Origin of the sequence: Bradyrhizobium sp. CCGB12 (assembly GCF_024199845.1) — a bacterium.
In the GTDB taxonomy this organism is placed as follows: domain Bacteria; phylum Pseudomonadota; class Alphaproteobacteria; order Rhizobiales; family Xanthobacteraceae; genus Bradyrhizobium.
The window spans coordinates 2,662,628-2,776,928 of sequence record NZ_JANADO010000001.1 but is presented as its reverse complement, the minus strand read 5'-3'; the positions used below and the strand labels follow the sequence as shown (position 1 = coordinate 2,776,928).

The 114,301-nt window shown below is 63.6% G+C and carries 104 protein-coding genes and 4 tRNA genes (1 of these 108 only partly in view); 35 read left to right on the top strand and 73 right to left on the bottom strand.

What is annotated here, in order from left to right:
* Positions 1-11 precede the first annotated feature (11 nt).
* The 4 genes from NLM27_RS13330 to NLM27_RS13315 form a co-directional block, all read right to left on the bottom strand.
* Positions 12-380 (bottom strand): hypothetical protein, encoded by a 369-nt coding sequence (locus NLM27_RS13330; protein WP_254143728.1) that lies wholly within the window; start codon positions 378-380, stop codon positions 12-14.
* 211 nt (positions 381-591) lie between these two features.
* Positions 592-2,292, bottom strand: a complete 1,701-nt coding sequence (locus tag NLM27_RS13325; protein ID WP_254143727.1) for a flotillin family protein — start codon at positions 2,290-2,292, stop codon at positions 592-594.
* A 19-nt stretch (positions 2,293-2,311) separates the two neighbouring features.
* A complete protein-coding gene (locus tag NLM27_RS13320; protein WP_254143726.1) occupies positions 2,312-2,974 on the bottom strand; it encodes an OB-fold-containig protein in 663 nt (220 codons plus the stop codon).
* A gap of 10 nt (positions 2,975-2,984) precedes the next feature.
* Complete coding sequence (locus NLM27_RS13315; RefSeq protein WP_254143725.1) at positions 2,985-4,148, bottom strand: PspA/IM30 family protein; 1,164 nt, start codon at positions 4,146-4,148, stop codon at positions 2,985-2,987.
* Positions 4,149-5,198: 1,050 nt separating this feature from the next.
* On the opposite strand from NLM27_RS13315, the gene NLM27_RS13310 reads away from it, so the two are divergent.
* Positions 5,199-6,809 carry an IS1182 family transposase gene (locus tag NLM27_RS13310; RefSeq protein ID WP_254142551.1) on the top strand — a complete coding sequence of 537 codons (1,611 nt, stop codon included), beginning with the start codon at positions 5,199-5,201 and terminating at the stop codon, positions 6,807-6,809.
* Positions 6,810-6,995: 186 nt separating this feature from the next.
* On the opposite strand, the gene NLM27_RS13305 is transcribed toward NLM27_RS13310, so the two are convergent.
* Positions 6,996-7,256: a hypothetical protein gene (locus NLM27_RS13305; protein WP_254143724.1), complete on the bottom strand. Its 261-nt coding sequence runs from the start codon at positions 7,254-7,256 to the stop codon at positions 6,996-6,998.
* A gap of 259 nt (positions 7,257-7,515) precedes the next feature.
* On the opposite strand from NLM27_RS13305, the gene NLM27_RS13300 reads away from it, so the two are divergent.
* Positions 7,516-7,710 carry a hypothetical protein gene (locus tag NLM27_RS13300; RefSeq protein ID WP_254143723.1) on the top strand — a complete coding sequence of 65 codons (195 nt, stop codon included), beginning with the start codon at positions 7,516-7,518 and terminating at the stop codon, positions 7,708-7,710.
* Positions 7,711-7,792: 82 nt separating this feature from the next.
* Here the strand turns inward: NLM27_RS13300 and NLM27_RS13295 are convergent, their stop codons facing one another.
* The 7 genes from NLM27_RS13295 to NLM27_RS13265 form a co-directional block, all read right to left on the bottom strand.
* Entirely contained in the window at positions 7,793-7,939 is a 147-nt protein-coding gene (locus NLM27_RS13295; RefSeq protein WP_254143722.1) for a hypothetical protein, read from the bottom strand.
* Positions 7,940-8,119: 180 nt separating this feature from the next.
* A tRNA-Cys gene (locus NLM27_RS13290) sits at positions 8,120-8,193 on the bottom strand.
* Between the two features lie 77 nt (positions 8,194-8,270).
* Complete coding sequence (locus tag NLM27_RS13285; RefSeq protein ID WP_254143721.1) at positions 8,271-9,005, bottom strand: tRNA-uridine aminocarboxypropyltransferase; 735 nt, start codon at positions 9,003-9,005, stop codon at positions 8,271-8,273.
* A 36-nt stretch (positions 9,006-9,041) separates the two neighbouring features.
* Positions 9,042-12,146, bottom strand: coding sequence for an efflux RND transporter permease subunit (locus NLM27_RS13280; RefSeq protein ID WP_254143720.1), 3,105 nt, complete (start codon positions 12,144-12,146; stop codon positions 9,042-9,044).
* On the bottom strand, positions 12,146-15,295 hold the full coding sequence (locus tag NLM27_RS13275; RefSeq protein ID WP_254143719.1) for an efflux RND transporter permease subunit: 3,150 nt from the start codon (positions 15,293-15,295) through the stop codon (positions 12,146-12,148). The genes NLM27_RS13280 and NLM27_RS13275 overlap by 1 nt, the downstream gene beginning before the upstream one ends.
* 37 nt (positions 15,296-15,332) lie before the next feature.
* Complete coding sequence (locus NLM27_RS13270) at positions 15,333-16,736, bottom strand: efflux RND transporter periplasmic adaptor subunit (protein WP_254143718.1); 1,404 nt, start codon at positions 16,734-16,736, stop codon at positions 15,333-15,335.
* On the bottom strand, positions 16,726-18,177 hold the full coding sequence (locus NLM27_RS13265) for an efflux transporter outer membrane subunit (RefSeq protein WP_254143717.1): 1,452 nt from the start codon (positions 18,175-18,177) through the stop codon (positions 16,726-16,728). Before NLM27_RS13265 ends, NLM27_RS13270 begins: the two co-directional genes overlap by 11 nt.
* Positions 18,178-18,950: 773 nt before the next feature.
* Between NLM27_RS13265 and NLM27_RS13260 the strand changes: the two genes are divergently transcribed.
* Positions 18,951-19,985 carry a cysteine synthase A gene (locus NLM27_RS13260; RefSeq protein ID WP_254143716.1) on the top strand — a complete coding sequence of 345 codons (1,035 nt, stop codon included), beginning with the start codon at positions 18,951-18,953 and terminating at the stop codon, positions 19,983-19,985.
* Positions 19,986-20,046: 61 nt separating this feature from the next.
* Here NLM27_RS13260 and NLM27_RS13255 read toward each other — a convergent pair whose 3' ends face one another.
* The 6 genes from NLM27_RS13255 to NLM27_RS13230 all read right to left on the bottom strand — a co-directional run bounded on the left by NLM27_RS13255 (position 20,047) and on the right by NLM27_RS13230 (position 29,246).
* Positions 20,047-22,290 (bottom strand): tetratricopeptide repeat protein, encoded by a 2,244-nt coding sequence (locus tag NLM27_RS13255; RefSeq protein WP_254143715.1) that lies wholly within the window; start codon positions 22,288-22,290, stop codon positions 20,047-20,049.
* Positions 22,291-22,392: 102 nt separating this feature from the next.
* Complete coding sequence (locus tag NLM27_RS13250; protein ID WP_254143714.1) at positions 22,393-24,633, bottom strand: tetratricopeptide repeat protein; 2,241 nt, start codon at positions 24,631-24,633, stop codon at positions 22,393-22,395.
* 99 nt (positions 24,634-24,732) lie between these two features.
* Positions 24,733-25,470 carry an amino acid ABC transporter ATP-binding protein gene (locus tag NLM27_RS13245; protein ID WP_254143713.1) on the bottom strand — a complete coding sequence of 246 codons (738 nt, stop codon included), beginning with the start codon at positions 25,468-25,470 and terminating at the stop codon, positions 24,733-24,735.
* 11 nt (positions 25,471-25,481) lie between these two features.
* On the bottom strand, positions 25,482-27,002 hold the full coding sequence (locus NLM27_RS13240; protein ID WP_254143712.1) for an amino acid ABC transporter permease: 1,521 nt from the start codon (positions 27,000-27,002) through the stop codon (positions 25,482-25,484).
* A complete protein-coding gene (locus NLM27_RS13235) occupies positions 26,999-28,204 on the bottom strand; it encodes an amino acid ABC transporter permease (protein WP_254143711.1) in 1,206 nt (401 codons plus the stop codon). Before NLM27_RS13235 ends, NLM27_RS13240 begins: the two co-directional genes overlap by 4 nt.
* 25 nt (positions 28,205-28,229) lie before the next feature.
* On the bottom strand, positions 28,230-29,246 hold the full coding sequence (locus tag NLM27_RS13230) for an amino acid ABC transporter substrate-binding protein (protein WP_254143710.1): 1,017 nt from the start codon (positions 29,244-29,246) through the stop codon (positions 28,230-28,232).
* A 396-nt stretch (positions 29,247-29,642) separates the two neighbouring features.
* Between NLM27_RS13230 and metC the strand changes: the two genes are divergently transcribed.
* Positions 29,643-30,827 carry a cystathionine beta-lyase gene (gene metC / locus NLM27_RS13225; protein WP_254143709.1) on the top strand — a complete coding sequence of 395 codons (1,185 nt, stop codon included), beginning with the start codon at positions 29,643-29,645 and terminating at the stop codon, positions 30,825-30,827.
* Positions 30,828-31,026: 199 nt separating this feature from the next.
* Positions 31,027-32,721 (top strand): Na/Pi cotransporter family protein, encoded by a 1,695-nt coding sequence (locus NLM27_RS13220; protein ID WP_254143708.1) that lies wholly within the window; start codon positions 31,027-31,029, stop codon positions 32,719-32,721.
* An 8-nt stretch (positions 32,722-32,729) separates the two neighbouring features.
* Here the strand turns inward: NLM27_RS13220 and NLM27_RS13215 are convergent, their stop codons facing one another.
* The 6 genes from NLM27_RS13215 to NLM27_RS13190 all read right to left on the bottom strand — a co-directional run bounded on the left by NLM27_RS13215 (position 32,730) and on the right by NLM27_RS13190 (position 43,917).
* Positions 32,730-33,068 (bottom strand): lipid-A-disaccharide synthase N-terminal domain-containing protein, encoded by a 339-nt coding sequence (locus NLM27_RS13215; RefSeq protein WP_254143707.1) that lies wholly within the window; start codon positions 33,066-33,068, stop codon positions 32,730-32,732.
* Positions 33,065-33,802: a glycosyltransferase family 2 protein gene (locus NLM27_RS13210; protein ID WP_254143706.1), complete on the bottom strand. Its 738-nt coding sequence runs from the start codon at positions 33,800-33,802 to the stop codon at positions 33,065-33,067. Before NLM27_RS13210 ends, NLM27_RS13215 begins: the two co-directional genes overlap by 4 nt.
* Before the next feature lie 63 nt (positions 33,803-33,865).
* On the bottom strand, positions 33,866-34,711 hold the full coding sequence (locus NLM27_RS13205) for a phosphatase PAP2 family protein (protein ID WP_254143705.1): 846 nt from the start codon (positions 34,709-34,711) through the stop codon (positions 33,866-33,868).
* Positions 34,712-36,454, bottom strand: a complete 1,743-nt coding sequence (locus tag NLM27_RS13200; protein WP_254143704.1) for a glycosyltransferase family 39 protein — start codon at positions 36,452-36,454, stop codon at positions 34,712-34,714.
* 50 nt (positions 36,455-36,504) lie between these two features.
* On the bottom strand, positions 36,505-38,613 hold the full coding sequence (pbpC, locus tag NLM27_RS13195; protein ID WP_254143703.1) for a penicillin-binding protein 1C: 2,109 nt from the start codon (positions 38,611-38,613) through the stop codon (positions 36,505-36,507).
* 99 nt (positions 38,614-38,712) lie between these two features.
* Positions 38,713-43,917 carry an alpha-2-macroglobulin gene (locus NLM27_RS13190; RefSeq protein WP_254143702.1) on the bottom strand — a complete coding sequence of 1,735 codons (5,205 nt, stop codon included), beginning with the start codon at positions 43,915-43,917 and terminating at the stop codon, positions 38,713-38,715.
* 403 nt (positions 43,918-44,320) lie between these two features.
* Here NLM27_RS13190 and NLM27_RS13185 point away from each other — a divergent pair.
* Positions 44,321-44,397: transfer RNA gene (locus tag NLM27_RS13185), tRNA-Arg, on the top strand.
* An 82-nt stretch (positions 44,398-44,479) separates the two neighbouring features.
* On the opposite strand, the gene NLM27_RS13180 is transcribed toward NLM27_RS13185, so the two are convergent.
* Positions 44,480-45,766: a hypothetical protein gene (locus NLM27_RS13180; protein ID WP_254143701.1), complete on the bottom strand. Its 1,287-nt coding sequence runs from the start codon at positions 45,764-45,766 to the stop codon at positions 44,480-44,482.
* Positions 45,767-45,879: 113 nt separating this feature from the next.
* Here NLM27_RS13180 and NLM27_RS13175 point away from each other — a divergent pair, with 113 nt between their 5' ends.
* Positions 45,880-46,107 (top strand): DUF2171 domain-containing protein, encoded by a 228-nt coding sequence (locus NLM27_RS13175; RefSeq protein ID WP_254143700.1) that lies wholly within the window; start codon positions 45,880-45,882, stop codon positions 46,105-46,107.
* A gap of 473 nt (positions 46,108-46,580) precedes the next feature.
* Here NLM27_RS13175 and NLM27_RS13170 read toward each other — a convergent pair whose 3' ends face one another.
* Both NLM27_RS13170 and NLM27_RS13165 read right to left on the bottom strand, forming a co-directional pair.
* A complete protein-coding gene (locus NLM27_RS13170) occupies positions 46,581-46,799 on the bottom strand; it encodes a hypothetical protein (protein WP_254143699.1) in 219 nt (72 codons plus the stop codon).
* Positions 46,800-47,043: 244 nt separating this feature from the next.
* The gene (locus tag NLM27_RS13165; RefSeq protein WP_254143698.1) at positions 47,044-47,193 is read right to left on the bottom strand and encodes a hypothetical protein; all 150 of its coding nucleotides are present in this window, start codon (positions 47,191-47,193) and stop codon (positions 47,044-47,046) included.
* Between the two features lie 256 nt (positions 47,194-47,449).
* On the opposite strand from NLM27_RS13165, the gene NLM27_RS13160 reads away from it, so the two are divergent.
* Positions 47,450-47,611: a hypothetical protein gene (locus NLM27_RS13160; protein WP_254143697.1), complete on the top strand. Its 162-nt coding sequence runs from the start codon at positions 47,450-47,452 to the stop codon at positions 47,609-47,611.
* A gap of 296 nt (positions 47,612-47,907) precedes the next feature.
* On the opposite strand, the gene NLM27_RS13155 is transcribed toward NLM27_RS13160, so the two are convergent.
* The 3 genes from NLM27_RS13155 to NLM27_RS13145 form a co-directional block, all read right to left on the bottom strand.
* Positions 47,908-48,663, bottom strand: a complete 756-nt coding sequence (locus tag NLM27_RS13155; protein WP_254143696.1) for a hypothetical protein — start codon at positions 48,661-48,663, stop codon at positions 47,908-47,910.
* 185 nt (positions 48,664-48,848) lie between these two features.
* Positions 48,849-49,061: a hypothetical protein gene (locus NLM27_RS13150; RefSeq protein WP_254143695.1), complete on the bottom strand. Its 213-nt coding sequence runs from the start codon at positions 49,059-49,061 to the stop codon at positions 48,849-48,851.
* A 76-nt stretch (positions 49,062-49,137) separates the two neighbouring features.
* Complete coding sequence (locus NLM27_RS13145) at positions 49,138-49,365, bottom strand: hypothetical protein (protein WP_254143694.1); 228 nt, start codon at positions 49,363-49,365, stop codon at positions 49,138-49,140.
* A gap of 265 nt (positions 49,366-49,630) precedes the next feature.
* Here NLM27_RS13145 and NLM27_RS13140 point away from each other — a divergent pair, with 265 nt between their 5' ends.
* Positions 49,631-49,978 (top strand): DUF6481 family protein, encoded by a 348-nt coding sequence (locus tag NLM27_RS13140; RefSeq protein WP_254143693.1) that lies wholly within the window; start codon positions 49,631-49,633, stop codon positions 49,976-49,978.
* 125 nt (positions 49,979-50,103) lie between these two features.
* Here the strand turns inward: NLM27_RS13140 and NLM27_RS13135 are convergent, their stop codons facing one another.
* On the bottom strand, positions 50,104-50,346 hold the full coding sequence (locus tag NLM27_RS13135) for a pentapeptide MXKDX repeat protein (RefSeq protein WP_254143692.1): 243 nt from the start codon (positions 50,344-50,346) through the stop codon (positions 50,104-50,106).
* Positions 50,347-50,653: 307 nt separating this feature from the next.
* Between NLM27_RS13135 and dctP the strand changes: the two genes are divergently transcribed.
* Genes dctP through NLM27_RS13120 form a run of 3 tightly spaced genes read left to right on the top strand, consistent with a single transcriptional unit; the run spans position 50,654 to position 53,582 of the window.
* On the top strand, positions 50,654-51,676 hold the full coding sequence (gene dctP / locus NLM27_RS13130; protein WP_254143691.1) for a TRAP transporter substrate-binding protein DctP: 1,023 nt from the start codon (positions 50,654-50,656) through the stop codon (positions 51,674-51,676).
* Positions 51,673-52,227, top strand: coding sequence for a TRAP transporter small permease (locus NLM27_RS13125; protein ID WP_254143690.1), 555 nt, complete (start codon positions 51,673-51,675; stop codon positions 52,225-52,227). Before dctP ends, NLM27_RS13125 begins: the two co-directional genes overlap by 4 nt.
* Positions 52,224-53,582, top strand: coding sequence for a TRAP transporter large permease (locus NLM27_RS13120; protein WP_254143689.1), 1,359 nt, complete (start codon positions 52,224-52,226; stop codon positions 53,580-53,582). Before NLM27_RS13125 ends, NLM27_RS13120 begins: the two co-directional genes overlap by 4 nt.
* A gap of 126 nt (positions 53,583-53,708) precedes the next feature.
* Here the strand turns inward: NLM27_RS13120 and NLM27_RS13115 are convergent, their stop codons facing one another.
* Genes NLM27_RS13115 through NLM27_RS13100 form a run of 4 tightly spaced genes read right to left on the bottom strand, consistent with a single transcriptional unit; the run spans position 53,709 to position 59,395 of the window.
* Positions 53,709-54,617 carry a hydroxymethylglutaryl-CoA lyase gene (locus NLM27_RS13115; RefSeq protein ID WP_254143688.1) on the bottom strand — a complete coding sequence of 303 codons (909 nt, stop codon included), beginning with the start codon at positions 54,615-54,617 and terminating at the stop codon, positions 53,709-53,711.
* 1 nt (position 54,618) lies between these two features.
* The gene (locus NLM27_RS13110; protein WP_254143687.1) at positions 54,619-56,634 is read right to left on the bottom strand and encodes an acetyl/propionyl/methylcrotonyl-CoA carboxylase subunit alpha; all 2,016 of its coding nucleotides are present in this window, start codon (positions 56,632-56,634) and stop codon (positions 54,619-54,621) included.
* Between the two features lie 4 nt (positions 56,635-56,638).
* Entirely contained in the window at positions 56,639-58,243 is a 1,605-nt protein-coding gene (locus NLM27_RS13105; RefSeq protein ID WP_254143686.1) for a carboxyl transferase domain-containing protein, read from the bottom strand.
* A gap of 24 nt (positions 58,244-58,267) precedes the next feature.
* Positions 58,268-59,395, bottom strand: coding sequence for an isovaleryl-CoA dehydrogenase (locus NLM27_RS13100; protein WP_305887604.1), 1,128 nt, complete (start codon positions 59,393-59,395; stop codon positions 58,268-58,270).
* 156 nt (positions 59,396-59,551) lie between these two features.
* On the opposite strand from NLM27_RS13100, the gene NLM27_RS13095 reads away from it, so the two are divergent.
* Complete coding sequence (locus tag NLM27_RS13095) at positions 59,552-60,580, top strand: AraC family transcriptional regulator (protein ID WP_254143684.1); 1,029 nt, start codon at positions 59,552-59,554, stop codon at positions 60,578-60,580.
* A gap of 46 nt (positions 60,581-60,626) precedes the next feature.
* Here NLM27_RS13095 and NLM27_RS13090 read toward each other — a convergent pair whose 3' ends face one another.
* Together NLM27_RS13090 and NLM27_RS13085 are read right to left on the bottom strand one after the other, a co-directional pair.
* A complete protein-coding gene (locus tag NLM27_RS13090) occupies positions 60,627-61,121 on the bottom strand; it encodes an Lrp/AsnC family transcriptional regulator (RefSeq protein ID WP_254143683.1) in 495 nt (164 codons plus the stop codon).
* Positions 61,122-61,442: 321 nt separating this feature from the next.
* Positions 61,443-61,748, bottom strand: coding sequence for an ETC complex I subunit (locus tag NLM27_RS13085; RefSeq protein ID WP_254143682.1), 306 nt, complete (start codon positions 61,746-61,748; stop codon positions 61,443-61,445).
* A gap of 259 nt (positions 61,749-62,007) precedes the next feature.
* Here NLM27_RS13085 and NLM27_RS13080 point away from each other — a divergent pair, with 259 nt between their 5' ends.
* On the top strand, positions 62,008-63,183 hold the full coding sequence (locus NLM27_RS13080) for an OpgC domain-containing protein (protein WP_254143681.1): 1,176 nt from the start codon (positions 62,008-62,010) through the stop codon (positions 63,181-63,183).
* Positions 63,184-63,225: 42 nt separating this feature from the next.
* Here the strand turns inward: NLM27_RS13080 and NLM27_RS13075 are convergent, their stop codons facing one another.
* Entirely contained in the window at positions 63,226-63,420 is a 195-nt protein-coding gene (locus tag NLM27_RS13075) for a hypothetical protein (RefSeq protein WP_254143680.1), read from the bottom strand.
* A 183-nt stretch (positions 63,421-63,603) separates the two neighbouring features.
* Here NLM27_RS13075 and NLM27_RS13070 point away from each other — a divergent pair, with 183 nt between their 5' ends.
* On the top strand, positions 63,604-63,897 hold the full coding sequence (locus NLM27_RS13070) for a hypothetical protein (protein WP_254143679.1): 294 nt from the start codon (positions 63,604-63,606) through the stop codon (positions 63,895-63,897).
* A gap of 171 nt (positions 63,898-64,068) precedes the next feature.
* Here NLM27_RS13070 and NLM27_RS13065 read toward each other — a convergent pair whose 3' ends face one another.
* Entirely contained in the window at positions 64,069-64,440 is a 372-nt protein-coding gene (locus tag NLM27_RS13065) for a hypothetical protein (RefSeq protein ID WP_254143678.1), read from the bottom strand.
* Positions 64,441-64,760: 320 nt separating this feature from the next.
* Here NLM27_RS13065 and NLM27_RS13060 point away from each other — a divergent pair, with 320 nt between their 5' ends.
* Positions 64,761-64,922, top strand: coding sequence for an RNA-binding protein (locus NLM27_RS13060; protein WP_254143677.1), 162 nt, complete (start codon positions 64,761-64,763; stop codon positions 64,920-64,922).
* Between the two features lie 122 nt (positions 64,923-65,044).
* Here NLM27_RS13060 and NLM27_RS13055 read toward each other — a convergent pair.
* The 4 genes from NLM27_RS13055 to NLM27_RS13040 form a co-directional block, all read right to left on the bottom strand.
* Positions 65,045-65,121, bottom strand: a tRNA-Pro gene (locus NLM27_RS13055).
* 133 nt (positions 65,122-65,254) lie between these two features.
* A complete protein-coding gene (locus tag NLM27_RS13050; protein WP_254143676.1) occupies positions 65,255-65,740 on the bottom strand; it encodes a DUF192 domain-containing protein in 486 nt (161 codons plus the stop codon).
* A gap of 114 nt (positions 65,741-65,854) precedes the next feature.
* Positions 65,855-66,517 carry a cold-shock protein gene (locus NLM27_RS13045; RefSeq protein ID WP_254143675.1) on the bottom strand — a complete coding sequence of 221 codons (663 nt, stop codon included), beginning with the start codon at positions 66,515-66,517 and terminating at the stop codon, positions 65,855-65,857.
* A gap of 198 nt (positions 66,518-66,715) precedes the next feature.
* Positions 66,716-67,477, bottom strand: a complete 762-nt coding sequence (locus NLM27_RS13040; RefSeq protein WP_254143674.1) for an NAD-dependent protein deacetylase — start codon at positions 67,475-67,477, stop codon at positions 66,716-66,718.
* A 270-nt stretch (positions 67,478-67,747) separates the two neighbouring features.
* Here NLM27_RS13040 and NLM27_RS13035 point away from each other — a divergent pair, with 270 nt between their 5' ends.
* Positions 67,748-67,912: a hypothetical protein gene (locus NLM27_RS13035; RefSeq protein ID WP_254143673.1), complete on the top strand. Its 165-nt coding sequence runs from the start codon at positions 67,748-67,750 to the stop codon at positions 67,910-67,912.
* Positions 67,913-67,976: 64 nt separating this feature from the next.
* On the opposite strand, the gene NLM27_RS13030 is transcribed toward NLM27_RS13035, so the two are convergent.
* Positions 67,977-68,267, bottom strand: a complete 291-nt coding sequence (locus NLM27_RS13030; protein ID WP_254143672.1) for a hypothetical protein — start codon at positions 68,265-68,267, stop codon at positions 67,977-67,979.
* Positions 68,268-68,551: 284 nt separating this feature from the next.
* On the opposite strand from NLM27_RS13030, the gene NLM27_RS13025 reads away from it, so the two are divergent.
* Both NLM27_RS13025 and NLM27_RS43565 read left to right on the top strand, forming a co-directional pair.
* On the top strand, positions 68,552-68,782 hold the full coding sequence (locus NLM27_RS13025) for a hypothetical protein (RefSeq protein WP_254143671.1): 231 nt from the start codon (positions 68,552-68,554) through the stop codon (positions 68,780-68,782).
* A gap of 79 nt (positions 68,783-68,861) precedes the next feature.
* Entirely contained in the window at positions 68,862-68,984 is a 123-nt protein-coding gene (locus tag NLM27_RS43565) for a hypothetical protein (protein ID WP_256569962.1), read from the top strand.
* Here the strand turns inward: NLM27_RS43565 and NLM27_RS13020 are convergent.
* From NLM27_RS13020 to NLM27_RS13005, 4 genes are all read right to left on the bottom strand, one after another.
* Positions 68,981-69,178 carry a hypothetical protein gene (locus NLM27_RS13020; protein ID WP_309144797.1) on the bottom strand — a complete coding sequence of 66 codons (198 nt, stop codon included), beginning with the start codon at positions 69,176-69,178 and terminating at the stop codon, positions 68,981-68,983. The genes NLM27_RS43565 and NLM27_RS13020 overlap by 4 nt on opposite strands.
* Positions 69,179-69,680: 502 nt before the next feature.
* Positions 69,681-69,914, bottom strand: a complete 234-nt coding sequence (locus NLM27_RS13015) for a hypothetical protein (RefSeq protein WP_254143669.1) — start codon at positions 69,912-69,914, stop codon at positions 69,681-69,683.
* Positions 69,915-70,002: 88 nt separating this feature from the next.
* Entirely contained in the window at positions 70,003-70,140 is a 138-nt protein-coding gene (locus NLM27_RS13010; protein ID WP_008558897.1) for a hypothetical protein, read from the bottom strand.
* Positions 70,141-70,478: 338 nt separating this feature from the next.
* Positions 70,479-70,775, bottom strand: a complete 297-nt coding sequence (locus NLM27_RS13005; RefSeq protein ID WP_254143668.1) for an HU family DNA-binding protein — start codon at positions 70,773-70,775, stop codon at positions 70,479-70,481.
* A 351-nt stretch (positions 70,776-71,126) separates the two neighbouring features.
* On the opposite strand from NLM27_RS13005, the gene NLM27_RS13000 reads away from it, so the two are divergent.
* The 5 genes from NLM27_RS13000 (at position 71,127) to NLM27_RS12980 (ending at position 75,288) form a co-directional block, all read left to right on the top strand.
* Positions 71,127-71,621, top strand: coding sequence for a hypothetical protein (locus NLM27_RS13000; protein ID WP_254143667.1), 495 nt, complete (start codon positions 71,127-71,129; stop codon positions 71,619-71,621).
* 267 nt (positions 71,622-71,888) lie between these two features.
* The gene (locus tag NLM27_RS12995) at positions 71,889-72,191 is read left to right on the top strand and encodes a hypothetical protein (protein WP_254143666.1); all 303 of its coding nucleotides are present in this window, start codon (positions 71,889-71,891) and stop codon (positions 72,189-72,191) included.
* Between the two features lie 85 nt (positions 72,192-72,276).
* Positions 72,277-72,915 carry a hypothetical protein gene (locus NLM27_RS12990; protein ID WP_254143665.1) on the top strand — a complete coding sequence of 213 codons (639 nt, stop codon included), beginning with the start codon at positions 72,277-72,279 and terminating at the stop codon, positions 72,913-72,915.
* Positions 72,912-73,331: a hypothetical protein gene (locus NLM27_RS12985; protein WP_254143664.1), complete on the top strand. Its 420-nt coding sequence runs from the start codon at positions 72,912-72,914 to the stop codon at positions 73,329-73,331. The genes NLM27_RS12990 and NLM27_RS12985 overlap by 4 nt, the downstream gene beginning before the upstream one ends.
* A gap of 292 nt (positions 73,332-73,623) precedes the next feature.
* Complete coding sequence (locus NLM27_RS12980) at positions 73,624-75,288, top strand: tetratricopeptide repeat protein (RefSeq protein ID WP_254143663.1); 1,665 nt, start codon at positions 73,624-73,626, stop codon at positions 75,286-75,288.
* Between the two features lie 373 nt (positions 75,289-75,661).
* Here the strand turns inward: NLM27_RS12980 and NLM27_RS12975 are convergent, their stop codons facing one another.
* The 13 genes from NLM27_RS12975 to NLM27_RS12915 all read right to left on the bottom strand — a co-directional run bounded on the left by NLM27_RS12975 (position 75,662) and on the right by NLM27_RS12915 (position 88,788).
* Entirely contained in the window at positions 75,662-77,437 is a 1,776-nt protein-coding gene (locus tag NLM27_RS12975) for an ATP-dependent endonuclease (protein ID WP_254143662.1), read from the bottom strand.
* 241 nt (positions 77,438-77,678) lie between these two features.
* A tRNA-Ser gene (locus NLM27_RS12970) sits at positions 77,679-77,768 on the bottom strand.
* A 91-nt stretch (positions 77,769-77,859) separates the two neighbouring features.
* The gene (locus tag NLM27_RS43560) at positions 77,860-77,994 is read right to left on the bottom strand and encodes a hypothetical protein (RefSeq protein WP_256569961.1); all 135 of its coding nucleotides are present in this window, start codon (positions 77,992-77,994) and stop codon (positions 77,860-77,862) included.
* 206 nt (positions 77,995-78,200) lie between these two features.
* Positions 78,201-79,607 carry a DUF1254 domain-containing protein gene (locus tag NLM27_RS12965; protein ID WP_254143661.1) on the bottom strand — a complete coding sequence of 469 codons (1,407 nt, stop codon included), beginning with the start codon at positions 79,605-79,607 and terminating at the stop codon, positions 78,201-78,203.
* Positions 79,608-79,618: 11 nt separating this feature from the next.
* Positions 79,619-80,644 carry a DUF1254 domain-containing protein gene (locus NLM27_RS12960; protein WP_254143660.1) on the bottom strand — a complete coding sequence of 342 codons (1,026 nt, stop codon included), beginning with the start codon at positions 80,642-80,644 and terminating at the stop codon, positions 79,619-79,621.
* Positions 80,645-80,698: 54 nt separating this feature from the next.
* Positions 80,699-81,640: an HlyD family secretion protein gene (locus tag NLM27_RS12955; protein ID WP_254143659.1), complete on the bottom strand. Its 942-nt coding sequence runs from the start codon at positions 81,638-81,640 to the stop codon at positions 80,699-80,701.
* Positions 81,637-81,882 (bottom strand): DUF3302 domain-containing protein, encoded by a 246-nt coding sequence (locus tag NLM27_RS12950; protein WP_254143658.1) that lies wholly within the window; start codon positions 81,880-81,882, stop codon positions 81,637-81,639. The genes NLM27_RS12955 and NLM27_RS12950 overlap by 4 nt, the downstream gene beginning before the upstream one ends.
* Before the next feature lie 194 nt (positions 81,883-82,076).
* Entirely contained in the window at positions 82,077-83,111 is a 1,035-nt protein-coding gene (locus NLM27_RS12945) for an HAD family phosphatase (protein ID WP_254143657.1), read from the bottom strand.
* A gap of 1,032 nt (positions 83,112-84,143) precedes the next feature.
* Positions 84,144-84,500, bottom strand: coding sequence for a hypothetical protein (locus NLM27_RS12935; protein WP_254143656.1), 357 nt, complete (start codon positions 84,498-84,500; stop codon positions 84,144-84,146).
* Between the two features lie 113 nt (positions 84,501-84,613).
* Positions 84,614-84,937, bottom strand: a complete 324-nt coding sequence (locus NLM27_RS12930) for a hypothetical protein (protein WP_254143655.1) — start codon at positions 84,935-84,937, stop codon at positions 84,614-84,616.
* A 223-nt stretch (positions 84,938-85,160) separates the two neighbouring features.
* Complete coding sequence (locus tag NLM27_RS12925) at positions 85,161-85,478, bottom strand: hypothetical protein (protein WP_254143654.1); 318 nt, start codon at positions 85,476-85,478, stop codon at positions 85,161-85,163.
* 392 nt (positions 85,479-85,870) lie between these two features.
* Positions 85,871-87,721 carry a dihydroxy-acid dehydratase gene (gene ilvD, locus NLM27_RS12920; RefSeq protein ID WP_254143653.1) on the bottom strand — a complete coding sequence of 617 codons (1,851 nt, stop codon included), beginning with the start codon at positions 87,719-87,721 and terminating at the stop codon, positions 85,871-85,873.
* A gap of 197 nt (positions 87,722-87,918) precedes the next feature.
* Positions 87,919-88,788, bottom strand: coding sequence for a VOC family protein (locus tag NLM27_RS12915; RefSeq protein WP_254143652.1), 870 nt, complete (start codon positions 88,786-88,788; stop codon positions 87,919-87,921).
* A 904-nt stretch (positions 88,789-89,692) separates the two neighbouring features.
* On the opposite strand from NLM27_RS12915, the gene NLM27_RS12910 reads away from it, so the two are divergent.
* A complete protein-coding gene (locus tag NLM27_RS12910) occupies positions 89,693-91,939 on the top strand; it encodes a TOMM precursor leader peptide-binding protein (RefSeq protein WP_254143651.1) in 2,247 nt (748 codons plus the stop codon).
* Positions 91,940-92,034: 95 nt separating this feature from the next.
* Entirely contained in the window at positions 92,035-93,411 is a 1,377-nt protein-coding gene (locus tag NLM27_RS12905) for a SagB family peptide dehydrogenase (RefSeq protein WP_254148817.1), read from the top strand.
* 47 nt (positions 93,412-93,458) lie between these two features.
* Here the strand turns inward: NLM27_RS12905 and NLM27_RS12900 are convergent, their stop codons facing one another.
* From NLM27_RS12900 to pncA, 10 genes are all read right to left on the bottom strand, one after another.
* Positions 93,459-94,382 (bottom strand): ABC transporter permease, encoded by a 924-nt coding sequence (locus tag NLM27_RS12900; protein ID WP_254143650.1) that lies wholly within the window; start codon positions 94,380-94,382, stop codon positions 93,459-93,461.
* The gene (locus NLM27_RS12895; RefSeq protein ID WP_254143649.1) at positions 94,379-95,308 is read right to left on the bottom strand and encodes an ABC transporter permease; all 930 of its coding nucleotides are present in this window, start codon (positions 95,306-95,308) and stop codon (positions 94,379-94,381) included. Before NLM27_RS12895 ends, NLM27_RS12900 begins: the two co-directional genes overlap by 4 nt.
* Positions 95,308-96,294: an ABC transporter ATP-binding protein gene (locus tag NLM27_RS12890; protein WP_254143648.1), complete on the bottom strand. Its 987-nt coding sequence runs from the start codon at positions 96,292-96,294 to the stop codon at positions 95,308-95,310. Before NLM27_RS12890 ends, NLM27_RS12895 begins: the two co-directional genes overlap by 1 nt.
* Entirely contained in the window at positions 96,291-97,271 is a 981-nt protein-coding gene (locus NLM27_RS12885; RefSeq protein WP_254143647.1) for an ABC transporter ATP-binding protein, read from the bottom strand. Before NLM27_RS12885 ends, NLM27_RS12890 begins: the two co-directional genes overlap by 4 nt.
* Before the next feature lies 1 nt (position 97,272).
* On the bottom strand, positions 97,273-98,910 hold the full coding sequence (locus NLM27_RS12880) for an ABC transporter substrate-binding protein (protein ID WP_254143646.1): 1,638 nt from the start codon (positions 98,908-98,910) through the stop codon (positions 97,273-97,275).
* Between the two features lie 30 nt (positions 98,911-98,940).
* Positions 98,941-99,756, bottom strand: a complete 816-nt coding sequence (locus NLM27_RS12875) for a sugar phosphate isomerase/epimerase (protein WP_254143645.1) — start codon at positions 99,754-99,756, stop codon at positions 98,941-98,943.
* A gap of 394 nt (positions 99,757-100,150) precedes the next feature.
* Positions 100,151-100,531: a GrlR family regulatory protein gene (locus NLM27_RS12870; RefSeq protein ID WP_254143644.1), complete on the bottom strand. Its 381-nt coding sequence runs from the start codon at positions 100,529-100,531 to the stop codon at positions 100,151-100,153.
* 34 nt (positions 100,532-100,565) lie between these two features.
* Positions 100,566-102,599 carry an NAD(+) synthase gene (locus tag NLM27_RS12865; RefSeq protein WP_254143643.1) on the bottom strand — a complete coding sequence of 678 codons (2,034 nt, stop codon included), beginning with the start codon at positions 102,597-102,599 and terminating at the stop codon, positions 100,566-100,568.
* Positions 102,600-102,740: 141 nt separating this feature from the next.
* Positions 102,741-103,880, bottom strand: a complete 1,140-nt coding sequence (locus NLM27_RS12860) for an alpha/beta fold hydrolase (RefSeq protein ID WP_254143642.1) — start codon at positions 103,878-103,880, stop codon at positions 102,741-102,743.
* A gap of 13 nt (positions 103,881-103,893) precedes the next feature.
* Positions 103,894-104,532: a bifunctional nicotinamidase/pyrazinamidase gene (pncA, locus tag NLM27_RS12855; RefSeq protein ID WP_254143641.1), complete on the bottom strand. Its 639-nt coding sequence runs from the start codon at positions 104,530-104,532 to the stop codon at positions 103,894-103,896.
* A 271-nt stretch (positions 104,533-104,803) separates the two neighbouring features.
* On the opposite strand from pncA, the gene glk reads away from it, so the two are divergent.
* From glk to NLM27_RS12840, 3 genes are all read left to right on the top strand, one after another.
* A complete protein-coding gene (gene glk / locus NLM27_RS12850) occupies positions 104,804-105,775 on the top strand; it encodes a glucokinase (RefSeq protein ID WP_254148816.1) in 972 nt (323 codons plus the stop codon).
* Positions 105,776-105,920: 145 nt separating this feature from the next.
* Positions 105,921-106,124, top strand: coding sequence for a hypothetical protein (locus NLM27_RS12845; RefSeq protein WP_254143640.1), 204 nt, complete (start codon positions 105,921-105,923; stop codon positions 106,122-106,124).
* A gap of 145 nt (positions 106,125-106,269) precedes the next feature.
* Positions 106,270-106,425 (top strand): hypothetical protein, encoded by a 156-nt coding sequence (locus tag NLM27_RS12840; protein WP_254143639.1) that lies wholly within the window; start codon positions 106,270-106,272, stop codon positions 106,423-106,425.
* A gap of 161 nt (positions 106,426-106,586) precedes the next feature.
* On the opposite strand, the gene NLM27_RS12835 is transcribed toward NLM27_RS12840, so the two are convergent.
* The gene (locus NLM27_RS12835; RefSeq protein ID WP_254143638.1) at positions 106,587-106,955 is read right to left on the bottom strand and encodes a response regulator; all 369 of its coding nucleotides are present in this window, start codon (positions 106,953-106,955) and stop codon (positions 106,587-106,589) included.
* A gap of 112 nt (positions 106,956-107,067) precedes the next feature.
* Positions 107,068-107,877 (bottom strand): Spy/CpxP family protein refolding chaperone, encoded by an 810-nt coding sequence (locus tag NLM27_RS12830; protein ID WP_254143637.1) that lies wholly within the window; start codon positions 107,875-107,877, stop codon positions 107,068-107,070.
* A gap of 503 nt (positions 107,878-108,380) precedes the next feature.
* On the opposite strand from NLM27_RS12830, the gene NLM27_RS12825 reads away from it, so the two are divergent.
* From NLM27_RS12825 to NLM27_RS12800, 6 genes are all read left to right on the top strand, one after another.
* Positions 108,381-109,721, top strand: coding sequence for an ABC transporter substrate-binding protein (locus NLM27_RS12825; protein WP_254143636.1), 1,341 nt, complete (start codon positions 108,381-108,383; stop codon positions 109,719-109,721).
* Between the two features lie 152 nt (positions 109,722-109,873).
* Positions 109,874-110,812 carry a carbohydrate ABC transporter permease gene (locus tag NLM27_RS12820; RefSeq protein WP_254143635.1) on the top strand — a complete coding sequence of 313 codons (939 nt, stop codon included), beginning with the start codon at positions 109,874-109,876 and terminating at the stop codon, positions 110,810-110,812.
* On the top strand, positions 110,812-111,723 hold the full coding sequence (locus NLM27_RS12815; protein WP_254143634.1) for a carbohydrate ABC transporter permease: 912 nt from the start codon (positions 110,812-110,814) through the stop codon (positions 111,721-111,723). Before NLM27_RS12820 ends, NLM27_RS12815 begins: the two co-directional genes overlap by 1 nt.
* A 6-nt stretch (positions 111,724-111,729) precedes the next feature.
* Positions 111,730-112,830 carry an ABC transporter ATP-binding protein gene (locus NLM27_RS12810; protein WP_254143633.1) on the top strand — a complete coding sequence of 367 codons (1,101 nt, stop codon included), beginning with the start codon at positions 111,730-111,732 and terminating at the stop codon, positions 112,828-112,830.
* Between the two features lie 34 nt (positions 112,831-112,864).
* Positions 112,865-113,854, top strand: coding sequence for a hydroxyacid dehydrogenase (locus NLM27_RS12805; protein WP_254143632.1), 990 nt, complete (start codon positions 112,865-112,867; stop codon positions 113,852-113,854).
* 259 nt (positions 113,855-114,113) lie between these two features.
* A protein-coding gene (locus NLM27_RS12800; protein ID WP_254143631.1) for a hypothetical protein crosses the window boundary here: on the top strand, positions 114,114-114,301 show its beginning. The gene runs 286 nt beyond the window's last position; only the first 188 of its 474 coding nucleotides appear in the window; its start codon is at positions 114,114-114,116; its stop codon lies off the right edge, out of view.

The following is a 114,301-nucleotide window of genomic DNA, read 5'->3' as shown; positions in this document are numbered from 1 at the left end:
GGAGAGCCGAGCTACTCGGCCAGGAACGAAGTGGTCTTGGTGCCGGGGTCGTAGCGCAGCCGCAGCGCGGTCATCTTGCAGAGGTTGACGTTCTTCCAGAGCACGGCCTCGTCGTAATTCTGCCAGTCGACGCGAATGTTCCAGACGCAGCCCTCGTCGTCCTCGTCGAACTCGACATAGGTGCTCGCCTGGTTCTGCAAGACCTTCTCGAGCTCGTTCTCCCATTCGTCGAGGCCATCGTCCGGCGCGTTGAAGCCGAGGAATTTGATGGCATAGCCGGTCTCGTTGACGACGGTGACGTTGCGGGCGTCAGCCGCGAACGAAGGCGCGGCCGCGATCGCAAATCCGATCGCGATCAGTCCAGACAGAAAATACTTCATCGAAAATCTCCCGATCGAAACAGGCTTCGGCGCCTGGCGTCGATCGGCGCAGGCGCCGCGGCAACAAATGGCGTTGCCTCGAAAGATTCGTCCGGAGCGCGATCGACGGCTTCGAGACACCCTCAATCAGCACTCCGGAAGATGTGCGCGACGCGAGACGCGCACGGCCTGTTCTTATCGTTTCGAATTCTCCGCAGCAATGAATGGGCATTCATAGATCGGCGGCGTTTGTTTTCTCCGGTGCGGGCGCAGCCACAGGCACCGCGGCGCCATTGCCCTTCCCCGTCACGGCGCCGACCAGTGCCTTCACGGGATCCTCGCCCGGCGCAAAGCCGCTCTGGCGCAGGATCTCGTCGATCATCGGACGCAGCGCGTGCACCTTCAGAAGCTCGCCGGCGAGGCCTTCGCCGAAGCCGACATTGCCGCCGCCAGCACCGTTGCCGCCGAACGCACCGCCGGTGTGCAGGATGCGGACATCCTTGAGGTTGGCGATTGGCTTCACCATCTCGGCAAGCGCCGAGGGCATGGTCTCGATCCGCTTCTTGGCGATCTCGAAATCGATGACGTTGGTGCCGAGCTTGTTCTGCGCCTCGTTTTTCATGGTAATGACGGCGGCCTCGGCTTCACCGATGTTGCGGACGCCGACGGCCTTGATCTTGTTGGACTCGGCTTCCGCGGTTGCCAGCGTCTTCACGGCCTCGGCGCGATCGAGCGAGGCCTTCTTCTCGGCCTCGGCCGCGACGATCAGCTCGGTCGATTTGCGCTCGGCCTCGGTGCGCGCAGCCAGCACCTGGGTGAGACGGGCACGGTCGGCGACCTCGACGGCGCGCGCGGTCACGACCTTTTCCTCCGCGGAGACCGCGAGCGCTTCGGCGGTCTTGGCTTCGGTAACGGCTTCCGATGTCTGCTTGCTCTTGGCGGCGATCTGGATCTCGTTCTCCTGGGTCGCGATCTGGATCTCGCGCTGGGCGTCGGTCTTGCGCTTGTTGATCGCCAGATCCGACTCGATCACCGCGGTTTCCTTAACCTGCTTGGCGCCCGCCTCCTTCTCGGCAACGGCGCGGTCGGTGTCGATACGGGCGTTCTCTTCGGTCAGGCGTGCGGTCTGCGTCGCGGTCGCGACCTCGGCGCGGGTGCTCGCGGTCTTGTTCGCGATGTCGCGCTCCTGCGAGAGTTCGGCCTCTTTCTTGGTCCGCTCGATCCCGAGGGTCTGCTGCCGCGCCTCGAGGTCCTTTTGCGCGATCGCCACCTCGTTGTCGCGCACGATGGCATTGCGGTCGCGGCGACGGGTCTCGGTGACGGTCTTCAATTGGGTGAGACCTTCGGCGTCGAAGAAATTCTCCGGGTTGAAGAACTTGACGTCGGTCTGGTCCAGCTTGGTCAGCGACACCGATTCAAGCTCGAGCCCGTTCGACTTCACATCGGACTCGACCGTAGACTGCACGTGCTTGACGAAGTCCGAGCGCTTCTCCTGGAGTTCCAGGATGCTCATGGTCGCAGCTACCGAGCGCAGGCCGTCGACGAACTTTGCTTCGACCTGGTTGCGAAGCGCCTCGGCATCGTTGGTCAGCGCGCCCAGCGTCTGGCTTGCGAGCGCAATGCTCTCCTCGTCGGGACGGACGCGCACGTAGAACTCGGCGACGATGTCGACGCGCAGGCGGTCCTTGGTGATCAGCGATTCCCGCTCCTTGCGCTCGACGGTGAGCCGCAGCGTCTTCAGGTTGACGCTGGCATAGGAGTGGAAGATCGGCAGGATCATGGCGCCGCCGTCGAGCACGACCTTCTTGCCGCCGAGCCCGGTGCGGACGAATGCCTCGTCGCGCGTGGCGCGCTTGTAGAGAATGGTGAAGACGATCCCCAGGACGACGATCAGCGCGACGCCGATCATGGCCGGGACTGCGATGTCGAACATGACTTTCTCCGATAATGACTTAGCTGCTGCTTAGACTGGGCTTGGAGGGTTTGAGTTCATCGTCGGCCTTCACCGCAACGAAGCGGCTGCCGTCGCGATCGACCAGGAGAACCATGGTTCCCTGCGGCAGCGGCGACGATGAAGGTGCTGCAACCGCCCAGACGAAATGACGGTTGCCGTGGACGTCGGCGACGCTGACGCGGCCGGGCGGCCCCTGGTCGAGCGGGCCGATGACGACCTCGCCGATGCGGCCGACGAGATCGCCGAGGCCGACGGCATAGCTCTCATCCTTGGGAATGACCCGCGCGATCGCCCTGCTGGCGGTGCGGACCAGCGGAACCGATGCAGCGACCGCCCCGATCGAGGCGACCGACGCTGGCAAGGGACCGGCCACCATCCGCGCCACGTCCTGGATCAGGAAGCCCGTGATGGAGAAGGCGCCCAGCAGCAACAGCAGGAAAATCAGCAGCGGCACGCCGCCGACATTGATCCACGAGATCGCGTTGATCACGCCATTGTCGCTGGGGTGACCGAAATCGATGTTGGTGCCGAGCATTTCGCTCAAGGACGCCCCCACCAGCATCGAGACCACCTCGATCGAGCCGACGATGACGATCATGGCCGCCGCGATCGCGAACGGCCTGACCTCCGGCGACATGACGTGTTCGAGCAGAGCGCTCATGACACGGCACTCAGGAGCGCGACTTCAGCCGGGCCAGCCTCGCTGCAATTTCCTTGTCGCGATGCAACGTGCTGAGCTCGTCGATGTCGCTCGAATAAGGGATGCCCGGCGGCACGCCGGTGACCCTTGCCACCGCCCTGCCCGCGCGCAGCGCCTTCGCGGCCGCAGAACCGCCGCCCTGCTTCCGGGGCGATGCCGACGCCTCCTGGCTTGCGACGGCCTCGCTCTTTGCGAGATCGGCACGGCGCTGCTCGGCATCCTGGAGCGCCGACAGCACGGCGCGCAGCGACGTCACGCATTGCTCGATCTTCTCGTTGTTCTCGTCGATGGCCCGCGAGAGCACCTCGAACTGGGCTTCCAGATCCATCTGCCGCGCGATGCCGGCGCGGGCGAGATCGTCGCGCCCGTCGGCGATCGCGCCCTCGATCTTGGCGGCAAGATCGGTCATCCCGCGCTCGATCTCGGTGCGGCGCGCGTTGAGGCGGTATTCCTCGGCCCGCGCGGCCGCGAGTGCATCGCGCGCCTCGCTCTCGGCGCGCTCGATCTCGCGGATGGCCTGTCCAACCACCTTGAGCTTGTTCTTGCCTTCCGCCTGCTCGATCGCGTCATAGGCGATCCCGGCGATCAGACGCCCGACCCGGGACAGGAAATTGTCGGGGGCGGCAGCGATGGTATCCATAGCGTTCTCCTCCTCTGGCAGAATGTTCGGCGTGACGCCGTAGTGAACTTCGAAACCGTCGTCGGTACGGATCAGGTGCGCGGGCACGCTCTGCCCCCAGCCTTCGGTGTAGCCCGCGTAGTCGAAAGGCACGCTGAAGCGGCCCTCGACGGTCGCAATCGAGATGGTGGCGGGGCCCTTGATCTTGGCGAGTTTGTCGTCGAGCGGGAGGCGGCGGCCCTGCGCCGCGCGATAGTCGGCGCGGTCGCGCAGGCCCAGCGTCACCAGGCGCGAGGGCAGCGCGGTCTGCTTGCGGATCGGGTCATAGGCATGGGCGTGGAGCAGGACCACGTTGGAACCCACATTGTGGCTCCGCGCGACCTCGTCGAGAATCTCCATCATGCGGTCATAAGCCCTAAACGTCGCCTCCAGCGCGGCCTTGGCGGCCGGGTCCGGGGCAAGCCTGTAACGCAGCGCGGACGGAGCGTTTCGGGGCGACGGGCTCATGGAAAGCACCAAAGCACCATTTTGGTGCTTTAGGAAGAGGAGTCGCGATCACGTTCCACTGATCCCTTAGGCACTCTGTTGGTTAGTCGCGATCGCTCAGGCGCGCGTTCAAGGCAGGCAGATCACCTTAGATCACCCGCCGATCAAGACTTCTTGCACGCGCGAGTTGCAATTTGAGATGAAATGCAACGAGCTCTCTCAGTTCGTCATTGCGAGGAGCTCTTGCGACGAAGCAATCCAGAATCCCTCCGCGGTGATACTCTGGATTGCTTCGCTTCGCTCGCAATGACGGAGCAAGAGGCATCACCGGGCGCCGCCAACTCGCATCTCAACTCGCAGACACACCTGCGCGTCCTCGCGGCTTTTCTCGCCCGAGCTTTGCTTCATCACGATACCCTCTTTGTCAGAGGGCGCAGGGAAGACCGGGTGCCGGCCGGGCACCCACGGGTCCACTGTGCGGAAGGTTGCGCTACAAGGGTTGCACAGCGGCATACAGGTGAAGCCTAAAACAACCGGCCTTCCCTGCGCGATGGTTTGACGGCTTATGCCGAGTTCTCCCCGGGGAGCGATGCACTATTGCCCCCGTCGCCTTGCGGATGACTGATGAACGCACCCGGTCGGGCAGCACACATCGCCGCAAGGCTTGACGCACAGACCCCGGGCGTCAGGACGACACGGTTTTGCCGTACGCTGATAGCGCCGTTCGTGTGCGCGCCGCGATCGCTCACGGTCTCCCGCCCTGCGATTGCCCGTCGCGCCGGTGCTGCCAGCGTCCACCACGGCCCATCCCGCGTTTCGTGACGATCGCGATACGCCCCTCTGACTGGGATGAGGTGGCACGACAATGCGCTAAATCAGAAATTCTGTAAAGGCGAATATTTCAGCGTAGGCGATTGACCGAGCCGTGGCGTGTTTTGCCCGACGGGCAACGCTAGGGCTCGTAGCTTGTAGTCCGGATCGAGCGAAACGTAATCCGGGATTCCGCGGCGGACACAGCGGCCCCGGATTTCGCTTCGAGACTGGGCAAGATTCTAACATCGAGTGAAGGTAGGATTCGGCATGACGAATCGTACCTTCAAAACCGGCGTCAGGCGGGATCAGCCGAGCCTTCTGCCGGCGCGGGTGGAAGATTATGTGGCCGGCGACAATCCGGTTCGGGTGATCGAGGCTTTTGTTGCAGCGCTTGACCTCGGGAAGCTTGGCTTCCGCCATGCCGGATCGAGCGGCGGGGCTGGACAGCCACCTTATGACCCGGCCGACCTGCTGAAGCTTTATCTTTATGGCTACCTGAACCGGATCCGGTCGTCGCGCAACCTGGAGCGCGAAGCCCGGCGCAATCTGGAACTGATCTGGCTGATGAAGCGCCTGGTGCCGGGCTATCGCACCATCGCCAAGTTCCGCCAGGAGAACTGGAAGACGCTCAAGGCGGTGAACCGGGAGTTTGTGCTGATGCTGCGCGAACTCGGTCTGATTGGCGGAGAGGTTGTGGCGATCGACGGTGCGTTTTTTGATGGCAACGCCAGCAAGGCGAGCATCAAAACGCAGCGCAAGCTCGCCAAGCGGCTGGCGGAGATCGAGCAGGATATTGAAGCCTATGGTGCCACGCTCGAGGCCAACGACAGCGCCGAGGTGGAACGTCCACCCGCGGGGCGGGATGGCGGAGGCGATGGCAGTCGCGGCGGAGACCTCGCACAAGAGGTGGCGGCGTTGATGGCCAAGCGCGCCAGCTTGCAGGCCGATCTGGCACGACTGGAGGAGAGCGGGCAGACGCAGCTGTCGCGAACCGATCCGGATGCCCGCCTGTTGTCGAAGAACGGCCAGGTGGTGGCAGGCTATAACGTTCAGATCGGCGTCGACGACAAGCACGCTCTGATCGCGGCGAGCGAGGTCGTCAACGACGGCAACGATAGCGGCCAGCTTTACGACATGGCCAAGGCCGCAAAGGACGAGCTTGGCGTCGAGACGCTGACGGTTCTCGCCGATACCGGCTACTACAACGGCCATACGCTCAAGGACTGCGAGGAGAACGGCATTGCCGCCTACGTTCCGCTGGCCAAGCGAACCACGCGGCTCGAAGCGCAGGATCGCATCAGCCATGAGGCGTTCGCCTACGACGCCGAAGCGGATGTCTATCGCTGTCCCGCCGGCAAGCAGCTGCGTCCCACGGACGGTCGCAAGACCAACGGCAACCGGATCGAGATCAGGTATGTCAGCCGCAAGTCAGATTGCGACGCCTGCCCGCTGCGCGCGCGCTGTGTCACCGTCAAGATCCCGACGCGCACCGTCCAGCGCTGGGAGCATGAAGCGGTGCTGGATCGGCATCGCGCGCGGATGCAGGGCGCCGAGGCCCAGATGCGCCGCCGCGCCGAACTCGCCGAACACCCCTTCGGCACCATCAAATGCCGGGCCGGCTACCGCCACTTCCTCGTCCGCGGCTTCGACAAAGTCTGTGGCGAATGGAGCCTGATGGCGCTTTGCTACAATTTCTCCCGAGTCCTCAGCATTCTCGGCCTCGACGCCTTCATGGCCTATCTGGCAAGCCGGCTTCCGCATTTGGCACTCTTGCTGCTCAACGCCATCACCGACATCACCGACATCATCACCCGGATACGGCCCGCTCCAGCGCCAATCCGAGCCCAAATCCGTCCAATTTTCCGATATGCCGCGTAAGCCGCGCCCAAACAAATACTTGCCCAGCCTCTGCGCTCCATCCGGGCTACCGGATCGCGTCTCGGAATTGCGAACGCCCGTTGAACGAGCACCATCACTCAACAGCCTATCCGCAGCATATCCACAGACATCAATCAGCAGATTTGCGTGGCGCGCGCGCCACTTGCTGCGCACAAATCCACAGAACTACCCGCCGGCCTGGTCGAACACGCTGCGGCAGCCTTCGCTCAGGCTGGCCCGGTTGCGCCGCAGGCACGCGGTGATGGCGCGAACGTTGGGGATTTCGCCGGCGCAGAGCCGATACACGTCGGGCGTGCAGGCCCGGCGCTGCTCCGGCGTTCCCTGCGCATGGGCCGTGGACGCAAACAGCGTCAGGAACAGCCCGACCGTGGAGGCGCGGCGCGCCCTGTTCTTCACACCTGCAAACCGCAAGAACCTTGCCTTCATGACCGCTCTCCCGTTCTGCCCTGCCCGCCCGGCTGCGTCGGCCAGGGTCGCGATGAAGGGTGCGAGAAATAAAGCTGCGGAGATGTGATCTCTTTCACACTGCCGGCCGGACGCGGGAACCTAGAGTTCCCGAGGGGATTTTCAGGAATCGCTAACCAATCGGGACCTGATCGCCTGATCGTTAAAATGCGAACGATCGGATCAATCGGGAAACAAACCGGCTTTGCGACATTGCGCCATCCGCGTTCCGGAGGGTGTGATGAGCGAAGCCGAATTCAATTTGCTGCTGAATGCCGTCCGGGACGTCATGATCCACGAGGATTTTGCGCCCGCGCCGGAGGAGGAATTCGTGCCCCGCTCGTGGAGCTTCGACGCGACGCCCAAGGCCGCCAACGACAACGAGGGCGCCTGGCCCCTCCTGCCCTTTCCCGACGGCTGGTACGCGGCCTGCTGAGTTCATCTTCATTGTGACCGGAAGCGCCCGCCTCGCGGGCGTTTTGCTGTAGACGCTCGCCGAAAATCCGGCGCCCCAACGGTCAAGGCTTGACGCGATCCTCACCGTTCTGCGGCACCCGGTCGGGCGCGGCCGGCGGAAAGATGCTGTCATAGATCGCGCGCGCCTCACGAATGAGGCGAGCCCGCTCCAGCTCGGATTTTGGAATAAATCGGACGATTTCGCCCACGGCTTCTCCAGCGCTCGTTGGTTGGGATGCTTCGCCCAATCCATGCGAACGCTATGCCAACGAGCCTGAATCGCGGGTTTCCGCCAGGACCCGGGCAAACCCGGAGCATGGGCCGTCGGCTGCCGGTCCAGGCAGGATCTGCGTCAAATCGATTTGTTTTGAGAGATCAGATGCTTGTGATGGAGGCCACGACCAGAATTGAACTGGTGTACACGGTTTTGCAGACCGTTGCGTAACCACTCCGCCACGTGGCCCCACGGCCGAATGCCTTAGACATTTCCGGCGCTTGTCGCAAGTGCAACAGCCGCACAAGCGGACGATATGGTCGACGTCAGGCGCGCTTGCTGCGCCGGAAATCGCGCCGGCGGCCCTTTGGAGCCGGCTTTGGCGCCAATTCCGGCATTTCGGCTTGAACCTCGCGGTAGCGCGCTAACAGTCGTTCAAAACTGGCGTGCAGCGCATCGGCGATGTCGGGGCGCTTCTCGAGCCCAGCCAGAATCGTTGCGGCCGCTTCGATGGTCGAAAGCCCGTCGCGGCGCGGCTCCTTGCGCAGGCGTCCGTAGCGCGAGGGGCTCTGCGGGTTGAGGATCACGCGCTGGCATTTCAGCATCCAGGGATTGCGCCACCACAGCGCCTTGGCCTGGCTCCAGGTGCCGTCGAGCAGCACGACGCCTTCGAGCTTGCCGAGGATCGCGCGCTGGTTGTCCGCGACCTCGCCCTTGCGATTGAGCGCGACGATCTCGCCCTCGGCGTCGAGATCGGCGGCGCGGGCCGAGCCGAGATAGAGCACGGCCCAACGGGCGGCGTTCTCGACCGGCCGCCCCAGCGCCTTGGACAGGCTCGGCCAGGACAGGCCGACGCGCACCGTGGCATCGGCGAAATGTTTCGCAAGCAGCCGCGCAGTGCCGAGCGCCCTGTCCTGCTCCTGCGGATGCTGGAGGATCAGGAGCGAGAGGCGATTTTCAATGGGCGTGACGCTGTCGCAGATGCACAGCGGCATCGGCTTCTGGCAGTGCGGGCATTCGGGGATCGGCTCGGCCGGCGCGGCGTCGGGCAGGTTGGACATGGCGCCGCTATACGCTTGAAGCGGCGCTTCAACAACCTATTCCGCCGGCGCAGCCAGCGGGCGCGGCGCAGATCGCCGCCGCAGACGGTCGATCAGGAGGTAGATCACCGGCGTCGTGTAGAGCGTCAGGATCTGCGAGACGAACAGGCCGCCGATGATGGTGATGCCGAGCGGACGGCGCAACTCCGTGCCGGGGCCGGTCGCGACCACGAGCGGAATGCCGGCGAACAGCGCCGCCATCGTCGTCATCAGGATCGGGCGGAAGCGCGCCTGGCACGCCTCGAAGATCGCCTCGGCCGAGGACAGCCCGCGTTGGCGCTCGGCATCGAGCGCGAAGTCGACCATCATGATGCCGTTCTTCTTGACGATGCCGATCAAGAGGATGATGCCGACGAAGGCGATCACCGTCAGCGGCGTGTTGGTGAGCTGGAGCGCCAGGAGCGCGCCGAGGCCGGCCGAGGGCAGCGTCGAGATGATCGTGAGCGGATGGGCGAGACTCTCATAGAGCACGCCGAGCACGATATACATCGCGACCAGCGCGCCGAGGATCAAGAGCGGCTGACGGCTGCTGGTCTTGGCGAAATCGCCGGCATTGCCGTCAAAGCTGCCTCGGATGCCCTCGGGCATGTGCAATTCCTCGACCGCGCGCTGGATGTTCTGCGTCGCGGCCTGGAGCGGCACGTCGGGTAGGAGGTTGAACGACACCGTGGTCGAGGGGAACGACTGCGAGTGATAGACCGCGAGCGCCGCGAGGGTGCGCGTCGCGTGCACCACGGCCGACAGCGGCACCTGCACGTCATTGGCGCCCGCGACATAGATGCGTTCGAGGTTGGAGGGATCGACCTGGAATTTCGGGTCGATCTCCAGCACGGTCATGTACTGATTGCGCTGGGTATAGATGATCGAGATCTGACGCTGCGAGAACGCGTTGTTCAGCGCGTTGTCGATGTCCTGGACGTTGACGCCGAGGGCCGAGGCCTTCTGGCGGTCGATCGACAAGGTCAGCTGAAGCCCACCGGGATCGCGGTCGCTGGAAATGTCGGTGATGCCCTCGACGCTCTCCATCCGTTTGGCGACGATCGGCGCCCATTTCTGCAGCAGGCCGAGATCGGTGCTGGTCAACGTGTACTGATAGTCGGAATCGCTCTGCCGGCCGCCGGCGCGCACGTCCTGGGCGGCGAACATGAAGAGGCGGATGCCGGGCACGGGATACAGCGCGCGCCTGAGACGGTCGATGACGACCTGCGTCGAGACATGGTCGCGCTCCTCCGGCGGCTTCAGGCTGATGTACATGACGCCGCGGTTCGAGGTCGCCGCCCCCGGCCCGCCGCCGCTGCCCACGGTCGATCCGATGCCGGCCACGGCCGGATCCTGCATCACGATGTCGGCGAGCCGCTGCTGGAGGCCGAGCATCGACTGGAACGAGATGTCGGCCGAGGCGCGCGTCGCGCCGATGATGAAACCGGAATCGTCGATCGGGAAATAGCCCTTGGGCACCTTGATGTAGAGCGTCACCGTGAGGCCGATGGTCGCGAAGAACACCATCAGCGTCAGCAGCGGAAATTCCAACACGGTGCGCAAGGTGCGGGCGTAGAAGGCGACGACCCGTGACAGCGAGCCCTCGATCAGCCGATCGAACAGCGTGGCGGTGCCGGAGGTGGTCTGCCGGATGTAATGGGCGCAAATCATCGGCGTGACCGTGAGCGACACCAGCGTCGAGACCAGGATCGCGAAGGTCAGCGTCAGCGAGAATTCGCGCAGGAGACGGCCGACGATACCGTCCATGAAGATCAGCGGCGTGAAGGCCGCGATCAGCGACAGGCTGATCGAGACCACGGTAAATCCGATCTGCTTGGCGCCCTCCTGCGCCGCCCGGAACGGCCGCATGCCCTGCTCGAGATTGCGGAACATGTTCTCGATCATGACGATGGCGTCGTCGACCACGAAGCCGACGGAGATCGCCAGCGCCATCAGCGACAGATTGTCGATCGAGAAGCCCGCGACCCACATGCCGGCACAGGTCCCGGCCAGCGCCAGCGGCACCGAGATGCCCGCCGCGATCGTCGGTGTGAGGCGCCGCAGGAAGACGAATACAACGACCATGACGAGGAACGCGGTTGCCAGCAGGGTCCATTGCATGTCGAGCACGCTGGCGCGGATCGTGCCGGTCCGATCGACCAGGGTGGAGATCTCGACGCCGGCCGGGATCCACTGCTTCAGCGCGGGGATCAGCGCCTTGACCCTGTCGACGGTGTCGATGACGTTGGCATCGCCCTGCTTGGTGATCTGGATCAGCACCGCCGGCTGCTTGTTGAACCAGGCGATGGAGCGGGCGTTGCGGACGGAATCCTCGATGTCGGCGACGTCGGACAGCCGTACGAAATTGCCGTTGGAGCTCTTGATGACGATATCGCGGAACTCCTTCGCGGTGCGCATCTGCTTGTTCAGCGACAACGTCTCGCTCTGGCGCTCGCCGTTGAAGATGCCGACGGGACCGAGCGGATTGGCGTTGACGATCGCCGTCCTGACGTCGTCGGTGGCGATGCCGGCGTTCGACAGCGCGACGGGGTTGAGCTGCACCCGCACGGCCGGCTGATCGGCACCCGAGACCGTGACGTCGCCGACGCCGGGTACCTGCGAGATGCGCTGGGCCAGCACCGTATCGGCGACATCATAGATGGCGCTGGCCGACAGCGTCTTCGAGGTCAGCGCGAGAACGAAGACAGGCGCGCCGGCCGTATTCGCCTTGCGGAAACGTGGCAGCGTCGGCAGGTCGCTCGGCAAATCGACGAGCGAGGCGTTGATGGCCGCCTGCACGTCTCGCGCCGCCTTGTCGATGTTGCGGCCGATATCGAACTGGAGCTGGATGTTGGTCGTGCCGAGCGAACTCGTCGACGTGATCTGGTTGATGCCGGCGATTTCGCCAAGCCGCCGTTCCAGTGGCGAGGCCACGGTCGCCGCCATCACGGACGGATCGGCGCCGGGCCGGCTGGCCGAGACGAAGACGGCGGGAAAGTCGACGTTCGGGACCGAGGCGACGGGAAGGAACTCGTAGGCGACGACACCCAGCAGGAACAACCCGATCGACAGCAGCGTGGTCGCAACCGGGCGGCGGATGAAGGGCTCCGAGATCGATGCCATCACTGCATCCCCTCGGTCGCGCCCGCGACCGGCGGGCCGCCGGACTCCGCCGGCGGCAGCGCCTGCTCGAGGCGGCGGTTGATGCGGTCGAGCGCCAGGTAGATCACCGGCGTGGTGTAGAGCGTCAACAACTGGCTGAGCAGCAGGCCGCCGATGATGGAAATGCCGAGCGGAAAGCGCAGCTCGGCGCCGGTGCCGCTCTCGATCGCGAGCGGCAGCGCGCCGAACAAGGCCGCCAGCGTCGTCATCATGATCGGGCGGAAGCGCAACAGGCACGCCTGCACGATCGCCTCGTTCGGCGACATGCCCTGCCCGCGCTCGGCCTCGAGCGCGAAGTCGATCATCATGATCGCGTTCTTCTTGACGATGCCCATCAAGAGGACGATGCCGATCAGCCCGATCACCGAGAGATCCTGCCCGCACAAAACCAGCGCCAGGATGGCGCCGACGCCGGCGGACGGCAGCGTCGACAGGATCGTGATCGGGTGGATGTAACTCTCATAGAGCACGCCGAGCACGATGTAGATCGTGATCACGGCGGCGAGCAGCAGCCAGGGCTGTCCCGCGAGAGCCTTGGCGAATTCGGCGGCGTCGCCGGCGTAGACGCCTACGATGCTGTTGGGCATCTCGATACGGGTTTCGATCGCCTTCACGGCTTCGACTGCATCGCCGAGGGCCGCACCCGGCGCGAGGTTGAAGCTGAGCGACACCGACGGGAATTGCGCCTGGTGCGAAATCGCGAGCGGCGCCGTGGTGCGCTTCAGCGTCGCCACCGCATCGAGCGGCACCTGGGCGTTGGGCGCGCCTACCGTCGTGCTCGCGGCGCCCGGCAGATAGAGCTTGGACAGAATCGAGGGATCGCGCTGGTACATCGGCAGGGCCTCCAGCACGACGCGGTACTGGTTGGCCTGGCCGTAGATGGTCGAGATCTGCCGCTGCGCGAAGGCGTCGTTCAGCGTGTCGGTGATGGCCTGGAGGCTGACGCCGAGCTGGCCGGCCCGCGTGCGGTCGACGTCGAGCTGCGCGCGCAGGCCGCCTTCCTGCGCCTCCGAGGAGACGTCACGGAACAGCGGGTCGCGCCGCATCTCCGCCACCAGCTTGCCCGCCCATTCCGAGACCTGCGTCGCATCGGTGCCGGTCAGCGTGTACTGGTACTGCGACCGGCTCGACTGGGTCGAGATCTGCACGTCCTGCACCGGCTGGAAATAGACGGTCATGCCGGGGATGCCTGAGACCCTCTCCTTCAATCGGGTCACAACCACGCTGACATCGTCGCGCCGTTCGCCGCGCGGCTTCAGGGTCATGACGAGGCGTCCGACATTGGTGGTCGGGTTGACGGAGCCCGCCCCGATCACCGAGACCACCCCGACCACGTCGGGATCGGCCTTGATGGCGTCTGCGGCCTCGGCCTGCCGCTTCTGCATCTCCGCGAACGACACGTCCGGACCGGCCTCCGTCACCGCCGTGATCGAGGCGGTGTCCTGCAGCGGCAGGAAGCCTTTTGGCGCGACGACGTAGAGGACGAGGGTCGCGACCAGCGTGGCGAATGTCACGACCAGCGTGGCGCGCTGGCGCTCCAGCACCCACAGCAGCGTCCGGTGATAGGCCTCGACGGTGCGGTCGATGAAGCGGCTGATGGCGGCAAGGCCCGGCACCGCCAGCTCCTCGTGGGCGTGCTTGAGCAGCCGCGAGCACATCATCGGCGTCAGCGTCAGCGAGACCACCGCCGAGGTGACGACCGCGATGGTCAGCGTCAGAGCGAATTCGCGGAACATGCGCCCGACGAGGCCCGACATGAACAGCAGCGGGATGAAGACCGCGATCAGCGACACCGTCAGCGAGATCACGGTGAAGCCGATCTCGCTGGCGCCCTTGAGCGAGGCCTCCATCGCGCCGTCGCCGTTCTCCATGTGGCGGACGATGTTCTCGATCATGACGATGGCATCGTCGACGACGAAGCCGGTCCCGATCGTGAGCGCCATCAGCGACAGATTGTCGAGGCTGAAGCCGGCAAAATACATGATGCCGAAGCTTGTGATCAGCGACAGCGGCAGCGCCACGCCGGCGATCAGCGTGGCCCGCAGCGAGCGCAGGAAGAGCAGCACCACCAGCGTCACCAGCACGACGCTGAGGATCAGCGTGAACTGCACGTCGCGGACAGAGGCGCGAATGGTCACGGTGCGGTCGGAGACGATGGTGAGGTTCACGCCGGCCGGGATCGCACGTTGCACCTTGGGGATCTCGGCGCGGATCTGGCTGACGACGTCGATGACGTTGGCGCCGGGCTGGCGCTGGATGTCGATGATGACGGCCGGCGTGCCCTGGTACCAGCCGCCGGTGCGGTCGTTCTCCAGCCCGTCGACGATCTGGGCGACGTCGCCGATGGTGACGGGCGAGCCGTTGCGATAGGCGATGATGATCGGCTTGTAGGCGTCGGCGGCGGCGATCTGGTCGTTGGCGGCGATGATGTAGGATTGCTGCGCGCCGTCGAGCGAGCCCTTCGGGCCCGAGACGTTGGCATTGGCGATCGCGGCGCGCAGATCCTCCATGGCGATGCCGTAGGCGGCCAGCCGCGCCAGGTCGGCCTGGACGCGCACGGCCGGCTTCAATCCACCTAGGACCGAGACGCGTCCGACACCGGAGATCTGGCTCAACCGTTGCGCCAGAATGGTATCGGCGATGTCGCTCATCGCCCGCAGCGAGATCGTGTCCGAGCGCAGCGCCAGCGTCATCACCGGCGCGTCCGCCGGGTTCACCTTGGCGTAGGTCGGCGGGTAAGGCAGCGTCTTGGGCAGCACGCCGGCCGCGGCGTTGATCGCGGCCTGCACGTCCTGGGTGGCGCCGTCGATGTCGCGGTTGAGATCGAACTGGAGCGAGATCTGGCTGACCCCGAACGAGCTCGTCGAGTTCATCGCCGACAGCGACGGGATCTGGCCGAGCTGCCGCTCCAACGGCGCGGTGATGAGCGAGGCGATCACGTCGGGGCTTGCGCCCGGCAGCTGCGTCGTCACCTGCACGGTCGGGAAATCGACCTGCGGCAGCGCCGAGACCGGCAGCGAGAAATAGCCGAGCGCACCGCCGATCAGCAGCGCGATGCCAAGCAGCGAGGTCGCGATGGGACGGCGGATGAAGGGTTCGGAGACACCCATGGTTTACGCCTGCCGCGTCAAGCGGCTGTTGTCGGGATCATGGCTGCTTGGCTCCACTTCCCGATGCCCCCGGCCCCGGTGCCGGCCCGGTCTGTCCCTTCTGGTCGCCTTCGCTGCTCTTCCGCTTGGCGCGGAATTCGCCGTCCTTGCCTTGTCCGTCCTTCTGGTGATCCTTCTGGCCTTCCTTGGCGCCATCCTTCTTCTGAGCGTCCGGCCCGCGCGAGCGCTTGCGCGGCGCGAGATCGGCCGAAGGGGTCTGGTCGTCGCGGCCGACCATCACCTTGGAGCCGTCGGACAAATTTGCAAAGCCCGTGGTGACGACCTTGTCGTTCGGCGACAGGCCGCTGGCGATGACGGCGTCATGCTCGTTCTGCTGGGTGACCGTCACGGGCTTGGCCGAGACGACGTTGTCCTCGCCGATGACGTAGCTGAAGGTGCCGATCGGACCGCGCTGCACCGCGGAGGTCGGCACCACCAACGCCTGCATCAAGGTCTCGACCTTGAGGCGGACATTGACGAACTGGCCAGGCCACAGCTGGTAATTGGCGTTGGGAAACTCGGCCTTGAGCTTGAGCGTGCCGGTGGTCGGGTCGACCTGGTTGTCGATGCCGGTGAGCTTGCCGGTGTCGATCACGGTGATGCCGTCATTGCCAAACACATCGACGGCAAGCGTGCCCTTTGCCGCCGCGGCGTTGACGCGCATGATCTGCTGCTGCGGCAGGCTGAACCACACCGCGATCGGCTGTAATTGCGTGATGACGACGAGGCCGGTGGTGTCGGAGGCGTGGATAATGTTGCCCTGGTCGACCTGGCGCAGGCCGGCGCGGCCCGAAAGCGGCGCCACGATCTTGGTATAGCTCAGTGTCGCGGCCGCGTTGTCGATTGCGGCCTGATCGGCTTTCACCAGAGCCTCGGTCTGCGCCACCAGCGCGCGCTGGGTGTCGGCCTGCTGCTTGGAGCCGGCGTTGGACGCCGCGAGCTGCTCATAGCGCGTGAGGTCGATGCGCTGGTTGGCGAGCTGGGCCTGATCCTGCGCCTTCTTGGCGATGGCCTGGTCGTACTGCGCCTGATAGATCGCCGGATCGATCTCGCCGAGGACGTCGCCCTTCTTGACGTCCTGCCCTTCGATGAAATTGACGGCGATCAGCTTGCCGTCGACCTGCGAGCGCACGGTCACGGTGTTGAGCGCGCGGATCGCCCCGACGCCGTCGAGATAAACCGGCACGTCCTGGATGCGCGGGCTCGCCGCCAGAACGGGCACCGGCAGATCGGGCCGCTGGTTGCGGTTGTTGGTCTGCTGCTGATGGAAGACGGTCCAGCCGAGATAACCGAGCCCGCCGAGGATCGCGAGCGTTATCAGGATCATGACGAAGCCGCGGCCGCGCGATTTTTTCGCCGTCCCCTGTTCCGCGTCCTGCTTCGTGTCCGGCTTAAAGAGCATTGACCGGTTTCTCCATCCTCGGCTCCCAACCGCCGCCGAGCGCCTGATACAGGCTGACGATGGCGAGAAGCCGTGCGAGTTGGGCCTGCGACAGTGCGTCTTCCGCCTGGAACAGGGTCAGTTGGGTGTTGAGCACGGTCACGATGTCGGCGGTGCCGGCGCGCAATTGCTGCTCGGAGAGATCGAAGGCGCGGCGCGAGGCGACAACGACGTCGCGCTGCAATTGCAGCTTGATCGTGGTCTGCTTGATCGAGAACAGCGCGTTGTCGACGTCGGCAAAGGCCTGGACGATGGTCTTGCGGTAGGTCTGAAGCAGTTCGTCCTGCCGCGCCTTGGCGAATTCGAAATTGCCGAGGATCCTGCCGCCGTCGAAGATCGGCTGCGTGGCGCTGCCGACGAGCTGGAAGAAAGCGGCATGCGGCTGGAACAGCGAGACCAGCGCCGAGCTCTGATAGCCGCCATTGCCGGTCAACTGGATCGTCGGAAAGAACTGCGCGCGGGCATTGCCGACGTTCGCAGTGGCGGAGGCGAGCTGCGCCTCCTGCCTGCGAATGTCGGGCCGCTGCGTCAGGAGCTCCGACGGCAGGCCGGGCGTCACGCGAGGGATCGCCATCCGGTCCAGGGAGCCGCCGAGCACGCGCACACTCTCGGGCGGCCGGGAAACCAGCACGGCGAGCGCGTTGACATTCTGGTCGAGCGTCTGGCGCAGCGGCGGCACCAGGGCTTTCTGGTTCGCAAGCACGCTCTCCTGCTGGGCGACGTCGAGGTCGGTGCCGGTGCCGGCCTTGCGGCGCTCCTTGACGGCGTCGAGGATGCGCTGCGCGCTCGCGATGTTGCGCTGGGACGTCCTGATGCGGTCCTGCGAGGCCAGCACCTGGAAATAGGCGTTGGCGACGGCTGCCAGCGTCGTCAGCGCGACGGTGTCACGATCGAAGCGGTTGGCGTTGGCGGTCTCCTCGGCGGTCTGCAGCGCGTCGCGGTTCTGGCCCCAGAAGTCGAGCTGGTAGCTCGCGCTCAGCGAAGCCGAATAGTTGACGACCTCGCGCCCGCCGATGGACAGGCCCGAGGCGCTCGAGCCCGAGGTGCGTGAGTAGGTTTCCGATCCGCCCGTCGACACGCTCGGCAGCAGCGCCGCTCCCGCCTGCCGCGCCTGGGCGTCGGCCTGGACGATGCGTGCGACGGCAGCGGCGATGTCGAGGTTGACGGTCTGCGCCTCCTCCATCAGCTGCGTCAGCTCGGCAGAACGGAAGCCGCGCCACCAATCCAGCGATGGCGGCGCATCCCCCTTGCCGGCGTATTTGTACTGCGTGGGAACATCGAGCGCAGGATCAGGAAGATCCTGCGTCAGCACGCAAGCGCCGGAACTGGCCGCGAGGCAAAGCGCCGCGAGCCAGCGCGCCGCGCGCCGCGTCCGGGACGGCGAACCAAGGGACCGCCACATGGCGATCGCAGGAACATCCTGTGTCACATCCACCCCCCGCCGGGCAGATCGAGCCGCCACCGCGAAGCCGGATTAACCGATTCGCGGCGGCACAGTCGGGGGGCGTTGGGTAACTCGTTCACAGCTATGATGCTTTCTGCGGAACCTGAGACTCATACTAGCTGGGCGCGGAACTGCGGGACAGTCCCGCAGGTGCGAGAGGCACGCCGGAACAGACAAGCGCCGGAATCGCGTAAATACAAAATATCCCTGTCTTGCAGGGATTTTTTGTATTTCGGCGTCGTCCCGACACGCGCTCAAGCTTACTAAGATTTCATGTGATATTGCCGCAACAGCGGCGCGGCTCGATCCCGTCTCAAGGCTTAGCTGCATTTGCGCGACTTCAGCTCGGTCGCGAGGTCTGGCCGGGCCACTTTCACGAGATCGTCAATTGCCGAAAACGAGTGCGCCTCGTGCACGCAGATTGGCCTCCAAACTCCACGCGCCCTCCACCCATTTCGGCATCGCCATCCCGCCTCAGGCAAAGATCGTCGTGAGGGCTGCCCGCGACGATCGTGATCTTCCGTGCTCCGACGACGATCGCCGATATTCTCCTACCGATATCCCGCCTCGCGGCCCGGCACATCATCGCCGGGTCTGCGCCCTCAAGAATATTCCTGCAGCGGCGGAGACTGCGGCCGGTTTCGCCGCAGCGCAAAAGCCTTCCCCTTTGGCCTTGCAAGCACTAGGTTCTGGCCAGCCTGATCAACCCTTTGCCAGTGATTTCCCCCGATATGACCATCAATAACGACGTTGTCGAAGCCATCGGCAACACCCCGCTCATCAAGCTCAAGCGCGCTTCGGAATTGACCGGCTGCACCATTCTGGGCAAGGCCGAGTTCATGAATCCCGGCCAGTCGGTGAAGGACCGTGCCGGCAAATGGATGATCCTGGAGGCGGAAAAGCGCGGCGAGCTCAAGCTTGGCGGTCTCGTGGTGGAGGCAACCGCCGGCAATACCGGCATCGGCCTTGCGGTCGTCGCCAGCGCCCGCGGCTACCGCACCCTCATCGTGATCCCAGAGACGCAGAGCCAGGAGAAGAAGGATTTCTTGAAGCTGTGCGGCGCCGAGCTGATCGAGGTGCCGGCCCTGCCCTATGCCAACCCCAACAACTACCAGCATGTCGGCCGCAGGCTCGCCGACGAGCTGCGCAAGACCGAACCGAATGGCGTGCTTTTCGCCGACCAGTGGAACAACCTCGACAACGCCAAGGCGCATTACGAATCCACCGGACCTGAGATCTGGGAACAGACCGGCGGCAAGGTCGATGGCTTCGCCTGCTCGGTCGGCAGCGGCGGCACGCTCGCCGGCGTCAGCCGCTATCTGAAAGAGAAGAACAAGAACATCCGCATCGCCTGCGCCGATCCGCACGGCGCCGGCATGTACGAATATTTCAGGACCGGCGATGCCAAGGCGACGCCCGGCGGCTCGATCACCGAAGGCATCGGCCTCAACCGCGCCACGGCGATCGTCGAGACAGCCAAGGTCGATGAGGCCTATCTCATTCCCGACGCCGAAGCCGTCAGCGCGATCTACGAGCTGCTCCAGCACGAAGGCCTGTGCCTCGGCGGTTCGACCGGCATCAATATCGTCGGCGCGATACGCCTTGCGAAGCAGCTCGGGCCCGGCAAGACGATCGTCACCGTCCTCTGCGATTCCGGGAGCCGCTATCAGTCGAAGCTGTTCAACGCGGACTTCATGCGCGCCAAGAACCTTCCGGTGCCGGAGTGGCTGGAGAAGCGCAGCAACATCAAGCCGCCCTTCGTCTGATAACCGCAGGATTCCTCACATCCGGAAAGCGCGCGCCCACGGGGCACGCGCGGCCGGCTCTCTACGCGACCCCGCCGCTCTCTGGAGCCGAGGCACAATAGTCGCGCCAGAACTGGCGATAGCCCGCCTCGACCCTGCGCGTGTAGATCTCGACATTGCCGGCGGGTGAAGCTGCGATCCGCGCCGGCAACTCCGCCCGTAACTTCGCGAGATGCTCAGGCTGCGCCGCGTATTTGCACGCGATTGCGGCGTAGCCATCGTTGTCCTCGGCGACCCAGTCGTCGAGACCGGCGGCCGCCACGATGGCACCGCCGGCGCGCGACGAGGCGCCGTTGCCGAGCTTGGCGACGACCGGAACGCCCGCATAGAGGGATTCCCAGGTGCTGACGCCGCCATTCTGCGGGAAAGTATCGAGGGAGATATCGACCTGCGTGAAGGCCATGAGGTGCTCATGGCGCGGGGTCGAGCCCATGCAGATGACGTTCTCTTCGGCGATGCCCTGTGCCACGAAGCGCGCGATCAGACCGTCGCGCAGCAAGGAATCATCAAGCAGGGTATGCTTGATGATGATCTTCGATCCGGTCACCTCGCGCATCACTTTCGCCCACACGCGGATCGCCTCGTCCGAGATCTTGTAGATGCGGTTGAACACGCCGAAGGTGACATGGCCGTTGCGGAGCATGGGAAGCTCCGACCGCGGCACATCCAGGATAGGGTCGGTCGTGATCAGGCACGGCAGGTCGTGAACCTTCTCGGCGAGCAGATGCCGCGCCGATTGTGGAATGAAGACCGGATCGGCCAGCACGTAGTCCATGGTCTGAAGGCCCGTACCGGTCGCATGCCCGAAGCCCGTGACCTGGATGGGAGCCGGCTTGCGGGCGAAGACAGGGAGCCTGTTGCCGGTCGAATGCCCGGATACGTCGATCAGGATATCGACCTTGTCGGCCTGGATACGATCGGCCAGCTCGTCGTCCGAGAGCTGCCAGGCGTCGACCCAGACGTCCGCCAACGATCTGAATTCGGCGGTCATCTCGTCCTGCAACGGCGAGCAGGAATAGCAGACGATTTCGAATTGGGCATGATCGTGATGGCGCAGCACCGGCAGCAGGCCGAACGCCGCCGAGTGGTACCAGAATTCGGCAGCGACATAACCGATCACGATCCGCCTGTCAGGATCAATCTGCCGGGGTGCGAGCTTCCTTTGCGGCAATCTGGCGCCGATCGCTTCCCACCAATATTTTCGCGCTGCCTGTTGGACCGCGAAATCGGCCTCGGGGAGAAAATCCAGAAAATGGATTTTCCGCGCGATCAAGTCCGCATTGTCAGGCGCGATTGTCAGCGCGGCGTCGAGATGTTCGATCGCGGATGCGATCTCGCCCTGGTTTGCAAAACAGGCGCTCAGCAGCGTCATCGCGATCGCGGAGCGCGGATTTTCCTCGAGCAAGGTCTTGACGGCCGCGATCGCCTGCGCCGTGTTCCCCAGAGCAAGCGCGACCTGCGCCTTTCCCTGCAAGGCCACCTCGAGCCTTGGCGAAAGCGCAAGCGCTGCATCAAAATCCGCTGCCGCCTGTCCCGATCGCGACAGATCGAGATGGAGCCGTCCGCGGTGCGCCAGGGCCTTCGCCGAATTGGGCCTGACCATCAGCGCCGCTCCGAGCGCGGCTTCCGCTTCATCGTAGTGCTTGAGCTCGATACTGACCACGCCCTTGCCGACGAGTGCTTCCACATGACGCGACTGAAACACCAAGGCGCGCTCGAAACTCTGCTTGGCGCGGTCAAACTGGCCCAGCGTCAGCTCCGCCAGGCCACGATTGCAAAGCGCATCGGCATGGTCCGGCTTCAGCCGAATGGCGCGGTCGTACGCTTCGATGGCTTGCGCAGGCAGGCTCAGATGCAACAGCGTATTGCCGAGATTGGTCAGGGCCTGCGGAAAATTCGGCTTCAGCGCGATCGCCTTCTCCTGACATGCGCGGGCGGCTTCGAATTGGCCGAGCCCCAAATGCACAGTCGCGAGATTGTTGTGGGCCTCGTGCGAACGCGGGTCGATTGCGATCGCGCGCTCGAGCAGCTGCTGCGCCTCTCCCAGGCGGCCGCCTTGATGCGCGCACAGACCGAGCAGATGCGTGGCGTCGAAATGATCAGGAACGGCTTGCAGGACCTGGCGGCAGAGCGCCTCGGCCTCCGTATATCTGCCCTGGCCATGAGCGGTTGCCGCCGCGGAGATGATAGCGTCCGCCTGCTTCTTCAGTTTCTTCTGCAATCGCGCGTTCTGGAACGCGCGCGCGCCGGCGCCGCTACTCTGCAAGGTGTCTCTCCGGAGGATGGCCTGGAGAGAGACTAACTGATTCGCAGCCAGCACCGCCCTGTGAGCGGGACCAGCAACGCCCCGGGGACGCAACCGACCTGCCTACGCAACGTCGTCGCCTTCCGAGGCAGCGGCACAATAGTCGCGCCAGAACTGGCGGTAACCCGCCTCGAGCTCACGCGTGTAGATCTCGACATTGCCGGCCGGCGAAGCTGCGATCTGAGCCGGCAGCCCTGCGCGCAACTTCACGAGGTGATCGGGCTGCGTCGCAAATTTGCGGGCGATCTCGACATAGCCCTCGTCATCCTCTGCGACCCAGTCGCTGAGGCCGACGGCAGCCACGATGGAGGCACCGGCACGCGAGGAGGCTCCGTTGCCGAGCTTGGCCACGACGGGAACACCCTTGTAGAGCGATTCCCAGGTGCTGATGCCGCCATTCTGCGGGAACGTATCGAGAGAAATATCGATATTGGCAAAGGCCAGCAGATGGTCGTTGCGCGAGGTGGAGCCGAGGCAGGTGATATTCTCCTCGGCAATGCCCTGGGCCACGAATCGCGCGACCAGGCTGTCGCGCAGCAGGGGATCATCGAGCAGCCCATGCTTGAGGATGATCTTCGATCCCGGCACCTCTTGCATCACACGCGACCACACACGGATCGCATCGTCCGAGATCTTGTAGATGCGGTTGAACACGCCGAAGGTGACGTAGCCGTTGCGGAGCATCGGCAGCTCGGAGGGCTGCTGATCCGAGACGGGCTCCATCGTGATCAGGCACGGCAGATCGTAGATCTTTTCGGGAAACAAGTGCCGAACCGATGGCGGAATGAAAATGGGATCCGCGAGCACGTAGTCCATGGTCTGCATGCCCGTGCCCGTCGCGTGTCCGAAGCCCGTGGCCTGGATCGGGGCCGGCTTCCGCGCGAAAGCATTGAGTCTGTTACCGGTCGTGTGGCCCGAAACGTCGATCAGGATATCGACATTGTCGGCCTGAATGCGGTCGGCCAGTTCGTCGTCCGACATCTGCCAGGCGTCGACCCAGACGTCCGCGAGTGGCTTGAACTTGGCGGTGTACTCATCCTGCACAGGCCAGCAATAATAGCAGATGATCTCAAACTTGGCGTGATCGTGATGGCGCAGCACCGGCAGCAAGGTGAGGCCGGCCGAGTGTTGCCGGAATTCGGCAGCGACGTAGCCGACCACGATCCGCTTTTCCGGATCACGCGGCCGCTGCGGCAGCGTCCTTCGCGGCTGCTTGGCCCCGATCCGGTCCCACCACTCCCGTCGCACCGCCTGCTGGACCGCGAAATCGGCCTCGGCGCGGTAATCCTGCAAGAAGATCTTGCCTCTGATCGCATCCCCATAGTCCGGTCGGATCGCCAACGCGCGATCGAGATATTCGATCGCGGTGTCGATCTCTCCCTGGTTTGAATAGGCGAAGCCCATCAGCGCCACCCCGATTTCGGAGCGCGGATTTTGCTCGATCAAGGTCGTGGCGGCGGCAATCGCCTGCGCGGTCTTACCCTGGATGAGGCAGGTCTGTGCCTTCCCCCGCAGGGCAAGTTCGAGCTTGGGGGAGATCGCCAGCGCAGCCTCGAAATCGCCAAGTGCCTCGTCGAGCCGCTGCAGCTCGAAACTGAGCCGCCCACGCTGGGCCAGGATCCTCGGCGAGCCGGGCTTGATCGCGAGGGCCATGGCAAACTTGGCCGCCGCCTCGTCGTGGTGCCGCAGCTCGATGCTGACCATGCCCTTGCCGACCATAGCCTCCGCGTGGCGCGGCTGAAACAGCAGGGCGCGATCGAAACTTTCCTTTGCGCGAGTGATCTGTCCCAGCAAGATCTCGACCATGCCGCGATTGCAGAACGCATCGGCACAATCCGGCTTCAGCTTGATGGCGCGCTCGTGCAGCTCGAGCGCCTCTCCGAACCGCCCCAGATGCATCAGCGTGTTGCCGAGATTGGTTAGCGCGACCACGAAATTCGGCTTGAGCGCGATGGCCTTCTCCTGACACCGCCGCGCCCCTTCGTAGTCACCAAGGTCGAAATGGACGGTCGCGAGATTGTTATGGGCATCGTGCAGGCGCGGATCGAGCTCGATCACGCGTTCAAGCAGCTGTTGCGCCTCCTCCAGGCGCCGGCCGTCATGCGCGCACATGCCGAGCAGGTGCATGGCGTCGACATGATCCGGAATTGCTTTCAGGATCTCACGGCAGAGCGTCTCGGTCTCGGCATATTTGCCCTGGCCATAAGCGGCGGCCGCGGCGGAGATGATGGCGTCCGCCTGCTTCATCAATTTTTTCTGCAATCGCGCGTTCTGGAACGCGCGCGCGCCGCCGCTGCTCTGCAAGGTGTCTCTCCGGAGGATGGCCCGGAGAGAGTCTAACTGATTCGCGGCCGGGGCCGGCCGATCGGCTTGACCGGGGACGCCCCCGGGATTTCCCGGGGCTCAGCGCAGGATCTGGCTCAGGAACAGTTTTGTGCGGGCGTGCTGCGGGGCGGCGAAGAACTCGTTCGGCGTGTTGGCCTCGATGATCTGGCCGGCGTCCATGAACACGACGCGGTTGGCGACCTCGCGGGCAAAGCCCATCTCGTGGGTCACGACCAGCATGGTCATGCCCTCCTCGGCGAGGTCGACCATGGTGTCGAGGACTTCCTTGACCATTTCGGGGTCGAGCGCCGAGGTCGGCTCGTCGAACAGCATCACCTTCGGGTTCATGGTCAGGGCGCGGGCGATCGCGACGCGCTGCTGCTGGCCGCCGGACATCTGGCCCGGAAACTTGTTGGCCTGGTGCGGGATCTTGACCCGCTCCAGGAATTTCATGGCGGTCTCCTCGGCATCCTTCTTGGGGATGTTGCGCACCCAGATCGGCGCCAGCGTGCAATTATCGAGGACCGTGAGGTGCGGGAACAGATTGAAGCTCTGGAACACCATCCCGACCTCGCGGCGTACCGCGTCGATATGCTTGAGGTTCGGCCCGAGCTCGATGCCGTCGACGACGATCTCGCCCTCCTGGAATTCCTCCAGCGCGTTGATGCAGCGGATCAGCGTCGACTTGCCCGAGCCCGAGGGCCCGCAGATCACGATGCGCTCGCCCTTGTGGACCTCGAGGTCGATGTCGCGCAGGACGTGAAACTCGCCGTACCATTTGTTGAGGCCGGAAATCTTGACGATGGGGTCGGACATGGTGAGCTCCATCAGTTGCGGCGGTGAGCGTTGAGGCGGTGCTCGACGAAGAGCGAGTAGCGCGACATTCCAAAGCAGAAGATGAAGTAGATGATGCCGGCAAAGGCAAAGCCGGTAAACGCGGTCGACGGCGTCGACCATTTCGGATCCGAGAACGAGGCGCGAAGCGAGCCGAGCAGATCGAACAGCGCCACGATCGAGACCAGCGAGGTGTCCTTGAACAGCGAGATGAAGCTGTTGACGAGGTTCGGAATGACGTGGCGCAGCGCCTGCGGCAGCACGATCAGCGAGGTCGTCTTCCACCAGGACAGCCCCAGGGCCGCGGCGGCCTCGCCTTGCCCGCGCGGAATCGCGGCGAGGCCACCGCGGACGTTCTCGGCCTGATAGGCTCCCGTGAACAGCGCAATGCCTATCAGAGCGCGCACGAGGCCGTCGACGGAGAAATTGCCGGGCAGGAACAGCGGCAGCATGTAGGTGGCGAAGAACAGCACGGTGATCAGCGGCACGCCGCGCCAGAACTCGATGAAGGCGATCGAGAATATCCTGATCAGCGGAATGGTGGAACGGCGGCCGAGCGCCAGCGCGATGCCGATCGGCAGCGAGGTGACGATGCCGGTGACGGAGACCACCAGGGTCACCAGAAGCCCGCCCCATAGATTGGTTGACACGACCGGCAATCCGCCACGGTCGAGGCCCATCAACGTGATGACGATGGCGATGGCAATGAAGGTGGCGATGCTGGATGCCAGAGCCCGCCCGCCGGTGCGAACGCCGCCGCCGAGAACGAAGGCGATCAGGCACGCGATCGCGGCCGTGACCGCGAAATCGGCCCAAACCGGCTGCGCCATCCCCTGGATGTGATCGCGCAGCCAGGTGAGCGGAAAGATCAGCCAGGAGATTACCGTGCCGACCAGCACGATGAGGCTTCCGACGACCCACAGCAGCGGAGCGACGGCAGAGGTCTTGCTGAGACTGAGCAGCGCCTGCCCGGCACCGATGATGCTCTCGTCGAACAATTGCAGCAGGCCGGCCGTCCAGCTCAGGCCGAAGCCCTTGATGCCGCCGCCGTGCAGCAGGAAGAATGCGACCACCGGAAAGGCGACGAAGAACAGGCTGGCATTCAGGCCCTTCGCCGGCAGCCGTGGAACGAGCATCGGCACCAGCAGGGCTATTGCCAAGACGAAAGTGAGATTGACCCGCCAGCGTTCGGCCTCGGGATAGAAGCCGTAGATCAGCTGCGGCAGCTTGGCCTGGATGTAGGGCCAGCAGGCGCCGACCGCAAAGCCGGCATTCTCGGTCAGGCAGGCGGCGCGGTCCTGACCGGTCCAGACCGCATCGACCATCAGGAACTTGACGGAGGGAATGATGGTGAACCAGAGCAGCAAAGCGCCCACGATCGTGAGCAGGATGTTGGTCGGCGAATTGAACAGGCGGGTGCGCAGCACGCCGATGAAGCCTGTGGTCTTGATTGGCGCAGGACGCTCGGCGACCAGGTCATGACGGACGAAGGTGGACGTGGTGATATCGCTCATGCGCCGAGGCTCCGGCTGACGCGCCAACCATAGACGCTCATGATCGCGCTGGTGACGAGGGAGATCAGGAGATAAACGCCCATCGTCATGGCGATGATCTCGATCGCCTGCCCGGTCTGGCTCAGCGAGGTGCCGGCGAAGACCGACACGAGGTCAGGATAGCCGATCGCGACCGCCAGCGAGGAATTCTTGGTCAAATTGAGGTACTGGTTGGTCAGCGGCGGCACGATGACCCGCATGGCCTGCGGCACGACGATCAGACGAAGCGTGGTGCCGCGGCTCAAGCCCAGGGAGGATCCCGCCTCCATCTGTCCCTTGTGGACCGACAGGATACCGGCACGCACGATCTCGGCGATGAAGGCGGCGGTATAGGTCGACAGCGCCAGCGTCAGCGCCACGAATTCCGGGATGATGCGCGAGCCGCCGGCGAAATTGAACCCCTTGAGCTGCGGCAGTTCGAAGGTGAAAGGCAGACCTGATACCAGCATGGTGGCCAGCGGCAGCCCGAACAACAGGCCCAACACATAGGGCCAGATCCGGATCATCCGCCCTTCCTGAAACAGCGCGCGACGCGCATAGATGCGCAGGGCCAATGCGGCGACGATGCCGAGCGCCAGCATCGCCAGGAATGGCTCGAGGCCGGGCTCGCCGATCGGGCTGGGAACGACGAGGCCACGATTGCTGATGAAGGCAATGCCAAGCAGCGAAATGCTCTGCCGCGGATTGGGCAGCGCCGCCAGCACCGCGAGGTACCAGAACAGGATCTGGAACAGGAGCGGCAGATTGCGGATGATCTCGACATAGATCTCGCCGACGCGCGACAGCAGCCAGTTCGGCGACAGTCGGCACAGCGCGACGATGAAGCCGATCACGGTGGCGAAGACAATGCCGACCACCGAGACCACGAGCGTATTGAGAAGCCCGACCACGAACACGCGCAGGAACGTGTCGGAGCCGGTGTAGGAGATCAGGGTCTGATTGACGTCGAAGCCGGCATTGTTCCGGAGGAAGCCGAAGCCGGCGGCAATGTGCTGGTTCTCGAGGTTGGCGCGGGCGTTGGAGACGATCTCATAGCCGATCCAGCCCAGGATCGCCGCGAAGGCAAACTGGACGGCAACGCCGTTCCAGCCTGCCTTGCCGCCCAGCATGCGCCTTATCTTCAGCGCGATCTGGGGCGGCGGTTTACGGGCCTCGGTGCTCATCGCCGCGAGCCGCGGATCAGGGCGATCAGCGGATCGGCGGCGCGTACTGGAGACCGCCCTTGTTCCAGAGATTGTTGAGACCGCGATTGATGGCGAGCGGCGAGCCCGCGCCGACGTTGCGATCGAATACCTCGCCGTAATTGCCGACCGCCTTCACGATCCGCACCACCCAGTCCTTGGTCAGGCCGAGCTGTTCGCCGAAATTACCGTCGCTGCCGAGCACGCGCTTCAGCTCCGGGTTTTCCAGCTTCGCCTTCTCGTCAACATTCTTGGAGGTCACGCCGAGCTCTTCGGCGGTGATCATCGCAAACAGGGTCCATTTCACGATGTCGAACCACTGGTCGTCGCCGTGGCGCACCATCGGCCCGAGCGGCTCCTTCGAGATGATTTCGGGGAGCACCATATGGTCGTTGGGATTGGCAAGCTTGAGGCGATTGGCGTACAGGCCCGACTGGTCGGTGGTGAAGACGTCGCAGCGGCCAGCTTCGTAGGCCTTGACCGTTTCGTCGTTGGTGCCGAACGCGATCACCTCGTACTTCATGTTGTTGGCCTTGAAGTAGTCGGCGAGATTTTGCTCGGTGGTGGTGCCGGTCTGCACGCAGACCGAGGCGCTGTTGAGCTCGAGCGCGGAGTTCACCTTGAGCGACTTCTTCACCATGAACCCCTGCCCGTCATAATAGGTCACGCCGGTGAAGTTGGCGCCGAGCGAGGTGTCGCGCGAGATGGTCCAGGTGGTGTTGCGCGAGAGCACGTCGATCTCGCCGGATTGCAACGCCGTGAAGCGATCCTTGGCGGACAGCGGCACGTACTTGACCTTGGTCGGATCGTTGAAGATCGCGCCGGCGATGGCCCGGCAGACGTCGACGTCGAGGCCGGTCCAGTTGCCCTTGTCGTCGGGCGACGAGAAGCCCGGCAGGCCTTGGCTGACGCCGCAGGACAGCATGCCCCGGTCCTTGATGGTCTTGAGCGTTTGCGCATCGGCGGCTTGGGCAGACAGGCCGGCGGCGAGAGCAAGAGTGAGAGCCAGGGTTACGCGTTTCATGGGCTTTGGGCCTTTCAAGGTCGTCTCAAGGTCGGGAACGTTGTCTTTGGGGTCATCGCTGCCAGGGCTAATCGTACCAAGGCTAGCCTTGCAAGAGTCATGCTGGAAAACCTAGCCGAACACCCACCGATCCCGGGAGGCCATACCTTGATCCCCGCCGGAAGGCACCCGCCATGATGGCTGTGACGCAAAGTCCGGTCAGGCGATGGATCAAAGGTCGCGGCAGGCCCCTCAACATGCGGCGACTGAATAGCACCTGCGCATCACAGAACGACTGGCGTTCCGGGTCAAGGGGTTGACGGGACTCTTCTGTGTTCTGTTATTAACGACAGCGGCCTTTCGGCCAGCCCATGGGCGCGACGCGCCCGCTGGAAACGCGGTTTTGAAGGCAGACGCATGGATTCCTCGAACTCCTCCCAGCAGCAGGCCGAGACCCGGCTGGTCACCTCCGGCCGCGACACCAAGGCGCAGAAGGGGTTCGTCAATCCGCCGGTGTTCCACGGCTCGACCGTGCTCTATCCGACCGCCGAGGACCTGCACGCCCATCGCGGCGAGTTCACCTATGGCCGCCACGGCTCCCCCACCACCAAGGCGTTCCAGGAGACGCTGATGGCGCTGGAGGGGCCGCAATGCGCCGGCGTCGGCATCGTGCCGTCGGGGCTGTCGGCGATCTCCACTACCCTGCTCTCGGTGCTGAAGACCGGCGACCACATCCTGGTCTGCGACAACGTCTACCGGCCCTCGCGCAATTTCTGCAACGGCATGCTCACCCGCTATGGCGTCGAGACCACCTACTTCGATCCGATGATCGGCGCCGCCATCGACAAGCTGTTCAAGCCCAACACCCGTGCCGTTCTGGTGGAGGCGCCAGGCTCGCAGTCGTTCGAGATGCCCGATATCCGCGCCATCGCCGAGGTCGCGCATGCCCGCGGCGCGCTCGTCATCGACGACAACACCTGGGCGACGCCGCTCTATCACCGCTCGCTCGACCAGGGCGTCGACATCAGCATGCAGGCGGCCACCAAATATATCGGCGGCCATTCCGACATCATGTTCGGCACCATCTCGGCCAACGCCAAGGCCTGGCCGCAGATTGCCGAAGGCATCCGCCTGCTCGGCGTCTGCGCCGGTCCCGACGACGTCTTCCTGGCGCTGCGCGGTCTGCGCACTCTGTCGGTGCGGCTGGCGCAGCATCATCGTTCGGGGCTCGACATGGCGCGCTGGCTCGCGGCCAGACCGGAGGTCGCGCGCGTGCTGCATCCGGGACTGGAGACCGATCCAGGTCATGCGATCTGGAAGCGCGACTTCACGGGCGCCTCGGGCCTGTTCAGCATCGTGCTGAAGCCGGCCCCGCAGAAGGCCGTCGACACCATGCTCAACACGCTGAAACTGTTCGGCATGGGCTTCTCCTGGGGCGGCTTCGAGAGCCTTGCGATTCCCTTCGATTGCGATGCCTATCGCACCGCGACCAAGTGGGCGCCCGGCGGTCCGACGCTGCGCCTCCACATCGGGCTCGAAAGCGTCGACGACCTCAAGGCGGATCTCGATCGCGGCTTCGCCGCCCTGAAGGCGGAAATGTGAGCCTGCTCACAAGGCATCGGGCCTGAGGACGCGGCATCGCACCGGCCGACGCGCAAGGGCGCGACGCGGCGGACGCGCAAATGCGCGCCGCGGGAACGGGGAGCCGCCGCAAACGTTAACGCCGATGCGCCAACAAATGGTTTGATCCGCTGCCGTTTGGCGCTAGCCTCACCAATCGACTCTCATCAGGACACGGAGCATGGGAACGTTGGTTCTGCTCGATCTCATGGGCGGCGTTGCGTTATTGCTGTGGGGCCTGCACATGGTCCACAGCGGGATCTTGCGCGCCTTTGGTCCCGACCTGCGCCGCCTGCTCGGCAAGGCGCTGAGCAACCGCCTCAGCGCGTTCGCCGCCGGCCTCGGGCTCACCGCGCTGCTCCAGAGCAGCACGGCGACCGCCCTGATCACCAGTTCATTCGCCGCCGAGGGCCTCGTCACCCTCGCCGCCGCACTCGCCATCATGCTCGGGGCCAATGTCGGCACGACGCTGATCGTGCAGGTGCTGTCGTTCAACATCGCGGCCGTTGCACCGGTGCTGTTCGTGCTCGGGCTCGTGGCCTTCCGCTCCGGCCCGCGATCGCGGATCAAGGACATCGGCCGCGTCTGCATCGGCCTCGGCCTGATGCTGCTCTCGCTGCACATCCTGCTCGACACGCTGGCGCCGGCGGAGAACGCGCCCGGCGTCCGTGTCGTGATGTCGGCCATCACGGGCGATCCCATTCTGTGCATCGTCATCGCCGCGCTCGTCACCTGGGCGGTGCATTCGAGCGTCGCCAGCGTTCTGCTGATCATGTCGCTGGCCTATTCGCAGTTCATTACGCCCTACGCAGCCCTCGCGCTGGTACTCGGGGCCAATCTCGGCAGCGCCATCAATCCCGTGTTCGAGGGTGCCAGGCGCGACGATCCCGCGAGCTATCGCCTACCGGTCGGCAATCTCGTCAACCGCGTGATCGGGATTGCTCTCGTCCTGCCCTTCCTGGGCGTGATCGCCGAGCACATGCACGCCTGGCAGCCCGATCTCGCGCGGATGACGGCGGCGTTCCACATCGCCTTCAACGTCGGCACCGCCGTCCTCTTCATCGGCCTGCTCGATATCATGTCGCGCCTGTTGACCCGGCTGCTGCCCGATCGCGTCCAGGAGGCCGATCCAACCCGCCCGCGCTATCTCGACGAGACCGCGCTGGAGACGCCGTCACTGGCGCTCGCCGACGCCGCCCGCGAGACCCTGCGCATGGGCGACCTCGTCGAGGTCATGTTGCGCAAGGTGATGGCGGCTATGATGACCGGCGACCGTGCGCTGGTCGACCAGGTCTCGAAGATGGACAATGCCGTCGACGGTCTCGACGAGGCCATCAAGCTTTACGTGACCAAGCTCATGCGGGGCAGCCTGGACGAAAGCGAAGGACGACGCGCGATGGAGATCATCTCCTTCGCCATCAACCTCGAACATATCGGCGACATCATCGATAAGAGTCTGAGCGAACTCGCCACCAAAAAGATCAAGCGGCGCTTCCAGTTCTCGGCCGAGGGCGCCGAGGAGCTCGCCGCCTTCCACAAGCGCACGATGGATTCGCTCCGCATCGCCTTCGGCGTCTTCATGTCGGGCGACGCCAATGAGGCGCGCAAGCTGCTCGTGGAGAAAACGGCGCTGCGCAACACCGAGCTTGCCGCTGTCGAGCGCCATCTCGACCGGCTGCGCGAGGGCCGCCCCGAGACCATCGAGACCACGTCGTTGCATCTGGACGTGCTGCGCGATCTGCGCCGCATCCACTCGCACATCTGCTCGGTCGCCTATCCCGTGCTGGACGCGGCCGGCGAACCCTATCATCGCCGGAACGAGGCCGATCAGGCCGCCCTGCCCGCGTCAGGCGCGGCGTCGGTGTTGCCGCGGTAGAAGCCCGGTCAGCGGTCCAGCGTCTTCGACCCGCTGCCGCGATTCTTGATGATCAGCATGATGTTGCGGATGTAGATGATGGTCGCGAGCGACTGTCCGAGGATGATGACCGGCTCGCGCTTCACGACGCCATAGACCAGCGTCATCAGTCCGCCGCCCATCGAGCAGAACCAGAACGCCATCGGCACCACGCTGTTGCCGGCGCGCTCGCTTGCGATCCACTGCACCAGAAATCGCGCGGTGAAGAACAATTGCGCGACGAGGCCGAATGCGAGCCAGAAGTCGAACTTGGCGACGAAGACGTCGTAGAGATAGTTGCTCAGCGCCTGACCGTATTGGATGATCATGCGTTCACCTCGGTCACATCTGGAGTCGGCTTCTTTCGGCGGATCAGCCACCACACGCCGGCGAGATCCATGATGCCGATCCACAGCCGGTCGAAGAAGCCATAATTCGATACGCCGGAGTGGCGTGGCCGGTCGATCACATCGACATAGGCGATGTCGTAGCCTTCGCGGCGGACCAGCGCCGGCAGGAAGCGATGCAGCCCGTCGAAATAGGGCAGCATCAGGAAAACGTCGCGCCGGAACGCCTTCAGGCCGCAGCCGGTGTCGCGCGTGCCGTCCTTCAGGATCGCGTTGCGAACCCCGTTCGCAATGCGTGACTGAAGCTTCTTGAAGCCGGTGTCCTTGCGCCCGATCCGCTGGCCGGCGGCGAGCCCGACCCGCCCCGCTCCCTTCTCGACCGCCGCGATGAGGTCCGGCAGGAAGGCCGGATTGTTCTGGCCATCGCCGTCGAGCGTCGCCACGATCACCCCGCGCGCCGCACGCACACCGCTGCGCACGGCCGCCGATTGGCCGCCCGATCTCGCATGGCGCAGCTGACGCAGATTGGACCGCTGTGTCATGATGGCGGCAAGCCGCTCACCGGTCGCATCGGTCGAGCCGTCGTTGACGTAGATGATTTCATAGGCCCAGCGACCATCGAGCGCTGCCGTGATCTCCTCGATCAGCGGCGCGACGTTGTCGGCTTCGTTGCGCACGGGAACGACGATGGAAACCGAAGGCTGGAACGTCGACAAATCAAGGCTCGTGGTTGGAATTGGCCTGCCTCGGGGAACCGGCGGCCCGGCAGGCAGCCGCTTTTATGGGGCGGATGCCCCGTGGGCAACCCTTTTGAAGCGGCCTGAAATCGCCCCCGGAAGAGGCACAATGGTGCCGTCGGCACGGATAGCAAAGCCGAGCCGGCGCGCCGCGAACCAGTAGCGCACCGCCATGGCGCCGACCATGCCGACCAGGGCGCCGGCCACGACGTCGCTCGGGTGATGCGCGAGCAGCACCAATCGTGTCAGCAGGATCACGATTGCGTAAGTGAACATGAAGACGCGCAGGCGCGGCCACAGCGCCGAGACCGCGAACGCCAATGCGAACGCCGTCACCGCATGGCCTGACGGCAAGCTGGCATGGGCCCCCGTTCCCTCGAACGGAATGAAGTTGAAGGGATCGGCCTTGCCGCCGACGAACGGACGTCCGCGGCCGATGAGATATTTCAGGATCTCGGCGACGAACACCGACGCGGCAACAGACAGAAACAGGAATTGCAGGCGCGTGCCGAGACCGAGCAGCAGCGCACGGCGGGTGCCGTGAAGTCCGGCCGCAACGAGCGCCAGGGCCACCAGCACAACCCCCAGCACCGAGAGCACATACTCGTCCTTGCCGAAATCGGTGAGGATGCGGATCGGCCACAGGCTTGGTGTGCCGCGTGCCGGCATCAACAGGATCTCGGTCTGGTCGAACGCGAGCATCAGCGCGATGACCAGGGCTGCGCCTGCCACGCTAAGCCACAGCGAATGCCGCGCCAGCTTTCGGGCGGCCTCGGCGCGGCGCGAATGCGAGGGCGTGCGGACAAGCTGCGCCAGCGCATGCCAGGATACCGCGAGCAATTGCGCGGGATAGCCCGTGCGAGGCGCGATATCGTTCGCGGCCGGCATCTATTCGGTACCTTCCGAGCGGAAGATGGAGATCGATATCGCACGCCCTTGCGAGAAATTATAGCCGTCGATGCGCGTGCCGACCTTGTAACGCAGTCCGATCGCCTCGGCGCGCTGCACGAAGCTGCGCTCCGAGCGTTGCTCGATCAGTGCGAAGCGACAGGTGCCCTGCCGCAGGAAGTCGGCCGCGCCGGAACCGTCGGTGAGCAGCGTCTTGGTGCCCGTCAGGAAGACGAGGCTGGGCTCGTGATAGCCGGCAGCAGCCGCCTTCGGCCCGACGCAGGTAACGTTGCGAAGCGCGCGCGCGATCTCGATGCTCGGAAACAGCGGGGTCAAGGACGGCAGCACGATGCCGTAGACGGTCACCGCCAGCATCAGCGCGGCCACGAGCGCATTGAGCAGCGAACGCTCGGCGCGATTGTTGTCGTAGAGCCACCAGGCGAACAGGCCGAAGATCAGCGACGCCGCGATGAACGGCCAGGCCACGAAGGCCGGCTGGCGCGTCAGCATCACTGCGCCGACCACAGCGATGATCGAGGCGGCTGCGGGGATCGCGAACCACCAGGCCGCACCGCGCATCAGCCAGGACCGCGACAGCACACGCCGTTCCAGCGCGCCCGCGGTCAGGATCGCGATCGCGGGGTACAGCGGCAGCACGTAATGCGGCAGCTTGGTCAGCACGGCCTCGAACACGATCCAGGACGGGATCAGCCAGGCCAACAGGAACTGCGCGCCGGGCTCGCGCCGCGCCCGCCACACTGCAGGCGCCGCCATCGCCGCGAGCGGCGCACCGGGCCAGAACGTGATCCAGAACAGCGCCAGATACAGTCCGGGCGGCGCGCCATGGGATTCCTGGGCGCCGAGCTTGCTCAGCATATCGCCGCCGACGGAATCGGCGAAGAAGGCATCGCCGGCGCGCCAGAAGATCGCGACGAACCAGGGCAGCACCAGCACCAGCGTCCACATCAGGCCCCAGACCGGGCGCAGCTTCCACAGCCAGGAGGCGTCGCGGTCCTGAATCGCCAGCGCCACGATGGTCAGGCCCACGAACATCAGGATCAGCGGACCCTTGATCAGGATTCCGACGGCCAACGCGCTCCAGAAGATCGCCGGCCAGCTCCAGGGCGGATGGGTCTCGTCCTCGGCGCGCTGCCAGGACAGATAGGCCCGCGCCATCGCCCCCATCGCGGCGACCACGCAGAACAGCAGCATTGCGTCGGTTTTGGCGAGCCGCGCCTCGACACCGAGCAGCACCGAAGCGCACATCATCAGCGCCGCCAGCACCGCGGCGCGCCGCGTGACAAAGCCGAGCGCTGCCCAATAGGTCATGAGCACGGCGCCGATCGCGCCCAACAGCGACGGCAGCCGGTAGACCCAGATGCGCAATTCGGCCTTCGGCAGCTTGAGTGCCGCAGCGGTTTCAACAGCGGCCGATTGCAGCCAGTAGATGCCGACCGGCTTCTTGTAACGGACGTCTTCCTGGAAGCGGATGTCGACATAGTCGCCGCTCTCGACCATCTGCTTGGTGGCCTGGGCAAAGCGCGCCTCGTCGCGGTCGATCGGCGGGATGGTGAAGAAGCCTGGCAGGAACAGGAGCAGCGCGCACACCAGCAGGAAGCCGACCGCACGGGCGTTGCTGGTCGTGACGAAATCGAGCATGCGCACGAGCCCGCTGCCCGGATTTACGGGCGATTTCGGCTCGCGGGGCGCTCCAAAACGGGGAGTTGGATAGGTCTCGGCCATTGGTTCCGCTTACGCTGAAACCGCCATCGCCACAACCGCTTAAGCCGCGCTCATTGAATTCGAATGACAACTGTGTCCGCGGCGCCCGTGGCATCGATCACGGTAAGCCGAGCAAAGCCCGGACCGGGCGGATCGATCAGCCGCTGGCGGCGTCCGTCGATCTCGGCGAGCGCGGTGCCGTTAACCATGACGGTCATGGGCAGCACGCCGCCGGCGACCTTGACCGGCATGGCGGCGCTCTCCCGGCCACCCGATCGATCGACGTCGATCCGCGAACCGTTGAGCGGAAACTGGATGTGCAGCGCCTGCTCGCCCCCGGTGCGCACCAATTCCCCGACGGGACGGAACCGCCTCAGCGGCAACGGCAGCTTGGTGTTGCTCGCCACCAGGGTTCCCTTGGGCGGCTTCGGCAACGGAGCCAGCGTCTTGCCGGTCCGGGCGAAGGCATCGAACAGGATCGGCGCGGCAGCAACGCGCCCGATCAGGCCGGGAACCGGGGCACCGTCGGGTCGGCCGACCCAGACGCCGATGGTCATGCGGCCGTCGAAGCCGACCGACCATGCGTCGCGGTAGCCGTAGGAAGTGCCGGTCTTGAAGGCGATGCGGTTATGGGCGGCGTTCTCCGGGGGCGGCGTGCCCAGGAGCACGTTGCCGACCTGCCAGGCGGCGACCTGATCCAGCAGGCGCATCGGCTCGCGGTCATCCCTGTCAGCCATGACCTCGCGAAGCGGCTTGGTGGTGCCGAGCCGGGCGAAACCCGTATAGAGCTGGGTGAGGTCCTGGAGCGTCACGCCGACGCCGCCGAGACCCATGGCGAGCCCCGGCGCCTCGTCCTTGGGCAGCACGAGATTGCCGCCAGCCTGCCGCAGCCGCGAGGCCAGCCGACTGGAGCCGACCCGATCGAGCAGCACGATCGCCGGCACGTTCAGCGACAATTGCAGCGCCTTCCTCACCGGCACCGTGCCCTGGAACGTCATGTCGAAATTTTCCGGCGCGTAGGAGCCGAACCGGACCGGCCGGTCGTCGATCAGGCTCTCGGGATGCACGAAGCCGTCCTCGAAGGCGAGCCCGTAGATGAAGGGCTTCAGCGTCGAGCCCGGCGAGCGCACGGCGCGGGTCATGTCGACCTGCCCTGCCCGGCTCTCGTCGAAATAATCGGCCGAGCCGACGCGGGCGAGCACGTCGCCGCTCTCATTGTCGACCACGATGATGCCGACCGAGATGTTCGGCCCGAGCGCAATGGCGCGATCACGGGCCAGCGGCTCCAGCACCTTCTGCAGGTTCGCATCCAGCGTCAGCTTGATGACCGGCGTGTCCTTTACGGTCGAAAGCGCGGTGTCGGAGGCATGCGGCGCCAGGATCGGCATCGGCTTGCGCAGCTTTGGAATGGGAACGGCCTTGGCCTGCTTTGCATCCTCAAGGCTGACCTGATGCTCGGAGACCATGCGGTCGAGCACGCGGTCGCGGGCGATGCGTGCTGCTTCGGGATGGCGATCGAGCCGGCGCGTCTCTGGCGATTGCGGCAGAGCCACCAGCAGCGCGGCCTCGGCCAGCGACAGCCGCTTCGGCTCCTTGCCGAGATAGGCGATGGAGGCGGCACGGATGCCTTCGAGATTGCCGCCGTAAGGCGCGAGCGCGAGATAGAGGTCGAGGATCTGCTCCTTGCTCAGGGTTCGCTCGATCTCGATGGCCCGCACCATCTGCCGCAGCTTGGCATAGAGCGAGCGCTGCCGCCGCGGCTCCATCAATCGCGCAAGCTGCATGGTGATGGTCGAGCCGCCCGACACGATGTGGCCGCGCGTTGTGAGCTGCAACGCGGCGCGTCCCAGCGCCAGCGGGTCGATGCCGTCATGGGCGTAGAAGCGCTGGTCCTCATAGGCCAGCAGCAGCTTCAGATAGGTCGGATCCACATTCGTCCTGGCATCGACCGGCAGCCGCCAGCGACCGTCGGCCATGGCATAGGCGCGCAGCAGCTTACCGTTGCGATCGACGATTGTGGTGGAGACCTGCCGCGCCTCGTCGAGCGGCAGCGGGCCGAGGGAGTAGACCCATCCGACGAAGCCGATGATGGCGAAGATGAATGTGAGAGCGGACGCTGAAAGGATACGAAAGCCCCAGCCCCGTGCGCCGTCATGGCCGGGCTCGTCCCGGCCATCCACGTTCTTGCCTACGGCGCCACAGTCCGTGGATACCCGGGACAAGCCCGGGCATGACGACGGTGATTGTGGGCCATTCGGAGCGTCAGTCATTCCAAACACTCACTTCGCCGCCCGCACCTCGACAGTGCCCGTCCCGGTGCGGCCGTAGCGCGAGGGATTGTACATGTCCTCGACATAGGCCTGCGGCAGCACGTATTTGCCGGGCGAGACCGCGCGCACGACATAAGCGACGGTGAACACCGATTTGGAATCCGAGGCCCTGTCGACGGCCGCGGTGAAGCGGTCGTCGCGGAACTCGGTATCCTCGGGCTCCTCGCCGTCCTCGATCCAGTCCAGCGTACCACTATCGCCGGACGAGACCAGTTTTGGGTTGTCGATCTCGAGACCGGCAGGAAGATAGTCGGACACCATGATGTGGCCGTACTCCGGCTTCGCCTCGGTGATCTTCAGCACCACCGCAAAGCGCTGGTTCTGCTTAACCTTGCTGATGTCGGCCGGCTTGCCGTCGAGCGTGAAGTAGTTGCGCTCGATCTTGAAGCCGTTCGACGCGGCCGGCTCCGGCGTCACCGGCGAGCCCGACACCGAGACCACCGCCTGCACCGGCGCATCGCCGGTGTTGGTGATCTTCAGCGGCTTGCCCTCCAGCGTCGCGGCCTTGTAGCTGCGGTACAGCGCGGTCTTGACCGGCTGGCCATCCACTTCCACGGAGAGATTCTCCTTGGCGAGCGCCCGCGCCGCCAGCACCAGCCACGCATTCTCCTGCGTGGAGGTGTAGGGCGTGAGCCCGCGCGCAGTCTCGACCCGCGACACTGCCTGCGTCAGCGTCGCCTTCGGCGCGTTGCCTTCGCTGGCAAGCGACACCAGTGCTGCGGCATCGCGAAGCTGCGAACCGTAATCGGTGCGGCCGAACTCCAGCACGGGTTTTGGCGCGAGGCTGTCGAGCGCGGCACCATAGACCCGCTCGGCGCGGTTGCGATCGCCGACCAGCGCCAGCGCCGCCGCAAGCTGCGACTTCGCGATCGGCGTTGCGAGGTTGGCAAGCTTGGTGTCGGCGAGATAGCGGAGATCGCCGATGGGTGCAGCGCCGTTGCGCGCGAGCACGTAGAGGCCGTAGGCGAGATCGCGCCCACCGTCCTTCTCGGGTTCGTTGGCATTGACGACCGAGTTGCGGATGCGGTCGAGCGCGTTCTTGAACAGCACGTCCGGCACGGCAAAACCCTTCTCGCGCGCGCGGGTCAGAAAGTCCGTGACGTAGGCGTCCAGCCAGGCATCGTCGCCGCCCGCCGACCATAGGCCGAACGAGCCGTTGGAGCCCTGGCGCGCCAGGAGCCGCTCGATCGCGTCGCGGATGCGCTGGTCGACCTCGGTGTCCATGGCGAGATGCGCGCCGGCTGCGAGGTCGTTGACATAGAGCAGCGGCATGGCACGGCTCGTGATCTGCTCCGAGCAGCCATAGGGATAGCGGTCGAGCGCCTTGAGGATCGTCGCCGCATCGAGTGCGGTCGACAGGCTCGCCGAGACCGAGACGCTGCCGGTACCAGGCACGAGGTCGGAGAACATGTCCGGGGTCAGCGTCAGGCTCTCGCCCTTGGCCAGCGTCCTGATCGAGCGCCGCGCCAGCACCTGCGTCGCCGCCTTGACGTCGAGCGCGTAGTGGCGCGCCAGCGTCAAGCCGTTCGGCCCCTTGATGTCGACGTCGAGTGTCGCCTGCCCCGCCGCCGTCGCGTCGATCGCGAGCGAGAACGAGTTGCGCTGCTTGGCGGCGAGCTTCACGGTGGTCGCGGGATTGCCGGTCATCTTCACCGGGCCGCCCGTCCTTACATTGATGACGTAGTCGCCGGCCTGGCCTTCGACATTGTCGATCTCGAGATTGACCGTGCCGCGGTCGCCGTTGAGCAGGAAGCGCGGCAGCGTCGTCGTCAGCACCACGGGATCACGGATCACGACATCCGTGTTGGCGCGGCCGAGCTTCGTGGCGGTCCACGCCACCGCCATCACGCGCGCGGTACCGGCGAACTCCGGAATGTCGAAGCTCACTTCGGCCATGCCGTCAGCGGCGACCGTGACGATACCCGAATACAGGGCCAGCGGCTTTTGGGTGGGCGGCGAGCCCTGGAGCTCGCCCGCACCGGCGTCCCCGCCGGACTTGATCTGGCCGCGCGTGCCCGACATGCCGTCGATGAGCTGCCCGTAGAGATCGCGGATCTCGGCGGTCAGGCGGCGCTGGCCGAGATAGTAGTCGTCCGGCGCCGGCGGCTTGTAATTGGTGAGGTTGAGGATGCCGACATCGACCGCGGCGACCACGACCTTGGCGTCCTCGCCCGGATTGAGCCCGTCGAGCTTGACCGGGATTTTCAGCGCCGAATTCGGACGGATCAGCGCCGGTGGCGTCAGCTTCACCTGCAGCGTGCGGGTCTGCTTGTCGATGCCGAACCATTTCAGGCCGATCGCCCGGCCCGGCATGCGCTGTGCGGCCGCATCGAGCGGACGGCGCAGCGTCGCCACGACGTAAGCGCCGGTGCCCCAGTCCTTGCCGATTGGCAGCTTCACCTGTGCGGTGCCTTCCTTGACGTCGATGGTCTGCGTCGTCAGCAGGCGGTCGCCGAGCACGTTGATGGTCAGCTTGCCGGCGCTGCGCACATTGACGGACACCGTCATGGTGTCGCCGGAGGCGTATTGCGGCTTGTCGATGGACGTCTCCAGGAGATCCGGCGTGTCGGCGCTGCCGTCGGAGTACCAGCCGACGTCGAACTGCACCGAGGTCACCGGGCCGTCCGCGTCGTTCGACTTTACATCGAGACGATAGCGGCCGGGCTGAGGGCTGAGCGAAATCCGCGACGGCTTGTCGGCGGTAACAGCGACATCGCCGTCAGCAACGCGCGAGGTCGACTTGACCGGCTCGTACTCCCAGTAATTGTTCTGGCGATACCACTGGTAGCGCGACTCCATCTTCAGCAGCTCGTAACGCAGACCGTCGCGGGCGAGCTGCTTGCCCTCGGGCGAGACGAACAGGACGTCGAACTCGGCCTTGTCGCCTTCGGCGACGTTCTTGTCGCCGAACAGCGGCCTGATGCCGATCATGGCGGTCGTGGGTGCGATCGGCAGCACGAGCTTGCGCTCGACGGCGCGGCCGCCGGTCTCGACCATGCGGACAAAGATCTGCGCCTCCTGCGGACGGGTCGAGGCCGGCTGCTTGTCCAGCGTGACCGGGAAGGTCGCAGCGCCGTTGGCGTCGGCCTCGGGCAGGTTCTCGAGCGGCGTGCGCTCGTTCGAGGTGGTCTCCTCGTCGTCGACGCCGAACTGGTAGCCGGCAAAGCCCGGACGTTCGCTCGCAGGCGCTACCAGCATGTCGCCTTCGAGTTGGAGGCCCGAGGCCGGCGCGCCATAGAGGAAATGACCGTCCGCCTTCAGCTCCACTGGAGCATTAGCTCTGATCAGCTTGTCCTTGGCGGACAGGTCGAATTCGATCCTGTCAGGGACGTAATCCTCGACCATGAAGGTGGTCTCGCCGACCGACGAGCCCTTCGGGTCGGTGAAGGCGCGCACCCGCCACGTTCCGGTCGGAACGGCCGAGTTGAGCGGCACTGCCAGCGTGCGGCCGCCGGCGCCCTGGTCGGACATCATGGCGCGGCGAAATTCGACGCCGTCGGGACGCTCGATTACCAGCGTCAGCGGCCCGCCGGTGACGGCATTGCCCTGCCCGTCGCGCAACAGCGCGGTGAGAAAGACGGTCTCGCTGGAACGGTAGACGCCGCGCTCGGCATAGACGAAGGCGTCGGCGCCTACAGGCACCGCGCGGCCCGAAACGCCGCGGTCGGACAGGTCAAATGCGGAGGACTTGAGGCTGAGGAAGGCATAGTCGGCCTTCTCGCCGGTGACGGTGAGCATCGCCGGCGACAGCCCGCCCTCGCCGCGCGCAAGGCCGGCCTCGAACAGCACGTGGCCGGACTCGTCGGTCTTGCGGCTGGCCAAAATCTCGTTGTTGCGGGCAACCAGCCGCACCTCGGCCTTGCCGACCGGATCGGTCGACGCCAGCGAGTTGACGAAGACGTGGATGCCGTCATTGCCGGAATAGGCCGCTACTCCGAGGTCGGAGACGATGAACCATTGCGTCGCAAGCTGGTAGTCGTCGTCGGAGCCCGGCCCCTTGGCCGCAGCGGTCATGACGTACACACCGGGCTGGAGCTCGCCCAGCGCCTGGTCGACCGGGAATGCCGTGGTGACGTCCTGGTTCAGCGTCATCGCGGTCGCGAGCTCGCCGGACCAGACCTTGACGCCGCGCTCGTCGCCGAGATCGGAGAGCTGGTATTTCGACAGCGTCTTCTGGAAATCGCTGTCGACCACCGTGTTGATCAGGTTGCGGTCGCCGATCCTGAACACGTTGATGCTGACCGCGGGCGTGTTGACGCTGACCACGGGAATGCCACGCTGGCCGGTCCTCGGCAGCACATAGGCGCGGCTGGTGAAGCGCACGAAGGGCTTGCGGTCGCGCACATAGATATTGAACTCGGCCGATTTCGGCAGGCCCTCCTTCACGGTCGACGGCAGGCCGGCGCGCAGGTTGACGTTGTAGCGCTCGCCGTGCTTCAGCCCGTCGACGCAGAGCTGCTTGCCTTCGGCCGACAGCGCCGGCTTGTCCTGCCCCGCCAGCGCCAGGAACGGCGCGAAGTCGGTGCGCTTGGCAAGCTCTTCCGAGAATTGGAAGCAGGCACGCGGGCTCGCCGAGTCCGAGTCTACGGTATAATCGAGCAGCCGGAAACCGTGCTCGTCGCGCATCTTCTCATATTGGCCGCGCACATCGGCGACCTCGCGCATGTCCAGCGACAGCCGCATCGCATCCAGTGCCGGCCGCCACAATTTCCGTTCGGCCAGCGACTTGCCGAGCACGGCGAGCGCGTCGGCCTCCTCGCCCGGATTGCCGGCGCGCTGGTAAGCGATGTAGGCGGCGGTCGAGGCGCGCTCCAAGAGGAACGTCTGCTCGCTCGAGCTCTTCGGCGAGATCTGGAAGATGACCTTGGCGAGTCGCAGCCAGTTGCCGGCATCCTCCGGCGTGGTCGCCGCGATCTGGCCGAGCACCGACAAGCCGGTGCGGTAGTCGTTGCGCCGGAAGGCGGCGTCGGCGTCGGTGCGCAGCGTCGCGCTGGTCTTGGCGACCGGCCCCGCCTCGCCCTTGATCTGAGCTTCCAGCTTGATCGCGGAATCGGCGAGATCGTCGCGTTTGAAGGCTTTGTCGGCGGCCAGCGCAGACGAAACGCCGAGCGCCAGCGCGGCGCAGATTGTGACGGCGCGAACAAGACCGATCATGGATGGACTCCCGGAAATCGCGGACGAATGCCGCTTGTCGCATGAAATGCGCGGAAAGGTGACGGGCTCAAGGCCATGGAACCAAAGCTGCAAATCGTCGCATTCGCCATGACAAGGCAAGCCCAGAGGAGACCGATCAGATAGTGCCGCGCACGCCGTCCTGATGGCGCAGCACACCAGACCAGTCGACCGGCGGCCGTGTCCCGGAAGCTATTCAGCGTTCCCGGCGATGTGATCCATCGTCCAGTCCGCTGCCGCTCAACCCGGCACCCTGACACCCCACCGTTCCGCTTTGTCGCCGCTTTGAGGAAAACGGTTCGGTTCAGACTTGGCGAAACACCAGATTTTTCATATTGGCATGGTACATGAACAGCCAGCTCCCCAAACCGGGGCGGCTCAAGACGGTCCCGTAGCTCAACTGGATAGAGTAGCGGATTTCTACTCCGCGGGTTGCAGGTTCGAGTCCTGCCGGGATCGCCAAGCCTTGTCGGCTCACGTTCAAATCTTCAAATCATCGTCAAGATGTTGGCCGGCTGGCCCGCCTTGGGACGACAAAGCCCCCTCATCTGTCGCCCGGATCGGCCTGATGTTCCCTCCACCAACGGGCAATCGCCGCCGTCAGGCCATCCCAGAGCTGCGTCGGAAGATCCGGGACGGCGACCCGGACGCTGTACCGATTCGTGGTCGCGTCGTGAAACCATTCGGTCGCAGCGAAGTCGAAGCCGAAGCTGCCGGCATGGCGGATCGGAAAACCCTGACCGCTGAGATCACGGCTCATGTGCTCGGCGGCCTGCCGTGCGGTCGCTTCGTCGAGCGCACGTCTGCCGCGGAGCGTGACATAGAGGCCGTGGGCGAAATGCAGCTCGACCGACAGATCCGGAAGCTCGGAGGCGAAATATCGCGCCATCTGACGACCGTTGCGCAGGATGGCGGCGACACGATTCCGCGTGAGCTCCCAATAGGCCGCGCTGCCCACGAACGGCGGGAAATGCGCGGGCAACGCCGCGCCGCCGAGAAGCCGCACGGCGTTCCGGGTTTCCACCGCCAGGCATTCGGACATGAGGCGGCTCGCACCAAGATCCTTTTCACTCCAACGGACGAAAACCGCAGAGCCGAGCCGGCCATATTCCACGCCGAGTGAATCGAGCTTGGTGTGGCTTCGCACCATCACGACGGGGATTGCGTATCGGCGCGCCCATCTCAAGATGCGTCGGATGCGGCCCGAGCGGCCGGCAAAGCACGTCGTGTCGAAAATCAACAGATCGAGCCCGGAACCGCCGCAGCGCAGGGCCGCTTCGAAGGTCGCGGCAGAGGTGCAGGAATCCAGCAAAAGAATTTGAGGCGAACTCGCCGGCGCGAACACATCATCTGGCGGGAGCTTCAAGGCGCGGAGCCGCAGATGCGGGACAAAATCCCGGACGAGCTCCAGCGTCTCGCCATACGAGCCCGGCAGCATGAGAATGTCGGCAGTACCGATGATATGCCCGGAAGCCAGCAGCAGCGACGAGATCGCGGCCATGCCGGAGGCCGTATAGATCGTCTCGCTCGCGCTTGCGCGATCAAGATCGTAGAACGGCGGCCCCTGCACGGCGAGATCGGCGCGCTGGTAGTCGTAAGCGAACGCGAACGGGCCGCTGGCAGGCCGCGCACTGGCCGACCATGCCGTCTCCGTCGCTTTCCAGTCCCGCAGCTCATGGTCCGCCCGCAGCGCCGCCGTGATCTGGAATTTGGCCTTGACGACCTCATCGACCGATCGTGGACGAGTCAGATGCAAGGGGCTGCTCAGGCAATCGTTCAGCAGCCCGATCTCTCTATGCTTTCTGTCGAGATAGGCTTGAATGCTCTCCATGCGCGTCTTGGCTGATCCGATCCGATGTCAACGCTCGGAAACCGCCTTGGGTCCAACAGCGCTCCTGCAACGAAGATCGACCTCGGCAGTTGAGACTCCGCAAGGAGGACAACATGGCGAACATCACAGAGCACATGAAGATCATCGGCAAGGACGGCGCGCATGTCGGCACCGTCGACCGCGTCGAGGGCAACCGCATCAAGCTGACCCGCAAGGACAGCCCCGAAGGTCACAAGGACCATCATCACTATATCGACATGAAATATGTCGGCGCGGTCGAGGGCGACACCGTCAAGCTGTCGGTGAATGCCGACGCCGTGCCCAAGACGGAGGCGGCATAAGACAGCAAGCCCCTTCGGGGGCTTTTTCTTTTCTTCTTTGTTGATGGGGCGGCTTCGAGTTTCGCCGATTCGAGGGCACTTCCGAGGTCACATCGCCCGCAACGTCCCTGCGACGGCAAAACTTCGATGGCAAGTATTCGCAAATCTGTCGTACTTCAAGAAAGCGTGCGCAGGCCTGTCCAGAGGACTGGATAGCCCTATCTATCGGGCATGCAAGAAAGCCATCGAAGGATATGGTGATGCCGCCATCCGATTGGACAAGAATGGCCATCACATCCGGAATTGCTGCTACCGCCATCGCGTTCTTGGCGATCGACGCAGCCGTGGATGTGAGCCCGAGTGGCATCGCAAGGCGCCTTGAAGTGGTCCAGGCTTCCCTTACAAGCGCCGCGGTCGGTCACCATCAGCTCGCCTTCGCGGTTCAGGCCTGGGCGCGCGGAAGCGACCAGGCGCATCGTCCCGCCGGGTATCAATCATGCATCGAGCGTCACGAGCATAGGCCGCAGCCGGTAGGCATCGATCGCGGCGTTTGACAGCAGCAGTCTGCGCCGCTCCCCACGTAACATCATGCGGTCGATCCTGCCTAGGATGAAGCGAGCCGATTCCTTGTGCTCGCCGGTGAGCAGGCCGGATTGGTCGAGATATCGCCAGGCGATCTCGAAGGACTGTGCGCGCAATTCGAGGTCGGTCATGGCCGGCCAACGTTGCTGCGGATCGAATGTTCCTACGAGATCTGAGCGAGGCGCATTGAGCGCGCAGCCCCCGCGCGAGCGGCGCGATAAATTTCCGCGCGTCGTGGAACGAGATCACAACCGGCACGTTGGATCGACGAGATAGAGTGGTGCCGACCTGCCAGCCCCGGTCGGCTTTGAAGGACCCCGTGCTTGTCCCCCCGAGCACGGGGTTTTTCTCGTGAATGAGGCTGCCGCAATACGGCTAGTCCGTCCGCTCCTCACGCCGATCGCGGGCAAGCTGGTGCCAGGCCAGGGCCAGCTCGATCAGGCGCTGCCGATCAGCGCCTTCCGACGCTGCGGCCCGCTTCATGGCGGCTTCGGCCTCGTGCTGTGGATCGTACTGGCTACACATGAGACTGACCCTATAACCAGCCGATCTGGACAAGCGCGTGGCAATTTCGTCCGTATGATTGCGGGGTAACACCGAGGTGTGAGAGCCGGCGCGATCGCCTCGATACATGCGCGCATCGCGAAGCCGCAGCCGACATTCATTCCGAACGATCTGTGAATTGCCTCACAAGCGGCGGGCGACATTTCCGTTAAACGACGATTAACGCTTCCCGTGGCGCGAGCGCTTGAGCGAGTGCCGAGGACATGATGGTCCAGTCATGACACACAAAGCAGCAGCCGAGGTGGTCGTCTCGACGCGCCGACAAAGGTCTGATCTGCTCGGCATCGCCTATCTCGCGACCATCACCATCGTGATGCTGGCCTGGATCGGCGGCCTGGTCTGGGCCGCGATGGCGTTCTTCAACTGGCTCGTATCCTGATGCGCGCAGCGATCAGTCTGCCTCGAGCAACGGTCGCGATGCCGATCGAGCGCTAGAACAGGTAATGCAGCACCTGCGAGAGCTTGATCCCGCCGCAAACGATCATGGCCCACAACGCCACGCTGATCTGGATGGCATCCAGCATGTCCACCTCCCCGCGAATCGTCCGACGTTTTTCTTTTGAGACTTGCGTGACGCGATACCGAGCGCCAGCGCCAATTTGAAGGCAGCGCGGGCGCCAAACGAAAGAAGCGGGCCTAAGCCCGCCTCTCCGCTTCAAATCCGGCTTGAAAAACTCAGTAGCAGGCGCGGGGATCGGCCTGCACGTACTGACCGTTCGGATAGCGGTAGTAGCAAACGCCCTGAGCCAGATAGTAGCCGGGTTGCGAGGCGGCCGTGGCGCCGGCAATCGCGCCCGTCGCCCCGCCGAGAACCGCGCCTGCCGCAGCCCCCGTTGCGTTACCCGAGAGCAGCCCGCCCAGCACGCCACCGACGATGGCGCCGCCCAGCGCACTTGCACCAGGATCGGCCGGCGGCGGAGGCGGAGGTGCATACGCGACCGGAGGCGGCGGGGCATAGGCCACCGGCACGTCGTCGATATAATCCTCAGAGATGTACGCCGGCGGTCCGGCCATCCGCTGCGGATAATAATACCAGACGCCACCGACGTCCCACCACCAGCCGGAGCGGCCGTTGCGGACCTCGTGGCGCCAGCGGCCGCCCTCCCAGGCGCGGTTGCCGCGATAGGCGTGACCTCCCCAATCGCGCTCCGGTGCGGGCCCGCGGGCGTAATGGCGGCCGGGCGGCGGGCCGCCCGCATTGTGCGGGCCAGGAGCGGCGTGGGGTTGTCCGGCGGGCCGGGCTGCCTGCTGCGGCGGAGGACCCTTGCGCATGTTCTGATTGTTCTGGGGCGGCGCGCCGACGCCCGGTCCGGCCGGCGGGCCGGCCTCCTTCGGCGGCCTGGCTTCCTGTGCCTGCGCCGCCGACAGCGCGAGCAACGACATGGCCGAAACCAAGGGAATGATGATCTTCATGCGTTTGGAAGCACTCATGCGTGCTCGCCCCCTACTCTTTCGATTGCCGTGTTTCCTGGCGCGAATAGACGATTCGTCTCACGCCGGGCTGATGCCGGCCGACATAACTGACCTGCTTGATCGGCTAAGTCCCGTTACAAATGATTAAGATCACGGCAATTTTTCGGCCCGAAGGGGCCGCAGAGGGGCGCGCTGGATTGCTTCTAGCGGGCCGGTTCGATCACGTTGCAATTGGTCCGCCCCGACATCAGGCAATCCTGCATCTTGCTGGCCGAGGTGAGGTCACGGGCAAGCCACCAGCCGATGCCGAGGATCAGAAGCGCAATGATCAAGCCGGCGACCGCGCCGCGGCGGCTGTCACCGGATGGGGGCTTCGGAGGGGATTTGGGCTTCAGGCCCGGTTCGGGCTTCGACATGGCTACCTGGTCGCTCGGGCAAGACGCCTTTATCAGCTCTGCGACGTGGCGTCACATCCCGATCGGCCGTTACAATTCAGCCTCGGGTCGGCCGGATTGCATCCTTGCGCGAGGTCTCGACCGCCGGGGTCGCCCGTGGTGCGCAGGTCGTGAGTACGAATGCGGTCTTGGTGCATTCCCAATCAGCACCCAGGACCGTACTTTCGATGGGTTGCGGACGCGCGAACAGCAGGGTGGCACCGACCAGCGACGCCACCACGAGGGTGAGTGCGAGCGCCTTGAAGCTCAATCTTGAGATGGTCATGCCCATGCTCCGTCTCGTAGCGGGCAGACGCTAGGCGTCACCCAGGTGCTGCCTTATGAGGGACATCACAATTCGGCAGTTTTTCCGGGCTACGAGAGATCGTCGGGGCTGGCGATTTTCGTCTACCTGATCGGCTGCGATTATGTATGGCTTCGCGACGCGTGCCGATGTACACGCTGTCCGTCACGCGGCGCCGCGCCATGCCCAGCCGACGTACCCACGTTCAGTGATGTATGATTGAAAGCGAGGAAGACAAGGCTCGTAGATGAGTGGATTCAGGGAACCCGGCTTCGCAGACCGGCAAAAGGCGGCACAGGACGCCCGCAAAAATCTTTTGAACAAGTTCAAGTCGCAGCCGGGTCCCGATGATCCGGCGGTTGCGGCACGCCGCGCCGAGCGCGAGGCTCTCGCGGCCAAGCGCTCGGAGGCCAAGTCTGCGCGCGAGGCCGAAAAGGCCGAGCAGAAGCGCCTCGAGGAAGAAGCCAAGGCCGCCGAGGCCGAGCGGATTGCACGCGAGGCTCAGGAAGCCGCCGAAAAGCAGGCTGCGCTCGAAGCCGATCAGAAGGCCAAGCGCGACGCCCGCTACGCGGCCCGCAAGGCCAAGCGCAAGTAACGCTTGGAATTAGCGTTCAATTGAACTTGAACTGAAGCGCCATTCGGGGGCGGTCCATGGGGGCCGCCCCCGAAATTCGAGAGCGCGCGGCTCGCCTGAGCAGCGTTGTGCGACGGGGACGGTGATCAGTTCTTCTTCATCATCCCGTCGTCTTTTTTCATTCCGTCCTTCGACATGTGATCCTTTTTCATGCCGTCGTCCTTGGACATGGTATCCTTCTTCATGCTGTCCTTGGACATCGTGTCCTTCTTCATCATGCCGTCATCCTTGCCCATCTTGTCCTGAGCAAAAGCAGCTGGCGCGAGTGCGAGGCCAAGCGAGACAGCGGCTGCCGAGACGCCGAGCACGATGCGGGTACGAATGGTCATGGATCATCTTCCCTTCGAGATTGTGTTGGTCAGCGACGGACGCCGCTATTCGATCTCGACGGATGGACGGCCTGCATTGTTACGGCGTCGCCCATAAATTTCCGCAAAGCTGTTGCCATTCACGGTAATTACGTCCGCGCGATGCCCAGTGTGCAATGCAGCATGGCCGGCACTTGCCGCGGCATTCCGTCTCGAACTATCAGATGAGAGAACATCGGGTGAAAGACCGGCTAGGATGGGCCTGCGCGGTCTCAGACCCGACCCAATTCACACCAACAAGACAAGAACAGTCCAAGGGGATCACACCATGCTCACGCGCCGTCATCTGATTGCGACCGCAGTCGCCGCACCCGCCATCCTCCGCTTCGGCATCGGTACGGCGCACGCCGCCACAACGCTGAAGATCTCGCACCAATTCCCGGGCGGCACCATCGACAAGGGCGATTTCCGCGACCGGCTCTGCCGCATGTTCGCCGCCGAAGTCGCCAAGCGCAGCAAGGGCGACATCGCCGCCGAAATCTATCCGAACTCCTCGCTGATCAAGACCAACGCCCAGTTCTCCGCGATGCGCAAGGGCGCGCTCGACATCAGCCTCTATCCGATGCCCTATGCCGGTGGCGAGGTGCCGGAAACCAATATCGGCCTGATGCCCGGCCTCGTGACCACCTACGACCAGGGCCTGCGCTGGAAGAAGGAGCCGGTCGGCAAGGCGCTGACCGACTTCCTCGCCGACAAGGGCATCATTCTGCTCACCTGGGTCTGGCAGGCCGGCGGCGTCGCCAGCCGCTCCAAGCCGATCGTCGCGCCGGAAGACGCCAAGGGCCTGAAGGTGCGCGGCGGCTCGCGCGAGATGGACATGGTGCTGCAGACCGCCGGCGCGTCGGTGCTGTCGGTGCCCTCGAACGAAATCTACGCGGCGATGCAGACCGGCGCCTGCGATGCCGGCATCACCTCGTCGACCAGCCTGATCTCGTTCCGCCTCGAAGAGGTCGCGAAGTCGCTGACATCGGGCGCCGGCGCCTCCTACTGGTTCATGCTTGAGCCGCTGATGATGTCGAAGGCGATCTTCGACAAGCTGCCGAAGAACCATCAGGACATCCTGCTCGCGGTCGGCACCGAGCTCGAAGCCTTCGGCCGCAAGGGCGCGCAGGACGACGACATCGAGGTCGCCAAGGTCTATGAGAAGGCCGGCGCCAAGGTCTCGGTGCTCGACGCCGCGACCGTCGGCAAATGGCGCGACATCGCCCGTGACACCGCCTGGAAGGACTACGGCGCCAAGACCGCGACCGCCGCGAAGCTGCTCAAGCTCGCCACCGACGTCGCTGCATGAGCCACGGTCCGCTTCCGGATCGTGATGACCAGGCGAACGCTGCCGCAGGGACCGGCCTTGCGGCGGCGATCGATCGCGGTCTCGCCGTCCTCAACAGCATCATCGTCGTGTTCGCAGCGATTGCGCTGGTCGCTGCCTGTGCGATCCTGAGCTACAGCGTGCTCAGCCGCGCTCTGTTCAAGGCCGCCAATTACTGGCAGGACGAGGCCGCCGTATTCCTGCTGGTCGGCGCGACCTTCATGACGGCCGCCTACGTGCAGCAGAACCGCGGCCACATCGGCATCGAGGCCTTCGTCGGCCTGCTCTCGCCGCTTGCGAACCGGGTCCGGCTCTGGCTGGTCGACGCCGCGACGTTCCTGTTCTGCGCCTTCTTCACCTGGAAGTCCTGGACGCTGGCGCACGAAGCCTATGTCGACGGCCAGGTCTCGAACTCGATGTGGTCGCCGCCGCTCGCCATCCCCTATTCGCTGATGGCACTCGGCATGAGCCTGCTCTGCATCCAGATCCTCGTGCAGCTTGCACAGCCTTTCACCGGAGCCCGGCGGCCATGAGCGTTTTCGGTATCGGCGTCGCTTACGGGATCGTGACGCTGCTCGTGATGTTTTCGGGCATGCCGATCGCCTTCGCGCTCGGCGCGGTCGCGGTCGTGTTCATGGGCATCTACATGCCCGCTGCTTCGCTCGATACGGTGACCCAGAACGTCTACGAGGAAATGGCCTCGATCACGCTTTTGTCGATCCCGCTCTTCATCCTGAAGGGCGCCGCGATCGGCAAGTCGCGCGCCGGCCAGGACCTCTATTCGGCGTTGCATGCCTGGCTGCACCGCGTGCCCGGCGGCCTCGGCGTTGCCAACGTGTTCGCCTGCGCGCTGTTTGCGGCGATGGCGGGCTCCTCGCCCGCGACCTGCTCGGCGATCGGCTCGGCCGGCATCCCCGAGATGCGCAAGCGCGGCTATTCCGGCGGCTTTGCCGCCGGCATCATCGCCGCAGGCGGCACGCTCGGCATCCTGCTGCCACCCTCGATCACCATGATCCTGTTCGCCGTCGCCGCCGAGAAGTCGCTTGGGCGACTGTTCCTCGCCGGCATCGGTCCCGGCCTGCTGCTGGTCTCCCTGTTCGGGGCCTATGCCGTGATCCGCTTCCGCCAGGAATATGCGGCTGCCGAAGCCGTCTACAAGAATGGAGGACCGGAGCATGCGATCCTCGCCCGCGATGAGTACACGCTGGCCGAACGCTTCAGCGTGCTGCCGCGCGTGATCCCGTTCGTGCTGCTGCTCACCGGCGTCATGATCGCGCTCTATGGCGGCTACGCCACGCCGTCCGAGACGGCCGGCCTTGGCGGCCTCCTCGCACTGGCGCTGATCGCCGCGATCTACAGCGTGTGGCGGCCGAGCGACCTCGCCCCGATCATGAAGTCGACGATCCGGGAATCGACCATGCTGATGATGATCATCGGCATGTCGCTGCTCTACTCCTACGTGATGAGCTATCTGCACATCTCGCAATCGGTCGCCGAATCCATCGTCGCAATGCACCTGCCGCGCTGGGAGCTGCTGTTCGCGATCCTCGTCATGGTCGTCGTGCTCGGCTTCTTCCTGCCGCCGGTCTCGATCATCCTGATGACCGCGCCGATCATCCTGCCGCCGCTCCGCGCCGCCAATTTCGACATCATCTGGTTCGGTGTGGTCATGACCATCGTGATGGAGATGGGGCTGATCCATCCGCCGGTCGGCCTCAACATCTTCGTCATCCGCAATGTCGCGCCCGATATTCCCTTGCGCGAGGTGATCTGGGGCACCCTGCCTTTCGTGCTGCTGATGATGCTCGCGGTCCTGCTGCTGTGCTTCTTCCCGGCGATTTCGACCGGGCTGCCGGATCTGGTGATGGGGCCGGACGGGAGCAGGTAGCGGGAAACACCGCTGCCGTAGGGTGGGTTAGCCGAAGGCGTAACCCACCTCTTCCGTCACCGCGGAAAAGAACAGGGGTGGGTTACGCCTAACAGATGCGCTTTGCGCATCTGCACGGCTACCCCCCTACGAATTCCGCTTCTTCCTCGCATTCAGCGCGGACGCCACGCGGCTCACGGGCGGCTTGCCCAGCACGCTGCTGATCTCGTTGGTGGCCGCTAGCAACTTATCCATGTCGACGCCGGTCCTGACGCCCATGCCCTCGAGCATGTAGACGACGTCTTCGGTCGCGACATTGCCGGTCGCGCCGGGCGCGTAGGGACAGCCGCCGAGCCCGCCGGCGGCGGCATCGATGACGCGCACGCCCTCCTCCATCCCCGCATAGAGATTGGCGAGCGCCTGGCCGTAGGTGTCGTGGAAATGCATCGCGAGTTTTGCGGGCGGGATGTTGGCGGCCACCGCGCGCAGCATCTCTTTTGCCTTGGCCGGTGTGCCGACGCCGATGGTGTCGCCGAGCGAGATCTCGTAGCAGCCGAGCTCGAACAGCGTGCTCGCGAGATCGGCGACCGCCTTTGGCTTGATTTCGCCGTCGAACGGACAGCCGAGCACGCAGGAGATGTAGCCGCGCACCGGTATGCCGTCGTCCCTGGCACGCGCCAGCACCGGCTTGAACCGCTCGATGGACTCCGCGATCGTGCAGTTGATGTTGGCGCGGGAAAAGCCCTCGGAGGCCGCCGCGAATACGGAGACCACTTTCGCACCTGCTGCGCGGGCGGCGTCATAGCCCTTCTCGTTCGGCACCAGCACGTGGAACTCGGCGCCCTTGACGTGGCTCACGCCGCGCAGCACGGCATCGGAGCTTGCCATCTGCGGGATCGCCTTGGGCGAGACGAAGGCGCCGACCTCGACCGTATCGAGGCCGGCCGCGACCAGCGCCTCGATGAAGGCGATGCGGGCTTCGACGCTGACGAGAGTCTTCTCGTTCTGGAGGCCGTCGCGCGGCCCCATTTCGATGATGCGGACGGAATCGCTCATGTCACTCTCCGGACGGCTCGACCACGGCGAGCTCGACGCCCTCCTGCACGATGTCGCCGACCTTGCATTTGATGGATTTGAGCACGCCGGCATAGGGCGCGCGCAGCGTCTGCTCCATCTTCATCACTTCGAGGGTGAGGATCGGCGCGCCCTTGTCGAGCTTGTCGCCCTCCTCGGCGAGCACGGCGACGACGGTGCCCGGCAAGGGCGCCGCGATCTTGTCCTGGCCGGTCTGCTCCTCGCTCTCGCCGCCGAACGGATCGACCCAGTGCAGGTCGAAGCGACCGTTGCGCGTGCGCAAATACAGCTCATGGCCGTCTATCACGGCGGCAACCTGCGATTTGACGCCGTCCAGTGTCAGGTCGAAGCCGCCTTCCTTCGTCGCGATGGTGAACGCCAGTTCGTGCTCGCCGATCACCAGCGTCGACGGACCACTGCCGTAGTACAGCGTGATCTTCTGCTCCGGCCCATGACCGACACCATGGCCGACGCGGAAGGCAAAGCTGCGCTGGCGGCGGCCGACCGGCTGCCAGCCAAAGGTCTGCCACGGCGAATTCGCCTGCGCATGTGCGGCTTGCTGCTCCTCGTTGATAACAGCGGCCACAGCGGCGCACAGCTCGAGCTCCCCGGGCGCCGGCGCGGCCGCGGTCAGGACCGTCAGCTCGCGCTCGATGAACCCGGTATCGATCGCATTCGTCCGCACCTTCGGATGCGTCATCAGCGCCGACAGGAACGGGATGTTGGTGACGATGCCGCGGACGTCGGACTCTTCCAGTCCACGGTTCAGCCGCTCGATGGCGACATCCCGCGTCGGCGCCCACGCGATCATTTTTGCCAGCATCGCGTCATAGTACGGCGAGACCGTATCGCCCTCGCGATAACCGGCATCGATGCGCAGGCCCCCGGTCTCCGCCGGCAACCGCCAGGTCGAGATTTTTCCGACCGACGGCATGAAGTTCTTGGTCGGGTTCTCCGCATAGACGCGCGCCTCGACCGCATGGCCGTTGAGCCGGATCTCGTCCTGCTTCAGCGGCAGGGCCTCGCCGAAGGCGACCCGCAGCTGCCATTCGACGAGGTCGATGCCGGTGATCAGCTCGGTCACGGGATGCTCGACCTGCAGGCGCGTGTTCATCTCGATGAAGAACACGTCCTTGCCGTCGGAGACGAACTCGATGGTGCCTGCGCCGACATAGTTCACCGCGCCCGCCGCCTTTCGCGCAGCGGCGCAGACGGTCTCGCGCTGTGCGGCGTTGAGCGTCGGCGACGGCGCCTCCTCGATCACCTTCTGGTGCCGACGCTGCAAGGTGCACTCGCGCTCGAACAGCGACAGCAGATTGCCGTGACTGTCGCCGATCACCTGCACCTCGATATGCCTGGGATTGTCGACGTACTTTTCGATCAGCATGCGGTCGTCGCCGAACGCGGCTTTGGCCTCGCGCTTGGCGCTGACGATCGCAGGTCCCAATTCGGCCGCGGAGCGTACGATGCGCATGCCACGGCCGCCGCCGCCGGCGGAGGCCTTCACCAGGATGGGAAAGCCGATCTTGTCCGCGGCCTTCGACAGCGTCGCCTCGTCCTGGGCCTCGCCGTGATAGCCGGGCACCAGCGGCACCCCGGCCTTCTCCATCAGCGCCTTCGAGCCGGACTTCGAGCCCATCGCATTCATCATCCCGGCGGTCGGGCCGACGAAGACGAGCCCCGCATCGAGGCAGGCCCGCGCGAATTCGGCGTTCTCCGACAGGAAACCGTAGCCGGGGTGCACGGCCTCGGCGCCGGTCTTGCGTGCGGCCTCGATCAGCCGCTCGACATTGAGGTAGCTGTCGCGGGCACGTGCGGGCCCGAGCAGCACGGCTTCGTCCGCGAGCGCGACATGCATCGCGTCGCGGTCCGCCTCGGAATAGACCGCAACCGTGCGCAGGCCCATGGCGCGGGCGGTTCGGATGACGCGGCAGGCGATCTCGCCGCGGTTGGCGATCAGGAGCGTGCGAAAACGCCGATAGAGCTTTGAGCTATCCATCGCATCACATCCTGAACAGGCCGAATTTCGTAGGCTCAATCGGCGCATTCGACGCCGCCGAGAGGCCGAGGCCGAGCACGAGGCGCGTATCGGCCGGATCGATCACGCCGTCGTCCCACAGCCGCGCCGTTGCGTAGTACGGATGCCCCTGGCTCTCATATTGTGCGCGAATGGGCTCGCGGAATTTATCTTCCTCTTCCTTCGACCAGCTATCGCCCTTGGCCTCGATATTGTCGCGCCGGACCTGGCTCAACACCATCGAGGCCTGCTCGCCACCCATCACTGAGATGCGCGCGTTCGGCCACATCCAGAGGAAACGCGGTGAGTAGGCGCGGCCGCACATGCCGTAATTGCCGGCGCCGTAGGAGCCGCCGATCACGACGGTGAATTTCGGCACCGAGGCCGTCGCAACCGCTGTCACCAGCTTGGCACCGTCGCGCGCGATGCCGCCGGCCTCGTATTTCTTGCCGACCATGAAGCCGGTGATGTTCTGCAAGAACACCAAGGGAATGCCGCGCTGGCAGCACAGCTCGATGAAATGGGCGCCCTTCAAGGAACTTTCGCTGAAGAGAATGCCGTTATTGGCGATGATCCCGACCGGATAGCCCCAGATATGGGCGAAGCCGCACACCAGCGTCGTGCCGTAGAGTTTTTTGAACTCGTCGAACTCCGAACCATCAACGACGCGGGCGATGATGTCGCGCACGTCGAACGGTTTGCGGCCGTCAACCGGCACCACGCCGTAAATCTCCTCCACCGCAAACAGCGGATCGCGCGGCGGATGCATATTGAGGCTTGGGCGCACCGAGGGCTTCAGCGTACCCACGATACGCCGGGCAATGCCGATCGCCTGCGCGTCGTTCTGGGCATAATGGTCGGTCACGCCGGACTGCCGCGAATGCACGTCGGCGCCGCCGAGCTCCTCCGCGCTGACGACCTCGCCGGTCGCAGCCTTCACCAGCGGCGGACCGCCGAGGAAGATGGTGCCCTGGTTACGCACGATGATGCTCTCGTCCGACATTGCCGGCACGTAAGCACCGCCGGCGGTGCAGGAGCCCATGACAATCGCGATCTGCGGGATGCCCTGCGAGGACATCTGCGCCTGGTTGTAGAAGATGCGGCCGAAGTGCCGCTCATCCGGAAAGATCTCGTCCTGGAGCGGCAGGAAGGCGCCGCCGGAATCGACCATGTAAACACAAGGAAGGTTATTCTGCCGCGCGATGTCCTGCGCGCGCAGATGCTTCTTCACGGTCATGGGATAATAGGTGCCGCCCTTGATGGTGGCATCGTTGGCGACGATCACGCATTCGCGGCCCGAGATACGCCCCACCCCCGTGACGACGCTTGCCGAATGCACGTCGCCGCCATAGAGGCCATAGGCCGCCAGCGGCGACAGCTCCAGGAAGGAGGTCCCGGGGTCGACCAGCAGGTCGACGCGTTGGCGCGCCAGCATCTTGCCGCGCGCGGTGTGGCGGTTGCGCGAAGCCTCGCCGCCGCCACCAGCGACCTGGCTCAATTTTTCGCGCAAGTCCGCGACAAGCCTGCGCATGGCCTCGGAATTGCGCGCGAAGTCTGATGAAGACGAATCGATGCTGGAATGAAGCGGCATGATGATTCCAATGAGGTGAACGTTTTAAGCCGTCTCAGCCATCAGTTCGCGGCCGATCAGCATGCGGCGGACCTCCGAAGTTCCGGCGCCGATCTCGTAGAGTTTTGCGTCGCGCCAGAGACGTCCGACCGGAAATTCGCTGGTGTAGCCGACCCCACCCAGCGCCTGGATCGCCTCACCCGCCATCCACGTCGCCTTCTCCGCGGAATAGAGAATCGCGGCAGCCGCATCCTTGCGCAAGCTGCGTGCGTGGTCGGCACGGTCGCAGGCGCGCCCCACGGCATAGACATAGGCGCGCGTGGCCTGCCATGTCGAATACATGTCGGCGAGCTTGCCCTGCATCAGCTGGAAATCGCCGATCGGCTGGCCGAACTGCTTGCGCTCATGCATGTAGGGAACCACCGCGTCCATGCAGGCCGCCATGATCCCGAGCGGCCCGCCAGAGAGCACCGCGCGCTCATAGTCGAGGCCGGACATCAGCACCTTGACGCCCTCGCCGACCCCGGCGAGCACGTTCTCCTCCGGCACCTCGCACTCGTCGAAGAACAAGGGATAGGTGTTGGAGCCGCGCATGCCGAGCTTGTCGAGATGCTGGCCATGGGTGAAACCCTTGAAGCCTTTCTCGATCAGGAAAGCGGTCATGCCGCGCGGGCCGGCCTCCGGATCGGTCTTAGCGTAGACAACGAGCACGTCGGCATCGCCGCCATTGGTGATCCACATCTTCGAGCCGTTGAGCACGTAGCGGTCGCCGCGCTTGTCGGCGCGCAGCTTCATCGAGACGACGTCGGAGCCGGCGCCCGGTTCGGACATCGCGAGCGCGCCGACATATTCGCCCGAGATCAGCTTCGGCAGATAGCGCTGCCGCTGCGCATCGCTGCCGTTGCGGCGGATCTGGTTGACGCAGAGGTTGGAATGGGCGCCGTAGGACAGGCCCACGGCCGCGGAGCCGCGCGAAATCTCCTCCATGGCGACGATATGGGCCAGATAGCCCATGTTGGAGCCGCCATATTGCTCCGGCGCGGTCATGCCGAGCAGGCCAAGGTCGCCGAAACGCTTCCAGAGGTCCGCGGGGAACAGGTTTGCCTTCTCGATGTCGGCAGCGCGCGGCGTGATCTCCGCCTCCACGAAGGCGCGAAGCGTATCGCGCAGCATGCCGACGTCTTCGCCCAGATCGAAGTCGATGCTCGGAATGTTCAAGGCGATTCCTCCGTATTTTGACCTTCGAACCTAGCGGTATCGCGGCCCTCTTGCGGTCGAAAAGGTTGCATTTTCCGCCAAACTTGGCGAGGATTTTCCAAGGGATTTCCGATGCCATTTCAAGCCGCCACCGCGACCTCGCGCCGCGCCATGACCCCCGCCGCCTTCGTCCGCGGCGTGGTCGCCGCCTATGAACGATACGACCGCGACCCGGCGGAGGCTTTGAGCCGCGGTCAGGTAGCGCCGGACCTTGTCAATTCTCCGGATGGGCGCGTGACTGCCGCCCAGTTCGAGGCGCTGGCGGGCCATGCCATGCGCGAGCTCGACGACGAGGCGCTCGGCTGGTTCTCGCGCCGGCTGCCTTGGGGCACCTATGGCATGCTGTGCCGCGCCTCGATCACGGCGCCGACGCTTGAAGTCGCGCTCAAGCGCTGGTGCCGCCATCACCGCCTGCTCACCGAGGACGTGCTGCTCGATCTCGAGCTCATTGAGGAGACCGCGGTCGTCTCGATCCGGGAGCTGCGCGACCTCGGGCCTTTGCGCGAATTCTGCCTGGTCACCCTGCTCCGCTACGTGCTCGGCTTCTCCTGCTGGGCGGTCGATTCCAGCATCGCGCTACGCTCGGCGGAATTCCCTTACGCCGAGCCCAGCCACGTCTCGGTCTATCCGACCATCTTTTGCAGGACCGTGCGCTTCGATGCGGATCGCGCTCGCATCGTCTTCGACAAGCATTACCTCTCGCTGCCGCTGACGCGTAGCCCCACCGATCTCGACAACATGCTCAAGGGCGCGTTGCGGCTGACCGTACTGCCCTATCGGCGCGATCGCCTGCTGGTCGAGCGCGTCCGCCGCGTGCTTCGCCGCGCGCGCGGGCGCAGTCTCGGTGCGGAGGACGTCGCCAGCGAGCTGGCGCTCTCCACCCGCACCATGCACCGGCGCCTGCGCGAGGAAGCCACCTCGCTACGCGATCTCAAGGAAGAGGCAAAGTTCGAGCTCGCCAAGCAGGAGCTGATGCGCGGGCGCACGCCGATCAAGCGCATCGCGGAGATCGCCGGCTTCCGCAACGAGAAGAGCTTCTCCCGCGCCTTCCGCAGCTGGACCGGCGCCTCCCCGCGCGAGTTTCGCGGCCGGTATCGCTGAGGAAATGGCCTCAGACCATCGCTTGAGCTACCGGCTCGGTGCACCTCTATCCTGCCGGCGCCGCGGCGGCGACGTCCTGCAATGGCAGCGGCACGTCCTTCGCGACACCCAGCACCGGGAAGCTGCGAACGTTCTTCACATCAGGCATCGCGGCGAAATGCAGGAGTTGCTGGCGCATGCTGTCGACGTTCGGCGCGACGCATTTGAGGAGATAATCGGTGTCGCCCGAGATCCGCCAGCACTGCTGGATGCGTGGAATCGCGGCGATCGAGCTCTCGAACGCCTCCAGCACCGGCTGGGCCTGGCTTCCGAGCTGGATCGACACGAACGACACCACCTCATAGCCGAGCCGCCGCTCGTCGATGACGGCTCGCACCGCCCGGATCACGCCGCGGCTGAACAGCGATTTCAGCCGCCGCACGCAGTTGGGCGCGGAGACGCCGGCGCGCAGCGCCAGCTCGTTGTTGCGAACCCGCCCGTCCTGCTGCAGCTCGGAGAGTATCTTCAAGTCGACGCCGTCGAGCTGCTCTCGTCCCGCCATACCCCGCCCTCGTCATGATCGTGCCGTGACGTTAGCGAAGCACGCGGCGGACTTGGTGCCAACCACCTTCCCCTCGGGCTCCAAAAGCCCAGCGGGAAGCTTGCCCGCGGCCCATCCTTCGAGACGCCCGCCTGTGGCGGGCCCTCAGGATGAGGTCAGGTTTCGCGGCGAGATGTCAGACCCTCATGGCGAGGAGCCCGCCAGAGCGGGCGTCTCGAACCATGCAGGCCGAGCTCGTCCGTCAACCTCCCGCTCCCCAAAACGCAGATACCCGGGACAGGCCCGGGCATGACGAATTCGACGTGCGGGGGATGCAGGTCGTTAATGGGTCCAGGGCTCGCCGCGCCGGAACGAAAAATTGTCCGCGTACGCGACCGGCCGGCGGATCGAATCCTGCGGCTCGATGACCTGGTAGGCGATGCCCTTGCGCTCGCAATAGGCGATCGCCTCTTCCTTGCTGTGGAAGTGCAGCGTGATCTGCTGCTTCATGTCGCCGGACGAGGTCCAGCCCATCAGCGGCTCGACCGAACGCGGCTGCTCCGGCTCGTAATCGAGCTGCCATTCCTTGGTCTTGGACCGGCCGGATTGCATCGCGTTCTTGGCGGGCTTGAAAATGCGTGCGGTCATGACTGGTCCAGGCCTCTTCGTCTTTTCGTCCGATTCCGATGCGTCACGGTGGCAGTTGGTGGAAACCGCGGGCATAGTATTATAGAGACACCGTTCGGGAAATGTTCGGTGATTCCAGCTCCCGGGGTGCCTTGCCGATGGGTATAGTCATTATGCTGCACCGTGACAATTGCGTACCCGCCGTCCGCGCCGGGATCCCGCCCGGCGGCCGAACCTCGCCGATATCAGCGCTTCTGTCCCCTCCGAAAGCTCCCGTCGCATGGCCTTCCTGAACATCAGCGCAACGCTTCCCGAAAAGGGGCGCGACCTCCGGCTCGACCTGTTTCGCGGCGTCGCAAACTGGGCGATCTTCCTCGACCACATCCCCGACAACGTGGTGAACTGGATCACAACGCGGAACTACGGTTTTTCCGACGCCGCCGACCTGTTCGTCTTCATCTCCGGCTACACGGCGTCCTTCGTCTATGCGCGGATGATGCTGGAGCGCGGCTTCATCGTCGGCGCCACAAGGCTCACCAAGCGGGTCTGGCAGCTCTATGTCGCCCACATCATCCTGTTCGTGATCTACATCGCCTCGATCAGTTATCTCGCGCTGCGCTTCGGCGATTCCGAGATGATCAACGAGTTCAACGTCGCCGGCCTCGTCGACAACGCCACCGAGACGCTGCGTCAGGGCTTGTTCCTGCGCTTCAAGCCGCTCAATCTCGACGTGCTGCCGCTCTACATCGTGCTGATGGGACTGTTTCCGCCGGTGCTGTGGTTCATGCTGCGCAAGCCCGACGTGACGATGGCGCTGTCCATCGCGCTGTGGCTCGCCGCGCGCCACTTCGGTTGGAATCTGACGGCCTATCCGGCCGGGCAGTGGTACTTCAACCCGTATTGCTGGCAGGTGCTGTTCGTGTTCGGCGCCTGGTGCGCCATGGGCGGCGCGCGGCGCTCGATGGCGCTGATCAATGCGAGGATCACGCTTTACCTCTGCCTCGCCTATTTGCTGTTCGCGCTGATCATGACCATGGCCGGCCGCTTCCCGACCCTCGGCGGCATGTTCCCACAATGGCTGTTCTCGGCCTTCAATCCCAACGACAAGACCAACCTCGCGCCCTACCGCTTCATCCACTTCGTCGTGATCGTGATCCTGGTGATCCGCTTCGTGCCGAAGGAATGGCCGGGCCTGGAGTGGAGGGTGTTCGATCCGCTGATCGTCTGCGGCCAGCAGTCGCTCGCGGTGTTCTGCGTCGGCGTGTTCCTGTCCTTCGTCGGCCATTTCGAGCTGTCGATGAGCTCGGGTTCGCTGTTCGCGCAGCTGTTCGTCAGCATCGCCGGCATCGCGATCATGACGACGGTGGCCTATTACATCTCGTGGTCGAAGAAGCAGGACAAGCCGCTGAAGCCCCCGCCGCCCAAGCCGACTGCCACGGCGGCGAATGCCGCCTGAGGCAAGGCGAGCGATCTCGCGCCTGACGCCACCATTACGGCGTCAGGCCGCCTCTTCGCTGTCGAACTCGGTGAACTTCTTGTAGATCCAGTCGCGGCCGTCATGACGGCGCCAGACCTTGCCGTAAACGAGCTGCCCGTTGATCGAGCGGCGCGGCACGATCACGGTCCAGAGATGCCAGATCTCGGTCCAGCTCGACGGCGGATCGACGGTTTTGAGGTTGCGATCGATAGACATGGCAGAACTCACTGGGCGCAGAACTCAGCTACTACGCGCCGCGATGAACTGTGATCTTTGAGCACGGGATTTCGGGCAGCCCATCGCGAGCCGGGCTCGATCTGATAACGATCGCCAAGGCGACCGCAACAACCGCTCGCCCTTAACCTAACCGATCAACCTTACTTCCCGCGGCGAGACCGGTTGAAAGCCGGCGCCAATTTTTCTAGAATGCGTGCGTTATTTGAGAACGCGTCGTTTCCAGGGCGCGGTGATTTTGAGCCGACACGTATTCTGAAATTGATTGACTGGCAGGGCGACCACAATGGATTTGCAATGCCCATGTCTGCGCCTGGCGCTGCGAGAGAAGACGTCTGTCCCGATCACGAAGACGCCGGACCAGCAACCGCCGAAGGCGGCCAACGACAACGAGACGACCTGGCCATTCGTGCCGTTTCCATCCGGCTGGTACGCCACGAGCTGATGGGTCAGATCTGAAAGTTGACGGCTGAAAAGCGCAACGCCGCGCAAGCGGAATATCATCGCTTGGCGGCGTCCGTTTAGGTATTGGGCGCTGAAATCCCCAACACGCATATGTCTATGGCGAGGTTCAGAAGGTTCGATGGAGCCGCCGGCAATTCCGCCGCCGCTCAGAGGCCGCGCCGGCCTTCAGATGCCGGCGCCTGCGCTCGAGGCAGCCTGAGCATTGGCTTGAAGGGTGCCTTGGGCGGTGTAGGTCTGTCCCGCCTGATTGCCCTGGCCGCCTTGCGCGCTCGTCGAGGTCTGGACCTCGGTCGTGCCATCGGAATAGGTGATCGTAGTAGTGGTGGTACCGTCGATGGTGATGGAGACTTCGCTGACGATGGTCTTGGCTGCGCCGCTGCCGCCACCCGATCCCGCGCTTTCCCCCGCCGATTGCGAGGACGACGTCGCCGATGTCGCGGACGCGGCCGATGTCGATGGTGCCGCGGAAGTCGACGTCGTGGCGGTCGACGGCGACGTCGCCGCCGCACTGGATGAAGCAATCGCGCTGATCGACATGAAGACCTCGCCCGAAGGAAGCTCGACGGGCGCGGCACGATCGAGTGCGCCCTCTCCTTCAACGCGGTGAACGGCCGAAGCAGGCGCCGGATGCGTGGAAAATTCGATTGCCCCCTCGTTCGCCAGGCAGCAACCAATCATCGGGCCACGCGTTGCAGCTTTTTCCCGCCTGTCAGGGCATTGGAGCGTGTCTGCGATCACCGTGCACCCGCCTGCCTGGACGGGACAACGTCTCACGTCCATGTGAGCTTGGAGCGCGGCCGGTGAATCTTCGCAAACGAGCCGAGACCAATGAACTGCAGGCTAGGCAAGAGGATGGCGTGAACCAAGTCGATACGCCTGAGAAGCTCGCCGAGACGCCGGAGACTGGTAGCTCGCTGCTCGCGGTTGGCGGGCTCGGCCTCGCGGGGATCGCGATGCTGGGCTGGATCTGCGGCCTCGCCTGGCTTGCCTGGCGCCTCGTCGGTTGGCTGTTGTTTTGAGCTGTTCGTTGTTTCCAATGCGCGCACGCAGGCGCGCGCGTCGCCGGCAGCGATGGCGGAACAGCGCGTCAAAATCACGTCAGAATGGCAGGGAAAAAGCGTAGGACATTCAACGTCGGGACTGGTCGGGGCAGCTGGATTCGAACCAACGACCTGCAGTACCCAAAACTGCCGCGCTACCAGGCTGCGCTATACCCCGAATGTCCAGCGAGCCCCGTCGATACACGCTTCCCAAGGCGCCAGCAAGCTCTCCAAGCCGCCAGCAAGCTTTCCAAGCCGCCGGCAAGCTTCCTGGAAGTCGCCAGAAGGGGCAACGCCCTCGCCTGCCCCGCTTATTTGTTGCCGAACAGCGGATGACCGACACGGTCGCCGGGACGGATGCCGTATTTCTGCGCCGTTCCTGCCACGACCTCCAAGACCGCCCGGGCGGGGCCCTTGGACGAGATGATCTTGGTCGACATCGGCTCGGTGTTTTCGGCAATGCGCAGGATGCGGCCGTCGGCGCGGATGAAGATCATGTCGAGCGAGACGTAGGTGTTCTTCATCCACATCGACACTTCTTGCTCGGGATTGAAGTCGAACAGCATTCCTTTTCCGTCGGCCAGTTCCTTGCGGTACATCAGGCCGGTCTGCTTCTCCTGCTCGGTCGTCGCCATCTCGACCGAGAACACCTGCACGCCGTTCCTGGTGACGATCTCGAGCGGCTGGAAGGTCGCGGCGCGGACGGATGCAATTGCGGCCGCCAAGCCGGCAACGACGAGGATGGCGGCAAGCCAGCCCTTCGCAACGGACCAGACGGCCTTTCGATCAGAATTCATGGGGGCACTCGAGGCGTGGAACTGGAACAGTCCTTACGCGGCGATTGCCGGAAAAGCCAGAGGCGCGCCGGTCAACCGGCGCGCCTCTGCTCACGATTGCGGGAATTGGCGCCGTTAGTGCGACTGCAAGCCCGGCGATCCGGTCTCGGGATGGATCTCGGCCGCCATCATGCCCTTCGAGCCGGGCCCAAACCGAACCAGCACATATTGGCCGGGCCGCAGTTCAGTCATGCCGAAGCGGCGCAGCGTCTCCATGTGCACAAATATGTCCGGCGTGCCCTCACCGCAGGTCAGGAATCCGAAGCCACGCAACCGATTGAACCATTTGACCTGGGCCCGCTCCAGTCCGCTGGTCGGGGTGACCGTGACGTGGGTACGCGGCGGCAGCATCTGCGCCGGATGGATCGCGGTGGACTCGTCCATCGAGACCACGCGGAATGCCTGATAACCCTTGGCGCGCTGGATGCACTCGACAACGATGCGGGCGCCCTCGTAAGCCGTCTGGAAGCCATCGCGCCTGAGCACGGTAACGTGCAGGAGCACGTCAGGCCAGCCATTGTCGGGAACGATGAAGCCGTAGCCCTTGGAGGCGTCGAACCATTTGATAACGCCGGTCACCTCGACGAGGTTGGCGCTGGCCTCGCCGAGGCCGGTGAAGGGACTGAGCGCGCTGTCGCGGCCGCCGCCACCATGCTCGCCTGGCGTCATCCGCCCCGGCGACGTGCCTGGCGCGGGAACTCCGACCTTCTTGGACTCAAATCCGTCCGACGACCCCATAACCCCGGACCCCACACTGCCATGCAACCCGCCACCTCGGCGGCGCTCGAATCACGCGTCTTAAGAGAATGTTCTCAATTCGACGCGACGCGAATCTTTCGACTCAAAAGATAACACTCCCGGTTGCGAGGCATAGATAAAAAAGAGATTGGCCGGAACCTATGAACAGCTTGCACGGCCGCGAATCAAATTGATGCCTCAATTTGCGACAAAGGGCCCGAGAGTCTCGCCGATGTCGTGGTGGATGACGAGATCGGCGATATCGTCCTGCTCGGTCGGCTCGCGATTGATGATCACGAGGCGTGCGCCTGCGTTCTTTGCCATCATCGGAAAGCCCGCCGCGGGCCACACCACCAGCGAGGAACCGATGGCGATGAAGAGATCGCAGGCTTGCGACAGTGCGGTTGCGCGCTGCATCTCATCTTCGGGCATCATCTGGCCGAACGAGATCGTGGCGGTCTTCACCGGCTCGTCGCACGCCGTGCAGTTGGGCGCGGCCCCCTCCGCGTCGAATCGGCGCTTCACCCAGTCGAGCTGATAGGCCTGCCCGCAACCGACACATCTCGCGTAGGTTGTGTTTCCATGAAGTTCAATCACGTGCTCGGCGGCCAAACCCGAGGCCTGGTGCAGATTGTCGATGTTCTGGGTGATGACGGCGGGAACCTTGCCGGCGTGGTACAGCGACGCCAGCGCGCGGTGACCTCGACCCGGCTTTGCCGCTGCGAATATCTCCTCCATCGCGAAGCGCCGGCGCCAGGATTCGTCGCGCGCCTCCTGGCTCGCCACGAACTCGTCGAACGGGATCGGACGGTTGCGCGTCCAAATTCCGCCCGGCGAGCGGAAGTCGGGAATGCCGCATTCGGTCGAGATGCCGGCGCCGGTGAACGGCACGATGGTCTTCGCTGCGGCGATCATGTCGCCGAGCCGTTCGACGCCGCTGCGAAGATCCGATGCAATCACGCGCTGCTCCCGATGTGTTCTGCGCTAGCTGCAAGGCAGGCAAGAGACAAGATTGTTGACGCTCTTATCCACCGTGAAGAAAAGCGTGAAGAGAAACAAGCTCGGCAATTCCTGCCGCCCTTCGCATATCACAATCCTGCAATCGCTCCTCCCCATTGACGCCCCATTCGGAAGCACCAATGGATGCGTTGATCCGACTCACAGCGCAATGCGGCGGCAGAGCTCGAGTTCAGTGAAGACACCGTTGAGGTGCGAACAGAGGGGATGGTCATGACCGAAGACGAAGAACGCAAAGCCCGCGAACGCGATGAGATCGCCACCCGTGTTGCCGCCTTCCGCGCCACCCAGGAGAAGTTCAAGCGCGAGCGCGAAGAGTATTTCGTATCGACGCTCGAGAATGCCCGCAAGGTCGAACGTCCCTCGCTCTGGCCGTAGGGGCGTGACATCACGCACACGAAAAAAGCCCGGAGCATCGCTCCGGGCTTTTCGCTATCAGTCGCTACCAATGGCGCCAGTGACGATGGTGCCGGTAGTACGGCCCGCCGCCGTAATAGGCATAGGGACCCGGTCCGTAATAATAGCCCGGGCCGTCATAATAGCCGTATCGCGGGCCGTAATAGCCGTACGGTTGCGATGCGGCGACCGCGCCCGCGGTGATCGCGCCGGCGGCAAGGCCGAATGCAAGGCCCGGGCCGATGCCACGACCGCGCGCCTCGGCAGGCGCAGGCGCCGCGACTGCGGTCACGCCGACCGCTGCGACGGTGGCCAAGACTGCCAGTGTTTTCTTCATGATCTTCCTCCTTCGCGCGTCTCGCCGAGATAACGGCGTGGGCCTGCGATGGTTGCGCGCACCGCGGAACCGAAGGCGATCAAAAAAAGAGCGAACCGGCGGGAACGAACGCGCGCCGCGCGGATTGAATTCGTAAGTGCGGAAGCCTCCGCTATCCGGTTGAGGCGACAGCACGGAAGACCCCGTCAGTATCCTCCGCGATGCTGGCGGGGTTTTTAGTTTCACGGGAGAGATGGCAGCAGACGATAGTGGCTGCCAACGGGGCGGAGGATCGAGGAGGACAGATGCCCATATCTGCCTTGCTGGCCCGGATCCGCCGGCTCGTGCCCAAAGCCGACGATCAGCATTACGAGGAGATCGTGCGCAACTTCGGTGTCGGCACGCTGCGCCCACCACCGACGCCGATGAGCGACCGCGAGCTGGCGCAGGCCATCGCCGAGTTCCTAAGGGAACAGCCGTCGAGCGAGTCCGTTGCGGCCCTGGGCCGGCGGCTCGACCCCTCCTCCCGGCTCTGAACGACGCTTCTTCCCGGGAAGCACGGAACAAGATTTTCGCGCACACGTTGAAGTCGTCTTCAGGCAGAGGAGGCCCGATATGCCCGTGTGGCTCGAAGTCCTGCTCAATCTGTCCGGCTATGCCGGTTTCGTGGCGCTCGCAACGCGCGGCGGCGCGTTCCCGGACACATCCGGCGACCGTCGGATTTGCGGCGATCGCTAGTTTGCGCGCGGCGCCTGCCCTGCCGTACGCACCAGCCTGTCGGCCTTGACCGCGACACGCGTGTCCTCGACCTGCGGCCGCAGCGAGAAGCTGATCACAACGAAAGCGAGACAGAAGAGTGCGCCGACAATGGCGACGCGCCGGTAGGTGTGGCGATCGCCTTGATAAAAGGACGGCTCTGAAAATGGCGTCATGGCAAAATTGCTTCTTGGCAAAGTCGTTTCTTGCAAAAGTCGTTTCTTGATTGTCCTTGCCAAACACCTATCCCAACCCACGGCCAGCGCAACGCAATTGGGCTTTTAACCTAACCGAATAGGGTTATCGGCGTTCGCGCAAGCTTTCGTTAGGAGTTGCGCGGCGCTTCTGCATCGCGCGCACGACTGGCTTTGTTCCAGCTTCCACTCCCTTTCGTTCGCGAAGAACGAATCGGAATCGAAGAAATCGGCGCGGAGCAACTCTTAACGAGTCGTGTGAATGCGCGCGGCGAACGTCCGGTCACATGATGTCGATCGCGGCGGCGTCGGACCACTTGTCTTGGCGCGATCGCGTATGCCGGTCGCAACGTAAGACTCTGGCGGAAGCTGGCGATGACGGACATGTCCCGCATCGACACAGAAGCACGGCTTGTTCTGCATCCGACTCCATTTCGTTCGCAAAGAACGAATCGGAGTCGGAAGAATCAAAGAGACACGAATCCTAACGATCGATGAAGGCGCGTGCCGTCACAAGTTCGGTGCAGGAACTTTGGACGACAAGATTCTCGACGGAAAAATTTTTGGTGGCAAAATTCTTGGTGGCAGGAATATCGAGCCGACCGTGAACACGATGACGATCTAGCGGCACGGCTCGCACTGAAAGCCGTTGGATGAGTTCACCATCATCGGCTTGGCGCATTGCGGGCATGTCCTGCCGCGCGAACGCGCGCGTCACACGTTCGTTCCGAAAGGCATCGGCGGCGAATGTTCACAGGCGCGAGCCACCACGATGAGATCGCACGCCGGCTGCCACCGACTCCCAATCATGCCGCCCGCTTGGCTTTGCCCTTCTCCGAAAAGCATTCCAGGATCTGGATGCGGAGCTCTTCCGCGGCCGGGCCCTCAAGCTTCCTGAGCTCGTTCCAGAGCCTGATCACTTCGCGCTGTTTCTCGACGGTCATGAATCACCTCCCAAGAGAAGATGACCAATTAGAACAAAATGAGAACGAAATGTCCAGACATCTTCCGCGAAATTCCGGGACACAAGGCCTTGAACCTTTTCCGTGCCGCGCGGACCCCTGAAGGCCTGCGGATTTCAGCGCCAGGCGTACGGCAGCGCCGCCTGACGAAGAGATACTCCGCGGCGCGGTTGCGTTTTAGATTTTCAACCTTACGTTACGAATACGGCTGGCGGCCAGGCGCTGAAATCCCAATGCCGTCAGCCAAGAGAGCCCCGCGCGAAAGCGCGGGGTTTTTCTTTTGATGGCTTGTCCTGCTCGTCGTGGTGACGTTCGGCGCTTTAGACGGCGTCCTTGGCCACCTTCAGCGGCGAGGCCTTGACCGACTTGCTCGCGGGCTTTGCCGCAAACTGCATCGGCTCCTTGGTGAAGGGATTGACGCCCATCCGGGCTTCGGTCGCCGGCTTGTTCACCACCGACATTTTCACGAAGCCGGGAATGACGAACTCGCCGGACTCGTTGAGCTCCTTGTAGCCGACCGTCGCCATATACTCGATTACCGTCTTCACGTCGTTCTTCGACAGCTGCGTGCCTTCCGCAATTGCATCAATCAATTGGGTCTTCGTCATCTTCGCCATGTTCTGAATTCCTTTGAGGGGGCGCGCGCGTAAACTCTGCTATGGACGCGGCCGGACCGCGGAGGCGCGCTTCTGATTCATGCCAGAGGTCATGAAGTGACCGGGCTTAGAGCCTATCGAGGCCCAAAACGCAAGCAGGGGTTCTCCGGAGTTCCCGACTTCCTGTGCAAGATGCTGCAGCATGTGCCTCTTCCTTTTGAACCATTTGCCGGCTGGCGCGTCTTACTGTTGAAGTCCCTAAGCTTCACCCCACCAGAGAGCCCCGCTTCCCCCAGGCGGGGTTTTCGCTTTTGGGTGCCTGTTAGAACGCCGCGGCTGCTATATGGTCGAAAGGTTTCTCGTGGGGGGCTCATGAAGGTTGCCATCGTCATCGCCGGCTTGATCGTTGTTGCTGTCGCAGCCCTCGTCGCCATCCAGCCAAGCTTCTTGAAGCCGGCGTCGCTGGCCCTCGTGAAAAAGTCCGACATCTTCGGCTTCTCGCCCGGGATGACATCCGACGAGACAAGCAAGCTCGTCAGTCAACGTCACTACCTCTGCCGCCAGATCCGCAGCTCGTACATCCTCGAATGCGAAATCAATGGCGCCAAGGTCACGGTCGCGAGCGACGACGCTGACGCCAGACATCCGATCTGGCGCGTCAATGCCGAATTGATCAGTCCGGGACCGCAGGAAGCTGCCGTCAAATCGATCTCCGACCAGTTCAACGCGCAGCCGGTCAAGGACACCCGCGAGGGATGGACGTGGATCGTCGGCCGTGGGCTCAAGCTGAGCTATGACGGCCTCACCTTGAACCTCGTGGACGAGGCAGCAGAGGCCCGGCTTCGCAAGGAGGAAGCAAAGCGCTAGAGCATGATCCGGACCCGAAGGGCCGCATTAGCGCAAAGTGTGCAGCGGTTTTCCCTCGCGACAAACGCGGTACGCGTTCGCGCGGAGATCATGCTCAAACAATGCCCCCAGAGCGCGATGACGATTCATCCCTAGTCTCATCGCGCTTTAGGAAGCGGGACGAGTCACCTCACCGTGAAACTTGTGACTCGGCGCGTCTTGTTGAGACTTCGGTAACCTAACGCCTCCAATCTCGCATCAGTATAGTTGCGTTGGAGTAACCCCACAGTGCTGGATTTTAACGAGCTGCGCGAACTCGCGGCTGATGTGCGCATTTTCATCGAGGTTGCCGAAGACAAGGCCGAAGCGCTTCGAGCGGTCATAGCGGCTTACGACGTGGTGCTGGCGATCTTCCCGTCTGGCGACGGCATGGGACTGCACGTCGTCAAAGGCAAGGAGATCCTGGACAAGATCGCAAACTCGCGGACTCATGCGATGTACAGCCACACGGCCATCGCGGTTCCTGACCTCGAGCATGCGGAAGTGCTCAAGTACCTGACGGCGCCGGTCGCGCAACGGATTGCGGCCTGATTGCAGACGGCGGATCGGCGGCGTCTATCAGCAGCATAGTCGCCGCCGCGAGCAAGGCGGGATCGTCTTGGGGACGTTCCCGTCAGTGACCCAGCAAGTACACCGTGAAGCCGATCACGATACAGCCAAGCCCGAAGATCGCCGTCACGACTTCGACGACGTTTTCCAACCCCAAGAACTTCACGATGGCACTCCATGCGACGCTCAGGAGCATATCCACGATCGCGCTGAGCAGGGCTTGGAGCATGGCAATTGGTCGCACGGCTCTTCAGCGCGGTTCAACCGTCACACTCCGCTGAAGAAACTCATCGCCACCGGTTCACGATCCAAAGCAACGTCAGTTGGAAGAATTGACCGCGCTGATCATGGAGCAACAGTCGCGCAAGTGACAATCTCGGGTATCAAAAAGCAGCTTGCGGCACTAAGGGCGATCGTCAAACCAGCACAATCGCTCGCCGCACGCATCGATCGTTTGACCGATGAGCAGCGCGATGGTTACGTCAGATGGGAAGCGCAATATCAACGGTGGTTCGAACGATGCAAGACACACATTGACGACTATGAGGCCGATGCACGTCCGTATGCTTGCACGATCGAAAGAGACACATCGCCAACATTGCGCCGCGATGTCCGTAGTGCGCTCTACGGTCCAGACCAGCGCATCCCGGCTAAGGCAACCGAAGACGAGGCCGCACGTCTTTATCTGGATTACCTGCACTCATGATCTATTTCATTGAAAAGCCTAAACTCAACGTCACCGTAATCGATGGCAAAATTGACGACATTGAAAGGGGGACGCCGAACCCTAACGCGATTGTAGTCGAAACGCTTGATGCTACGTTTGAAACAATTCACGTTGTAGATGGGCGGCTATATCTGGACGGTCTGGCGCTGATGTATTTGATCACGTGGCTTCATTGCGAGCGACCCGCGACATGCCAGTCTGAAGGACGCCGTTTGTACAAACTGTTTCCCAATTCAACAGATATTTCCGATTTGGTGCGCGCGACTTTGCGATGTGCGACCGGCAACGAACATCATGCATACGGCGAAAGCGCCTATTTTTGCGCAAAGGTCCGAGAGGCACACCCGGCCGAATTCGCGGAACTCCGTGCAGCATGGCAACGGCAGTTGAATTGAAAGTCTAGGACGGCGGACGCGCCCTCCTCCCGAAGCATTGTCGTCGCTCGCTAATTTGGCGCGCTCACCAAACTTCCTAACCAAGGGATTTATATGGTTGTGCAAATCGTCACGCGTATCCGCCCGATGACCATTCATGACCGCTCTTACACTTCATAGCCGTCTCCGATCCCAGTCCGGCGTGGACTCATTTTCGTTGTGATTTGGATCACAGAATTTAGCTAGTTTGCCTCGATAGATTTGGTTTGCTTAAATGCTGGCTCGGGGCCACGGAGCGGGATGGAGTTTTCAAATGCTTCGCGAGTTATTGCTTTGTTTTGCGTTGTTTGTTGTCGCTGGGCCAGCTGTAGCGGACGACACAACTCGTTGTTATACCGAGAAGGGCGACGTTAAGATTGCTGCCTGCACCCGCGCGATTAACTCGGGGGCGCGCGCACCTGCAATAAATTACAACAACCGTGGCATGGGCTATCTGAGAAAAGGCGACAATGATAGCGCAATCGCCGACTATAGCGAGGCGATACGGATAAACCCCAAATATGCAACTGCTTACGTCAACCGTGGCTATGCCTATCGGGAAAAAGGCGACAATGATAGAGCATTGGCCGACTTCTCGGAGGCGATACGGGTAGACCCCAAAAATGCGAATGCATACGCCAACCGTGGCTATACGTATCGGCTCGAAGGCAACAATGACAACGCTATCGCCGACTACACTCAGGCGATACGGTTGGATCCAAAAAATGCGCTAGATTACTACCGCCGCGGCATTGCCTACCGCAGCAAAGGCGACAACGACGGTGCCATTGCCGACTTTACCGACGCGATAAGAATTGATCCAAAAGATGTGAAAACGTATATCATTCGCGGAAATGCCTATCGCGATAAAGGCGACAACGATCGTGCCGTCGCCGACTTCACCGACGCGATAAGGATTGATCCTAAAAACGCGTTAGCTTACACCAACAGGGGTCTAACGTATAAGAAAATGGGAGACCTTACGAAGGCGCGTGCTGATTTTAATTCCGCACTCGGAATTCCACGGGATCCGGCGTACGGATGGCCGCACGATACAGCTAGGACCCAACTTGCATCACTCCCAACGGAATGGCCGGCACCTGGAGCGCCGCCTGCAGCCGTTTCAGGGCCCGCTCATCCAAAAGTTTCCGCAGTCGAGCCGGTTGCTTCGCTTCCAATTTCCTCCAGCGCAATTTCTTCGTCAGTCCCGACTTCTGTTCGGCCGGACGACGGCCGCATTGCACTCGTCATCGGAAACTCCGTATATGAAAATGTTCCGGCGCTTCCCAATCCGGAACGTGATGCTAAGTTGGTCACCGACGTCTTGAAGCGCACCGGATTTCAGTCAGTCACATTACTGACCAACCTCAAAAAGGATGAGTTAGTTAGCGCCTTGCGTAATTTTGCTGTGCAAGCGGAAAGAGCAGATTGGGCAGTCATCTATTACGCCGGACACGGCATGGAGGTCGGGGGAACTAATTATCTTATTCCAGTTGATGCCACGATTGCAGCCGACCGGGATATCGGCTTTGAAGCTGTGCCCCTTGAACAGGTTTTAAATGCAGCCGAGCGAGCTAAGAAACTTCGGCTCGTTGTTCTGGATGCCTGTCGAGATAATCCATTCAAGGCAAAAATGAAGCGAACTCTTACAGTCGCATCGCGGTCAGTCTCGGGCGGCCTTGCCGCAATAGAGCCGGAGGCTGGCACGCTCGTCATCTACGCTGCCAAAGACGGACAGCAAGCGTCGGATGGGAATGGGAACAATAGTCCATTTACCTTGGCATTCGTCAAAAACGTCCAAACGCCCGGCTTAGAAGTCCGGAGGTTGTTCGACTATGTGCGCGATGATGTGATGGACGCAACCGGGCGTCAGCAGCAACCGTTTAGCTACGGATCTATTTCAGGTAGACAGGATTTCTATTTTGTCGCTGGTAAATAGCACTGGTCGAGTGGGCGCAGGCTTTCGCGCGGGCGATTCCTTTGTGGCGGAGGAAATAGCCGCGGGACTTGCCATAGCCGTACTTCTGCAAGAAGGCATCGCGACCAAGGCTATCGAATTCCGTGATCGCTTGCAGGATTGCACCTTCTGTCAAATCTGAAAGCGCCAAAGTATCCCCTCCTGAAATCGCGGAGCCGAAGATGCGGAAACATCATCCGCCGCGTTCGCTGTGTAAACGATTGAAATTAGGTGACGCGAGTGTTGTGAGAAATCGTCGATTCGCCACAACACTCACCATCTGCACCGTTGCGCCGATGGGTGATTGGTCGGATTTAGCCCCCAGCGAATGTCCGATTGATCGTGGCGAATAACTCTACCGCACGTGCGGCGGTGTCGCCCGGCAGATCGTCCACCTCATTCCATTGGTCAAATTTGCGGAGCATTTGCGCAAACACACGTCCTTATCGAGGGCTTTATGGTCGTAACGGGTTTTTAGTACCTGCTCGACGCGTTTGGTTATCATGTCCGACCCGTCTTGCGGAAGATCGTCTATGCTGATTGCGACGCCGAAGGCGGCATTGGTACACTCGACATAGAACTCGTCGGGAAATATGTCCTCGATCGCCGCGTTGGTCTTTTTGATGCCTGCGGCTTTGGCGAGCATGAAAACGCGAAAGCGGGTCTGTTGATCTTCGGCCAGCTTATCGAGGTACTGAGTCTTGATTTTTTCTCTCGCAGTGTTGCCTTCTGGATCGCTATCCAAGAGCACGCCAGCGTCCCATTTCTGCCCAATTGCAAAAGCCGCGTACATTGGTGTTTTCGATGCGGTCTGCGCGGGCCAGGGGAACACGTGATCGGATAGTCCCTTTCCATTTTTGGATAGGAGCCCGGACAGCTTTTGCAAAATTAGCGCATCGGTCCCGCCCTCGACAATGAGGACCTGACGATTGCCCAACATGCCGCTCAGACCGCCCGTTAGACCAAGCGAACGCTCGATGACCGCCATAGGTCCACGCGAAGAGCTAACGACACCTTGTGTAATGCCGAGGTGGTGGTTGCGGCTTTCGACGATCCGCACGCGTTCGGGATTGGCGAGGTCCACCATTGATGCGAGGTGGGTAGTGTAGAGTATGGTGTTATCTTTCGAGAGGTTCTCGAACGTATCCAGAAGGTCTTTTTGGCCGCTGTAGTGCAAGTGGACGCCCGGCTCCTCGAGCAATAAGATACAGTCTTTGAATTCCCCTCGCGTCGCGTGCGTGAACTTCCAAGCGAAGGAGACGTACCAACGGAACCCAGTAGACCGGCGCTTGAGGCGCACGGGCATGCCAATCTCTTGATCCTCGACAAAAATGTTTAGAGTGCTGCCATCCACCTCAATGTCGAAGCGCACATCCTTCTGTGTCCAAAGTTTCTTAAATTGCTTCGTCAAGTAAGCTGATGCCGAACGTTTGTCGAACGATCGAACAGTGCGCCCCTCCGCCGATTTCCCCTTGGTGATAAACTCGTCCAAGTTGATCGCCGCAAGGTCGAGAATAATGAGAATCGTCTGATCGTCGTTTGATAACGATTGACGGTTGTTGCCAGCGTTGGACAACCTCTGCCGCAACTGGTCGAGTTCGATTTGCTCGCCGGACATATCGTATTCGCGGACAAGCACAAATTTTGGTAGCTTTTCCGCCATCCATTTCATGAGTTTGGCGGGGTCAAGTTTCTCCGCGCCATCGGCGCACATCTGGTGTGTAGTTTCGCCACCGTAGGCGCGACATGCGATCACCGCAGCGGCCTCGGGTAGAGGAATGGGTGCGGGCGCAGTCGCCTTGGGGGCGCCTTCTGGTGCATCGGCAGGCGGTGGTGCTGGCGGTGCGGCGAAGGTGAATACGTCCTGTATTTCGGCCGCGCTCAGCGCAAACTCCGCCGAGCACACCTCCTTGCCATCTGCCGTTGCACGCCCGTCCCATTGGTCAACGGGCCAATCTTCGTCGGGTTTGTATGCCTCCGGCGTGATGGGGTTGATGCAATAAAGTGCTTCAAACAGGTTGCTTTTGCCGGCTTCATTCTGACCTACAAAGGCGGTCACCTTCCCCACGTCAATTAAGCCCGAATCCAAGATATTCCGATAGTTTTGCACCCTAAATTGAACGAGCTTCATGTTCCCCCTTAGAAGAATGCAATTTCGCGACCGAGTAGCGCCTCAGTTTAAGCTCTCTCGGAGGTCGAGTGGAAGTGCAGGTGTGCGGGTAAGTTCCTAACTGGATCATTCTCGACCGTTTGAGAACGACCGATTGATCCGCGCTTTGCGCCGAAACGGACTAGCCCCGTGTGATCTGGTGAGTCGCTTTTGGTGAGTCGGAACCGCTAAATATTGAAAATATTGGCTTTTTGGCCTTGACTGGCGGAAGGGGTGGGATTCGAACCCACGGTACCCTTGCGGGCACGCCGGTTTTCAAGACCGGTGCCTTAAACCACTCGGCCACCCTTCCAGTTCGCAAGATCAGTCACTTAGCGGCTGGCCGCGATGAACGCAATGCGAACAGTCCTTGGTTTAGGGACAGTTTGGGGACAAAGGCGTCTCTACGGCTTCAGGAAGCCCGCCGCAAGCGCGGTGAGCGTCGACCTCATCTTCTCCTGCGCCTCGGTGCTGCGCTTCCGCTTGACGTAATTGCGCATGACGACCGCCGGGTCGTCGCCGAGACGCCTAGCGACCATGTCGGGGGGTCCATCCGGCATCGAGCAGCACCGTCGCATAGATACCGCGTGTGGAGCTTGATGTCGAAATTGAGCAGATCGGCGCGGCGTCGGAATTCCTTGGAGACGTTGCGCGGGATGCGGAAGGGGGTCGGGTCGAAGTCCCTGCCCGGCTCCGGCGCGGCCGGGAAGATCGGCGCCTTCGATACTCGCCCCTCGATCGCACTTCACTTCGAAACCTTCTCGACGTCGGGGAGCTTCCACGTGTGGTCGAACAGCGGCTTCTCCGGCCCGTAGAGCCGAAACAGCAGCTCGAACTTGCGGGAAGGATCGGTCGGCACCCAGTTGGCCTCCTTGCCGTCCGGCGCCTTGGGACCGAAGAAGACGTCGATGGAGCCGTCGGCGTTCTTCTGAATGCCTGGACTGATCGAAGCGCGGCTGGCGCTTGGCATGTTGCGCACCAGCGTGTGCGTCTCGCGGTCGTAGACCGTCGCCGACCAATACTGCTTGACGGGTGCATTCGCAGGGACGGTCAGGCGATAGGTCGCGCTGCCGTCGAAGGAAACGCCGTCCTTGTCCTTGCTGACCATCAGATAGAACTGGGCGGTACCAATGCGCTTGATGCCGGTGAAGCCGAGCGTGTAGGTAACGCCGCGCACGTCGACGGGATAGGCATTCGGATCGGCGTATCCGTTCTGGGCCGCCTTCACCATCTCAGCCATTGCGGCCGGAAACCAGCGAATGCCGGGATTGATCTCGGGAAAGCCAGCATCGTAGCGCTGCGACAGCAGGACATGGGCTTCCCGCGCCGCATCGACCAACACAGCGACGGTCTTCGGATCCGGATCGAACGGCTTGCCCTTCTCGATGCCGATCGAGCGGAGCTGATCGATCATGACGCGGTCCCGATCGAGCCACGGCTCGGCCTGCACGACGCGGTCGAGGCTGCGGTAGAAGCGCGCGTCATAGGGGATCGTGGAATCGAACAGGACGTCGTACGCATCGCTGAAATTCGTCGGCGGCGGCTCCTTCGCGTTTGCGAGCGGGTAGATCTTGATCCGCTTGCCATAGGCGACCGACTTGGCGACGTCGGCATCGGCATGGCTGGCGAGATTGGATCGCAGCAGCGCAAAACCACTGAACGTATCTGACCGGAGAACGATGTAGCCCGCCGGCACCTCCCCCGTGTGGCCGGGCGGCAAAATCAGGTACTTGCCGCCTTCCCCTTTATCGGCGCCTTCGGGGCCAGCATCTTCGAGCGGCATCTGCCAGACGGTCACGATGTTTCCGGCGATCGACCCGCCTTGAGCCGGCGGAATCTCGATGACAACTGGCCCGTCCTTCACGTTCCAGAAGGACATGAAGTAGATCGAATCCGGATTGGGCGTCAGCGTCTGGTTCTTCCAGTTCACCGGCTTCGACCAGTAGACGATCTCGTTGACCTTGGCCTTGGTGCTCTTCTCCATTGCCTGAAGCATCAGATCGGCGTTCACCGCCGGCATGGCCCAAATCATCGCCTCGACGGCGCGGCGGTGGAGGTTGCGCGAGGCAAGTTCTTCGGCCGACGGACCTTGCGCCCACGTTTCTGCAGTCATCAGCAGAACCGCAGCCGCGACGATGAGAGCTTTGCTCATGACGACCACTCCTAGCTCGCCGGCTTCGGTTCGGGGAATTTCCACGCGCCGCTTAGGATTTCCGGTTTCGGCCGATAGAGGCGTACGGTGTAGTTCCAGCCTTTCGAGATCGGCAGGCAATTCGGGATCTTCCCGTCGCATCCACCGAACTGAATCGCGATCGATCCGTCGCCCCTTCTCCGGGCGGTCAGATTGTTGATGGAATAGGCGCCATAGGCGTTTTTCTCGAAATAGCCGTCGGCGTTGTAGACGCTCACCGACCAGAAGGCTTCGACGGGCACGTCCTTGACGGTGAGCCCGTAGATCGTTGAACCGTCGTTTCCGCTCGGCGTGAAATTGAGATAGGTCGCGTCCTTGTCCGCGTTGCCGCCCCAGGCGGCGGCCGCGCCCAGCAGATGCCGGACCGGATCCACCTCGGACTTCGTACCAAAAGCGCCCTTGAAGTCGGATGCCGTGGACTGCAGAACCAGCAGCGCATCGCGGATCTTCTTCTGGCTCACCGGATCCCAGTTCGGCAACTCGAACTTGCCCGTGCCCTCCTGGCTCACCTTGATCGCGTCCTGCAGGTCGTGAACCGCGTTGAAGTCCGCGGGATCGTTCGGATCAACGAGCGTCCGTATGCCCACGACGAGATAGCGCGTTCCGACGTCTTCGCGGGAGAACGTGCGAGGCTGCGTCCCATAATATGTCGTCGCATAGTGGTCCTCGCTGATCGCCTGCAGCGACATGAACCGCTTCCCGGCATCCGGAAGCGCGATCGTGACCGGCCCGGCATCCAAATCGAACACGGCCGACGAATACAGCGTGTCACGGTTGAGTCGAATGACCGTCTGATCGTCGATCGATGCCGGCTGGCGCCGGTGGAGCAGCTTTCCAAGACCGCTCTGCTTTTCCAGATTGCGGGCGTAGAGATCGGATTCGGCACGGACGAAATTGTCCACCGTGACAGGGACGGGATCGCCGATCGACTGCGCGTTCGCGCCGCCCGCTGCCGAAAGGGCCAGCAGCGCAACGTAGAGGCCTATTCTCGTTTCCATGTCGGAAACTCCAGCTTCCAAGGTTTCGCACGCGATAAATTGTTACTCTTCCGGTCAGAATGGGTTGATGTAGTTGAGGATGGCGACCTGCCGCAGCAGCACTCGCCTGATGACGTGGCTGACCTTGACGTGGTCGGTGAAGATGGCCGCGGTTCCGGTCGCCCCGGCGGGCAGCCGCGTCGCGAAGGTCTCGTCGTCTAGCTTCACCCGGACCACGAAGGGAGCGGCCTCGATCGCCTTCGGCTCGACCGCGGTGCCGGACGTCTGCGCCTGGCCGGTCGCGACAGCCTGCAGGACCGTCTCGACCGTGCCAGCATAGACGCGGCCCGGCACGAATTTGAAGGCGACTTCCACCTCCTGGCCGGGCACGATGTAGCGCGCGTCGATCTGGTCAATTTCGACGCCGATCAGCGTGTTCGACGTGTCGATGAAGGCCATGACCGACGACAGCGGCAGGTTGGCGACCCGAGCGCCCTTGCGCAGCGCCAGATTGGTGACGTAGCCGTCAGACGGCGCCCGGACCACGGTCTTTTCGAGATTCCACTGGGCGTTTTCGAGCTGTCCCGAAAGTTGGTCGACTTCCGACTGTCGCTGCTCGACGTCGAAGCCCCGTCCCGCATCGCGCTCAAAGAGCTGCGTCATCTGGCCGAGGCGGGTCTTGGCGAGCTTGTACTGCGCGTCGATGGCTTTGACCTGAGCCGAGTACGGGGTCGGGTCGATCTTGAACAGGACGTCTCCCGCCTTGAGCGGTACGTTCGCTGCGACCGGAACATCCGTCACCTCGCCGGCCACGTTCGGCACGATCGACACCGCGTTGCGGACCACAATGGCCGCCCCTTGCGGAGCGCCCCACCCCATCGGGATGAAGAGACCGATGTTCAGCAACAGCAGCACGATCAGAGGCGAGGACTTCCAAAAGGCGTTGAATCGGATGATGCCGAGCCAGACCAGCGTGAACAGCAGCGCCAGGTACAACGCCATCAGGGCGATCATCATGGCCGGTTCTCCTCCGGTCGACGGGCGGGCACGTCCACATAGGCCCAGATCAGCGCGACTGGCCATAACGCGAAGCCGAAGATCAGCGTCACCCAGCCTGCAACGGCGACGGCGTCCGCCCACGGATGCCCGCGCCGCCGCGCGACGTGACCGGGCGTCGAACCCATCAGCCAGACGACCAGCACGATCACCGCGATCAGGATGACCAGCACGATCCAGGCGAAGATGTCATAGCCGCTCATCGCTTTCCTCTCGAGCGCCTGATCACTGACGTTCGGCGATCGACGCCTTGAACTCCTGCAGCGCTTATGCGGGCTGCTATGCGATCTACGCGTTGTTGCGAGCGGGAGCCCTCGTCTCGCTGTTGGCCGCCCCGAGCTTCGCCTCGTTGTCCGCAATCGCCCGGTCGAGCTCTTCCATGATCCGTTCGACTGTCTCAGTTTCCTCCCTTGTCCGGAAACACGGTCTTCCAATCCTGCTTCATGTCCACGACGGTCCAACCCTTCGCCTTCGCTTCGTCCCAGGCCTTGTCGAGCTTGCCGATCTTCGACTGCCGATCGTAGGCGTATTCGCGCTCGGCATCGGTATGATGCACGATGCCGGCGAAGCGCGGCCCCTGTCCCGACGTCGTCCACTGCAGCATCTGCAGGTCGCCGTCCGAATTGCCGAACGCGAAGATCGGACGGCGGCCGATGAAGCGGTTGATGCCGACCGGTTTGCCGGGGCCATCGTCGATGAACTCGACCTTCGCGATCTTCATCAGTTCGGGCTTGCCGTCGGCTCCCATCTCGAACTTCACGACACCGGAGGAGCCCACCACCTGTTCCGGCGGAATGCCGTAGGCCTTCTCCACCCATGGCCGCATGAACTCGACGCCACCGCCGGAAACGATGAAGGTCTTGAAGCCATTCGAGCGCAGATAGGCCATGAGCTCCAGCATCGGCTGATAGACGAGGCTATTGTACGGACGGTCGAACCTGGGATGCCGGGCGCTCGCCATCCATTCCAATACCGACTTCGAGAAGGCCTCGATCGTCATTCCGGTGTGGGTCGCCGCCATGATCTGCAGCAGCCCCTTCTCGCCCGCGACAGCAACCGCCTGCTTGTCTCCCGCGAGCAGTCCCTTGAACGGCTGCTGCGTCTTCCATTCAGGATGCTTGGGCGCCAGCGTCTTCACCTGATCGAACGCGAAAGCAAGCTGGAAGTAAAACGGTTGCTCGCACCAGAGCGTGCCGTCGTTGTCGAACGTTGCAATCCGCTCGGCTGGCGGGACGAAGTCCGGCCCTCCCTCCTTGGTGATACGACCGACGAAATCCGTGATCGCGGTCTTCGTCGCGCCGTCGTTCCAAGACGGCAGCAGATCTGGCGACTGCGCAGAGATGCTTCCGACACGAAGTACGGTGATCGAAAGCGCGATCAGGGTGCCCAACGCAAACCGCTTGGGTATCGCCAGGCCCTTCCACTCACTCATCTGGTGATCCTCCGATTAGCCTCCCGCTGTTCAGGTGCGCTTCGCATTTGTGAGCGCACGTCCAGGGCCCGATTGATCCAGATCAATGATCTGAACAGGCACCGCCGCGTAAGTCATGGAAACACCGAAAGCGGACGGCGCTTAGTAGGTCGACTTGTCTTTGTCGCCGTTGGCGATGTGAAACTGAGCACGGTAGCCGTCGAATTTGACTTCGTGAATCCAACGATCGCTGCGCGGAACGCGCTCGACTTGCTGCGCAAGCTTCGGCTCGATGAAGCCAGGAAAAGGTGCTCTGACGACGATCGCTGTCGTCTTGGGACGCCGGGACGCTACTGACTACTCCACGCGAAACAAACACTTTGTGTCGAGTGCTTACGGCTGGTTTCTTCCGACAGGCGTTGCAGTGTCACGCGGCAGTGGCAGCGCAAGGATAAGTTCCGGGCCGGAATAGAACGTCAGGGTGCCCAACCGAACAGACGGAACTCCGAGCTGTGAGTAAGCTAGCAACCGCTTCAGAGGCAAAAGATCAGCCGCGATGCTCCATTCGCTCAGGAAGGCGGACATTACGTGCGTGAAGCTGCGAGGCTGCAACGGAGATCCGACGCGACCGGGCACACGCCTGCCGCCGGCTGTGCCGATAACGATCCAGGGCCCGCCGGTTCACGCTGTCAGGCCTTCCTCGCGACGCCTGTCGGCTAATGAAGGGTTAACGAAGAACCCATAGGATGCTCCACCGTTGACCTGCACCCCGCTACGACGAGAAGAGCGGGTTTAGGACGTGCCGATAATGGCGGACCTCAGAAAAAGATTGGACGAACTCCGCGCCGATGCCGCGGATTTGGCTCTTATGAGCAGGCGAGCGAGCGACCCGCAAAAGCGTGAACTCTTCGGGCGCTTGGCGGATGAGCTCGCAATAGAAGCTCTTGAGCTAGAGCAAGTGGTGAAGCAGCAAGGTAGGCGATCAGGTTCCAGCGACATAGACAGCGTCGTGACGTTCCCGGCGCGCCCGAAGCGGAACTGAAGCATCGTTTGCTAAGAAGTCGCCAGACTTGAAGGGCAATCAACCAGAACGGCGCTTCGGATATACTTCGTTGTTTGGCGTTCGCTGACACGGCGGCCGAACTGCGGGCTGAAATTGAGATCATAGCGACAACCCACCCGCATCGAGTGGTAGATCGCGTTGCGCTCGATCACATAGCTTCCTTCTGGAAGCGTCTTGAGACGAACCTGCGCGATCGTCTGTTCCTGGCCATGATCCGGTCCAAGATAGGTCACGCGGTCGGTCGAGCCGATCGCCCAAACAATCACGACTACGCAGATCATCGAAGCCGCGACCGCAGCAAGTAACCCGAACTGCGGTCGCTTGAGGGATGCCGGAAGAACACTCATGCTGTTTCGTGTTGCTCAGGATCAACCGGTTCAAGCGATCCGACCTCCTTTGCCCCGGACAAAAAAAGCGGCGCCCCGCCACGGGCCGCCGCTTGATTCTCTTGAGCTTCAGCTCAGTAGCCGCAGGACGCGCAGCCCATCTGGACCGGCGCGTAATAGGAATAGCCCGGCGAGACCATCTCGACGCGCTGGCGCGTGGCGTATTGCGGGGGGGTGCGCTCGTACTGGACGCTCGGGGGCGCGACCATCACGGTCCTCGGCACCATCACCGTGCGGTACTGCGCCGGCGTGCGGTGCGCGACAACGGAGCCGGGAGACACCATCACGGTCTCGTCGACGGTGCGGTATTGCGGCGCGACGTATTGCTGCTGATAGCAGGTCGTGCACGGCGGCGGGGTGTAGCAATTGTAGCAGCCGGCGGAGGCTGCACCCGTCATGGAGATCGCTGCGACGGCTGTGGAGAAAACAACGGCGAGAGTACGAGACATTGCGTGCGGTGCCCCAGTTGCCCGAATGGGATTTGGATCCGAAGGTCGGAGCAGCATACGCCGCAAAATCCAGGGCTGCCGAACTTCGTCGGGGCATCCTTAATGCAAACGGCCGATCGCAGCCGACCGGTAAGACCTCATTGACCACGCGCATTAACGCGCGCGTCGAGCTTCAGCGCCTCGCCGCTCTTTCCAAGAACTCCAGCAGCGAGGGATCGGTCTCCTCGAATTCGACAAAGCGGCGACGCAGCTCGTCGGCGATCTCTGTGGTGACATCTCGTGACCATCCTTCCGCGGTATTGAAGGCCACGACACGTGCGGGATGGAGATATTGCCCTTCGGCGAGATGCCTGAGCAGGGTCGCGCGATTGGCATCCTCCTCGGCCGTTTCACACCAGGCGCGGCCCAGTCGCCGGCCGAAATCGTCGAGCACGAGATAGACATCCCGGTCTGTGGTCATCTGCGGCACGAGCGATGGAGAATGACTCATGACTTACTCCGCTACTGGCAATCCGGTCCCTTGCGGATAGATCCGGATACGGAGACTGCCTCCGGTCAGATTCGGAAAAATGGATTTCCGCAATTGCGATGGCACGATTAAATCACAAAACGAAAATATATAAAAATTAAATAGCGGAATGGGGATAAATACATTAAGCTGATAGGGCCTGGCGGGCGAGCCCGCACGTCGGGTGCCCACTTTGCAAACGGCTCCCGCCTCCACCCCTAATAGCCCACACCCCAGGAGGCGGGGCCGTTTCTTTCCCCTCCGTCCCAGCCGCACGGTCGTGACCTGCAAAGGCGCATCTGCGCGCGCTCGCGTGGAGAGCGCGCGTCGTCCTGGAGCAATGAAGCCAGCCTGTGGCGCCGCCGATCAGGCGCCTATCGCGAACGCCGCTTGACCTCGCGCACGGCGCCGCGCGCGGCGCTGGTGGTGAGCGCAGCGTAAGCCTGCAGCGCAGTGGAGACGTTGCGCTTGCGGCCCGTCGCCTGCCATGCGGCATCGCCCTTCGCCTCTTCCGCGGCGCGGCGCTTGGCGAGCTCCTCGTCGGAGACCTCCAGCGTGATGCTGCGGTTCGGGATGTCGATGGCGATGACGTCGCCGGTGCGCACGAGACCGATGTTGCCGCCCTCGGCGGCTTCCGGCGACAGATGGCCGATCGACAGGCCGGACGAGCCGCCCGAGAAGCGTCCGTCGGTGACGAGCGCGCAGGCTTTACCGAGGCCCATCGATTTCAGATAGCTGGTCGGATACAGCATCTCCTGCATGCCGGGGCCGCCGCGCGGGCCTTCATAGATGATGACCACGACCTCACCGGCGACGACCTTGCCGCCCAGGATGCCTTCGACGGCCGCGTCCTGGCTTTCGAACACGCGCGCTGGGCCGGAGAATTTCAGGATCGAAGCATCAACGCCCGCGGTCTTCACGATGCAGCCGTCCTGCGCGAGGTTGCCGTAGAGCACGGCGAGGCCGCCGTCCTTGCTGAAGGCGTGCGCGAGATTGCGCACGACGCCCTTCTCGCGGTCCGCATCGAGCTCGTCGTAGCGGCGGTCCTGGCTGAAGGCGACCTGGGTCGGGATGCCGCCGGGCGAGGCGCGATAGAAGGTGCGCACCGCTTCGCTCTTGGAGCGCTTGATGTCCCAGCGCTCCAGCGCATCGTTCATGGTCGGCGCATGCACGGTCGAGACCGAGGTGTCGATCAGCGCGGCGCGGTCGAGCTCGCCCAGAATGCCCATGATGCCGCCGGCGCGGTGGACGTCCTCGACATGGACGTCGGCAACCGACGGCGCCACCTTGCACAGCACGGGCACGCGGCGCGACAGGCGATCGATGTCGCGCATGGTGAACTCCACCTGCCCTTCATGGGCGGCCGCCAGCAGATGCAGCACGGTGTTGGTGGAGCCGCCCATCGCGATGTCGAGCGTCATCGCGTTCTCGAACGCCTTGAAATTCGCGACATTGCGCGGCAGCACGGAGGCGTCGTCCTGCTCGTAATAGCGGCGGACGAGATCGACGATGGTGTGGCCGGCCTCCACAAACAGGCGCTTGCGGTCGGCATGGGTTGCCACCACCGTGCCGTTGCCGGGCAGCGCAAGGCCGAGCGCCTCGGTCAGGCAGTTCATGGAGTTGGCGGTGAACATGCCCGAGCAGGAGCCGCAGGTCGGGCACGCCGAGCGCTCGATCACCTTGACGTCCTCGTCGCTGACCTTGGAGTCGGCGGCAGCCACCATGGCGTCGATGAGATCGACGGCCTTGGTCTTGCCCTGGAGCTTGACCTTCCCCGCCTCCATCGGTCCGCCCGAGACGAACACGGCCGGGATGTTCAGCCGCAGAGCAGCCATCAGCATGCCGGGGGTGATCTTGTCGCAGTTGGAGATGCAGACGAGACCGTCGGCACAGTGGGCGTTGGCCATGTACTCGACGCTGTCGGCGATCAGTTCGCGCGACGGCAGGCTGTAGAGCATGCCGTCATGGCCCATGGCGATGCCGTCATCGACCGCGATGGTGTTGAACTCCTTGGCGACGCCGCCGGCCTGCTCGATCTCGCGGGCGACCAGCTGGCCGAGGTCCTTGAGATGGACGTGGCCGGGCACGAACTGGGTGAAGGAGTTTACGACCGCGATGATAGGCTTGCCGAAATCGCCGTCCTTCATGCCCGTCGCGCGCCAGAGGCCGCGGGCACCCGCCATGTTACGGCCGTGGGTGGTGGTGCGGGAGCGATAGGCTGGCATGGCGGTTTCCGTCCTGGGTTGGGTCGGCCGGGCGGAAAAATGGAAGTCGCCTCAGGCCTTTCCGGCCGGATAGCGCACGGGCTGGGCGCGCGCAACGGGAACTTGCCTCAAAACGGCCCCGATCGGCCCCGCGCAGGCCTCCCCTGCTCCCGGCGCGGCCTTTGCCCGGTCGCGTGAGTGCCGGACAGAGGCCGCAGCTAGCGCCCCGGCTTGGGCAGCACAATTCTGCCCTGCGAGGCAATGCCACCCCACTTGGCGGACCAGCCGATTTCCGAGGCCAAGGACGGCTCAATGCTGGTCGAACCTCGGGCGCCCTGCAATGCAAACAGGGCGCCCTGAGGATCGACACAACGTGCGATCCAGCAGCCATCAGGCAATTCGATCGGACCCTGCAGGATCCGGCCTCCGCCAGCATTTACATGTCTGGTCGCAGCACCGATGTCGTCGACATTGAAGTAATGCAGCCAGCTCGGCTGCGCTACGCTCGGAAGTTTGGTGAGCATGCCGCCGACCGTCTGCCCACCCGCCGAGAACAATTGATACCAGGCCGCCGGTTCGCTTTGAGCGTCGGCCTTCTGCCAACCGAATAGTTCTCTATAGAAATCGAAGATCACAGTTCGGTCGGCGGCCAGTAACTCATGCCAGCCAACGCGCCCCGGCTCATCCAGCCGGCCCGGTTTCCGTCGACCATATGTCGGCCCTTTGATCAGCCCGAACATCGCGTCCTGCGGATCGGCAACGACTGCGATGCGACCGATATTGGTGTCGGTCGGCGGCACATGGATCGTGCCTCCAAGACGCCTGATCTGCGCGGTGGTTGCGTCCAGGTCGTCGACGGCGACATATCCCATCCATCTCGGCGTCGCCCCCAATCTCCGCCCCTCTTCCGGGATATCCATAAGTCCGCCCAGCGGAGCGCCGCCGCTGCGAAGCACCACGTAAGACAGTTCCGGGGTCGATTCATCTTTCACGCCCCAGCCGACGGCCTTGCGATAAAATGCGCCCGCCGCTGCGACATCCGTTGTCAGGAGTTCATACCAAGCGAAACGCCCTGATCGCTCTGCCACGCCGACCTCTCCGTTCAAGATTCGATGCGCTTGCGGCACTGCACCAAGCTGCCCACGCACCGAGAGCGCGGATCGTTGACGCGTTGCGTCAACTGGCCGTGCCGATTCCGTTCATGAAGATGAATACATCCTGAACGTGCGGCGCCGCGCTTTTGTGCGCGTAATTGTTGCTCGTGTTATTTCCCGAGCGTAGACTTACCCCGGCTGGGACACTTCTTGCAATTGCTCGGAGGTTCGACCATGCGGCAGGCGAAGAAGACTTCTAAAGGGAAGAAGCGAGCAACCAAAGTCGCCGTGCCGGCGTTCGGAGCCGCAGGGTTGACGTTCTCGCTGGCGGGAGGCGCATCGGCGTCCGCCGTGCCGACGCCCGACGTACAACAATTGCCGCACTTTGGAACGGGTCAGGCAATCACGCTCGATGAAGAGGAAATGGCGGACGTCAGCCTCGCCACCTTCCATCTCTTCGATAAGGAAAACGCCGGCAGCCGCGTGCAGCTGGCATGGCGCGGATGCGGCGGTTGCCGCGGCTGCAGAGGCTGTCGGGCTTGCCGTAGTTGCCGATGTGGCGTCGGTTGCCGATGTGCGGGTTGTGCAGTTGGCTGTGCCGTTGGTGTGGTGGGATGCGCCGTATCATGCGCGGGTTGCTGCGCATCGTGGGGCCGCTGCCGCTGGTGCTAGCCCCCGGCGCGTTTCGAATGTCAAATTTACGGATTGAGATCATTGGCCCGCCTCAAGAATGGGTCCGGCCAATTGCCTGATTTCGCTATGACGCTTGCATCGGCGGCTTGCCGCGTGACAGCTGAATTCGTTTCACTTCTCTGAGAAAATGCTGGCGCGGGGTCACGACGAACCGTCTTGCGCCGGGGATTGAGCGTGACGGCAACAGGATCAGCGTGCTGACTCAATGACTGCAACTCGCAAGACCCGCGTTGCGCGGCAGACCCGCAAGGACATTCTCCGATTTGCACCGAACTTCACCGCTTACGTACTGCCTCCCGATGCGGTTTGCCTCTATTCTGAGGATCGCAAGTTCTTCCTACACGGCGAGCTCTACTGCGCCCTCGCCACCGCGATCGGGCAACACGGCAAGGCCAGGTCGGAGATCATTCGCCAGCTTTCGAAGCGCTTCCCGGCCGACAAGATCGAGGAAGCGATCAAGCGGCTCCTCGATCGCCGATATATCGTTGCACGGACCTCGAAAGCATTTGACGATGCCGTCGGCGGTTTCTTGGCAAGCCTCGGCATGCCTTTGGAGATCGCGGAACAAAATATTCGCAATTGCCCCGTGCGAGTCGAGTCGATTGACGTCAAAGGCGCCAAGGAGCTGACCGCGGCGTTGGGCAAGCTTGGCGTTCAAATCGCCAAGCGAGCGCCGAAGCTCACGATCACGCTGGTGAACGACTATCTCGACCGGCGACTTGCTGAACTGAACCAGGAACGTGTGGCCGGCAAGACGTCCTGGTTGCTGGTACAGCCATCCGGCCCGTTTCCGCTAGTCGGGCCCGTGTTCAAACCGGGCGAGAGCGCCTGCTGGACCTGCCTGTTTGATCGCATGATCCGCAACCGGGAGATCAAGGGATTTCTTGACCGGGGACCGGCGCATGCGGTTGCCACATCGCCCCTCGTCAGAGAAAGCGTCGGCCAGACTGGAATCCATTTTGCGGCCGTCGAGATCGCCAAGGCAATTGCCTCGGATTTTCGCACCGATTTGTGCAATCACATCGCAAGCTTCGATCTGACCGGCGCCGCCATCGCCAAGCACTACGTGACGCGACGTCCGCAATGTCCGACCTGCGGCAGCAGGAAGCTGAACAATCCGCGCCGATCTCCGGCCCTGGTCGAGATTGCCGAGGGCAAGAGGCTCGTCATGACCAGCGGTGGATACCGCACCGTGACATCGCGGTCGACGGTGTCGCGCTTCCGCAAGCATGTGAGCCCACTGACAGGCGTGGTGACCAAGCTCGAACGGATCGACGTCGATCTGCCAATGAACACCAACTACTTCGCCCAGCATAATTTCTCCGCGCCGGCCCACAGCATCGACCAGCTAAGGTCCGGATTGAGCGGCGGCAGCTTTGGCAAGGGCTCGACCGCCGAGCAGGGTGAAGCCAGCGCGCTGATGGAATCGATCGAACGCTATTCGGGCATTTTCCAGGGCGATGAGATCAGGACGACGCGTCGATTTGCCGATTTCGCGCCTGGCGACGCGCTTCTTCCCAACGAAATCCAGCTCTTCAGCGAAACGCAGTTCAAGAACAGGTTTCTCCAGCAGCCGGACGATCCCCACCCGGTTCCCGAGCCGTTCGATCCCTCGAGGAGAACCGAGTGGTCGCCGGTCTCATCGCTGCGCGACACACGCTTCAAATATCTGCCGACGGGCCTCCTGTACTTCTTTTATGGCGGCTTTCATACGGATTCCAACGGCTGCGCAGCCGGCAACACCCGCGACGAAGCGATTGTCCAAGGTTTCCTCGAACTGATCGAGCGCGATGCCTACGCGATCTGGTGGTACAACCGCGTGCAGCGCGCCGAGGTCGACCTCGCGCAGTTCGATGATTTTTACGTCCGGGATCTCCGGGCTCAATTTGCGGAAGCCGGGCGCAAGCTGTGGGTGCTCGACATCACCGCTGACCTCGGCATTCCGACTTACGTGGCGATCATGCACTGGATGCAGAATGGACACGAGAATATCGAGTTCGGTTCCGGCGCGCATTTCGACCGCCGTATAGCCCTGCTGCGCTCCCTCACCGAGCTGACCCAATTTATGTCCGTCGGCATGATGGACGGTGCGAGCGGCGAGAAACCGACCCTCGACGGCGTCACGCCGCTGCGCCTGGAAGACCACCCGTTCCTGACACCAAGCGACCACCCGATCGTCCCCCCAGCGCCGAGCCTCGAGCTCCACGACAATACGCGAGACCAGGTCATTGCCTGCGTCGAGATCGCCGCCCGTGCGGGTTACGATTTCCTCGTCCTCGACCAGACACGTCCCGACGTCGAGGTTCCGGTCGTTAGAGTGCTCGTTCCCGGCTTGCGTCATTTCTATCGCCGCTTCGCACCGGGCCGCCTTTACGATGTGCCGGTGAAGCTCGGATTGTTGGACCGGCCGCGACCAGAAAGCGATCTGACTTCATTCCTTCCACACACCTGAAAGGTTGCTCTTTCGTGCGTGCTCCAAGGAAAAAGCCGACCAGGAAGATCGCGCCAGACATTGCCGCCCGATTGAGCCATCGCTTCTCCCTCCAGATGCAGCCGGGTGGGAACATCGCCGCCTCTCTGGGCGACTATTCCGTCAACCTCGGACAATTCAGCGCGGCCGCGCTAGACCGCGCGCGACATCTGAGCACCGGTCTTCCGCTCGCTTCGTTTGCGAGCAAGAGCATCGTCGCCAGGGAAATCAACGCCCTGGTGCATCGCTTGGCCCGGCAGGGGCTTCTGGAATACCGCCTCTCCTCCTCGCGTGACGAGCGAGATCTTGTGGTCATCGAGCCTCAAGTCCCCGACTACTGGCCGCGACGCGCGAAGCTGGGTAGCAGTGATACCGTTGTGTTGTCGCGCTTTGCCTATCTGCGCCGGCGCGGCAATGAGATGGTGCTGGAATCGCCACTCGCCGGTGCGCTGTTTCGGATTGGCGATCCCGCCATCGCTGCCACCCTTGCTGCGCTGTCGCAGCCTCAGAAGATCGGCAAGCTCGACCGGAAGGCACTCTCCTTCAACCTCCTTCTGCTCGAGCTGTTGGTGGAAAGCCAGATCCTGCTGAAGCTCGATGCGAAAGGCGGCGACGGCTTGCGAGTAAAGGAAGGCGACGGCAATCTCGTTCTCTGGGATTTCCATGATCTGGTATTTCACACCCGGAGCACGGAGGGCCGGCAAGCCAATCCGGTCGGCGCCACTTTCACCTATGCCGGCGTCGTTCCGCCGTCGCCGGCGGTGCGTCCGCCCTGGGCCGGCAGCAAGATTGACCTGCGCAAATTGTCCTCCCCGGAGCCGGACTCTCGCTTCCCGAAGCTGTTGCGCGAACGCCATTCAACACGGGATTTCGACGACAAAAATCCGGTCACGCTCGGCGAACTCGCGCGGTTTCTCGACACCACCGCGCGCGTCGTGTCCGAATGGAAGAGCGAGCCGTATTTCGAGGGCGGCTCCGACGTCACCTACAGCACAAGGCCTTATCCGTCGGCAGGCAGCGCGTACGAGCTAGAATTGTACCTTACCGTCGCGAACTGCGACGGGCTTGCGCGCGGACTCTACCACTACGATGCAGGGAGCCACGCGCTAGTCGCGATCAGCGCGTCCCCCCAACAACTCCAGGCGCATTTGGCCGCCGCCCAGTTCGCCATGGACGCGCCGGGTCAGCCACAAATCCTCATCACGATCGCGGCGCGTTTTGGGCGGGTCTCCTGGAAATACAGCTCAATCGCATATTCGTTGATCCTGAAGGATGTCGGCAGCCTGATTCAGACGCTTTACCTGGCGGCGACCGATATGGGTCTCGGCGGCTGCGCCATTGGCAGCACCAACATCGACCTGTTTGCGAAAATGACGGAGTTGGAATTTCATATCGAGGGCCCGGTCGGTCAATTCGCGCTCGGGCGCGGCAGGACGCCGGAGGTCCATGGCTAGAAGCGGGTGTCCGACGGCAAATCGGCGCACGCCGCAAGCCAGTCGCCCTATTGCAGAGTCGGATCGAGCCGGTCGCGCAGCCAGTCGCCGATCACGGAGACGGCCAGCGTGGTGACCACGATGGTGGTCGCCGGTGCCAGCATGATCCAGGGCGCCCGGGTCAAATATTCCCGGCCGTAGCCGACCATGTTGCCGAGGCTGGTCATTGGCGGTTGCACGCCGAGGCCAAGGAAGGAGAGGCCTGATTCCATCAGGATCACCTCGGGGAAGACCAGCGTGGTCGAGACGATCAGGGTCGAGGCGATGTTGGGCAGGATGTGCCGGAGATAAATCCGTGCCGGCGTCGCGCCGAGCTGACGGACCGCGGCGGCATAGCCTTGCGCGTTGGCGGAGATGGCGAGGCCCCGCGCGATCCGGGCATAGCGCTCCCAGCCGAACAGCCCCATCAGGCCGATCAAGAGCGGCAGCGAGTTGCCGAAGAAGGCGAGCACCGCGAGCGCCATGATCAGGAAGGGCATGCTGGCCTGGAAGTCGGTCAGCATCAGTACCATCTGTTCGACGGCACCGCGGAAATGTGCGGCGAGGAAGCCGAGCGTGGTGCCGACCACAGCCGAGATCGCGGTGGCGCCAAACGCGATCAGGAGCGAGATGCGGATGGAGACGAGAAGACGCGACAGCACGTCGCGGCCGAGCTCGTCGGTGCCGAGCCAGTGCGCGGCATTGCCGGGCGCGGCCAGTCGGTTGCGCAGGTCCAGCTGGGTATAGCTATAGGGCGCGATCTTCTCGGCGAAGGCCGCGATCAGCAGCATGGCGACGATCCAGGTGATCGCCAGCACAACCGAGACCGGGATCGCCGGCAGACTGATGCGGCGGCGGACGCTAGATTCTGGTTTCGACGCGTTTTCTTTACGCGAACCGGTGTCCACTTCGCTTGAAAACGCTTCGGTATCCTTCAGCGTGGCGTCGGTCATGCGTGCGCCCCTTTGGCGCGCAGGCGCGGATCGAGGAAGCCGTAGAGGAAGTCGACGATCAGGTTCGACGTGACCATGGTCATCGCGACCAGCAGCAGGATGCATTGCACGACAGCGAGGTCGCGGTTCGCGACGGCGACGACGAGCAGGCGCCCTACTCCGGGCCAGGCAAACACGCTTTCGACCACCACCGCGCCGGCGATCAGCGTGCCCACCATGAAGCCCAGAATGGTCACGGTCGGGATCGCCGCGTTCGGCAGCGCATGCGACGTCACCACCTTGCGCCACGGCACGCCCTTGGCCGACGCCGTGCGGATATAGGGCTGGCCGAGCACCTCCAGCATGGCGCTCCGGGTGAAGCGCGCGAGTATCGCGGCGCCGCCAAGGCTCAGCGTTGTGATCGGCAAAATGGCGTGGCGCCAGCTGTCCTGTCCGCCCGAGGGCAGCCAGCCGAGCTGCACGGCAAAGACGAGAACAAGGAGCAGCGCCAGGACAAAGCTCGGCACGGTGAAGCCGGCCACCGCCGTCATCATCACGGCACGGTCGATGCCCGAGCCCCGGTGCAGCGCGGCGTAGATGCCGGCGGGAACGCCGAGCGCGACTTTGAAGAAGAAGGCCGGCAGCGTCAGCGCCAGTGTTGCCGGGATCCGCTCCAGTACGAGCTCGATTGCGGGCCGCCCATCGCGCATGGAGCGGCCGAGCTCGCCCTTGGCGATGGCGCCGAAATAGTCGAGATACTGAAACCAGATGGGATCATCGAGGCCCCAGGCCTTGCGAAACGCCGCGAGCACCTCCGGCGGCGCTTCCGGCCCCAGGATCATCAGCGCGGGATCGCCTGAGAGCCGCAGCACGACGAAGGCGAAGGTGACGACGAGCACGATCGTGAGCGCCGCGCGTCCGATCCGGATGGCGAAATAGCGTCCCATCACGCCGCGTCCCGTGTCTCGGCGCCTGTGACGAGATGGCAGGCGACCTGCCTGTCGCCGCCGACGGCCGAGAGAGACGGCACCTCGCTCGCACAGCGCGCGATGGCGCGCGGGCAGCGCGGGTGGAAGGCGCAACCTTGGGGACGCGCGGCAGGATTCGGCGGATCGCCAGCCAGCACGATGCGGCCTGCGCTGCGGCGGCCCGGCGCGGGCGAAGCCGAGACCAGGGCCTGCGTGTACGGATGCTCGGGCCGTGCGAACAGATCGTCGGCGCTGCCGACCTCGACGATGCGGCCGAGATACATCACGGCGACGACATTGCTGATCTGCCTGACGACGCGCAGATCGTGGCTGATGAACAGCAGCGTCAGCGACAGCTGCGCCTGGAGATCGGCGAGCAGGTTCACCACCTGCGCCTGGATCGAGACGTCGAGCGCGCTGACCGGCTCGTCGCAGACCAGGAAATCGGGTTTCGTCGCCAGCGCCCGCGCCAGCACGATGCGCTGACGCTGGCCGCCGGAGAGCGCGCCCGGATAGCGCGAACCATGCGCCGGCGTCAGCTCGACGGTGCGCAGGAGCTCGCGGACACGCTCCTCTCGCTCGGCGGGCGTGCCGATGTCGTGGATGTCCAGGGGCTCGCGGATTTGCGTGGCGACCGGCAGCCGCCGGTCCAGCGCGCCCAAGGGATCCTGGAAGATCATCTGCATCCGCGCCCGCTGTGCACGCCACGAAGCCGTTCCCGGCATGGCCATCGGCTTGCCGTCGAACCTCACCTCGCCGCTATCAGGCGGCTCGAGGCCGAGCACGATGCGGCCCGTGGTCGATTTGCCCGAGCCGGACTCGCCGACGAGACCAAGCGTCTCGCCCCTGGGAATGGTCAGCGACACGCCGTCGACCGCATGCACGGCCGTAGCTCGGCCGAACATCCCGGAGCGCATGGCGTAGCTGCGCGAGATCGCGGACACCTCGACGAGCGGCGCGCTCATTCGGCGGCGATCCCCAACAGCGCGCGGCGCGACGCCTCGGCGCGGATGCAGGCGACGGTGCGATCACTCGCGATCGGCGCCAGGCCCGGAGCGGCAAGGCCGCACGGTTCGGCCGCCAGCGTGCAGCGTGGCGCGAAGGCGCAACCAGCAGGCATCCGCGCGGGATCGGGCACGGTGCCGGGAATGGCGGTGAGACGCCGGCGAGGTCCATCGAGCGGCGGCAGCGCGCCGATCAAGCCTTGCGCATAGGGATGCACGGGATCGGCGAAGAGCTGGTTGCTGGGGGCTTCCTCGACGATGCGGCCGGCATACATCACCGCGACGCGATCGCAATTCTCGGCGACGACGCCGAGATCGTGGCTGATCAACACCATCGCCATGCTCATCTCGCGCCGGACGGCGGAGAGCAGCTCCAAAATCTGCGCCTGGATGGTGGCATCGAGCGCGGTGGTCGGCTCGTCCGCGATCAGCAGATCGGGATTTCCGGCCAGCGCCATCGCGATCATGATGCGCTGGACCTGGCCGCCGGAGAATTCGTGCGGATAGGCCTCGAGCCGCCTCGCCGCGTCGGGAATGCCGACGAGATCGAGCAGCCGCCGGGCTTCCGCCTTCACGGCTTCGCCGGAGAGATCGCGATGCAGCGCCAGCGCTTCGCAAAGCTGCCTGCGGATCGTCAGCACCGGATTGAGCGCGCTCGCCGGATCCTGGAAGATCATGGCGACCCGCCCGCCCCTGACGTGGTCGAGCGCGGCGGGAGCCCCGAGGATCTCGCGGCCGTCGAGCAGCACCGAGCCCGTGACCTCTGCATGGCGCGGCAGGAGACCGAGGGCAGCAAGCCACGTCACCGACTTGCCGGAGCCGGACTCGCCAACGAGGCCGAGGGCCTCGCCCTTCTGCAAGCTGACGTCGACGCCGCGCAGGACCGGCACGCCGTTGAAGGCAACGCGCAAGTCCCGGATGCTGACCAGCGGCGCCACGTCAGGCCTCGAAATTGCCGGCGCGGAAATCCATCGCGAAGGCGGGAGCCGCCTTCCATTTGATCGATTTTGGCTTGGCCGTGAAGGTCGCGTTCTGGTGCAGCACCGTGTAGGCGGGGTCCTCGCGCTCGGCGATCTCCAGCATGCGGCGGAACGCCTTCTTGCGCGCGGCGCGGTCAGTCGAGGTCTCCAGGAACTCCGAGAGCTTGTTCAGCTCGACATTGGTCCACTCGCCAATCTGCTGCTGCTGGCCATTCGGCCCGTGCTGGGCAACCAGCGACGACACGGGATCGTTGAAGGCGGCCGAGTTCGACCAGTCGCGGACGGCGCGGGTCGGCGCACGCTCCATGATCTGCGACCAGTTCTCCTTGGTCTCGATCTGAACGTTGAGACCGACGGACTTCCACATCTCGACCAGAACCTGCGCAGTCGCGACCTGGTTGGTGTAGTAATTGTTGAGCAGGCGGTACGGGATCGGGTCGCCCCTGTAATTGGCCTGTTTCAACAAATCCTGCGCGAGCTTGGGATCGTAGGCCGGCACGCTCCAGTCGGCGTTGAACATGTCGCCGTAGAATTCCCATTGGAGGCCCTTCGGCACGCGGGTGCGGCCGGCCCACAGGCTGTCGACGATCGCCTGGCGGTCGATTGCATGGGTGAAGGCGCGCCGCACAAGCGGATTGGCGAGCTGGGCGTGGTTCTTGTCGAACACCGTCAGGCGGTGATTGAGGATGGTGCCGCCCTGCACTTCGAAGGCGGCATTCTTCTCGATGCCCGCGATCTGGTCCGGCGGGATGTCGCAGGCGAACTGGTATTCACCCGACAAGAGCCCGTTGATGCGGCTGGCGACTTCAGACACTTCGAGGAAGCGGATGCGCTTGAGGGGCGGGCGGCCGCCCCAATATTCGTCGTGGGCTTCCAGCGTCAGCGAGACATCGGGCTTGAGCTCGACGACCTTATAGGGACCTGTGGTGATCGGCTTGCGCGCCCAGTCGAGATAGCTCGCGGACTCTTCCCAGGCGCGGCGGTTCATGATGTCGGAGCCGTAGCGCGACAGTCGGCCCTCGATCGTGACGTCGGGCGTCGCGTTGTAGAAGCGCACTGTGTACTTGTCGACGGCATCGACGCGCACGAGATCGGGCCAGATGCGGCGGGCGACCGCCGGCACATCAGGCGGCAGCTCCTTGCCGGGGCGCGGCGTCGGAATCTTCTCGAACGCCTGGATGGTGGAACGGCTCTTGGCCTCGGTCGCGCCGAACATGCGTTCGCGGCTGAAGGTGAAGACGACGTCTTCGGCGGTGAGCTCGTCGCCGTTGTGGAACTTGACGCCCTGGCGCAGCTTCACCTCGACGGTCTGATCGTCGATGCGGCGCCATTCGGTGGCAAGACCCGGCACGGCCTCGAGATTGCCGCGCCAGTTCTTGGAGATCAGACCTTCCCAGATCGAGGAGAAGAACACGCGCTCGCCGACATTGGACTGCTCGCGCAGCACGTCGAGCACGTTCGCATTGGTCACCTTCTGCACGGCGATCGTCACCGACGGACGGTTGTCGGCCTGCCCGATCGCAAATCGCGGCAGGAGAAGAGTGCCTGCGGCAACGCCGCCGGATTTCAGGATGGTGCGACGGGTAAGCTTGCTCATGATGATGACCCCTGCCCTTTGTGATGTCGGTTATTCGGCGAGCCCGAGCGCGGCGAGATGGGCTGCGCCGGCGCGGACGTCGTCGTGGTTGCGGAGTTCGAGGATCAGCCGCGGGTTGGATGTCAGCCGTCCCAGCGCGCGGAACACGGCGACCCAGGGGATGTTGCCCTCGCCCGGCGCCCAGTGCCGGTCGGCAAAGCCGTCGGTGTCCTGAAGATGCACATGCGTCAGCATGTCGCCGGCAGTCTCGACGTAATAGTCGACCGGCGGCGCGCCGGTGGAGATGTGGGCATAGTTGGCGTGCCCGGTGTCGAGGGAGACGCGGACCTTGCTGCTTTCGAGTGCCTTGGCAAGGCGCACACGGTCGCGCGGATCCTTGTCCTCGATGTTCTCGATGACGATCTCGCAGCCGATCGTCTCGGCGCGAGCGATCACCTCGGCGAGCGTCGCCTTGACCCGTTCGACCAGATTGCTGCGATTATCCGGATAGAGATCGAGATTGTTGTGGTCCCAGGTCGTGAACGGCGAATGGATCACCATCTGCGTCGCGCCGAGGAACTCGGCGGCATCCAGGCCCTGAAGCAGGCGCTTGGTCACGGCCTGACGGATCATCGGATCGTGGCTGTCGATCTTGAAGCCCCAGAACGGGCCGTGAATGCCGAGCCGACCGCTATGACCCGCGAGCATCTGCTTGATGTCGGTCGCCGTGCTGCGCCAGTCGCTATCGAGCAGATCCGCGCGGAAGAAATCCTGAATCTCGAGATCGCGCTGCCGTTCCAGAAGCCAGCCGCGATGCGCAGGGATCGATTTGATGGACAATGCGGCGCCCAGCACCGGCTTCGACATGGCTTGCTCCTTGGCCGTCAGCGATGACGGGAGCAGCGCTAGACCAGTTCAATGACAGGCCGGTGAAATGCAGGTTGCGACGTGCCGAGGAGATGTGGACATCGCGCGCGCTGCAAATCAGAACGACGAGCGCGAGTGATGCCGCATGAACACATGACAAGCGGTATCCATGTCCGTAGTGATCCGGAATGGAATGCTCACCAACCTTCGCGTACATCGCGGGACATCGATCGGCGGCCAATTCCACGGGCATCACCCTCTGATCGCGCTACATGGGGTTGGGGGACCACATGGGGCGGGGGATTGAAGGCTGGGGCAAGGTGACGAGGTCCGGACTCCTAGGCACTCCGGACCTCGGAACTTTCTACATCGAGACGTGACAACGCGCCGCGCTTCACATCGCATTCTTGAGGGTGAGGCGAGCCGTGAATGTCACGGTGGTCTTGCCGACCAGCGCCATGCCCTCGATCTCGGCGCCATCGGCGGAATAGTCACCCGAGAAACCGCAGGTAACCTCCCGGCCGCCGAATGCGAGCGTTCTGCCGACGGCTTCGGTATGCTGATTGACGATCAGGTCGCCCCGCCACTTGCCGTTCCGGAACGTGTAGCTGCCGGTGTAGTAGAAGAAGCTGTCGCCGCCCATGATGCATCCGTCGCAGAGCACGACAACGCCCCTCGCCTGCCCGCGCTTGCCGTCGCGCATTTGGATGTCGAAGATGTAGAGGCCGTTGACGACCCTGGCCTCGCTCGTCTCTGACGCGTCCCCGGCCGCCATCAGATCATCTCCCCATGTCGATCCGCCGCCCCGATCAGGTCGGCACGTTCCGTTCGAGATCCTCGAGCCATGCCGCCGCGCTCGCATCCGACGGCGCGCGCCAGTCGCCGCGTGGCGACAGCGAGCCGCCGGCCGAGACCTTCGGCCCGTTCGGCATCGCCGAACGCTTGAACTGGCTGAAAGCGAAGAAGCGGCGCAGGAACACCTCGAGCCAGCGCCGGATCTCCTTGAGATCATAGGCCCGGCGCCGGTCGGTCGGGAATGCCGGGGGCCATTCGCCCTTGGCGGCGTCCTTCCAGGCGTGCTGTGCCATGAAGGCGATCTTGGACGGCCGCATACCGAAGCGCAGCGTGTAGAACAGGTTGAAATCCTGCAGCTCGTAAGGCCCGACGGACGCCTCTGTGCTCTGCGGCTTCTCGCCGGGCTGCACTGGCACGAGCTCCGGCGAGATCTCGGCAGCCAGGATCGAGCCAAGCGTCCGGTTGACGTCGTCGCTGAACTGCTTTGAGGAGATCACCCAGCGGATCAGGTGCTGGATCAGCGTCTTCGGCACGCCGGCATTGACGTTGTAATGCGCCATCTGATCGCCGACGCCATAGGTGCACCAGCCGAGCGCAAGCTCGGAGAGATCGCCGGTGCCGATGACGATGCCGCCGTGATGGTTGGCGAGCCGGAACAGGTAATCCGTGCGCAGGCCCGCCTGGACGTTCTCGAAGGTGACATCATAGACCTTCTCGCCCTTGCCGAAGGGGTGACCGATATCCTTCAGCATCTGCGTCGCCGTGGTGCGGATGTCGAGCTCCTGCCAGGTCGTCTGCAACGCCTGCATCAATGCCAGCGCATGGGTCTTGCTCTCGCTGCCGGTAGCGAAGCCCGGCATCGTGTAAGCCAGGATGTTCTCGCGCGGCAGGCCGAGCAGGTCGACTGCCTTGGCGGCGACGATCAATGCATGTGTGGAATCTAGCCCGCCCGACACGCCGATCACGACGCGCTTGGTGCCGGTGGCGCGCATGCGCTGCACGAGGCCGGCGACCTGGATGTTGTAGGCCTCATAGCAATCCTGCTCGAGCAAGCTCTCGTCGCTCGGCACGAAGGGAAAGCGCTCGACCTTGCGCAGGAAGCCGATGTCGGCGGCCGGCGGCTTCAGGGCGAATGTCACCTTGCGGAAAAACGCCTCGCGCTGCCGGCGGTTGTCGTCGAACGTGCCCATCAGCGCACGTTCCTGCCTGAGCAGGTCGAGATCGACGTCGGCATACGTGATCTGGCCGCCCTGGCGGAACCGCTCGCCCTCGGCCAGCAGCACGCCATTCTCGTAGATCGAGGTCTGACCGTCCCAGGCGAGATCGGTGGTCGATTCCCCTGCCCCGGCGGCGGAATAGACGTAGGCCGCGAGACAGCGCGCCGATGTCGATTGGCACAACAGCGCGCGCGAGCGCGCCCGGCCGATCGTGATCGGACTGCCCGAGAGATTGATCAGCACGCTGGCGCCCGCAAGGGCGAGTTCCGCGGCCGGCGTCACCGGGATCCACATGTCCTCGCAAATCTCGACGCCGATGGTCAGGCCCGGGACGTCCTCGGCCGAGAACAACAGGTCGACCCCGAACGGGGCATGCAGCCCGCCAAACGAGATCGTCTCTCCGGCGATGCCAGCGCCTGAGGCGAAATGCCGTCCCTCGTAGAATTCACGATAGGTCGGCAGGTAGCTCTTGGGCACGACGCCGAGCACGTTGCCACGATGAATGACGACGGCGCAATTGTAGATGCGATTGCCGAAGCGCAGCGGCGCACCGGCAATCAGGACGGTCATCAAGCCGGTGGAGGCCTCGACGATGGCGGCTAGCCCGCGCTCGACGGCATCGAGCAGCGGATCCTGCTTGACCAGATCCTCGATCGCATAGCCGCAGAGGCACAGCTCGGGGAACACGGCGACCGCCACCGACTGTTCGTGGCAGGCATTAGCCGCGGCCAGAATGGCCTTCGCATTGGCCGAGGGATCGGCCACATGGGAGGTGGTGACGCAGGCCGCTACGCGCGCAAATCCATGAGCGTAGATCGAATGGAAAGTCATCGAGCGCAGTACCTCAATCTCTCGCGCCGGCGGCCGCAGCCGTCGGCTCCCATTATATGTAGCCCATCGACCGGGGCCCGTGCAGGCCATCCGCCGTCATGCATAACGGATTTGCAGGTCTGCCACCCGGCGCCCGCGACGTCAGGCGCTGCGGGCCAAAACCCCGGACAGATCGTCGCGCAGCCATTCGGCGACCCGGGGCCAGGCATGGGCGTGGGTCCGCGCGCCCATGAACAGGCCGAGATGCGTGCTCGGCTCGGAGGCTGCCGCAATGAAAGCCGGCGGCGTGCCGACGAGACCGGCGGTGGCGAGCGCCTGCGCAGCCGGTACGACATCATCGTCCAGTCCGGCCAGCAGGAAGATCGGCGCCTTGACGTCCTTCAGGCTAACCGCGCGGCCGAGCGCGACGAATGTGCCGCCGGCAATCCGGTTCTCCCGGAAAATCCAGTTGACGATCTGAAGATAATAAGTGCCCGGCAGATCGAGCGTCTCGGCATTCCAGCGATCGAAGCGCGCGAGCAGCGCCGCGCCCTCCTCGTCCGCAAGATCCCTCTGCAGTGCCGCTTCGATGTCGTCGCGGCTTGGCGCTTTGGACCAGAAGCGCAGCATCTCATTGCCGCTAACATTGCCGCCACCGCGTGCGACGAGCTGGTCGTAGACCAGCTCCGGTGCGTTGCGGGTGAGCCGCGACAATGAGGAATCGATCGATAGGTCGACCGGTGCGCCGGCCAGCACCAGCCGCCGCACCTTGGCCGGAAAGCGCGCCGCATAGAGCAACGACAGCCAGCCGCCCTGGCACAATCCGACGAGATCGACCGGCGCGCCGATCTCGTCGATGGCGACGTTGAGATCGGTCAGATAGCTGTCGATCGAGAGATAGCGCATCTCTGGCGTGGCTGACCGCCAGTCGGTGAGATAGACCCGGTCGATGCCGCCGTTCGCGCCGCCATTCTTGCCGCCATTTTGCAAGGACTGCACCACACTGTGGCCAGGCGCGAAGTCGGCGATCAGGGGCCGATGCAACGCAAGGGGCGGGCAGACCAGCGCCGGCCGGCCGCACCTCGTCTGCGTGCAGTCACGCAGACGCATGGTCGCCAGCTCCAGCGCGACCGTGCCGGGCGTCGTCCACGGCAGGCCGCTGTCGCCCTGTTCGGCGGGTGCGCGCTCCAGCCACCAGAAGCAGGTGTTCATGGCGAGCCGCGCTACTGCAAACGGCCATAGCAGCGGATCATCCGGAACATGCTCTGGTCCGCGCGGCGGTTTGCCGATTTTGTCCACCATGGCTATCCCATCCTCACAGGAACGCCTCGAGGCTGATGACCGAAATGCCGCGATCCCTGAAACTCCGATGGGTCGCGGCCACGGAGCCGTCGAGATCGATGCCGCGACAGGCATCCTCGATGACGGCGACCTCGAAACCGGCCTTGCGGGCGTCCTCCGCCGAGAAGCGAACACAGAAGTCCAGCGCCAGACCGGCAACGAAGACGGTCTTCAGCTCGCGCTCGCGCAAGTAACCGAGCAACCCCGTCGGCGTGCTGTGGTCGTTCTCGAACAGCGCCGAATAGGAATCGATGCCGCGGCGGAAGCCCTTGCGCACCACCAGGTTCGCCCTGACGACGTCGAGGTCGCCATGGAATTCAGCGCCCGCCGTGCCCTGCACGCAATGAGAGGGCCAGAGCACCTGGGTGCCATGGTCGAGCTCGATGGTCTGGAACGGCTGCTTGCCCGCATGGTTCGACGCGAACGAGACATGGTTGGGCGGGTGCCAGTCCTGAGTCAGCACCACATTGGCGAATTTCTGGGCGATTCGGTTGATGGCGGGGACGACCTTCTCGCCGCCGGGAATGGCGAGCGCCCCCCCGGTGCAGAAATCGTTCTGCACGTCGATCACCAGCAGCACGTCACGGTCGGAAATCTTCATCGCTGGTCTCATTCGATCTGCCGGCGCGACGGCGCCAAATCCGCTGCCCTCAAGCACGCTTCCTTAGTGTCGGCCTAACCGCGCTGCTGCGCAACCGCTGGCCCGGGCGGGGGGCCTGCGCGAATTGGTCACCGGAGAGCTCCCCAGGATGCAACGGTTTGATGTCGTCCGTGTTGACTAGATGCACCCAAGGACGGATTCTGAAAGCCGTTCGCAATTTGCGATCGGAGAGAGCGGAGGAAGAGGTTCCCGCAGCCGACACGGCCGCGGCAGCCATATGGCCATGACCATCGGCAAGACAGGACAGATTCTTCTCGCCGATATCGGCGGCACCAATGCGCGCTTCGCGCTGAGCCGGGGCGGTCAGACAGGACCGATCGACTATGTGAAAGTCGCGGACTTCCCAACAGTCCGGGAAGCCATTGTCGATGTGCTTGCGCGCCGGTCCGGCGGCGAGCCGCCCCAAAGAGCCGTGCTGGCCGTTGCAGGTCCCGTGACCAACAACCGCTGCGTCATGACCAACAGTCCGTGGGTCATCGACGGCAATGAGCTTCAGCCCGCCCTCGGCTTCGACAGCGTGCACGTGCTCAATGATTTCGAGGTGGTGGCCTGGTCCCTGCCCGCCTTGCAGCCGGCCGATCTGATTCCGCTTGGCGGACAGGACGGCCTGCCTGGAGAACCGCTGCTGGTGATCGGACCGGGAACCGGCTTTGGCGTCTCCTGTCTGGTCGAGCGCCATGGCGCGCGGCTGGCCGTCGTCACCGAGGCCGGGCACGCGACCCTGCCGGCAGAGACCGAGCGCGAGGAACGCGTGATCGCCTGTTTGCGCAAGCGCCTCGGCCACGTCTCCATCGAACGCGGCGCCCTCTCGGGCTCCGGACTGCAAAGTCTTTACGAGGCGTTGGCCGAGGTTGACGGTGCGCAAGTGCCACATCGCGATGCCGCCGCCATCACCAAGGCCGCGTTGGAGAACAGTTGTCCCATCAGCCTCGCGACGCTGGAGATGTTCTGCGCCATCCTTGGCTCGGTCGCGGGCAATCTCGCGGTGACCTTCGGCGCCCGCGGCGGTGTCTTTATCGCCGGCGGAATCGCGCCGCGCTTTCCGGAATTCCTCGCAGCCTCCGCGTTTCGGGCCCGCTTCGAGGCCAAGGGGCGCTTCCAGGATTACCTGCGCAACATCCCGACCAGGCTGGTGATCAAGCCCGACGCGAGCTTCGTCGGCCTGACGATGTTCGCCGAGCACAATCCAAGTTGAAGGATTGCGCTCCGCTCCTTGCGGGTTCCAGTCATGCACAGCTGATTGCAGCGCATGTGCGGTTCCATGCAGGTTCTCGCTTGCCTGCCTGTTCCCGATGCGAAACAATCCTGCCGTGTGTGTGGCATAGTTGCGGGGGCGTGACGTGCGTAAGCAGGATTTCGGTTTCGACTATCACCGCTATCACCGCCTGCTGACCGAGGCGGATGACGAAGACAAGCGGCTGGCCTTGATCGAGCTTTTGATCGAGGAAAAGGCACGAGACCGGCTGGCTGCCCAGCGCGCCTCGGATCGTGCTGCCATGACGGCCCACACCATTGCCACGGTCTTGAGAAACGGCCGCAACTGAGACTTGTGATCGCTTCACGGCGCGTACAAGCGCGGGATCGATTGCGATTCCGTTAACGATGCCTCGCAATCCGACGTCAAACCTTTTGCTCTAAGAGATCCCCATCGCCTGATGCAGTTCAGGTCATCAAAAGGGGGAAATGAACATGAGCATGATCTCGCTCGCCGCGATGCCGGCCGCCGTCGAAACGCGTTTCGCCAATTCTTCGTTCAAGACCATCTTGCTGATCTGCTGCACGGGCCTGGCCGTCTCGCTCGGCCTGATGGCTCACGGCATCGATCTCGGCGCCGGTCTGATCTGAGAGCGCACCAAGTTTCTCTCGCCCAATGGCCGCCCCCGACGGGCGGCCATTTTCGTTGGCGATCCCAGCGCGGCGTCTTCGCCGTCGCTCCAGCGCGGCGTCTTCGCCGTCGCCCAGTGCGGCGCCTTCGCCGTCACCCGGTGCGGCGCCTCCGCCGTCCCTCAGTGCGGCGTCTTTTCTGGAAACATCGAATCGATCATCGCCTTGAGCTGGTCCATTGCGATCGGCTTGCGCAGGATTGGCCTGCGCCGCAGCAAGGACGGCAGCAACTCGGGCCCGTATCCCGTGGCGAACAGGAACGGCTTTCCGCGGCGCTCGATCAGGTCGGCGACGGGATCGACGTAAACGCCCATGAGATTGATGTCGAGAATGGCCAGATCGTATTGCGCGGTCATGGCAAAAGCGCTTGCATCGCGGACATTGTCTGCTTCCGCGACGACGTGGTGGCCGAGTTCCTCCACCATGTCGGCGATCATCATCCGGATCAACGCCTCGTCTTCGACCAGGAAAACGGAGAGTCCGTCCGCCATATCAACCCCGCAGTCAGCCTTACGAAACTAACCATAACCGAAATACGGAGAGGATTCACGAATTCGTGGCGGGAGCCGTTAATTCAGACGCGCCCGATCGGATTCAACTTGATCAATCCAGCCCCCGCTCGTGGCTGAGGCGGACCATCTCCTGGATGAAGACCTGCTTCTGCTTGTCATCGAGGCTCGAATAGAGCGGCTCGGCGGCATCTGCGACATTGCGCTGGTCGGCGGCCCGGTCGATCAGGAACTGCGATTCGTTGCGCATCTGCTCGATGATGTCGTCGGGCGGATCGCGCTTGGCGCGGGCAACCCGCAGGTTGAGCCGCTCCGCACCATTATGTCCCAGGTAGTGCATGGCGCTCGAAAAGCCGTACCAGTGCTTTTCCTGGTCTGGCGTGAGGTTCAGCTCTGTCTTGATCCGCTCGATATAGGCGTCGCTGTTGGCGACGATCTGCTCCGCCGTCTGCTGCGGTGCGCCGGTCTGGGTGAGAACCGTGACATCCTTGTTGTCTTTATTGTCCTTGCCATCCGGCGGGGCGTTCTTCGCCTCCTTGGTCGCTTTGGTGCCTTTGCCCGCCTTGGCGCTCTTGGCATCCTTGTCCTTGCCGCCCGGCTGCTTGGAATCCTTGGCATCCTTGCTGGCGTCCTTGCTGGCGTCCTTGGGAGGCGGTGCCTGGTTGCCATTGTTGCCGACGCCGAGCACGCCGGTGAAGACGCCCACCACGCCGCCGATGGCACCGCCAAGCACGCCGCCGACCGGACCTGCCGCCTTGTTTCCCGCCGCCGCTCCCTCCTGAACGCCCTTGACCAGACCCTGGGCATTCGCCACCGCGGCCGCGCCGAGCAGCAGCGCGAGCACCAACCCCAGCGCAAACCATCGTCTCAGGTGAAGCCGCACTGGAAGCGCCGGTTTGATCATTCTCGTCTCCATCGTCGATCTCACTGGCCTTGTCGGGCGAGAGCCCCCGGCAATTGCAACTCTATCGTTTCCGCCGAGCCGAGGTCCAGACGCGGCCGATCACTGTCCACGCCCGAAAAGTCTTTCGCGCGAAGCGTTTATGCAGGCTTATTCGAAACTGCGGCGTAATTGCGCACGATCGTTCGAGGGATGGATTGTGCGAAGTGTGCGTCGCAAAAACGAGCAATGCGCTTGATGTCCGGAGCGATCCCGCCGAAGGCGCCGCCGCCTCCACGAACACAACGTTAGTTCTAGACAGGAGCCATTCGGCTTTCTCGACAGACGCGATCAATCATGATCTGATCGCGCTACCAATTTGCTGCGCCTCGCATGGATCTGTCATCGACGCAGACGGCATTAATAAGAAACGTCCAGCCAAAACTCCGAACAAGAAAATCAAAGTAGAACTCGCAAGAGTTCAGAGGAAGCACCAGAACAATAAAACACCCAAGCGAGGAAACGAGATGTCACGCAAGACACTGACGCGACGTCAATTTGTGGCTGCCACTGCAATGTCCTCCGCGGCGCTGATCACCGCGCCCTACGTCCGGGGCGCCTACGCCGCCGGCAAACTCTCGATCGGCTTCTGGGACCATTGGGTGCCAGGCGCCAACAAGGCCTCGACCGATATCGTCAACGAATGGGCCGCGAAGGAGAAGGTCGAAGTCTCCATCGACTACATCACCAGCAACAACAAGAAGATCGAGCTGACCGCCGCCGCAGAAGCCCAGGCCAAGTCCGGTCATGACATCCTGCAGATGCCGAGCTGGTGGCCGCAGGCCTATGCCGAGAATCTCGAGCCGCTCAACGATGTCATGGAGCCGCTCCTCAAGCAGAACGGCGAGGTGAACGGCACCGTCAAATATCTCGGGCAGTCGGGCGGCAAATGGCTCGCGGTGCCCGCGACCCCTGGCAGCCAGATCAAGGGCCCCTGCTCCCGCATCGATCTGATGAAGAAGCATGCCGGCATCGACGTGCAGGAGATGTATCCGGCCGGCGGCCCGCCCAAGGTCGACAACTGGAACATGGAGACCTTCCTGAAGGCGGCCGAGGCTTGCCACAAGGCGGGCTTCGCGTTCGGCATCGGCCTCGGCGAAACAACCGACAGCGTGGACACCGCCGGCGCGCTCTTCCAGTCGTTCGGCGCCGAGCTCGTCAATGCCAAGGGCGACATCACGGTGAAGACCGACCAGGTTCGCCAGGCCATGGAGTTCTACAAGAAGCTGATCGCCTTCCTGCCGCCGGATGCACCGTCCTGGGACGACGCCTCCAACAACAAATGGCTGATCTCCGGTCGCGGCGCGATGATCCTCAATCCGCCGAGCGCCTGGGCCGTTGCCAAGCGCGATGCGCCGCAGGTCGCCGAACAGTGCTGGACGCACGGCTTCCCGTCAGGTCCCAAGGGGCGGTTTGCGCCGTACCTGCCCTACTTCTGGGGCGTCTGGAGCTTCGGCAAGAACAAGGAGGCGGCCAAGAGCCTGCTCGTTCACATGTCCTCGCCAGCGTCGATCGAGAAATTCGTTGCGGTGAGCGGCGGCTACGACCTTCCGGCCTACGCGAACATGACCAAGTTCAAGACATGGGAGGAGGAAGGCCCGCCGAAGGGAACGCTCTTCCACTATCCGGACCCCTACAAGCATCAGACGCTGTCGATCGCGGCGTCGCCCGCGCCGCCCAAGATCGCGCAACAGATCTACTTCCAGGCGACGCTGACCAAGATGGCGCTGCGTTTTGCGCGCGGCGAGACGATGGATCAGGCGCTCGCCTGGGCCGAGGGCGAGTGCGAAGGCTTCATGCGGAGCTAGCCCCGGGGTGTGACAGGGCGGTTCGCGCCACGCGCGTGAGCCGCCCGCGTCCCGTCATCCGATCCGCATGACCGGGAAGCCGACCGAGAAGGCCGGCTTCACCGTTGGACAGTTTGCAAAGAAACTGACAGAGCTGATTCAAGGAAGCTGACATGGCCGATGTCGTCGTTGAGCGAGGTCGCGCCGCCCGGGCCGCGGGCGCGCGGAAAGGATCGAGCCTGCGCAATGCGCTCGGGCGAAAATCGACGGTTGCATTCTTCCTGACGCTGCCGCTGATCCTCCTGATCGCGCTGCTCGTGCTCTACCCGGCCCTCTACTCGGTTCACCTCGCGACGCTGAACAAATCGATGACGAAGTTCGTCGGCTTCGGCAACTTCACCTTCCTGTTCAAGCGCGAGACGTTCTGGATGGTGGTGCAGCAGTCCTGCATCTTCGCGGTCACCGCTGTGATCTTCAAGGCGCTGATAGGCTTCATCGTCGCGCATTTCGTCCACAACATTCCGGCCAAGGGCCAGCGCAAATGGCGCGGCATGCTGCTGGTGCCCTGGGTGATCCCGCCGGCGATGAGCACGCTGGCCTGGCTGTGGCTGTTCGACCCTTCCTACAGCGCCTTCAACTACACGCTGTCCTTCTTCGGCGTCGGTCCGATCCCCTGGCTCGGCGACACCTTCTGGGCGCGGTTCTCCGTCATCCTCGTCAACGTCTGGTACGGCGCGCCGTTCTTCATGATCATGTACCTGGCCGCGCTGAAATCCGTGCCCGATCAGCTCTACGAGGCTGCGGCGATCGACGGCGCCAATTGGTGGCAGCGGATCTGGTACGTCACCTTGCCGATGATGCGTAACATCATCGCCATCACCACCCTGTTCTCGCTGATCGTCACCTTCGCCAATTTCGACATCGTGCGCATCCTGACATCGGGCGGTCCGCTGGATACGACGCATCTGTTCGCCACCTGGGCATTCCAGGTCGGCATCCAGAGCAGCGACATTCCGCTCGGCGCCTGCGTCTCGCTGTTCATGGTGCCGATCCTCGCGGTCGCGGCGATCTTCATCCTGCGCGATGTCACCAAACGCGGAAACGAAGCCTGATGAGCACGCTCGCAATCGACAAGGCCGGCCCCTCCCGCAAGGTCAAGTACGGCAGCATGAGCCGCGACCGCACCTGGGCGCTGCGCTGGTCCTATTTCTTCCTGGTGCTGTTTGCGATCTTCTTCCTGACACCGCCGATCTACATGCTGATCACCTCGCTCAAGAGCAGCGCGGAGATATCGGCGGCGACCAACCCGTGGTGGGTGTTTCACCCGACGCTGTCGAACTATGTCGAGCTCTTGAGCTCGAACCAGTTTCTGCGCTTCTTCTGGAATTCGTCGATCGTATCGATCGTCGTCGTGATCATCACGATGCTGATCAGCATCCCCGCGGCCTTTGCGCTGGCGCGGATGAAGTTCTGGGGCTCGGCGACGCTGGCGACCGGCGTCTTCCTCACCTACCTGATCCCGGACAGCCTGCTGTTCATCCCGCTGTTCAAGATGCTCGGGGTCATCCAGGACCTGACTGGCATCACGCTGCTCAACAGATGGTACGTGTTGCTGTTCGTCTACCCGACGCTGACCGTGCCGTTCTGCACCTGGATCATGATCGGCTATTTCGCCTCGATTCCGAAGGAGCTCGACGAGGCCGCCCTCATCGACGGCGCCTCCTGGCTCCAGACCCTGACGCGGATCTTCATCCCCGTCGCGCTGCCCGGGCTGATCGCCGCAACCATCTTCGCCTTCACCGTCTCCTGGGCGCAGTTCCTCTATCCGCTGGTGTTCACGACCTCGGTCGACCAGCTCGTGCTGCCGGTCGGCATCACCACCACGCTGATCAAGGGCGACGTCTTCAACTGGGGGCAGATCATGACCGGCGCGCTGCTCGGGGCCGCGCCCCCGCTGATCATCTACGCCTTCCTGATGGACTACTACATTGCCGGCCTGACCGCCGGTGCGACAAAGGGTTGATGTCTCATGGCTGACGTTGCTTTGCGGAAGGTAGTTAAGCGTTACGACGACGTCGAAGCCGTGCGCGGCATCGACCTCGATATCGCCGACCATGAGTTCATCGTGCTGGTCGGCCCCTCCGGCTGCGGCAAGTCGACGACACTGCGCATGATCGCGGGGCTCGAGGACATCAGCGACGGCGACATCATGATCGGCGGCGACGTCGTCAACGACGTGCCGCCGAAGGACCGCGACATCGCCATGGTGTTCCAGAACTACGCGCTCTATCCGCACATGACGGTGGCGGAGAACATGTCGTTCGGGCTGCGCCTGAAGCACTATCCGAAGGCCGAGATCAAGGCCCGGGTGACGGAGGCCGCACGCCTCCTCGACATCACCGACCTGATCGACCGCAAGCCGAAGCAGCTCTCCGGCGGCCAGCGCCAGCGCGTCGCGATGGGGCGGGCCATCGTGCGCAATCCGAAGGTCTTCCTGTTCGACGAGCCGCTGTCCAATCTCGACGCCAAGCTGCGCGTGCAGATGCGGATCGAGATCAAGAAGGTGCACCAGAAAGTGCGCACCACGACGGTCTATGTCACCCATGATCAGGTCGAGGCGATGACGCTGGCCGACCGCGTCGTGGTGATGAACAAGGGCCGCATCGAGCAGATCGGCACGCCGAACGAGCTCTACCACAAGCCGGCGACGCGCTTCGTCGCGGGCTTCATCGGCTCGCCCGCGATGAACTTCATCCCGTGCCGGCTCGAGGATGTCGGCGGCACGCTCCAGATCCGCCTGACCGACCGCATCGCCTTTGCGCTGCCGCCGGCCCGCGCCGCGCGCTACAACGCGCTGCCGCGCACCGACCAGCTGCTGCTCGGCATCCGGCCCGAGCATCTCACCGAGTCGCATGCGCATCTCGGGCCCGGCGTCGAAACTTTCGAGACCGTGCTTGACGTCACCGAGCCGATGGGGATGGAGACCCTGGTCTATTTCGGGCTCGAGGGCACGCCGATCTGCGGCCGCGTCGATCCCAATGCCGGCGCCAAGGACGGGGCACCTATGCGTTTGGCGATGGACCTCAACAACATGCACCTGCTAAACGAGGCGTCCGGCGTCGTACTGTGATGGCCGGACAAGAAACTCGCGCAGGCAGGGGACGATGGCGACCAACAAGAAGAAGATTTTCGTTACGCAAACTTTGTCGCAAGGGGCACGCGCCCTCCTCTCCCAGCGCGATGATATCGAGCTCGTCGAGTTTCCAAATCTGATCTCGGCGAAGGATTTCGAGGCCCTGCTGAAGAGCCACGCCCCGGTCCATGGCGTGGCGCTCGGCGCAACCGCCTTCGGCGAGACTGAGCTCGAGGCGTCCCGCGACATGAAGGTGGTGACGCGGATCGGCGTCGGCTACGACGCCGTCGACGTGCCTGCCCTCTCCCGCCGCAAGGTGCCGCTGATGGTCGCGGGCAGCGCGAACTCGCCCTCGGTCGCCGAGCACGCGCTGTTCATGATGCTGACGCTGGCCAAGCGCGCCAATGAGATGCACGCCTGCGTCAAGGACGGCCAGTGGGCCAACCGGCTCGGCATGCTGCCGTTCGACCTCTACGGCAAGACTGTGCTGATCGTCGGCTTCGGCCGCATCGGAAGTCGCACCGCCAAGCGCTGTCTGGCGATGGAAATGAACGTGCAGGTCTACGACCCCTACAAGCCCGCCGCCGAGATCAAGGCCGCCGGATGCGAACCCGTCGCCGACCTCGACGCGGCGCTGCCCCAGGCTGATTTCGTCACCATCCACTGCCCGAAGACGCCTGAAACGGTCGGCCTGTTCGATGCAGCGCGGATCGGCCGGATGAAATCGAAATCCTATCTCATCAACACCGCGCGCGGCGGTATCGTAAAGGAGACGGCGCTGTATAACGCCCTGGTCTCCGGAAAGATCGCGGGCGCCGGCATCGACGTGTTCGAGGTGGAGCCGCCGCCGGTCAGCAACGCACTGTTCGCGCTGCCCAACGTCATCATGGCTCCGCACGTGGCCGGCGTCACCGTCGAGGCGGTGAGCCGCATGAGCGAGCAGACCGCGCGCAACATCCTGAGTGTGCTGGACGGCGATCCCATCCGCCAGAACATCATCAATCAGGACGTGCTGGGCTGAACGAACCAAGGAGCGGGCGGCCAAAGCGCGATGAGCCCTCATCGCACTTTAGATGATTATTTGAGCCGGATCTTTGCGGACAACTGCTGCGCACTTTTCCGGATCATGCTTCCGCCCCGCCTTCGGATGGCAAGAAAGCGTCCCATTTTGGTGCAGATCGGGCCCCAACTCAGCCTTAATCCGACGCGCGTAATAATAAGCTGGAAGCGCGACGGCGGTGGGACAGACTGACCGGCGCGTCGAGCTGGAGGATGGACCCTTGGCAGAGATCGACCCGACCGACCACACGCTGGCGACCATCGCCAGCATTCTGGAGCACCCCGAACACGTTCTCGTCGTTCGCGAGACGGAGACCGAAATGGTGGTTGCCGGTGAAGGTGAGCACATGGCCGCCGACGAGCAGCCCGCTGTCGACGAACATCCGGTGGTCGAGGAGCAGCCGCTGGT

Bases quoted from the DNA above. Each gene is read 5' to 3' on its own strand.
- NLM27_RS13330 (WP_254143728.1), bottom strand. From the start codon at position 380: ATGAAGTATTTTCTGTCTGGACTGATCGCGATCGGATTTGCGATCGCG.
- NLM27_RS13325 (WP_254143727.1), bottom strand. From the start codon at position 2,292: ATGTTCGACATCGCAGTCCCGGCCATGATCGGCGTCGCGCTGATCGTC.
- NLM27_RS13320 (WP_254143726.1), bottom strand. From the start codon at position 2,974: ATGAGCGCTCTGCTCGAACACGTCATGTCGCCGGAGGTCAGGCCGTTC.
- NLM27_RS13310 (WP_254142551.1), top strand. From the start codon at position 5,199: ATGACGAATCGTACCTTCAAAACCGGCGTCAGGCGGGATCAGCCGAGC.
- NLM27_RS13305 (WP_254143724.1), bottom strand. From the start codon at position 7,256: ATGAAGGCAAGGTTCTTGCGGTTTGCAGGTGTGAAGAACAGGGCGCGC.
- NLM27_RS13300 (WP_254143723.1), top strand. From the start codon at position 7,516: ATGAGCGAAGCCGAATTCAATTTGCTGCTGAATGCCGTCCGGGACGTC.
- NLM27_RS13285 (WP_254143721.1), bottom strand. From the start codon at position 9,005: ATGTCCAACCTGCCCGACGCCGCGCCGGCCGAGCCGATCCCCGAATGC.
- NLM27_RS13280 (WP_254143720.1), bottom strand. From the start codon at position 12,146: ATGGCATCGATCTCGGAGCCCTTCATCCGCCGCCCGGTTGCGACCACG.
- NLM27_RS13275 (WP_254143719.1), bottom strand. From the start codon at position 15,295: ATGGGTGTCTCCGAACCCTTCATCCGCCGTCCCATCGCGACCTCGCTG.
- NLM27_RS13270 (WP_254143718.1), bottom strand. From the start codon at position 16,736: ATGCTCTTTAAGCCGGACACGAAGCAGGACGCGGAACAGGGGACGGCG.
- NLM27_RS13265 (WP_254143717.1), bottom strand. From the start codon at position 18,177: ATGTGGCGGTCCCTTGGTTCGCCGTCCCGGACGCGGCGCGCGGCGCGC.
- NLM27_RS13260 (WP_254143716.1), top strand. From the start codon at position 18,951: ATGACCATCAATAACGACGTTGTCGAAGCCATCGGCAACACCCCGCTC.
- NLM27_RS13245 (WP_254143713.1), bottom strand. From the start codon at position 25,470: ATGTCCGACCCCATCGTCAAGATTTCCGGCCTCAACAAATGGTACGGC.
- NLM27_RS13240 (WP_254143712.1), bottom strand. From the start codon at position 27,002: ATGAGCGATATCACCACGTCCACCTTCGTCCGTCATGACCTGGTCGCC.
- NLM27_RS13235 (WP_254143711.1), bottom strand. From the start codon at position 28,204: ATGAGCACCGAGGCCCGTAAACCGCCGCCCCAGATCGCGCTGAAGATA.
- NLM27_RS13230 (WP_254143710.1), bottom strand. From the start codon at position 29,246: ATGAAACGCGTAACCCTGGCTCTCACTCTTGCTCTCGCCGCCGGCCTG.
- metC (WP_254143709.1), top strand. From the start codon at position 29,643: ATGGATTCCTCGAACTCCTCCCAGCAGCAGGCCGAGACCCGGCTGGTC.
- NLM27_RS13220 (WP_254143708.1), top strand. From the start codon at position 31,027: ATGGGAACGTTGGTTCTGCTCGATCTCATGGGCGGCGTTGCGTTATTG.
- NLM27_RS13215 (WP_254143707.1), bottom strand. From the start codon at position 33,068: ATGATCATCCAATACGGTCAGGCGCTGAGCAACTATCTCTACGACGTC.
- NLM27_RS13205 (WP_254143705.1), bottom strand. From the start codon at position 34,711: ATGCCGGCCGCGAACGATATCGCGCCTCGCACGGGCTATCCCGCGCAA.
- NLM27_RS13200 (WP_254143704.1), bottom strand. From the start codon at position 36,454: ATGGCCGAGACCTATCCAACTCCCCGTTTTGGAGCGCCCCGCGAGCCG.
- NLM27_RS13190 (WP_254143702.1), bottom strand. From the start codon at position 43,917: ATGATCGGTCTTGTTCGCGCCGTCACAATCTGCGCCGCGCTGGCGCTC.
- NLM27_RS13180 (WP_254143701.1), bottom strand. From the start codon at position 45,766: ATGGAGAGCATTCAAGCCTATCTCGACAGAAAGCATAGAGAGATCGGG.
- NLM27_RS13175 (WP_254143700.1), top strand. From the start codon at position 45,880: ATGGCGAACATCACAGAGCACATGAAGATCATCGGCAAGGACGGCGCG.
- NLM27_RS13170 (WP_254143699.1), bottom strand. From the start codon at position 46,799: ATGACCGACCTCGAATTGCGCGCACAGTCCTTCGAGATCGCCTGGCGA.
- NLM27_RS13165 (WP_254143698.1), bottom strand. From the start codon at position 47,193: ATGTGTAGCCAGTACGATCCACAGCACGAGGCCGAAGCCGCCATGAAG.
- NLM27_RS13160 (WP_254143697.1), top strand. From the start codon at position 47,450: ATGACACACAAAGCAGCAGCCGAGGTGGTCGTCTCGACGCGCCGACAA.
- NLM27_RS13155 (WP_254143696.1), bottom strand. From the start codon at position 48,663: ATGAGTGCTTCCAAACGCATGAAGATCATCATTCCCTTGGTTTCGGCC.
- NLM27_RS13150 (WP_254143695.1), bottom strand. From the start codon at position 49,061: ATGTCGAAGCCCGAACCGGGCCTGAAGCCCAAATCCCCTCCGAAGCCC.
- NLM27_RS13145 (WP_254143694.1), bottom strand. From the start codon at position 49,365: ATGACCATCTCAAGATTGAGCTTCAAGGCGCTCGCACTCACCCTCGTG.
- NLM27_RS13140 (WP_254143693.1), top strand. From the start codon at position 49,631: ATGAGTGGATTCAGGGAACCCGGCTTCGCAGACCGGCAAAAGGCGGCA.
- NLM27_RS13135 (WP_254143692.1), bottom strand. From the start codon at position 50,346: ATGACCATTCGTACCCGCATCGTGCTCGGCGTCTCGGCAGCCGCTGTC.
- dctP (WP_254143691.1), top strand. From the start codon at position 50,654: ATGCTCACGCGCCGTCATCTGATTGCGACCGCAGTCGCCGCACCCGCC.
- NLM27_RS13125 (WP_254143690.1), top strand. From the start codon at position 51,673: ATGAGCCACGGTCCGCTTCCGGATCGTGATGACCAGGCGAACGCTGCC.
- NLM27_RS13120 (WP_254143689.1), top strand. From the start codon at position 52,224: ATGAGCGTTTTCGGTATCGGCGTCGCTTACGGGATCGTGACGCTGCTC.
- NLM27_RS13115 (WP_254143688.1), bottom strand. From the start codon at position 54,617: ATGAGCGATTCCGTCCGCATCATCGAAATGGGGCCGCGCGACGGCCTC.
- NLM27_RS13110 (WP_254143687.1), bottom strand. From the start codon at position 56,634: ATGGATAGCTCAAAGCTCTATCGGCGTTTTCGCACGCTCCTGATCGCC.
- NLM27_RS13105 (WP_254143686.1), bottom strand. From the start codon at position 58,243: ATGCCGCTTCATTCCAGCATCGATTCGTCTTCATCAGACTTCGCGCGC.
- NLM27_RS13100 (WP_305887604.1), bottom strand. From the start codon at position 59,395: ATGCTGCGCGATACGCTTCGCGCCTTCGTGGAGGCGGAGATCACGCCG.
- NLM27_RS13095 (WP_254143684.1), top strand. From the start codon at position 59,552: ATGCCATTTCAAGCCGCCACCGCGACCTCGCGCCGCGCCATGACCCCC.
- NLM27_RS13090 (WP_254143683.1), bottom strand. From the start codon at position 61,121: ATGGCGGGACGAGAGCAGCTCGACGGCGTCGACTTGAAGATACTCTCC.
- NLM27_RS13085 (WP_254143682.1), bottom strand. From the start codon at position 61,748: ATGACCGCACGCATTTTCAAGCCCGCCAAGAACGCGATGCAATCCGGC.
- NLM27_RS13080 (WP_254143681.1), top strand. From the start codon at position 62,008: ATGGCCTTCCTGAACATCAGCGCAACGCTTCCCGAAAAGGGGCGCGAC.
- NLM27_RS13075 (WP_254143680.1), bottom strand. From the start codon at position 63,420: ATGTCTATCGATCGCAACCTCAAAACCGTCGATCCGCCGTCGAGCTGG.
- NLM27_RS13065 (WP_254143678.1), bottom strand. From the start codon at position 64,440: ATGTCGATCAGCGCGATTGCTTCATCCAGTGCGGCGGCGACGTCGCCG.
- NLM27_RS13050 (WP_254143676.1), bottom strand. From the start codon at position 65,740: ATGAATTCTGATCGAAAGGCCGTCTGGTCCGTTGCGAAGGGCTGGCTT.
- NLM27_RS13045 (WP_254143675.1), bottom strand. From the start codon at position 66,517: ATGGGGTCGTCGGACGGATTTGAGTCCAAGAAGGTCGGAGTTCCCGCG.
- NLM27_RS13035 (WP_254143673.1), top strand. From the start codon at position 67,748: ATGACCGAAGACGAAGAACGCAAAGCCCGCGAACGCGATGAGATCGCC.
- NLM27_RS13030 (WP_254143672.1), bottom strand. From the start codon at position 68,267: ATGAAGAAAACACTGGCAGTCTTGGCCACCGTCGCAGCGGTCGGCGTG.
- NLM27_RS13025 (WP_254143671.1), top strand. From the start codon at position 68,552: ATGCCCATATCTGCCTTGCTGGCCCGGATCCGCCGGCTCGTGCCCAAA.
- NLM27_RS43565 (WP_256569962.1), top strand. From the start codon at position 68,862: ATGCCCGTGTGGCTCGAAGTCCTGCTCAATCTGTCCGGCTATGCCGGT.
- NLM27_RS13020 (WP_309144797.1), bottom strand. From the start codon at position 69,178: ATGACGCCATTTTCAGAGCCGTCCTTTTATCAAGGCGATCGCCACACC.
- NLM27_RS13010 (WP_008558897.1), bottom strand. From the start codon at position 70,140: ATGACCGTCGAGAAACAGCGCGAAGTGATCAGGCTCTGGAACGAGCTC.
- NLM27_RS13005 (WP_254143668.1), bottom strand. From the start codon at position 70,775: ATGGCGAAGATGACGAAGACCCAATTGATTGATGCAATTGCGGAAGGC.
- NLM27_RS13000 (WP_254143667.1), top strand. From the start codon at position 71,127: ATGAAGGTTGCCATCGTCATCGCCGGCTTGATCGTTGTTGCTGTCGCA.
- NLM27_RS12985 (WP_254143664.1), top strand. From the start codon at position 72,912: ATGATCTATTTCATTGAAAAGCCTAAACTCAACGTCACCGTAATCGAT.
- NLM27_RS12980 (WP_254143663.1), top strand. From the start codon at position 73,624: ATGCTTCGCGAGTTATTGCTTTGTTTTGCGTTGTTTGTTGTCGCTGGG.
- NLM27_RS12975 (WP_254143662.1), bottom strand. From the start codon at position 77,437: ATGAAGCTCGTTCAATTTAGGGTGCAAAACTATCGGAATATCTTGGAT.
- NLM27_RS43560 (WP_256569961.1), bottom strand. From the start codon at position 77,994: ATGGTCGCTAGGCGTCTCGGCGACGACCCGGCGGTCGTCATGCGCAAT.
- NLM27_RS12965 (WP_254143661.1), bottom strand. From the start codon at position 79,607: ATGAGCAAAGCTCTCATCGTCGCGGCTGCGGTTCTGCTGATGACTGCA.
- NLM27_RS12960 (WP_254143660.1), bottom strand. From the start codon at position 80,644: ATGGAAACGAGAATAGGCCTCTACGTTGCGCTGCTGGCCCTTTCGGCA.
- NLM27_RS12955 (WP_254143659.1), bottom strand. From the start codon at position 81,640: ATGATGATCGCCCTGATGGCGTTGTACCTGGCGCTGCTGTTCACGCTG.
- NLM27_RS12950 (WP_254143658.1), bottom strand. From the start codon at position 81,882: ATGAGCGGCTATGACATCTTCGCCTGGATCGTGCTGGTCATCCTGATC.
- NLM27_RS12945 (WP_254143657.1), bottom strand. From the start codon at position 83,111: ATGAGTGAGTGGAAGGGCCTGGCGATACCCAAGCGGTTTGCGTTGGGC.
- NLM27_RS12935 (WP_254143656.1), bottom strand. From the start codon at position 84,500: ATGAGTGTTCTTCCGGCATCCCTCAAGCGACCGCAGTTCGGGTTACTT.
- NLM27_RS12930 (WP_254143655.1), bottom strand. From the start codon at position 84,937: ATGACGGGTGCAGCCTCCGCCGGCTGCTACAATTGCTACACCCCGCCG.
- NLM27_RS12925 (WP_254143654.1), bottom strand. From the start codon at position 85,478: ATGAGTCATTCTCCATCGCTCGTGCCGCAGATGACCACAGACCGGGAT.
- ilvD (WP_254143653.1), bottom strand. From the start codon at position 87,721: ATGCCAGCCTATCGCTCCCGCACCACCACCCACGGCCGTAACATGGCG.
- NLM27_RS12910 (WP_254143651.1), top strand. From the start codon at position 89,693: ATGACTGCAACTCGCAAGACCCGCGTTGCGCGGCAGACCCGCAAGGAC.
- NLM27_RS12905 (WP_254148817.1), top strand. From the start codon at position 92,035: ATGCAGCCGGGTGGGAACATCGCCGCCTCTCTGGGCGACTATTCCGTC.
- NLM27_RS12900 (WP_254143650.1), bottom strand. From the start codon at position 94,382: ATGACCGACGCCACGCTGAAGGATACCGAAGCGTTTTCAAGCGAAGTG.
- NLM27_RS12895 (WP_254143649.1), bottom strand. From the start codon at position 95,308: ATGGGACGCTATTTCGCCATCCGGATCGGACGCGCGGCGCTCACGATC.
- NLM27_RS12890 (WP_254143648.1), bottom strand. From the start codon at position 96,294: ATGAGCGCGCCGCTCGTCGAGGTGTCCGCGATCTCGCGCAGCTACGCC.
- NLM27_RS12880 (WP_254143646.1), bottom strand. From the start codon at position 98,910: ATGAGCAAGCTTACCCGTCGCACCATCCTGAAATCCGGCGGCGTTGCC.
- NLM27_RS12875 (WP_254143645.1), bottom strand. From the start codon at position 99,756: ATGTCGAAGCCGGTGCTGGGCGCCGCATTGTCCATCAAATCGATCCCT.
- NLM27_RS12870 (WP_254143644.1), bottom strand. From the start codon at position 100,531: ATGGCGGCCGGGGACGCGTCAGAGACGAGCGAGGCCAGGGTCGTCAAC.
- NLM27_RS12865 (WP_254143643.1), bottom strand. From the start codon at position 102,599: ATGACTTTCCATTCGATCTACGCTCATGGATTTGCGCGCGTAGCGGCC.
- NLM27_RS12860 (WP_254143642.1), bottom strand. From the start codon at position 103,880: ATGGTGGACAAAATCGGCAAACCGCCGCGCGGACCAGAGCATGTTCCG.
- pncA (WP_254143641.1), bottom strand. From the start codon at position 104,532: ATGAGACCAGCGATGAAGATTTCCGACCGTGACGTGCTGCTGGTGATC.
- glk (WP_254148816.1), top strand. From the start codon at position 104,804: ATGACCATCGGCAAGACAGGACAGATTCTTCTCGCCGATATCGGCGGC.
- NLM27_RS12840 (WP_254143639.1), top strand. From the start codon at position 106,270: ATGAGCATGATCTCGCTCGCCGCGATGCCGGCCGCCGTCGAAACGCGT.
- NLM27_RS12835 (WP_254143638.1), bottom strand. From the start codon at position 106,955: ATGGCGGACGGACTCTCCGTTTTCCTGGTCGAAGACGAGGCGTTGATC.
- NLM27_RS12830 (WP_254143637.1), bottom strand. From the start codon at position 107,877: ATGATCAAACCGGCGCTTCCAGTGCGGCTTCACCTGAGACGATGGTTT.
- NLM27_RS12825 (WP_254143636.1), top strand. From the start codon at position 108,381: ATGTCACGCAAGACACTGACGCGACGTCAATTTGTGGCTGCCACTGCA.
- NLM27_RS12820 (WP_254143635.1), top strand. From the start codon at position 109,874: ATGGCCGATGTCGTCGTTGAGCGAGGTCGCGCCGCCCGGGCCGCGGGC.
- NLM27_RS12815 (WP_254143634.1), top strand. From the start codon at position 110,812: ATGAGCACGCTCGCAATCGACAAGGCCGGCCCCTCCCGCAAGGTCAAG.
- NLM27_RS12810 (WP_254143633.1), top strand. From the start codon at position 111,730: ATGGCTGACGTTGCTTTGCGGAAGGTAGTTAAGCGTTACGACGACGTC.
- NLM27_RS12805 (WP_254143632.1), top strand. From the start codon at position 112,865: ATGGCGACCAACAAGAAGAAGATTTTCGTTACGCAAACTTTGTCGCAA.